The organism is Arthrobacter cryoconiti, from assembly GCF_020905375.1.
Classification (GTDB): domain Bacteria; phylum Actinomycetota; class Actinomycetes; order Actinomycetales; family Micrococcaceae; genus Specibacter; species Specibacter cryoconiti.
Map to the genome: position 1 here is coordinate 1 of NZ_JAJJBU010000022.1, position 115,343 is coordinate 115,343.

The window sequence follows — 115,343 nt, forward strand, 5'->3', positions numbered from 1 at the left end:
CCTGAGGAAAGCGCCGTGACGATGTGTGGGAGCAGCGCACGGAACGCATTGCCCCGGTGACTGATGGCATTCTTCTCGTCGCTGCTGAGCTCGGCGCAGGAGACATTCATGCCCACCGGCTGCAAAATCGGGTCATAGCCAAACCCGCCATCACCACGGGGTGCAGCCAGCAAGGTTCCCTCCAGGATCCCTTCCTCCACTACATCCAAAGCGCCGTCCGGGCTTGCTAACGCCGCGGCACAGACAAATCGAGCACCACGGTGCGCTGGCGCGATGTCGCTTAGCTGGGCGAGCAAGAGTTCAAGATTACCCTGATCGTCGCCGTGCTTCCCCGCCCACCTGGCCGAGAAAATCCCCGGAGCTCCGCCAAGAACGTCCACCGCCAGGCCGGAATCGTCGGCAATAGCAAGAACTCCGGTAAACCGCGCCACTTCGGAGGCTTTTAGCCTCGAATTCTCGGCGAAACTGATACCCGTTTCCACCACGTCCGGTGCGTGGAGCACTCCGGCGTCGACCACGTCCGCATCGACATCTAGCCCCGGCACCTGGTCCCGGAGCAACTCACGCAATTCGCGCAATTTGCCCTGATTGTGGGTGGCCAAAACGAGAAGTGGCGCTCCCACTATGCCCCGAGAGTATCGCGCTGAATCTGGGCCAGCTCAGTGGTCCCGATCAACGCTAAGTCCAGAAGTTTATTGAGCTCGTCGCGGTCAAAGGGCGCACCCTCCGCGGTTCCCTGAACCTCAACAAACTTGCCTGATCCGGTCACCACAACGTTCATGTCGGTCTGCGCCCGCACGTCCTCCACATACGGCAGATCCAGCATGGGGATGCCATCGATGATCCCGACGGAAATGGCCGAAACCGTGTCGATGAGCGGCTGCGCGTTCTTAGCGATCAAGTTGTTCTTTTTGGCATAGGCCACAGCGTCGGCGAGAGCCACATAGGCTCCGGTGATTGCTGCGGTCCGGGTTCCGCCGTCGGCCTGCAGGACGTCACAGTCAAGGACAATGGTGTTCTCGCCCAACGCCTTGGTGTCGATGATCGAGCGCAAGGAGCGGCCGATCAATCGAGAGATCTCATGTGTACGGCCGCCAATTTTTCCCTTGACGGATTCGCGGGAGTTACGAGTGTTCGTGGCGCGGGGCAGCATTGCGTATTCTGCCGTGACCCAACCTGTGCCTTCACCCTTGAGCCAACGCGGCACACCAGCACTCAAGGATGCCGTGCACAGCACACGCGTGTTGCCGAACTCGATGAGGGCCGAACCTTCGGCCTGCTTGGACCAGCCACGCGTAATGGAAATATTGCGAAGTTGGTCAGGGGTGCGGCCGTCGGCGCGCAAAATGGAAGAATCGCTCGTAGTCATGCTGACAAGCCTACCGGTCCAGGTGACCCCTGCGAGCAGGTCCTGCAACGACAAATGCGTGCTGCCCCGAGTGAAGGCGCCACATTCTACGCACTCAAGGGGCCCCGCCCTGCAACAGCTTTAGTGCACCTTGTTCGCCAATCTGAAATTCTTCCGGTCAGTGAAATACTGTGATCCGGGCTTGATAAAGCACAGCACCACGGCTGCAATTCCGGAAAGGAGCTGCAAGACGACAAAGATGGCTGCGGGCATGGTCAGACCGGCGAGCGAGAAAAGAGAGACGGCGGCCAGCACTGCGGCTGTGATCCTCGCCCATCCCGCACCTTTGTTGATGAACAAGGCAATGATGACGTAGACAATCACAGCAAGGGCCGAAATGACAATGATGGTAGCTAGGGCCACGCCGATGCTAATGCCTACTATGTCTTGGCCGGAATCCGGAATATTTTGTTGCGCCAGCTGCGAAGTAAGCTGACTCCGGAACTCAGCCGATCCGGTATGCACAATTCCCAGGACTGCCGCAATGATCTGAAATACTGCTGCCGCAATGATCAAAAGCACCGCCCAGCGCACTTGCTTGGGCCTCACGGGAGCTAAAATACTGGGCTCTGCTGACGCTCCAGGGTTGTAACTGGGCATTAACGGCTCGCTCATATCATTCATCCTTCACGGTTCATGACAGGGGCCAGCGTGCACACCCCACAGGGCACCCGGCAGCAAACCCCCAAGGTTTCGTTGCTTCTTTCCCCTCGAGACTACCCGAGTCGGAGCTCGGTCCGGCCCTCGAAAGTTGTTCAGGATTCGGGCGCGCTAAATCATGTAATGTACACCGGCGACGGCGGCGGAGACATCACCGTCGTAACTTCCGCGCGCTTCGGCCACCACTTTGTTGGTGTCGGTCCAGACCGGAATGTGCGTGAGCAACAGTCTGCGCACATTCGCAGCCGTGGCGGCTTCACCGGCACGTTTCCCGCTGAGGTGAACATCCTTGATGTGATCGTCCCGGCCCTCTTCGAAGGCGGCCTCACACAAGAAGAAATCTACGTCCTTGGCCGCATCTTCAAGGCCTTGGCAGGCATCCGTGTCACCTGAATAGGCCAGCGTCACTGTTCTATCAACGCCAGTGCCGTCGTACTCTGTGACCTCAATTCGCAGGGCGTAGGCCTCGGGAATGGGATGGTTGACGGCGTGGGGGGTCACCTTAAAGGGCCCCACCGTGACCGGTTCCAGGGCAGTCCATGGCTGGAAGTCAAACTCTTCATGCATCCCTGGATCCAAGTCAAGACCATACGCGGTGGCAAGCCTGTCCGCCGTCGCCGCGGGTCCCCACACTGGGATGCGTCCCCGGTGCCACCCGTGCGGGTTCCATCGCACGGCCACATGGAGTCCACACAAATCCATGCAATGGTCCGGGTGCAGGTGGCTGAGGAAGATGGCGTCAATATCTTCCAAATCCATATACTTTTGCACGGAACCCAACGCTCCACTGCCCAGATCAATGAGGATACGCCACGGCCTTGTGCCGTCGTGGGCCGAGAGCAGATAGCACGAGGCAGGCGAGGACGGTCCGGGGAAGGACCCGCTACAGCCCACAATGGTCAGCTTCATCCTTGCTGCCCCCTGACCATAGTCGAAGCAGCCAGTTCAATGGCAGGATCACGGAGAACAAAATTAGAGATCCGTGGCGCACGGGAACCGGACTTCGCTGCTGCGATCATCTCAGGGGTGACCCGTGCAACTGAACCTGTCGGGTAGTGAGCCAACACATGAGTTACCTGCTCCACACCATGCACCTCCGGGCCCAGGAAACGGCGGGCAAGGAGCCCAAACTGACCGGCGTCGCCCGTGGAGAGAAAGTTGTGCGTGGGCGCGTTTGGACTAACACGTTCAAGATCATGGCTCACCAGGGCCTTATAGACGTCCTTCGCCGTTTCTTCAGCACTCGAGACTAAAGACACCGACTCCCCCATGACATAGGAAATAACACCAGTCAACAAAGGATAGTGTGTGCAACCAAGGACGAGGGTGTCCACCTGGGCTTTCTTCAGCGGCGCTAAGTAGCTTTCCGCCGTTGAAAGCAGCTCCGGCCCGGCCGTGATGCCCGATTCAACGAAACGCACAAAGTCTGGACATGCAACAGAGGTGATGTGCAGTTGCGGGGCTGCGGCAAACGTGTCCTCGTAGGCACGTGAGCCCACCGTGGCCACCGTGCCTATTACCCCAATGCGACCTGTTCGGGTAGCAGAAACCGCACGGCGGACGGCCGGCTGAATCACCTCAATGACGGGGATACCGTATCTGGCCGTGTAACGCTCACGGGCGTCACGCAAAACTGCTGCGGACGCTGAATTACAGGCTATGACAAGCAGTTTCACCCCAGAGTCCACCAGTTCATCCATGACACCGAGCGCGTTAGCGCGTACTTCCGCGATGGGAAGCGGTCCATACGGTCCGTTAGCCGTGTCTCCCACGTAGAGAATGGACTCGTTGGGTAGCTGGTCGATCACGGCACGGGCCACAGTGAGCCCGCCCACACCGGAGTCAAAGATGCCAATGGGTCGCTCGCTCAACGGAGCCACCGCGGATGGGCTGGTAGCAGAAGTCTCCTCGGAAGATGTGCTCATGATCGTTTCAGGATAGATGGTTTGCGTACGCAGTGGGCACATTTGGCGCAGTCTGTTAAGTCACACTGCTCACTCAGGCCGGAAATAACTTCTCTAGCGTCCACTCTTCATTCGCGCCAGAACCGCCTGCACAAGGCTTTCTTGCAGCCACGAAACAAAGTTGTAGACAAGCGATAAGTAACTTTCGACGTCGTCCGCGTCCCCCCAGTCTTGTACGCGGTGGACCCGATCAGCATCCGTTTCGTCGCGAATATCCAGCCGTTCCGCCAGCACCAACCGGACGTCGTTAAGCGCCATAGACCACATCTTGGCGGCCTCTGGATCAAGCACAAGTTTGTCCTTGTCCAGATCCAAGGATGCCGCCCGAAGGGCACCAATCTTGGACTCCCGTAACGAGCGTTCCGTGAGCTGACGAAACTCCAAGGCGGCCCCGGCGTCGTCCTTGACAGCATCTGGCAGCAAGCGCAGGAGGGCAGGATCGCTGGGGACACTTACGTCCATGTCCAGCCCAAGCAGGGCTGCCAGCGGATCCTCGTGGGCGGGCGTGTCAGGTTCAAGCATCGTGATGACGTCGGCGAAGAGCTTGCGCAACAGATCTCGTTCAGGAACTTCCAGATACCCGGTGATGCCGCGACGGCCCGCAATGAAAGACTTAGCCACGCTTGCCGCCTTTTTGGACAGTGGCCCACAAGCCAAATCCGTGCATAGCGACCGCGTGGGCTTCCATCTTTTCTTTGTTTCCATGGGCCACCGAGGACTTGCCATCCTGGTGGACCTGCATCATCAACTGCGACGCTTTGGTCTCCGAATAGCCAAAGTAGCTTTGAAAGACGTAGCTGACGTAACTCATCAAATTTACCGGATCGTTCCACACGATCAGTTCCCAGGGGATGTCGGTCGAGGCGAGTTCACGCGTTACTTGCGCCCTATCTATTTCCGGTGCTGTGCTCAGGCTCATGTGTCCATTCTAGTGTTGGACTACTAAAGTAAATTCCGTGACTACTCCTTCTCAGTGGGGCCAGCCCCGCACTTCCCTCTTCACGGACCACTATGAGCTAACGATGCTCCAGGCCGCACTGCACTCCGGCGCCGCACACCGCGCCAGCGTGTTCGAGGCCTTCGCACGCAGACTCCCGGATGGCCGCCGTTACGGGGTTGTGGGCGGCACCGGACGCTTTTTGGAAGGGCTTGCCGAGTTCCGGTTCGGAGCGCAGGAGCTCGACTTTTTAGCCCACAACAAAGTGGTTAACGACGAAACACTATCCTGGCTAGCCGATTTCAAGTTCTCCGGCAACGTCTATGGTTACGCAGAGGGCGAACTCTATTTCCCCAATTCGCCCATCCTCACCATCGAATCTACGTTCGCGCAGGCCTGCATCTTGGAGACTTATGTGCTCTCTGTACTCAACCACGACTCCGCGATCGCGTCCGCCGCGTCCCGGATGATCATGGCCGCCGGATCCCGTCCCTGCATCGAAATGGGGTCACGACGCACCCATGAGGAGTCCGCCGTTGCAGCCTCCCGTGCTGCCGTGATCGCAGGATTCCACAGCACCTCCAACCTTGAGTGCGGGCTGCGCTATGGCGTGCTCACCCAAGGCACGGCCGCCCACTCCTTCACGCTCCTCCACGACTCCGAGGAGGAAGCCTTCCGCGCGCAGGTGCAATCAATGGGCGCCAGCACCACGCTGCTTGTTGATACGTACGACGTCGAAGCCGCCGTCCGCAAGGCCGTCGAGATTGCCGGTCCCGACTTGGGAGGCGTGCGGCTTGACTCCGGCGATCTCCTCGCTCAGGCCCATGACGTACGGGCGCTGCTCGATTCGTTGGGTAACGTCAACACCCGGATCACCGTCACCAGCGACCTTGATGAATTTGCCATCGCCGCCCTGGCGGCAGCTCCCGTGGACTCCTACGGGGTGGGCACTTCCTTGGTCACGGGCTCCGGCGCGCCCACCGCGTCCATGGTGTACAAATTGGTGTCCCGGAAAGGCACGGACGGTGAGTTTCGCCCGGTGGCCAAGGCTGCCAAGAACAAGACGAGCGTGGGTGGGAAAAAGTATGCTCTGCGCCGCCTGAATCCTCGAGGAATTGCCACTGCTGAGCTCGTGGGGATCGGCGCCCTGCCAGAAAATGACGGCAATGACCGCCCCCTGGTCCACCAATTCATGACGAACGGCGAACTGGTCCCGGGGTGGACGGGTCAGGCCGGCGTTCAGCGCGCCACCGCCCGGCATGCCGCTTCGTTGGCGGAGATGCCTGGTGCCGCCCGGCGTCTCCAGCGCGGCGATCCCGTCATCCCCACCGAATACCTTCAGAGCACCCCCGCACACGACTAGGCATAACGCACCTAAAGGAGGCCACCGTGGCCAAAGCACTCATCATTGTGGACGTACAGAACGATTTCTGTGAAGGCGGTTCCCTCGCTGTTGCGGGTGGAGCGCAGCTTGCCTCGCAGATCACCGAGTACATCTATGACGAGCACGGTTTTGACTTCATTGTTGCCACGCAGGACTGGCATGTAGATCCAGGGAGCCACTTCTCTGAGTCTCCAGATTTTTTGACAAGCTGGCCGGTGCATTGTGTGGCCGGTTCCAAGGGCGCAGCGCTGCACCGGAGCTTGGATACCGAGGACATCGACGCGTACTTCCGCAAGGGCAAGTATGACAGCGCCTACTCGGGCTTTGACGGACTGCTAGCGCCTGAGGATGAAGTCATGGTGGGCGAGCGTGAAGCTCATGAAGCGGCAAATCCGGACGGCGGCGACGATCCCGTCAGTTTGGATGACTGGCTGCGAGAGAACGACGTAGAAGACGTTGTTGTGGTGGGCATCGCGACGGACTTCTGTGTGCGCGCCACCGCGCTGGATGCCGTCAACGCCGGGTACAACACCACCGTGCTGCGCGAATACGTACTGGGGATCGACCAAGACGGCTGCGAAGACGTTTTTGCAGAACTAGCCGACGCCGGTGTGGAGATCAAATAGACAACTAGCGGCGCGCCCGCCGTTGGAGACTAAGGCGCGCCCTGGCTGTTTATGCAGGCTGTTTATGCAGACCGTTTATACGGACCGTTTATGCAGGATGATTACCCACGCTATTTACGTCCGATAAACCAGTCTTGGAGTTTCTTCAGACGCTGCTGAAGTTGGGGCTCGTTCGCTTGGGCAACAGCGGGTCCTCCACAAATACGGCGAAGTTCGCTGTGGACCTTACCGTGCGGCATACCGGAACGGGCACTCCACGCTGAAACGTTCTTAGCCAGTTCGTGGCGCAGATCCATCAACATGCGGTGGTCCACCACTTCTGGCACCGACGGTTCCGGCTCTGCGGCGCTTTTTGTACGCCGGCGGGTCTGTTGATCCGCTTGGCGCTGGCGCAGCAAGACACCCATCTGCTCGGCATCGAGCAGTCCTGGAATGCCTAGGAAGTCCATTTCGTCGTCGCTGCCGATGGCACCACCGGCGCCGAATTCTCCGCCGTCGAAAAGCACTTTGTCAAAGGACGCTTGAGACTCAAGCGCCTCAAATTTGAACTTCTCCAAGGTATCGGAGGCTTTTTCCTCCCGGTTTGCCTCGTCCATCTGCGAATCGTCGATGAAGCCATCAGATTCCTTATCCGGGCGGTCCAAGGCGTGGTCACGTTCAAGCTCGAGTTGGCTGGCCAGCTCCATCAGATTGGGCACGGAGGGCAGGAAAACCGACGCCGTCTCACCTCGCTTGCGGGCGCGAACAAAACGACCGATCGCTTGGGCGAAGAACAGCGGAGTGGCCGTGGACGTCGCATAGACGCCTACCGCCAAACGCGGCACATCTACACCTTCGGATACCATCCGCACCGCCACCATCCAGCGCTTTTCACCGGCAGAAAAGGAGTCGATCTTGTCTGACGCCTTAGCATCATCGGAGAGGATTACCGTGGGTGATTCGCCGGTTATTTTCTTAAGCTGAGCGGCATAAGCGCGGGCATCTTCATGGTCTGTGGCAATGACGAGCCCTCCGGCATCCGGGACAGAGCGACGCACCTGCAAGAGCCTTTGATCGGCTGCCGCGAGCACAGCAGGAATCCACTCCCCTGTTGGGTTCAGCGCTGTACGCCATGCTTGGGAGGTGATGTCCTTCGTCACAGGTGCCCCCAGCGTCGCAGCCATTTCCTCTCCAGCACTAGTCCGCCAGCGCATCTGGCCCGAATACGCCATGAACATAACCGGACGGACCACGTGATCTTTCAGCGCCTCACCGTAGCCATAGTTATAGTCGGCACGGGAGCGACGGATGCCATCTTGTCCTTGGACATACTCGACAAATGGGATCGGCGAGGTATCAGAACGGAAGGGCGTACCGGTCAAGGCAAGGCGCCTCGCGGCGGGGTCGAAGGCCTCGCGAATGCCGTCACCCCAGGACAGCGCGTCTCCTCCGTGGTGGATTTCATCCAAGATCACGAGGGTGCGCGCTGCCTCGGTTTTGGCCCGATGCAGGAGCGGTTTACTGGCCACCTGCGCGTAGGTCACGGCAACTCCGATAAAACCCTTGCCGTGGCGACCGTCAGTATTTTTGAAATTCGGATCGATCGAAATACCCACCCGGGCCGCAGCATCGGCCCATTGACGCTTGAGGTGATCCGTGGGCGTGACAATGGTGATGCGGTTGATGGTGCCACGGGACAAGAGTTGCGTCGCGACGTGGAGTGCGAAGGTGGTCTTTCCTGCTCCAGGAGTTGCCACGGCCAAAAAGTCCCGCGGATTCAAGCTAAAGTACTTCTCCATTGCCTCGCTCTGCCAGGCACGCAGTTTCTGGGCGGTGCCCCACGCGGCCCGTTCTGGGTAGGCCGGAGGAAGCGACGGACCGCCAAACAGTGTTTCCGTCACAAAAGTCCCGCCATCAAATCACTTCTTTCCTTGCGCACCCGGTTTCCGGGCACGCGAAATGCACGGTTCTTAACCGTACTTTCACAACTATTACATCCGTGAGGATTGTTTCACTTCTTCGGGTTCTTGGGGCCCTTGCCCTTACCACCGCTGGGATTCATGCCCTCAAAAATGGCTTTGCACTCAGGGCACACGGGAAACTTATGTGGATCTCGACCAGGAGTCCACACTTTTCCACATAACGCGACTACTGGATCGCCTGTCATGGCCGATTCCATGATCTTTTCTTTGCGGACATAGTGAGAGAATCTCTCACTATCTCCCGGTTCTACTTCCGCGAGCCGCTCTTGGCGCTCAATAACGGCAGTGGATCCTCCGCTTCGGCCGTCGTCATAACGGGGATCGCTTTCGAAGGGGTCTGGTGGCAAGCTCATGAAGTTATTCTAGCCGGTTTCGACTTTCGACTCACCGTGCCAAGCTCCCCACCGAAGGAGAAATTATGTGTTCACTTCATCCTTTGGCTGATTCTTTAGAGTCCCTGCCAATGCGGCTTGTTGTCATAGGCGTGGCGGTATGTGGCCGCACCAACTAGTTTGCTGGCAGCCGCTTCGTCAATGATGACGGTGGCATGGGGATGGAATTGCAATATGGACGCCGGGCAACTCGCCGAAACAGGTCCTTCCACGAAGTCATGGACGGCTTCGGCCTTTCCCGCACCAAACGCAACAAGAACCAAGTGGCAGGCATCCATGATGGTGCCCAAGCCCTGGGTCAGCACGTGATGGGGAACCGCCTCGATGCTATCGAAGAAGCGCGCATTGTCTTCCCTCGTCTGATCCGCCAGCGTTTTGATGCGAGTGCGAGATGCGAGCGAGGAACCAGGCTCGTTGAAACCGATGTGTCCGTTCGTTCCCACGCCAAGTATCTGCAGGTCCACTCCCCCGGCAGCCTTGATGGCTTCTTCGTATGCTTTGCAAGCTGCCTCAACATCCGTGGCGGCACCGTCGGGCCCGTGGACGTTCTCCGGGGCGACGTCCACGCGGTTGGTGAACTCACGGCGAATCACTTCCCGGTAAGACTCAAAGTGGCCCACTGGCAGACCCACGTACTCGTCCAAAGCAAAGCCGCTGGCCTGCGAAAAGCTCAATCCATGCTCCTCGTGACGCCGCGCCAACTCGTCATAGATGGGCAATGGCGAGGACCCTGTGGCAAGGCCAAGCACTGCGCGCGGCTTTTTGCGGACTAAAGACTCAATGGCGTCCGCAGCCAGAACGCCAACCTCTTTGTTGCCGGGGAGAATGATTACCTCCATGAAACACGATCCTTTCGCGGCATGTCAGTGCCTGATATCCCTGCTGGGCGAACAATGATGATCGGCGGGTTCGCCCTGCAAAAACGCCCTGCCGTTGGTGTGCTGGTGCACAGTAACGGCAGGGCGACTTTGCCATGCATCATGCTTTCTTAAACCCAACCTTATCGAGTGTCAGCGATCTGCCGAAACGGCTTGCAGCAATTCCGGCGCCCGTCGCTCATATTGCGCGGCTCCAAGCCGTATACCCAGCAGCAAATAGGCACATCCAAGTATGATTCCGGCCGCCAGGGCCAGCCAGCTAAACACCGGCTGGTTCACTACTGCACCAATGACGACCAAAGCGACTACGGGAACCGTCAAAATCCCAGCACCGGCAAAGCCCACCAGCTGGACCAACACGGAGAAAAAATTGTTACCCGGTTTGGACTTCAAAGGGCTTTCTCCCGGAAGCGGGACGTTCAGGGTGAAGCGGGAGGAGAATACACTCGCCAGCCCCAGTCCTGCACCGGCCGCCACCAAAACCAAACCGATCATGGCTGGCCAGGAGGACCAATTGTCCGCCAGTGCGGCACCAACGCTCGCGTACACCACACCCAAGGACAATGCCAGAAGACCGGCTGCGATGACCCTTCCAGTCCTATCGGCCCGCCCAGAGACTCCCGTCGCTAAATGAAGGGCAAATGCCGTGCTGTCGTAAGAGACATCCGAAGAAATACTCCACGCCACCATGAATGCCGCAAAGGACGCCGCAAAACCCACCACGTTACCCATAGTCGCCAGGCCCCCGTTCTGGCCGGCAACAAACACGAAAATCAGCGGCAGAAGCGGTGCGATGACGAGCGAGGCACTATACCGTGGGTCTCGAATCCAGTACGTCAGGCTCCTGGCGGCAACCGCCCCTGTCGGTGTTCCGGGAAAACGCGCAAAGAAGCCAAGTTTGCCGCCTGTTCGTTTGAGTGATCCAGCGAATGCTGGAGTCACCAGGGCCCGAGCCAAAGACGTCTTCCATATCCACGCCAATACGGCCATGGTGGCCAATGCGATCAGGAATTTCGCCCCGGCGGACACCAAGTGCCCGGATGCTAGGTCAGCTGGGACAGCCCAGATCGCACCCAGCGGCGTCCATGCCACAGTGGCGCCAAGAGCAGGCAGGAACTCGGAAAAGTCGCGCATGCCAGCAGAAATGGTGCCAATGATGGGGCCCATGAGAATCAAAGGAATCACCAGAAGGATCCCGCTCACATCCTTGAAGCGCCGCGAGGAGGCGAGGCTTGTGCTAGCTGCTGTGATGGCACGGGAGGCGAGGATGCAGGTTAGTGCGGCCAGAATGCCACAGGGCACCGCAACGAGTGCTATTGCTGGACTCTGCCACCATGCGACTGCCGTACCCACGGAGACAATGAGCGTGATAATGCCAGGAATACCGATGAAACTAGCTAAGGCCAGTCCAACGAGCATGGATTTTTCGGGGATGGCAAAAGTGACGAAACGGGCAGGTTCAAGCGTCATGTCCAAGCCAGAGGCCAGCACTGGAATGATCAACCAGCCAAGGATCAAAGCAGCGCCGGCCAGAGTCACGACCGTCCGGATCAACTCGGGATCCGCGGTACCTAAAACAGCCAAACCCACCAGAGAGATTCCGAGGATACCTAGGCCGTAAAGGCCTGCAAAGATCAGTCCGACCAATTGCCAGGGGCTTCTCTTCAGAGAGTTGCGTAGCAGCGTGATCTTTAAGCTCAGGAGGTGCGCAACCATTGAAGCCCCCCAGCCTGGTGCCGTCCGCCTACCAGTTCAACGAATTTTTCTTCAAGGCTCATCCCGTCCCGCACGCTCTCCACCGTTCCGGCAGCAAGCACATTTCCCCCAGCGATCACAGCGACGTGGTCGCACATCCGCTGCACTAGGTCCATGACATGGCTGGAGACTATTACCGTGCCACCCGAGGCTACATAATCGGTCAGAAGGTCTCGAATGTTAGCTGAGGAGACGGGATCGACCGACTCAAAGGGCTCATCCAAAACCAAGAGTTTGGGCGCGTGGATCAAGGCCGAGGCCAACGCGATTTTCTTCGTCATACCCGCGGAGTAATCCACGACCAAGGTGCCGGCGTCCTTCGCCAGATCGAGAGCCTCTAATAGATCTTTGACGCGTGAGGCAACAGTCTCCTTGTCCATCCCACGCAAGAGTCCGGCGTACGTCACTAGCTGTTCTCCGGAGAGCCTGTCGAAGAGGCGGACTCCATCCGGCAAGATACCCATGAGTCTTTTTGCTTCCAGTGGGTGCCTCCATACGTCCACCCCAAGCACTTGTGCGGTTCCGGCGTCCGGACGCATCAGCCCCGTCGCCATGGATAACGATGTTGTCTTCCCGGCGCCGTTGGGTCCTACCAACCCGTAGAACGATCCGGCAGGAACGTCCAAATTGATGGCGTTAACGGCCGTCTTGGCACCAAACCGCTTCGTGAGCCCGCGCAGGGACAGTGCGGGGAAGTTTGTGGCAGGCGCACTACCAAGAGGTACATGGGGCAAAGATTCAGTCATGACGCCACGCTAGCAAACCGCACTCAGGCATTACGTCATCCGAAATGATGAATTCGGCACGCGTGGAAGAACACGCGTGCCGAAGCAACTGGGTCTTCCTATGGTGTCTAAAAGAGAGCCCGGGCCAGCGCTTGCCGGGAAGTGCTCACGCGCGCATCACCGACACCGACCACCTCGTAGAGCTCAAGTAGACGTACCCTCACGGCTTCGCGTTCCGGACCAAAATGAAGTGATATGAATTTCACCAGTCGGGCAAAAGCATCCTCCACATGCCCTCCCGTGACGTCGAGGTCTGCCACCGCCAATTGAGCCTCTACATCATCAGGGGCGTCGGCGGCACGTGCCCGCAACGCCTCCGCGGTTGAAGCATCCAGACCGGCGCGCCGGCTCATCAGGTGCACCTGAGCTAGGCCGATCTTAGCGTCGGCGTCATTTGGCTTTTCCGCCAGAGCCTTCTCATACGCGGCCGCGGCCGCAGCGAGATCACCAGCCTCAATGGCGTCCACGGCAGCTTGGTGCAGTGGCGGCAGGGGTGGGGCCGAAACGGGTGTGGGGTCCGGCTCACCACCCAAATTACCTTCCACCCCATTGCTTGCCGCTACCTTGAGCAGTTCGTCAAGGAAGCCTTTGATTTGTTCTTCCGGCAAGTCCCCTTCAAACATAGGAACTGGCTGGCCGTTGATCAGCGCCACCACAGTGGGAACCGCAGTAACACCAAACGCTTGAGCGATTCCCGGACTTGTATCTGCATCTACCCGGCCCAGCGCAATCTTTCCGGCATACTCGTTCATGAGTTTTTCGAGCACCCCGGACAGCGTGGCGGATTGGTTGGACCGTCCAGAGCCCAGCAGGACTAGGGCAGGCACCGTTTGGGACAAGGCCACGAATTCTTGGAAGCTTTGTTCATTGACGTCGACGGCGTACGGCGAAGGGCCGCCGGCATTTTCCGCAGGTGCCATGGCCCGGGCTTTTAATGCCGAGAGGTCGACGGCGCCGCGAAGGTTCGGCCCCGGTGTGGAGTTGGCAGGCATAGAACTGTTCTTGGTCATTGACTCACTTTCAGTGTGCTTGATGCGTCGGATAGTCGGGACTACACGTTGTTATTGCTACTTGAGGGAGGCCCCGATCAAGGCGCTGGTGGCCGAGATGATAGTGATTTGTTTCGCGGCGCCCGCCGGAGGGATGTACATGACCACCGGCTCGGCATAGTTGATGGTGAAGCCCTTAGTGGTCTCTGCACCTCCCGCGAAGACGGCAGCGTCAGGAGAGATGGTGAGGGTGGCGTTCTCTTTGGACGTGGCATCAGTGCCGAAGGTGTATCCCACCACGACCATCGCTCCGCCGTCGGAGGTGTGCATGGCCAAGGTGGCCGCTTTGTCAGCCGTGTGGGTGAAGACGTAGCTGGCATCCTTAGCATCAGCGAGAACCTTGGCCTGGGCTTCCAGGACACTGGTGGTGTAAACGCTGTCCTTGAAGGTATCTTTCCACTTGCTATCTGCGTTGGTTAACCGGTCGCTGAAGGCGGCTACGGCTTCCGTTGGGCTCATCAATAAACCACTGGCGTCCAGTGCCACTGCGGGTGTGCCTTCTTTGTCAACAGCTGGGAAAGTCAGTCCAGGCAGGAGCGGAGTGGCCTGAACCAGCTTGTAGGGCTCACGGGCGGAGCTTTGAACAAGTGTCAACAGCTGCGGAAGCGCGTTATTTTCGCCCTGGGTGACGAACATTGCCGAGCGGGGCCAGGTGGACGAGGTGGTGACCACCCCCGCCAGCAGCTTCGTGGCATTGACCGGCTCAGGGGCGGCTTGCTCGGGTAGCTGGGAGCGAATCTTGTAGTTCGCGGTGCGCACTACCAGGGCATTTCCCGCGACCCGTGGGTCAAGTTTTGCAGCGTCCTTGGCATTGTCCCCGCTCGCCACCACGGTGGCTACGTCCGATACGATGCGCTGCACCTGGCTATCGAGCAGTGCCGGAATGCCTGCGGCAGTCGGTTCAGTAGTTGGTTCAGTAGTTGTCCCGGTGGGTGTTGCAACTACCGGGGTGGGCGGCGCTGTGCTTGAATCGGCTGCGACAGCCGGGCCAAGACTTCCTGCAAACAGAACGACGGCTACTCCGGCTCCCCAACGTAGGGAAGAAAATTCGCTCTTTCCTCCCTTTTTCCAACGGCTCTTGCGAGGCTTTGCGCCCGGGCCCTTGCCAATGACCGGGCTTTCCGCAGAAGACTGTTCCACAGCTTTCCCCGCAGAACCATCTGCGGGGCCGCTAGCGACTCCCCCCGGTCCATTGTGGCCGTCGTTGTCGCCGCGATCGTTACCGTTACCACTGCCGTCGTCGTCGCCGCGATCGTTACCGTTACCACTGCCGGCGTCGTGACTGCCGGCGTCGTGACTACCGGCGTCGTGACTGTCGGCATTGCTGCCCTCTGTCCTCGAGCCCGCATTCGTTTCGAACGTGCCGTGGTCATCTGCGTCGGCATCCTTTAGCTGCGCGGAACCGTCCTTCTTCCATTCGGTCCCATCAAGGGTGATGGCAGCGGTTTTCGTTTCCGGACTTTCGGTCACGGAAGCAGGAAACGCCGAAGTGTGATCCGGGCGCGCCTGCGCCCCCGGATGATCAGCAGCGTCTTTGCCCTCTGCGATACCGTCGCTAGGCTGTACGCCCCTGCCAGCTCGGCGAGCGTCGGCAATCGTTGCCGGTTTAGGCTGCGCTGCGGTATTCGCTACCTCGCGAGCAGCTACGATCTTAGCCACTTCCATGGCCCCCGTTGCGGGATCGGACGCTACGCGGCCAGCTGCGCGGCGACCAGCCACCTGAGGCTGCGTGCCCTTGGGCTTGCGCGGGGTCATCCATAGCAAGAGGGCTGCGAGCGCCAGTAAAGCAGCGCCGAAGACCATCAGAGGTATGGCCCATGGAGTTTGTGCGTCATTGGCCGTGGTGAGGGAAATATCAGTGGGTGCCGGCGCGGTCCCATCGGAGGAGAGCAGGAGAGCCCAATCCCCGTGGCCAGGTGCCTGCCACGTGTAGCTGAGGCTAGTGTCGGCTTTTTCTTCACTGACCCACATATCCGAACCTGATGGGTTGGGCACCTTCTCCACACCGGACTTACTTTCGGTTTCCAATGTTGTGAAGTCCGCATTGGCTCCGGTTACGGATGTATGGGCCGCGTCGGCGACCCACCCCTGGACATCACGAACTGATCCCACCGCTAGTTGGATAGGACCATTCGCTTTGATATTCAAGGTGAAGTGGCCATCCTTGGCCTTGAGTACCTCTGGACCTATCACCGTCAGCGGCGCCGGTGTCACGGAGCCGGAAACGGCTGCTGTGATCGTGGCAGGCGGGAGCCAGAGGGTTCGCTGGCCGATCCCTAATCCGAGGATCACCAGACCCACTATGCCTAGAACAATTGCAATCTTTGAACGCAAGTACTTACCTAACATCGGCTGAAAACTACTGTGATCGTTTGTTCTAGGGTAACCGAACCGTTATCTTTGGGGCAGCCCGGGAGGGCAAGCTCACGTTGGCCCTCATCACTTTCCTCTGGCCGCCGCGCCGGAAATCTGCCTCCCGGAATTAGCAGCTGCCATCAATCGCGCTGGTAATGTCATAGCACCACTTACCAGCGCGGGCAGCACTTCGCTGCGGCCCCGGACACAAAGGCTGCCTACCGTGAGCTCCTCCATGCCACCAGATTCCACCGGTTCCAACACCGATTCCGCCGCCGGTGCTTCCACTCACGACACCGAGAGCCCGGTACAGGAGCCCGAGGCAACGTCTTTCGTCGAGCAAGCTCGTGGAGTCGATCAGCACGAGATAATCCAACCGGGGCCTGTACGAGCAGGCGGTTGGCGCGCTTGGCTGGTGAAGAAGATCTCCCAACCGATTCCTGGGGCGCAACCGCGGGTTCGCTTCAGTCTGCCAAACGAGTCCTTGGGAATCGCGGACATCCCGGCTCCTGCCGTCAGCGCCGAGCAAACAGAAACTATGGGACTTTTCCGTCACCCCATCTACTACGGTTTCATGGGTACGGTGGGTGTTGGCATCGCCTTGGCCGTGAGTTACATCATGTCCAATACGTCCCAGCTGCTCTTGTGGATCGTCACGGCCTTGTTCATTGCCTTGGGTCTTGACCCGGTGGTGCGATGGCTGGAGCGGCGTTCAGTTCCCCGTCCCGTCGGAATCGTATTGGTCCTGGTCACGCTGTTGGGGATTGTCGCCATATTCTTCGCAACACTTATTCCCACTATCGTCACCCAAACCACGCAACTGATAAACAAGGCTCCGGGTTGGATAACAGACTTCTTCAACTCCGATTTCTTCCGCAACATTGACGGCCAGTACCACGTGCTGGACACCATCAACGAACAGGTCGCCAAGTTCTTCCAAGACGCTCAGGCAGTGGGAGGCATCTTTGGTGGCGTGCTGGGTGTTGGGACCACCATAGCCAACGGTTTGTTTGGGACCTTGATTGTTCTGGTGTTGAGCTTGTACTTTCTGGCATCACTTCCAGCTATCAAACGGTGGGGCTACCGGTTGGCACCGCGCTCACGCCGTGCCCGGGTGGAGGAGCTAAGCGAGGAAATCACCAGGGGCGTGGGCAATTACGTGATCGGTCAGGTGTGCGTTGCGGTGATCAATGCAACCGTCGCCTTCATCATCATGAGCATCCTGCATGTGCCCTTCAGCGTTCTGCTGGCATTCGTGGTGGCGCTGTTGGCGTTCATCCCGCTGGTAGGCGGGATGATAGCTGCCGTGGTGGTTATCGCGGTCAGCTTGACTGTTGGATGGCAGACGGCGCTCATTTACGCGATCTGCTATCTGGCCTACCTGCAGTTTGAGGCCTACTTTGTTTCTCCACGCATTATGCAAAAGGCGGTTGCTGTTCCCGGCGCCATAGCCGTCATTTCCGTCATCGCGGGCGGAAGCCTCTTGGGCGTACTCGGCGCCCTCATTGCCATCCCAACGGCCGCCGCGGTGATGCTCCTGGTGAAAGAAGTCTTCATCGCGCGTCAAGACAAGCACTAGTGGCACCACGGCGATGCTTGCTTAGTTCGTTGCCGCAGCAGCCACGGGAGCAGCTACAGGCCCCTCCCATTCGGTGTCCAATTCCACAGGCGCACCAAGCACCGTGGAGACGATCAGGTTCAACGCCCGGGCCGCATACTTTTCGCCCACCCACAGGTGCTTGGCCCCATCTACCCCGATCACTTTGGCTTGAGGCACCCGGGCAAAACGTGTGCGGGCTTCCTCGGGCCGGAGGTAATCGTCTAATTCCGGGACCAAAACGGTCAAGGGCTTCCCGAACGCCGCCCACGCATCCAAATCTATTGCTTCTGCGTGGTGCAGCGGCGGAGACAGCAGCACGGCACCCTCTATTTGCGCAGCGACCGGATCCAACGCTCCATATTTGAGGACCAGCTCGGTACCAAACGACCACCCTACGAGCCAGCGATTCGCCAAGCCCCTTCTCACAGCGAAATCCACGGCAGCGGCAACGTCTGCTTTCTCACCGATTCCGCCGTCGAATTTCCCTTCGCTGGTCCCCCGCGGGGACGTGGTGCCCCGGGTATTGAAACGCAGCACAGCAATCCCCGCCAGTGCCGGCAATCGGTAGGAGGCCTTCTTATACACGTGCGAATCCATGAATCCGCCATGGGTGGGAAGCGGATGGAACGTGATCAGCGTCGCCGCCACTACGCCGTCGGACGGCATCGCTAGCTCACCGACAAGTCGCAGTCCGTCGGAAGTCACTAGCTCAATGTTTTCCCGCACTGCGGGCAGGATGGTGGAGGCCCGGACCGGAACAGCGGCACCGGAATCGGCGAAGACGAGGGAAGCTGGGTCAAAATCCATGCTGTCAAGACTATCTGTACCTGTAGCTGCGTCCTCGCCAACAGTTCCCGTGCCAATGCCGACGCTCGCGCAGTCCAGCTTCCGCACCGAACATGGCGTCTTCGCGCCACACCACCAGATGTGCCATACCCGCTTGCACAGAGTGATTACACCCCGGGCAGGTGTAGACCTTCAGCGCATTGCCGCGGCTGATGGTTCGCACTATCCATTCCCCGTCGGGCGCTGATTCGTGCTCCGGGAGTCCCATGCGTGCCCGGCTTAGATCCACTTCTTGCCCGTCTGGTGACCGCTTGCCGCCGGCAACTGGAGTTCGACGGCGTCGCGGATGGTTTGAACGGGGCATGCCACCATTGTGCCGCACAGGTTACGGACCGGTCACATCGGGGCGACGCTGTCCCGTACTGAAAATTCGGAACCAACCGTTCGTGCTCACGACAAGCGTTCACGGACCGCGCCAACTGATCAACCCGGTAGGGTGTAATGCGTGCGTTTAGTAATTGCCAAGTGCTCCGTCGACTACGTCGGACGCCTCAAAGCCCATCTCCCCCTCGCCGTCCGGCTGCTGCTGGTCAAAGCCGACGGCTCCGTACTGGTCCATTCTGACGGCGGCTCATACAAGCCGCTGAACTGGATGAGCCCACCCGCCACACTGCGCCGGGTGGTCGCCGCCGACGCGGAACTTGAAGACGGTGTAGTGGAGCAATGGATCGTCCAATCCACCAAGGCGGACGACAAACTCATTATCAACATCCACGAACAGCTACACGAGTCCAGCCATGATTTAGGCACGGACCCTGGGCTCATCAAGGATGGAGTTGAAGCGGATCTGCAGCGCCTGCTGGCGGCACAGATCGAGCTCTTGGGAACAGGATTCACGTTGATCCGTCGTGAATATTTCACAGCGATCGGCCCGGTGGATATTTTGGCGCGGGACAGCGCGGGGGCAACCGTGGCTATTGAACTCAAGCGCCGTGGTGACATCGACGGCGTCGAACAACTCAGCCGGTACTTAGAACTCCTGAACCGGGACCCCCTGCTAGCCCCGGTGCGTGGTATCTTTGCCGCTCAGGCGATCAAGCCACAAGCTCGGGTACTGGCCACGGATCGCGGGATTGAATGCAAAACCTTGGACTATGACGCCATGCGCGGGGTCGATGACAGCTGGACCCGGCTCTTCTAGGGACTAGCGCTTTGCACCCGACTAGACTGGATCCATGACTCTCCACCATGATGGTCCCACAGCGGCACCGCTCAAAAAACTCATCCACGGCCAAATCGCTACGGACCATGGAATCATCAAAAGTGGCCTGCTAGCCATCTCCGGGGACAGAATTCTCTACGCTGGCCGGGCGGACCATTTTGATGAACCAGGCTTTGGCGACGATGACCTCCAAGCAGTCAACGTCATCTCCATTCCCGACGGACACTATGTAATCCCTGGCCTGGTCGATATCCACAACCACGGGGGCAACGGCGGAGACTTCCCGGGCGGCAATGAGGAGTCAGCACGGACTGCCGTGGACTTCTTGCATAAAGCAGGCACCACCACTCTGCTGGCGAGCATGGTCACAGCCGCACCAAAGGATCTCCTAGCCGGAATTGGTCTCTACGCCAAAATGACCGACGAAGGCTTATTGGCCGGAATTCACCTAGAGGGTCCCTTCCTCTCTCATTCCCGATGCGGAGCACAAAACCCCGCTTTCTTGCTCGAGCCAGACTTGGAACTCCTGGCCCAGCTGATCCAGGCAGGTCAGGGACATATTGCCACCATGACGTACGCGCCGGAACTCCCGGGAGCCGCTGAGTTGGTGGATGTACTGACCACCCACGGCATCACCCCGTCAGTGGGTCACACAAACGCCGACGCCGCCACGACCCTCGCGTCGCTGGATCAGGCAAGAGATGGACTTGATTCCACCGGCTTTGACGGAACATCCGGCCGTCCCACCGTCACGCACCTATTCAACGGTATGCCGCCAATGCACCACCGCTCACCGGGGCCGGTCGCAGCGTCTTTGCGCGCTGCCAGGGCCGGGCACGCCGCCGTCGAACTCGTTGCCGATAACACCCATCTAGACCCGGAAACAGTCAGAATGGTCTTTGAACTGGTCGGTGCCGAAAATATTCTATTGGTGACAGACTCCATGGCAGCCGCGGGGCTGGCAGATGGGCCGTACATGCTGGGCCCGTCCCCGGTCACCGTCACCAACGGCGTTGCCACCTTGGATGCGACCGGATCCATTGCCGGTGGCACAGCCACTTTACTGGACGTAATCCGGCGAACAGTTGCAGCGGGCGTGAAGCTCACGGATGCCCTGCATTCCGCGACAGTGACTCCAGCAGCCGTCCTCGGGCTCACCGACGAGGTCGGTGCGCTGCGCCGCGGACTGCGCGCCGACGCCGTGATTGTGGACTCGGAGCTGGAACTGGTGCACGTGCTCCGGGCTGGGGTCTGGCTGAACTAAAAGCTGTGGGCACCTGCCGAGCAGCTAGTCTTCACGAAAGCTGATTGGCGCGGCTCGTTTTGCAACAGCTAGTTCTGGCGCAGGAGCTTTGCCAACTGACGCATGGAAACGTTGGGCATATAGGCCTGTCCCACCGCCCGTCCGATGGCTGGCAAGGACAGCGGATCCTGGTACATCATGTACAGCGTCCTATGCCGCGGTTGAAAGCGGCGCTTGAAATTGGCCAAAGAGGCAAAGCCATATAACGGCTCAAGAGTTCGCGCCAGCAACGCTAGAATTCGTTTCATGGACGTGCTCTCCAAGGCGGCCAGCGGATGCTCAGACTCGGGAAGATCCGTGGCGCCTGGCACGCTGCTCTCACGTCCGTCACGGTCGGTGATGCCTTCCTCGGGCGCCTGCTCCCTTGGCTTCGGGTTCCCAGGCTGCCCAGTTTTCATCGGCTGCGCGTCAGGTTCAATGGATAAGGGCGACGCCGAAAGCGAGATCGTGGGTACCCGTCCTTGGAAATTAAGGACTGCTTGGGCTATGAGGTATTCCATAACTCCGTTGAAAGCGTTCTGGTTGCGGCGCATAAAATCAAGGGTCCAGCTGCTTTCCTCGCCGTTGACAAAGACAGGAAGCCAGCTGGTGAGCCCATGGACGCGCCCGGTGGCGTCAACAGCGAGACACAACTGAACGGCGTCGTCCTTAAGTTCCTGAACCCCACCTAACGTAAAGCCCATCTCGGGAAGAGCCTTCCCTGACACCCATTCCTCGGAAATCTCGAGAATTTGAGTCCGCAGGCCCGTAGAGAGCTCCGAGTAGCGTGCCCACACGGTGCTGATGCCCAGCTTTGCTGCCTTGTTCAGGGCGGTCCGTACGTTTTGCCATTCTTTGCCCGTGAATTCCATATGGGCAATATCCAGCAGTGTCTCCGTTGCCACCTGAGCCCGTCGGAATCCCTGGGCGTGCAAAACTTCCCAACATTCATCGGTCACCGAATAAAAGCACGGAGCCAGTGACTGCACTTCGCAATGGTCAAGGAAACCCAGAACCGCTGCATCGTAATGGGCGGGATCCCCCACCGGCCCGCCCACGGTTACGGCCACGCCAGCGTGAGCTTGGTAGGCGATCGCCACGGTTCCGGAAGGGTTGAACCAGTAATGGTTGTTGGGCCACAGCACCATCCACGATAACGAGCCACCGCCACGACGCACCAGCGCCTGAACGTGCGGCTTTTCTCCCACACCGGATCCGCGCACCCGCCGGCTCAGGAAAAGGGAAAATACTCCCAGCACACTGACCAGCCAGAAAACTCCTCCCCCTAAGGTGAACAGCACCCGGCTGAATTCCCCGTGGGGGTAGACGGCGGCAGCGTAACTGGACGGAAAGGGATACGGCAGCAGCAGTCTCGGCAGACCGGCCAGCAGACCTAAAAGACCGTAACGTCCTCCAGCATTACCCTCCAAGAGCCAGACCACGCTATACAGCATGATAAATCCGGCAAGCACGAGTGAAAGCACGCTGAAGGTACGACGGCGAAGCACGGGGTCCGGGTCAATATGAAAGTGGCGGCGAAAGACAAATAGCAAAACGCCAATCAGGAACGGCACAAGGACCACAGGCAGGACCTCCCAGAAGGAGATATCTACGCTGAGCACTCTGCGGCCACGATGCAGTGGCATGCCAAACGTGGCGAAAACCTGGAGATAAATGGCACTTGTGATACCAATGACCAGATGCATATAAACACCTGCCCACAGGGCCATCCGGTTCCCTCGGCGCAGGCCCTCTGCGCAGACCAACAACAACAGCATGGGCACTAGCGCCAGCAGGTGGGCACCGGACTCCATCATGCTCCCGCCGTTCAGTGCCATCTCCTGACACCCGGTCTCCAGCGCTGTGCAGCTGCCTCTCAGCGCGCTCACTGCGGGGACAGGATTCACCACGAGGTTGCGAAGCCGGGCAAGCGGTCCCACGGGTACGTGGGCCAGAGCTGCCATGAGTGGCCCTACGGCAAAGACTGACACCACTATGGCTAAAGTGGTGCGCACCTCGCGGCTGGTGGAGCGCGTCCCTCTCACCTGGCTGCGACTTGGCACGAAGATGATTCCCAGGAGCAGTCCAGCGATAGCACCTAGCAGGATAAATATGTTCTGGGCGTGGCCTACATAGAGGGAGAACATCAACGCTGCAGCGAAGGTAAGAGCGCGCACCCGCCGGCGCCACAAAAGATTGATGCCACGGCTGGCTGCCATCAGCGCGCCCGTAGCAGCGGCAAAGGGGCCAAACAGGGTTGCTTCTCTCATTCCCGCGAGCCATTCCATTCCTGCGGCGGAACCGACTTCGACGATGAGCGTGTACAGCAACACCGCACCGAGCTGGCTCCCGACGAACATCATGAGTGCGCGAGTTGTCCCAAGAGTGGTTTCCGCCAGGCCAAGAAGTCCCAAAAGAACGGCACACGCTGCGAGCAACGACGCTGGGTTGTTACCCGGCAAAAGGGTCGTCAGCACCGACCACCCTTGGCCGTCGAGGATATCCTTGGCCTGAAAACCCCACGTGCCGGCGTGAGACTTGGACACGCCAGCACCCCATCCGCCGGTAAAAATACCCGCGATGACGGTAGCTGCGGTCAGGGCGAGGGCTAGGGGAATTCGATGGATCCATCCCCCTGCCGCACCCCGCGGCCTGGAACGCGAATCCAGGCCAGGCATGACGCTCATTGGAGCCCCAGTCTGGGGCCCAGGAAGGCCAGGGCGTCCGGCATGCCGGAGGCGACCATGGTCCAGGAGTGCCCTCCGGGGTAAATGTGCCGACTAACTTCCATCCCGGATGCGCGGGCAGCCGCTTCCAGTACGACAGCGTTAGCTGTATAAGTGGAGTCTTCGCTGCCGGAGGCCAGCCAACCATGCACTTGAGGATACTTATTCTTTGCCATCAGTGTCAGGGGCAGCTCAGCGTCAAATTTCGTCTTATCTCCGTGGAACGCCCGATCGATCGTCACGTGGCGATCCGCCGCAAGAGCCGGCTCGCGTTCAGAAGAAAATGCCGCAAAGGTGGGGTAGATGTCAGGGTGACGTGTCACCATCTGTACGGCACAGGTACCCCCATAGGAGAACCCGGCAATGGCCCAGTGCTCATGGTTTGTGTCCACATTGAGGTTAGCCGAAATCCACGCTGGCACGTCAGTTGCCATATACGTATCAGCCTGACCTAATGCGGAATCCATACACATGGTGTTGGCATCAGCACTTCCGTTGGGATCAGGAATCACCACCACCGGTGCCAGGGAATTATGCGCTTTGGCGTAGTCACCAAGAATCTGTGCCAGATGGCCAGCGCGTAACCAGTCAGTCGGTGATCCTGGTTGACCTGCCACTAAAACCAAAACGGGAAGGATTGGGGGCACCGGAGCAAAGTAAGCGGGTGGAAGATACACCACGGCATGGCGAGCGGCCAGCCCCGACGTAGTTCCTGGAATCTGGACGCTACGCAACATACCCACAGCGGGTTTACGTTCGGAACTCTTCCATGCATCCTTCACGGGACCGGACTGAAAACGTTCTGCCACTGGCGCCACACGGACCGAAGGAACCCCCGTGGGAAGCTCTGTTGTGCTTTCAAAAACACTGCGAACTGTGGGGTATTGTCCAAAGTAGGCATTGACCTGGACCACACAGACCAGCACAATGAGGACACTGGAAACCAGAGCTAATAATGAACGCCCGCGCACGGACACTCTGTCGTGTCCACGTTCCCGTCGTGCACGGGAGGCAAAGACCGCCCGCCCGTGGCGACGTATTCCCAGTGCCGCCGTCGTCAAACCTAGGATTAGTCCCCACAACCCGGCGCCTACGCTTATTACAACAGCACGCGGGAGCTCGTCCGGCCAGACGTACCACCAATGAATGAGCGCCCAAGCCAGACCCCACACCAGCGCAGCGCTTCCGATCCCAGTCACTATCGAATAGAGCCACCAGTGCCGGGATCGCCTGATCAGTAAGAACGCGAAGGCTAGAGCGCCCAATAGCAAGGCAACGCTTGGTACCACGCCGCTGACCAATTGCAGCCCGTATAGCCAATCCAACACTGGCGTTCCTTGCCTTCGGGGGTACCCCGCACTAAGTGCAAGGCAACGAATGTCATACTAGTCGCCAACGCTGTATGCGCGCTGACCGGGGGCGGCGTTGCGCAGAGAGAGCGAAGGCGAATCTGCACCCACTAACGCCAGGTACCGATTCCGACGACTGGACCGGCTTCAAGCCAGGAAGAAAGCCCGGTGTAGGCTCCGAACTTCATGGCCAACAACACCGGCTCCCCCTTGTAATCCAAAGTGACGATGACGACGTCCGGTGGAACCTTCGTCATTTCGCTTTCTGTCGGTGCGCGCCTGCCCACAAGAACGATGGAGCTGCGCACCATCCGCCGATGTGGCAGGGGGCTTAAAGAAAGGAGCCGGAACCATTCAAGGTCCGACTCCTGATAACGGCACACGCCCATCTGCCAGCGCTTGCCGCCACGAAAAATGGAAGCATCAGCAGTGCCAAGGGCGCGCCGCAATTGCATGCGGCGCACCCCAAATAGGCACAGTGTAATAACGACCAGCAGGAAAATCCCTGCTATGACGATGAACGGAATACCAAGTGCGTTCACCAATGGCGTGCTAGTGGATCCCTGCGCTGGAAACAGCGCCGCTTTCCAGCTGCGCACTGTCAGCAACTATTACAACTCGGTTGCTGTCCACCGAGAAGAATCCGCCATCAACGTCAACCGTGAAACGGTCGCCGTCCACGGGAGCAATCTCCAACAATCCAGCGGCAAGGACGGCCAGCAAGGGAGTATGACCAGGCAGAATCCCAATCTCTCCTTCACTGGTGAAGCCCTTGACCATGGTCGCCGCACCGGACCACACAAAGTGATCCGCTGCAACGATTTCAACTTCGAGGTTAGCCATGACTACTTCGTCTGTTCCTGGATCTTGGCCCACTGGCGCTCGACGTCGTCCAAGCCGCCAATGTTGAAGAATGCCTGCTCTGCGATGTGGTCAACGTCTCCGTTGCAAATCGCGTTGAAGCCCTCAATGGTGTCCTTGATGGCAACAGTGGAGCCGTCAACGCCCGTGAACTGCTTAGCGGTGTAAGTGTTCTGTGAGAGGAACTGCTGGATACGACGCGCACGTGAGACGACAATCTTGTCTTCTTCCGAGAGCTCGTCAACACCAAGAATCGCAATGATGTCCTGGAGTTCCTTGTTCTTCTGCAAGATCTGCTTGACACGCACAGCAGTGTTGTAATGCGCGTGGCCCACATACTGCGGGTCAAGGATACGTGACGTAGAAGTCAACGGATCAATGGCCGGGTACAGTCCGCGGGACGCAATTTCACGCGACAGCTCCGTAGTAGCGTCCAAGTGGGCGAACGTAGCAGCCGGGGCAGGGTCGGTGTAGTCATCAGCAGGGACGTAAACGGCCTGCATAGAAGTGATCGAGTGACCCTTGGTCGAGGTGATGCGTTCCTGAAGCAGGCCCATCTCATCGGCCAGGTTGGGCTGGTAGCCAACGGCTGAAGGCATACGGCCAAGAAGCGTTGAAACTTCCGAGCCAGCCTGAGTGAAACGGAAGATGTTGTCAATAAAGAGCAACACATCCTGATTCTGAACATCACGGAAGTATTCAGCCATGGTCAGCGCCGAAAGGGCTACGCGCAAACGCGTTCCCGGCGGCTCGTCCATCTGGCCGAAAACTAAGGCCGTGTCCTTCAAAACGCCGGCTTCTTCCATCTCAACCCAGAGGTCGTTACCTTCTCGTGTTCGCTCACCAACACCGGCGAACACCGAGGTGCCACCGAAGTTGCGTGCCACACGGGTGATCATTTCCTGGATCAAAACTGTCTTACCAACACCAGCACCACCGAACAAACCGATCTTTCCACCCTGAATATAGGGGGTCAAAAGGTCAATCGACTTGATTCCAGTCTCCAGCATCTGCGTTGAACCCTCAAGGGTTGCAAAAGCCGGGGGCTTGCGGTGAATCGGCCAGCGCTCGGTGATGTTAAGTTCCGACTCTTTGACATCGAGGGGCTCGCCCAAGACGTTGAAGATGTGGCCCTTGACGACGTCACCGACGGGAACGGAAATGGGCGCGCCCGAATCCAACACGCTGGTGCCACGGACAAGGCCATCCGTTGCCTGCAAGGAGATGGCGCGAATGACGCCGTCGCCCAAGTGCTGGCTGGTCTCGAAGGTGATGGTGTGCGTCTTGCCGTTGAGAGTAACCTCGGTCGACAAAGCGTTATAAATTGCGGGAAGGGCGTCTGACGGGAATTCCACGTCGACGACCGGGCCGATAACACGCGCGATCCGGCCGGTGGCACCGGTTTTCACGGTGGTTCCCTGCTCGTTGAGTTGGGCAGTCATCTCTCTCACTTCACTTGTGTAGATGGCATGGATAAGTATAAATAGGGCTTCTACGAGGCGTTGAGCGCATCAGCGCCCGCAACAATCTCGGAGAGCTCCTGCGTAATCTCAGCCTGCCGGGCGTTGTTACGAAGCCGGGTGTACTTCTTGATCAAGTCACTGGCGTTGTCCCCAGCTGACTTCATAGCACGTTGTCGCGCTGCCAGCTCGGAAGCTGCAGCCTGCAAAAGTGCCGAGAAGATACGAGACTCGATGTACCTTGGCAGGAGGGCGTCAAGGACTTCCTCAGGCGCCGGCTCGTAGTCGTACAGTGGCAACAAATCTGTGGAGGACTCGATTTCTTCCTCAACAACTTCTAGCGGCAACAGACGAATGACGGTCGGTTCCTGAACCACCATCGACTTGAACTGAGTGTAGACAACGTGGATTTCGTCCACGCCGCCGTCTTCAAAGTCGGTGGCGAAATCTTCCAGCAATACCTCACGTAGTTCACGTGCAGTTTCAAATTCCGGTGCATCAGTTCCACCGGTCCACACCCGCTCGTAATCGCGTCCACGGAACTCAAAGTACGCCTGCGCCTTACGGCCAACCAGGTAGGTCGTGACGTCTTTGCCTTCGCTATGCAGCAATTCAATAAGGTGCTCTGCCTGCTTCAAGATGCTGGCGGAGTAGGAACCGGCGAGGCCGCGGTCCGAGGTCATGACCAACACCGCTGCGCGCCGGATGGAATCCGGTTCGGTGGTCAGCGGGTGGTCAACTTCGGACTGCGATGCGACGGCAGAAACGGCACGGGTGATCGCATTGGAATACGGCAACGATGCCGAGACACGCGTGCGTGCCTTACCAATGCGGGACGTAGCGATCAGTTCCATCGCCTTGAAGATCTTTTGCATCGACGTTGTCGACGCGATCTTCTGGCGGTAGACCCGAATCTGGGCTCCCATGTTTGTCCTTTCCTTATCCTTTGCTCAGTCGCCCGCTCCCGCGAGAGCGGACGACTGAGTAAAGGATGGTGTCAGCGTTTCTGCTTAACGATCTTTTCCTGGTCGATTTTCTCTGCGCCAAGCGCATCGAATTCCTCGTGTCCGGCACCGACCAGCTGGTCTGCGCCTTCTCCGAAGAAGCCCTTCTTGAAGTCAACGATACTGGACTTGAGAGCCTCGACGGTGGAGTCCGCGAGCAGATTGGTTTCTGCCAACGTGGTCAGGATCGAGGTGCGGTGACGCAAGTAATCAAGGAATTCAGTCTCGAAGCGGCGCACATCTTCTACCGGAACGTTGTCCAGGTAGCCGTTGGTGCCCATCCAGATAGAAACAACCTGGTTCTCTACCGGGAAAGGAGCATACTGGCCCTGCTTGAGCAGTTCCATGAGCCTAGCTCCACGAGTCAGCTGCTGCTTCGACGCCGCATCCAGGTCCGAGGCAAACATGGCAAATGCCGCCATGTCACGGTACTGGGCGAGTTCGAGCTTCAACGTTCCCGAAACCTTCTTCATGGCCTTCACCTGCGCTGCACCACCAACACGAGACACGGAGACACCTACGTCTACGGCCGGGCGCTGGTTAGCGTTGAACAAGTCAGACTGCAAGAAGATCTGGCCATCAGTGATGGAGATGACGTTGGTCGGGATGTAGGCCGAGACGTCATTAGCCTTCGTCTCAATGATCGGCAGTCCGGTCATCGAACCTGCACCAAGCTCATCGGAGAGCTTCGCACAACGTTCTAGCAGACGCGAGTGCAGGTAGAAGACATCACCGGGGTATGCTTCGCGTCCCGGCGGGCGGCGCAGCAACAAGGACACCGCACGGTAGGCTTCAGCCTGCTTGGAGAGATCATCAAAGACGATCAAAACGTGCTTGCCACCGTACATCCAGTGCTGGCCAATGGCCGAGCCGGCGTAGGGCGCAAGGTACTTGAACCCGGCAGGGTCAGAAGCAGGAGAAGCCACAATCGTTGTGTACTCAAGTGCTCCGTGATCCTCGAGCGTCTGGCGAACAGCCGCGATCGTGGATGCTTTTTGACCGATGGCCACGTAGATGCAGCGGACCTGCTTCTTGGTGTCGTTGGACGCCCAGTTCGCTTTTTGGTTGATGATCGCGTCAACAGCCAGAGCGGTCTTACCGGTCTGACGGTCACCAATAATCAGCTGACGCTGGCCACGGCCAATCGGGATCATGGCGTCAATGGCCTTCATACCGGTCTGCAGCGGTTCGTGAACCGACTTGCGCTCGGTGACACCGGGGGCTTGAAGCTCTAGGGCACGACGGCCTTCAGATTCAATCTCGCCCAAGTCATCCAACGGTTGACCCAAGGGGTCAATCACACGGCCAAGGAAATTGTCGCCCACCGGTACGGAGAGGATCTCCCCGGTTCGGTGAACTTGCTGACCCTCAGCGATGCCGGTGAAGTCGCCAAGGACCACAACACCAATCTCGCGAGTGTCCAAGTTCTGGGCTAGGCCCAGCGTGCCGTCTTCGAAACGAAGCAGCTCGTTTGCCATGACAGAGGGAAGACCCTCTACCTTGGCGATGCCGTCACTTGCCGTGGTGACGCGGCCAACCTCGACGCGCTCAGCATTGCCCGGTTCATAGGACGCTGCGAACTCATTCAAGGCATTGCGGACGTCGTCGGCATTGATGGTCAAGTCGGCCATCTGCAGTCCCTGCTCTCCTAAGTTGTGGTTACTGCCTTCGGTAAATAAATTTTCGGCAGTATCCGAAATTTTTGATTCGCTTTTGATGTGGACTAGCTGGTGCGGAAACTGATGTTCCCTACCCAGCCAACCGGCGTCGGAGTTCTCCTAGGCGTGTGGCTGCAGTTGCATCAACAACTTCATCCCCCACGACCACGCGAATTCCGCCCACTAAAGTCGGGTCAATGTTGACATTCATCTTCAAATCACGACCATAGAGCTTGTTCAGCCCGGCCGCCAGACGGGTCAATTGCTCTGCGCTCAGATCACGAGTGACACTGACGTAGGCAATCCAGCGCTGCTGGCGTTTTGCAACCAATTCCACGAATCGTTGCACCAAAGCTGTTGGCTTTAGCCCACGGGGCGCCAGCACAGCCTGACGTATCAACAACTCCGACACCTCACTGGCACCTGGAACAAGCTTGCGCGCCAAGGCGGCCTTTGCCTGATCCGTTGCCTGGGCATCGTCAAGTGCACGCTGCAGATCATGACTGGATCCAACAACTCGGATGAAGCCGAAGAGTTCCTCTTCAAGCGCGTCCAGGTTGGCGGAACCATCGCCTTGGCCTTCAGCGACCGCAATCGCTGACGTTGCCGCTAAGGTCTCCAAGGCATCACCAATGTCACGTGCCGAGCTCCAGCGCGCGTTGACAAGTCCTTCAAACACTGTTTCCGCTTGCGCGGAAACCTTGCCTGCAACAAGCGCAGAAACTAACGCCGTCTTGTCCTTGCCGCTGCGGGCGGGGTCAGTCAGGGCCCGACGCAGGCCAGCATTGCTGTCAAGGGTATCTAAAATTGCAAAGAGATCCTTGGGCAATGCGAGGGACGCATCAGCAAGCTTGGGCTCCAGCGCCAAAAGCGCTGCGGCCAATGACTCGCTCGTTACACCTGCCATTAGTTCGATACACCCGCGTTCTGCTGATTTTCCAAATCTGCCAAGAAACGCTCAACCACACGGTTGGAGCGCGCATCGTCTTCAAGTGCTTCTCCGACGATTTTCCCTGCAAGCTGCGTTGCCAAAGTGCCAACCTCAGCGTGCAAGGAAGCAATCGCAGCGACGCGCTCGGATTCGATCTGACCATGAGCCTGTGCGGTGATGCGAGCAGATTCCTCTGCCGCCTTCTCCTTCAGGTCCGCCAGGATCTGTGCGCCTTCGGCACGTGCGGATTCGCGGATGCCATTGGCCTCCGTGCGAGCTTCCATCAGCTGTGCCCTGTACTGCTCCAAGAGGGCGTTGGCTTCATTCTGAGCCGCTTCTGCCTTCTCGATCCCTCCCTCGATGGCTTCAACACGATCCGTGTATGACTTCTCAAAGGTTGGTGCGATGAACTTGGTCACCACAAAAAGCAGGACAGCGAAAGCCACACCGGTGACCAGAATTTCCCACACGTTGGGAATGAGCGGATTGCCACCCCCACTAGCGAGGATTACTTCTGCGGTAATCATTTCTCACTTATCCTTTTCTGTATTTCCAAAACGAGCGAACCCCGCTACCGGGACCCAACTGTTGGAAAGGATTAGACACCAACGACGAAGGCAAAGACCAATGCCAAGATAGCCAGCGCTTCTGCAAGGGCGAAGCCAAGCAGGGCGATGGGCTGGAGGATGCGCTGGGCTTCCGGCTGGCGTGCGACGCCGTTGATGTAAGCGGCGAAGATCATGCCGACGCCAATTGCCGAACCGATGGTGGCCAGGCCGTAGCCGATCATATTAAGGGAGCCGTGCAACATTTCGTTCCTTTCAAGATACCGGCCTTGTGCCGGCAGGTTGTGAGGTGATACTTGATTTGTAAAAAAACTTAGCTTGCGAAATACCTAGGCTTGAAAGTCTAGTGTGAATCCGCGTCCAAGCTGCCCTGGATGTAGATCGCGGTCAGCAGCGTAAAGACAAACGCTTGCAAGATCATAATCAGCAGTTCCAGGAAGTACATGGCCACCGAGCCGGCAATCACCGCAACGCCTGTGGCGTTGAGCAAGAGACTGTCCTGAACCACAATGAGGTATCTGGCACCGGTGCCTGCCAGTGCCACAATCATGTGGCCAGCAAGCATTGTTGCCATCAGACGCAGCGAGTGGGTGAGGGGACGGACGATGAAGTTGGAGATAATCTCCAGAGGTACCAGCAGGGGCAAAATCCATCCGGGAACACCGGTAGGTACCACTGCAAGTTTGAAGTATCGGAGGCCGTGCTTTTGAACACCAACACCGATCCACACGAGATAGATGATTAGCGCCATGGCATACGCACTGCCGGCGTGGGAGAAGGAAGGGATCTGCAACAGCGGGATAGCACCGAAGAGGTTATTGAGCAACAAGAAAACAAATGTTGCAAAGAGCAGCGGTACCCACGGGCGGAAGTTTTTCTCCCCCATGATGTCCCGGCCTACGGTGTTTCGGGCGAAGCTGTAGAAGCCTTCGGCGACAAACTGGACCCGACCTGGAACCAGCTTCGCCTTACGGATAGCGGCCATGAAGAACCAAGTAATCAATACCACCGAGAGAAGGACCAGCAACATCTGCTTGCCAAACCCAGTGCCATAGTCGGCCATCCAAGGGAAGATGTCTGGGAGGTGAAGATCACTGATCGTCGGCGGGACGAACTTCTCGGTATATGAGGCCATCGGAAGCGCAAACGCGGTCAACGCGCTGTCCTCTCTGCAGTTTCGGTCATGGGACAAAGTTGGTGGACCACCCTGAGGCGGCGTTCACCGTAAATAAGTTTGAAGGTGGCGATCATTGCTCTTGACTTTCATCTTGGCTGCGGTGCCTTCGATGATGCCTGGCTAAAAAGTATCCACCCACCGCTCCCAAAGGAGCCATAGCAAAAACCATCCAGCCTATGGAGAACAAAAAGTCCAGTCCCCACCCTATCAAACTGCCGAGCACCATTCCGCCAATGACGTAGGTGTAGTCGAGCTTTCCGGAGTTGGGATCGGGTAGGACGTCAATGCCCTCGTCCGCTGGTGGTCCGTTTTTCTCGCTCATAGTCCATCATCCTTGCGCGCATCGGGAGCTACTGGCGCTTGCGGTGCATCCCCGAAAAGCAAGTAGCGGTTGCGGCTAAAGACAATGACCTCAGTCGCTTGCCATAACAGGACAGTAGTAACGGCGGCCGCCATGAACCAAGGCGTCACCAACCACTGCGGCGTGCCCCAGGTAAAGAGCACAACCCCGAATCCAACGACCTTGACGATGTACGTCATGAAGAAGGCTCCCATGACGGCACCTGGGCGGCGCTTGGCTACAAAGTGGCCAACCACCAAGCTCAAACCAAAGAATGCCATCACGATCAATGAGCCAAGAACCACGCTAGCTACAGCGGCACCGTTCGCGAAGATCAGGGCCAGCACAACTATTACGGCGCCAGCACTCGCGCACACACCGGCACACTTGGCCAGAATGTTCGCATTGGGGTTTACTGAAGGGCCTGATGCCTGCAAAGGCTCTGGCACGGCGCCCGGAACGGCACTTTGATCCTTCATTGAGACTCCATCATGAGAGGCTTTTTTCGCAGCAAAGCCAATGAAACGCGCGACAGTCTTCCTTCGTCAAAAACAGAGGATCACCGCTGGTAATTCTACACGAGATAGAAAGCGATTGGGACGTCTCCACAGATGCTACTTCCCGTCGGAGGTTGCCCGCGAACGCAGGTAACGCTGAAAGAGAGTAGGAGTGCGCAAATACAGCAGGATGACCCCGATGCACAGCAGAGTGGAAATAATTTGAGCTACACCCCCTCCTTGGACTGCGAGAATTCCTAATCCGCTGACCAAGACCGTGGCGGCACTAACCACAGCTGTGGCCTGAATGTGGCTGAGCCCCACGACTGTCAGTCGCTGGTAGACATGCTCTCGGTGTGAGGCATACCACCGCTCCCGCGCCAGCAAGCGGCGCAGGAAAGTCACAAAGGTATCCACCAAGTAGATCAGCACCGGCGAGAAGATATATTCCACGGGAACCTTCGCCAGGAATGCTGCCATGGCTGTCACGGAGATGGCAGCACCGAGAAGATAACTCCCCACATCTCCTAAAAAGACCCTCCGCCCGCCAAGGTTCCATGGGAGGAAGCCCGCAAAGGACGCTGCGATTCCAACGCCTGCGTAGACCAACCATTCATGCCCAGTTGTGAGCCCAGCAAACGCGTAAAAACCGCCGACCAACAGACCATGCATACCAGAGATGCCATTGATGCCATCCATGAAATTGGTGACGTTGATGTAAGCAGCCACGGCGATCGCACCTGCCGGGATCCACCATAATTGCTGGGCTCCAGGGTCGATGATAGCCACAGCTGCCGTCGCCGCCAGGCCCACGGCGAGTTGCAGCCCGGCACGCACGGCGATGCGTAAACCTCGGATGTCTTCCAGCCAGCCAATGGTGGCTGCACAGACCGCAACCAGTACGATCACAGTGAGTGTCATCCGGCCCTGGAAAACGTCATCAGGGCCTTGTGGCGAGAAGATGGCCACCAGCAAAGCTGCCGCGAGCGCGATCGCAGTCGTGATGCCCATGCCACGGATGGTGGGGCTCTGGTGCGATGACCGGGCATTTGGCACGTCCATCACGCCAGCTCGTTCAAGGAGCGGTCGCACCAGCAGTGGCAACGCTAGGGCTACAAGCAGCGCAATGGCGCCAACACTGACGGCGCTCAACGCATTCATCAGGCGCCCGCCGCGACGTCGCCGTCGGACTCGTCAATGCTGGGAGCCGCCGTCCCGGCTTCATCCCTGCATCTCTGGAGCCAAAGTTCCAAGCTGAGGTCCGCCGGGTCCAAGGGCCTGGCGTGGGTGTGTGAAATTTTCGGGTGTCCGTCGGGATCTTTGACTTCGTCGTCGCCCGTGAGTTGCTCGTGCAGTTTCTCCGACGGACGCAGACCGGTGATCTCGATCTTGATGTCCTTGCCGGACATGGCGATCATGCGCTCCGCTACGTCCATGATTCGCACGGGATCCCCCATATCCAAGATCAGGACGTCGCCGCCGTGCCCGATGGCGCCGGCTTGGATGACGAGTTGGCAGGCCTCCGGGATGGTCATGAAGAACCGTGTGACGTCCTTGTGCGTGACGGTGACGGGACCACCGTTGTTTATCTGGTCGGTGAACAAGGGAAGCATGGAGCCGCGGGAGCCAATTACGTTCCCAAAACGGACCGAGACGTAACTCTTGGTGGTCGCATTTGCGACCCACGAAGTCAGTTTCTCGGCCGCCCGTTTGGAGTGGCCCAAAACGGTGGTCGGGCTGGCAGCCTTGTCTGTTGAGACGTTCACGAACGTCTCAACGTCCACGCTTTGGGCGGCATTTAGGACGTTTAGCGAGCCTAAAACGTTTGTCTGCCACCCTTCGGTGGGGTACATCTGCAATAGCGGAGCGTGTTTAAGCGCCGCTGCGTGAAAGACGACTTCTGGCCGGCGTCGGGCAAAAATGTCATTGAGCGTCGCAGCATCACGAATGTCAGCCAAAACCGTGGTGTTGTCGTTGAGCAAACCATGCCCGTGAATCGAGAACTGCGTATGCTGCAACCCTGATTCGTCCCGGTCCAACATGATCAGTTCGGCTGGGTCAAAAGCGTGCAGCTGGCGGCAGAGTTCGGAACCGATCGACCCACCGGCGCCGGTGACCAGCACACGCTTGTTCTTGATATAGCTGGCGATCTGGTCAACTTGGATGTCAACGGGGCGTCGTCCGATCAGGTCTTCAACGTCAATTTCACGGAAGTCCGTCAGTCCGCCCTTCGCGTCGCTGTTGGTGGTCCCCGTGAGCATGTCCTGCAGCGGGGGCAGGACCAATACTTTGACACCAAGCCCTGAAATGGAGTCGGAAATTGTGCGAATCCGGCGGGCGTCAAGATGGGACATGGCGAGGACTACAACCGTGGACTTGGTGCGTTTGATGATCTCCGCAAGCTCATCCCCTCGCCCCAACACAGCCACTGTGCTGAGCCGCAAGTGTTTTTTGGCGACGTCGTCGTCAACCAAGCCCACCGGAACGTAGGGCGAATCAGGGTCTGCCACCATACGCGTCACCAGGGAGTTGCCGAGGAAGCCAGCACCGTAGATCAGGGTCCGCTGTGCTTCCTCTCCAAAAGTGGGTTTGCCCTCTACGTAGAGCCGTTTGGCATAACGGACAGCAGCCATCAAAAGGGCGGCGAACGGAAAGGCAATGGCACTGACCGAGCGGGCAATGTGCAACTCGTTGATGGTCAGAAACAAGAACACACTGGTTGCGGCTGCCACGATCAGTGTCGCCGCGATCAGCACTCTGGCTTCGTGGATGCTGCCGAAGGTGTAACGGCCGCGGTATAGCGCCAGGGACCAACCGGCGATGAGCTGGGTTGCCACCGCCACGCCGATAAGGAGCACCATTCCGCCTGCATTGATCAGGCGTACATCGAGTTCGTAGCGCAGCAGGACTGCCAGAAGCAGTGCCACCGCCCAGGCTAGAGAATCCAAAAGGGCTTGGGACCACAGCCACAAGCGTGGCTTGTTTTCGCTCTCCGGAGAGATATTGCTGGGTTTCCCAGATGCCAAGTTGCTCGTCGTGTTCAACGTGATTCGTATTCCGATTTCTGCCCGTTTGATGGTGGCTCGCGCTTTGCGGTCATCGTTGCAACAGCCCGTGGATGCGGGCTGTACTAAAGTGGAAGCTATTACAAGATAGTAATCGCTTCAAAGATTACCCACTGTTTAGCCGTGCCGTCTCATCCACCGCGGCCGAGAGGATCCAACGTGCACGAAACCGTGGCCGTGGCCGCCGTCACCTTCGACCGGCCAGACGACGTAAGAACATTGCTGGAGGCGCTCGGGGAACAAACCCACTCCCCCCATTCGATCTCACTTGTTGATTCTGGCACAGCCTCCGTTGCGGAGATTGCCGCTTCGGCTTCAACCACGGTGGACTATGTCCGTTCGCTGGCAAACCTCGGCGGAGCGGGCGGCTTTTCGCTCGCTATTCTCCACGCGATTGCCTCCGGAGCTAAATGGGTGTGGATTATGGATGACGACGCCCATCCCGAAGACCCGCAGTGTCTGGCAGCTCTGCTGGAAGCTGCCAATAGCCGGGGTTTGGACGTAGTGGTTCCCTTGATTGTGGCTCCTGGAGAGCCACAAAAGCTGTCCTTCCCTTTCCGTATTGATGGACACCTAACCCACGATCGTTCAGTGGTGGAACCGCTTGAATTCATCGAGAACGTCGGGCAGTTTTTTAATGGAGCCCTAATCCGCAGCGATGTCTTCTTCAAAGTTGGACTCCCTGACCTGCGCCTGTTTATTCGCGGCGACGAGACGGACTTCATGCTGCGTCTGCGCGCTGCCAAGGTAAAATTCGGCACGGTAACAAGCGTTGCCCTCACCCACCCTGCTGGTTGGGGCGAGGTTCAGGAACTCTTAGGCGATAGATTGCATGTGCTGGTGCCGGAGAACGCGTTCAAGCGCTTCTACTACTACCGCAACCGCGGCTACTTGACACGCAAACACGTCCGTGTGCGTTCCTTCGTCGCAGATATTGTGGGGTACCCGCTATTTTTCTTGGGTAAGGGCGACTTTCGAGGCTTGGCCAAGTGGGCTGCCGCTTACGGCGCCGGCCTGCGCGGCGCTAAATTTGGGCCCCTGAAGGATCAGAAGTTTTGAGTCCTACCCGGCGCGATGATTTCTTCGTCGTCGTTACCACCTATAACCGCCAAGAATATTTGGCGCAACTCTTTGATTCCCTAGCCTTGTTGAAACCGGCACCGGACGGCATTGTGGTGGTGGACAATGCCAGCACCGACGACACGCCCGCGGTGGTTGCGGCTGCGGCATCACGGTTCGCGTCCTTGCCCGTTCCCATCCCCGTTATTCACCACCGTCTCCAAGAAAATACTGGCGGCTCTGGAGGATTTTCGGTTGGTGTGGAGCGCGCGCTGGCTGAGGGTGCCCAATGGCTGTGGCTAATGGACGACGACGTCACGGCAGTTCCCGGGGCAATCGCGGCCTTTGGTCCGTGGATGGATAAATACGATGCTCTGGTGGGGCGCCGCTATGACTCTCTCGGGGAGCCTTTTTTCTGGCAAAACAACTTCAGCACCTTCCTTGGCTTTCCACTTCCGGTCGCGGGTGACGTGTTTGCCACCTCCAACGAGTTTGCGACCAACGTTGGCTGTTTTGAAGGTATGTTGCTCCACGCCAACGCTATTCGAAGCGTAGGTTTGCCGGACCCGCGCTTCTTCCTGAACTGGGATGACACCATGTACGGCTGGCAAATCTCCTTGGAGCGCCCCGTCATGTATGTCAATGCCTTCGTCCTGCACAAAGCACGGGAACAACGTTCCATCGACTTAGGTATTCGCCATCTCAATGACTCTTCGGATCTGAGCCGCTTCTACGTCATGCGCAATAGAGGGCTCGTGGGTCAGTACCTTCGGGTCCATGGTCGGTATAACGCGTTCGGGTTTGCCTTGGGCACCATCTTGACGGCAGGCAAGGAAATCTTCCGCCTGATCGGGGTGGAAAAGACGTTGCGCGGCAGCGCACGTTTGTGGGACGGCTGGCGTGAATCCCGGCGCATTCTGGCCGATTCCTCATGGAAGCCAATGCCCTCACTAGTTGGGAAGTCCTAAAGTGTCAGTGAACACACCAGCCCCTCAATGGGTCATTTTGGGCGGAACCGGCTTTGTCGGCTCGTCCGTCATGGCCGAACTCCGGGCCAGGTCATTACCGGCCTTCTCCCTTCAAGCACCCAGACTCACGACGGCGGCCCAAACGGCCAACGCCATCGCCGCTATAGCTGTGGGTGCTGCGGACGCTACGGGCGCTATCGCAGTCGGCGCTAAGGTAGCCGACGCAGCCGACGCCGGAGCCGTGGCAGGTGCCAACGCCGCAGCCGATGTTATCGCCGCGTTTGTCCAGCTGAAGGACGCCTTCGCGGGCGCCGCCGTCGTGGTCAATGCCGCAGGTCTGGCTACGCCAGGTGAGCGTGCATCCGGTGCCATGATGGGCGCCAACGCCTTGCTGCCCGGCTTGGCCGCCTTGGCAGCGCGAGCGGCCGGAGTGCCCGTCTTCATTCACCTCAGCAGCGCTTCGGTGCAGGGCCATCGGCCCATCATTGACGAGACCGCTGATCGTGCACCCTTCTCCGCCTACTCTCGCTCGAAGGCGATAGGCGAGGAGGTCCTAGAGACAGTGAGGGCCCAAAATCCTTCCCCCGCTGGCGATGCCGGACGTATCACCACGGTGAGGGCAACGTCGGTGCAGGGGCCGTCCCGTCCCACCACGCAGCAACTTGTTAGAATTGCCCGCTCCCGCATCTCCTCAGTGGCAGCGCCGGGAACAGCGCCCACGCCGGTGAGTTCCATCAACGCATTGTCTTGGTTTGTGACTGAGGTGGCATTGTACGAAGGCCCCATTCCGGCAATCGTGCTCCAGCCATGGGAAGGACTCGGGGTGGCGCAGGTACTCACGGCAGCAGGTGGCCGCTCACCTCTCCAGCTTCCAGCCTGGCTGGCACACACGGTGTTGGCCTGCGGTTATGCCGTTTCAAAGGTGGCCCGCGAGAAACTCCATGGTCCGCTCCGCAGGGTTGAGCTCATGTGGTTCGGACAGTCGCAGCGCCCGGGCTGGGCCCAGGAGGCAGGCGTGCTGCCCCACTCTGCTGTGCGTGAAGTACTCCAAGCCGCACAGAGCGTCTCCGGCTCCTAGATTCAGCGCATGCCTCACTTGAAGGCAGTTGCCTCACTTCAGCGCAGCTGCCTGTGCATCTTAAGCCAGAGCTTACTTTTTGTCCGTTGACAGCTGATTCTCCGCTGTCTGATCCTCCGCTGTCTGATTCACCGCTGTCGCGGGGAGGCTCTCGCCGGCGTCGGGCTCGCCAGTCTCACGTCCGGCAACGTCGTCGTTCATGTCATCGGGCGCGAAGTTAGCTGACTCTTCAGCCTCTTCGGCCTCTTCGGCCTCTTCCAGGACTAAATCCTCGGGGCTTGCCTCAACAGTCTCAGAGCGCTCAGACTCCTGCGGCTCCGCGGAAGGTGACCACATTTCCGGTTCCGGACTATCGCCTAGGGCACTAGGGATCATGCGTTGGATCTCTTCTAGACTGATGCCTCCGAGACGAACAACTCGAAGCCGCAAACCCGTAGCATCCACAATGGTTGAAGGAACTCCGTCGCTGCCTTCAACGGGACGGAATCCGTCGTCGAGGTAAACCTCAACCGATTCGGCCAGTTGCTCCCTTGCCGCTGCACCGGTTTGTCCGGCAGGCTGGCCGGTTCGGTTTGCACTGGAAACAGCCAAAGGGCCGGTGAGCGTGAGCAGGTCAAGGGCTAACTGATCATCTGGCACGCGCAGTGCCACCGTCCCCACAGTTTCACCTAAGTCCCAAGTCAGCGACGGCTGGGCGTGAAGGATCAGCGTGAGCGGGCCTGGCCAGTACTTTTCAGCGAGTTTGCGCGCATCATCAGGAATTTCTGTGGCGAGCCCGTCCATGGTTCCGATCCGCGGCATGAGCACCGGTGGCGGCATATTCCGGCCACGTCCTTTAGCGGCCAGCAGCATCGCAACTGCCTGCGGCGAGAACGCGTCCGCCGCAACGCCGTAGACGGTGTCGGTAGGTATGACGACGAGTTGCTTGGCCGCGATCGCTTTTTGGGCGTGGGCCAGACCCTCGACACGTTGGTCGACATTGGTGCAGTTATAAGAAGTGGTACTCACACAATCCATTCTTTCATCTTGTATGCCCCTATGTTGAACCGCTGCGTCAAATTCCTCACCGTGCCGTCGTTCCCTTAGCGGCGGAGTCCGCTGGTGGCGCGGTCCCGGCCGGCGAGGTCACGGTGGCTTTGCACGTCTAGCCATTGCCCGCTGGAGCGCAGCATCGCCACCATCTGTTCGGATTGGACCTCCGCGTGCTCCATGACGAAGTAGCCGCCCGGGTGTAGCAGCCTGAGCGCGGCAGCGGTAGCAGCACGGGGCATTTCCATTCCATCCACCCCTCCCCCATACAAGGCCATGTGGGGGTCGTGTAAACGCACTTCCAAGTCTCTGGGGACAGCATCAGCGGGTATATAGGGAGGGTTTGATACCACCACGTCAACCGTGCCATTCAAGTCTTGAAAAGCATCCCGCATGTCGCCCTGTTCTAGGGTCACGCCAGTTCCGGCCAAGTTTTTTGCGGCCCAGGAGTGGGCCTCCTCGCTTAATTCAACGGCGTACACCCGCGTGCCGGGTACTTCCAGAGCCATCGATCCGGCAATTGCCCCAGACCCGGTTCCCAAGTCAACTGCGCTGATAACTGCGTCGTCACGGCGCACTTGGTACAAATGTGTTAATACGTCAATGGCTAGCTGGACCACCGTTTCTGTCTCCGGCCGCGGCACGAAGACTCCCTTACCAACGGCGAGTTCCAGGTGCCTAAAATACGCCACCCCGGTGATATGTTGCAGTGGTTCCCTGGCGGCACGGCGAGCTATCATGCTCCCATAACCCTCAGGGCACACAGATGTGCCAAATAATTTAGCAGCCAGCTCTCCCCGGCTCACGCCGAGAAGGTGGGCAGCTAAGAGCTGCGCATCAACACCTGGAGACGGAACACCGGCGGAGGCAAGAATCGCCGTCGCACTCTTCACCGCTTCAGCCAGACTCAGTGCCGAGAAGCCAGCGACCAGGAGCTCTGTGTTTTCGCCAGCTACCGTCCCAGCGCCAGCAACGGAGGGCTCCGGGGTATCAGTCACCCAGAGCGTCCAGTCGGTGTTGCTCATCCATCTCAATAGCAGAGCGGACCACCGGCTCAAGGTCACCATTCATGACTGCGTCAAGGTTGTAGGCCTTGTAGCCAGTACGGTGGTCAGCAATCCGGTTTTCTGGATAGTTGTATGTGCGGATACGCTCCGAGCGGTCCATGGTGCGGATCTGTGATTTGCGGACGGCAGAGTTCTCCGCATCGATAATCGCCTGCTGATGAGCCAAGATGCGGGCACGCAAAACCCTCATACCGGCTTCGCGGTTCTGCAACTGTGACTTCTCGTTTTGCATGGCCACCACGATCCCCGTCGGAAGGTGCGTGATGCGCACGGCGGAGTCGGTTGTGTTCACAGACTGTCCTCCAGGTCCAGAGGAACGGTAGACGTCGATCTTGAGATCGTTGGGACTGATCTCCACTTCCTCTGGCTCATCCACTTCAGGTAGGACCAGAACGCCGGCCGCGGACGTGTGGATACGTCCCTGGGATTCTGTGGCGGGGACTCGTTGGACGCGGTGCACCCCACCCTCAAACTTCAAGCGCGCGAAAACTCCTTCGGCGGGATCGTTGGAACGGCCTTTTACAGCGATCGAAATGTCCTTGTAGCCGCCCAGATCGGACTCCGTGGCAGAGATGATCTCCGTCTTCCAGCCGCGGTTATCTGCATAACGGGTGTACATGCGCACCAAGTCCGCAGCGAAGAGAGCCGCCTCATCCCCACCTTCCCCAGCCTTGACCTCCAAGATGACGTCCCTGGCGTCGTCGGGATCACGCGGGATAAGCAAACGGCGCAACTTCTCCTGCGCAGCAGCCAGTTGTTCTTCCAGGACAGGGACTTCCGCGGCAAACTCGGGGTCCTCTGTTGCCATTTCCCGAGCCGCTTCCAGATCCTCGCCCAGAGTTTCAACCCTGTGGTAACCCTCCACGACGCCACTGAGCTCAGCATAGCGACGCCCCAGTTTTCTGGCCAGCGACTGATCGGCATGGACTGCCGGGTCGCTCAAGCGCATCTGCAGCTCGGCGTGCTCATCTAGCAAGCCGTGGATGGATTCAAACATTTCAAAACCTCTCTCGACGTTGGTCAAGTGTAATTACTTCTTAGGTCCTGCCCATAAACAGTTCCGACATCCATGATCGTCCGGTGAGACGGCAGTACTTGCGGCGGATCCGATTGTTTTACATAGCCCGGCGCAAAGGAGGCCTCAAAGGCCTCCCGCAGCCAGCGGCGGTATAGCCGGCGGGGCGGATAGCCGGATGGGAAACTCGCGTCGCCGACGGACCCAACCACCGCACCAACGCCAAGGGGCGGGCCGCACAGTGATGTACGGTCCCGCCCCTTGTAAACAGCTACTTGTCGTGCTCGGCCTTGGATCCCAGCGTGGTCTTTTGAATCTGCATGAGGAACTCTACGTTGGAACCGGTCTCGCGGATCTTGGACGTCAGCAGTTCAAGGGACTGCTGCATTTCCAGGCCGGAGAGGACGCGGCGCAGACGCCACATGATCTTGACCTCTTCGGCAGAGAGCAAGTTCTCCTCACGTCGCGTTCCAGAGGCGTTGACGTCAACGGCCGGGAAGATGCGCTTATCGGCAAGTTGCCTGGACAGGCGCAGCTCCATGTTGCCGGTACCCTTGAACTCCTCGAAGATGACCTCGTCAGCCTTGGAACCGGTTTCCACCAATGCCGTCGCCAGAATAGTCAATGAGCCGCCATTTTCGATGTTGCGGGCAGCACCAAAGAAACGCTTCGGCGGATACAGAGCTGCTGAGTCCACACCACCGGAGAGTATGCGTCCAGAGGACGGTGCGGAGTTGTTGTATGCACGGCCCAGACGGGTCATGGAGTCCAGCAAGACCACAACGTCCATGCCCATTTCAACGAGGCGCTTGGCGCGCTCGATCGAGAGCTCGGCAACCTGAGTGTGGTCATCTGCGGGACGGTCGAAGGTGGACGCGATGACCTCACCCTTGACCGTGCGCTGCATATCGGTGACTTCCTCAGGACGCTCATCAACTAGAACCATCATGAGGTGAACCTCAGGGTTATTGATGGTGATGGCGTTCGCGATCGCCTGCAGGATCAGAGTTTTTCCGGCCTTAGGCGGAGAAACGATCAAACCGCGCTGACCCTTACCGATCGGGGCGACCAGATCAATAACACGGGGCCCAATATTCTTGGGATCTGTTTCCAAGCGCAGGCGCTCCGACGGGTACAACGGGACCAACTTGGAGAACTCGACACGATCCTTGAGATCATCCGGGTTCTTGCCGTTGACACTCGTCACGCGCACCAAGGCATTGAACTTTTGGCGCGCGCTCTGTGCCTGGCTGCGATCTTCACCTTCGCGGGGGGCCCTGATGGCGCCAACCACCGCGTCACCCTTGCGCAGATTGTATTTCTTGACCTGTGACAAGGAGACGTAGACATCGTTGGAACCGGGCAGATACCCGGACGTACGGACAAATGCATAGTTGTCCAGGATGTCCAAGATGCCGGCTACGGGCAGCAGGACGTCGTCCTCGGTGACCTCAGAATCATCAAAGTCGGGTCCTGCGCTGCGGCCGCGGCGGCGTTCATTGCGGTCGCGGAAACGGTCGTTGCGATCATTCCGGCTGTTGTTGCCACGATCATTGCGATCGTTGCGGTCGTTGGAATCGTTGCTGTTGCGATCGCGTCGGTTGCGACGGTTTCGGTTGTTCCTCGAGCCGTCTTCATCGTCGTTGCGCTCGTTCGAAGGACGATCGTTGGAGTTGCGATCGTTCGAGTTTCGGTCGTTCGAAGGACGGTCGCTGGAGTTGCGATCGTTAGAGTTGCGTTGATTGCGCTGGTTGCGGTTGTTGCGTCCGTTGCGGTCCGAACGATCCCCTTGGCCGGTCGAATCTTCAGAACCACTCTCCGCACTCGCAGCGTCATTGTGAGCTGCTGCCTCCGGAGCTTTCTCGGGCGTAGCATCGCTTGAATCGTTGTGAGCGTCGCGGCCGCCACCTTGTGCACGGCGGTTGCGGGTTCGTGAGGGTCGGCGGTTTTCGCCGTCGTTCTCAGCGGAATCAGCCTGCGCACCAGCGGGTGCTTGTGCTACTGACGGCTCCTGCGCTGCGGGGGTCTGCTCCCGGGTGCCAACAGTGGCTTGCGTCGGAGTTCCGGTGGTGATGACGCCATCGCTGCTGGCAGCGCGGCGCGAGCCCCGCCGGCTCCGGGACGGACGGTCTTCTGCGACTGCGGCAGCTTCTGATGTTGCAACAGGCGCTTCTGCTTCCGGCTGGACAGCCTTGGAACGCGAAACGCGCTTCGCCGGCACTTGTCCGTCCGTTGCGGTCTCGGAAACAGGCGCAGACTTTGCCGCGCGCACGGGTCGGTCGGCTACTGAGGAACCTCGCTGATGCGCCGAAATTGCGCTCACAAGATCCCCCTTACGCATCCGGGAACCGCCGGTTATGCCCAGCTGACCAGCCAGAACTTGCAACTGTGCCAGCTTCAAACCAGCCAAGCCTGCAGGCTTGGTCGAGTTTGTAGCTTTTGTGCTCTCATCCAACTGCGCTGCTTTGGTACCCGCGGCTGAAGTTATGATTTCTGTCACGAAGGATCCTTCCCCCTCGATGGCGGTCCTTGTTGATAAGGCCGCGATGATTAGTGTCAACCGCTCCGCCGCTGCCGCACTGGCAGGGACAGGATAATTCAGCTGAGGTTCCAGTTCACGCCAGCAAATTTCAAGCGGCGGAATTGGTAGGTTCACCCTAGAAGCACGTGAGTAACTCATTTGCATCTTGAATTGACAAGGCGGCTGCCGGCTGTCATTTCGTCCAACCACCGTTCCAGAGGGAATGGTGAGGTAAAGAGTGGCATCGACTATGGGGACGCAGGCCAAGAGTGTCTATGAACCCGGATGCATTTCTACTTTAGCACCCTCATGGTCAACCGACAGCCGCACAACGCGCCACGACACACCTGGTGTTCTCTGATCATCTCCCGCTGCGCCATATTTAGTGATGAATTCAACCACCTCGTCAGCTTCGGCACCGCCGTTGGCGAGGGTCATAACCGTCGGCCCGGCACCAGAGATAAATGCTGCATGTCCGCCCGCGCGCAACTGCGCGATCAAAGCTGAGCTTTCGGGCATTGCCTGGGCACGGTAGTCCTGGTGAAGGTAATCACGGGTTCCGGCCGTCAATAACTGCGGAGCGTCCTTGAGAGCATGGATCAACAGCGCTGTCCGGCCTGAGTTTGCTGCGGCGTCTGCATGAGGCACCGAAGCGGGAAGCAGCCCGCGCGCCAGTTCAGTCTTGACTTCAAAGTCCGGAACAGCCACTACGGGGATCACAGCCTGTGACGGAGTCACCTTGGTCGAGGAATATGTACGGCCTTCACGCCACGAAATAGCCACGGCACCAAAGATGGCAGGAGCAACGTTATCTGGGTGTCCCTCAATCTCAGAGGCAAGTTGAAACACCCATTGCGTATCCTGCCGGTCTCTGGCCTCCACCAAGGCGTTGGCCGCCATAATAGCTGCGACTATGGCTGAAGCGGACGACCCCAGTCCACGTCCGTGTGGGAGTACGTTCTCCGCCGTGATCCGCAAGCTACCGCGCCGATACCCAAGCCGGGCGAAGGCCAAATCCATGGCTTTGACTACTAGGTGGCTGTCATCTCGAGGCAGTTCGGCGATCCCTTCCCCGCGGAGATCAAATTCCAAAAGCTGTGTACCATCAGCACCGTCATGCCCCCTCAGGGTGGTAACGCTCAGGGTGTCATACAAGGACACTGCCAGGCCCAGCGAGTCAAAGCCCGGACCCAAGTTGGCGCTGGTGCCAGGCACCTGAACAGTTACCGTGTAGCCGATTCCAGGGACTTTTAGTTCGCCCGTTGTTAGCCCGTCAACTTCAGGCACACCATCTTCCGCCTGTTCCTGTGCAGATTGTGGCGTGGAATCTCTTGGTGACGCTGCGGTGGCGCGTGATCTCATCAAGTTCTCTGTCTCTGGGCTTAGCAACTAGCCATCGAGCCCAAGGGCCTTGGCTACTGTGACTACATCGAAGGGAACAGAGGTGGGCTCCACGCGGCTACCATCGGTGTTCGTCAGTGCCCAATCGGGGTCTTTGAGACCATGCCCGGTGACAGTGATGACCATTGTCTTGCCTGTAGGGACCTGCCCTGCGGCATGCTTCTTGATCAGCCCGGCAACACCGGCTGCGGAAGCGGGCTCCACAAATACGCCTTCTTTCGCCGAGAGCCACCGATGTGCGGCCAGAATTTCTGCATCCGTCACGGCCTCGATGAGCCCCCCGGATTCGTCGCGGGCCGCAATGGCAAGATCCCAAGAAGCCGGGTTGCCGATGCGAATGGCTGTAGCTATGGTGTCCGGTTCCAGGATGGGGTGCCCAGCCACGAAGGGGGCAGCCCCTGCAGCCTGAAAACCCCACATGATGGGCGTGTGCGTGGAAACCGGAGGCAAGATCCCTGATGTTGCGGACTCGTAGGGTGCTGCGTATTCCTTGTAGCCCTTCCAGTAGGCGCTGATATTACCCGCATTACCCACTGGTAGTAGGTGATAGTCAGGGGCGTCGCCCAGGGCGTCAACTACCTCGAAAGCTCCCGTTTTTTGCCCCTCAATGCGAGCAGGGTTGACCGAGTTGACCAAGAATACCGGGTACGCCTCTGCCAGTTTGCGGGCCACATCTAAGCAGTTATCAAAGTTCCCGTCCACCTGGAGCAGGGTTGCACCGTGAGCCACGGCTTGACTGAGCTTACCCATGGAAATCTTGCCTTGGGGCACCAGCACCGCACATGTCAGCCCGGCCGCTTTGGCGTAGGCAGCCGCAGATGCTGAGGTATTTCCGGTCGACGCGCACACCACCGCCTTCGCTCCAGCGGCTACCGCAGCCGTCATGGCCATGGTCATCCCTCGGTCTTTGAAACTGCCGGTGGGGTTCATCCCTTCCACCTTCAGGTACACGGAGTTCCCTGTCAGCTCGGAGAGCTTCTGGGCGTACACCAGTGGAGTGCCACCCTCCCCCAAAGTCACCACCGTTGTTTCTGCCGTTACGGGCAAACGCTCTGCATATTCGCGGACTACCCCGCGCCACTGATGAGCCATCAGACTCCCTCCACCCTCAAGACACTTGTTACCGAATTTATGATTTCCAGGCCATTGATGGCCCGAACCGTGGCTGCAAGAGAAGCCTCGCTTGCCCGATGCGTGATAATTCGAAGCTCAGCTGCGGCTGGGCCGCTGCCATCGCAGACGGCACGCTCACGGTGGACTGTTTGTCGCATGGTTTCAATAGAAACCCCATTCTCGGCAAAGAGAGCGGAAATTTTGGCCAGCACACCTGGCTGATCAGCTGCGTCTAATCCGATGTAGTACTGGGTCGTGACAGCTTCGATCCCGAGCACAGGCAACACACCCGTGGTGGTTTCAGTCCGACCAGGCCCACCCAGCACCATACGTCGGGCTGCCGAGACCACATCACCGAGGATGGCCGAAGCCGTTGGCGTCCCGCCGGCACCCTGCCCGTAGAACATGAGTTCACCAGCAGACTCAGCCTCAATGAACACAGCATTGAACGCGCCATGAACGGCGGCAAGCGGGTGTTCACGCGGCAGTAACGTGGGGTGAACCCGGACGCTCACGCCTTCCGTGCGGGAACCGTCGTCGTTGCTGGACTGAAGCTTCTCGGCAATCGCCAACAACTTGATAACAAATCCGGCATCCTTGGCTGCGGCGATGTCAGAGGCTGTGACGTCCGTGATGCCTTGGCAGTGAACATCTTCAAGGGCAAAGCGGGTGTGGAAGGACAGTGACGCCAAGATCGCTCCCTTGGCTGCCGCATCATGGCCTTCGATGTCAGCGGTGGGATCAGCCTCCGCATATCCCAGCCGGGTGGCCTCAGCTAGAGCATCGGCAAACTGGGCACCCGTGGTGTCCATCTGATCCAGGATGTAGTTTGTGGTGCCGTTGACGATCCCCATCACACGGGTGATCTTATCCCCGGCTAACGAATCACGGATGGGGCGCAGGATCGGAATGGCCCCTGCCACGGCGGCCTCATAGGAGAGCTGAACGCCGGCGGCGTCGGCCTTCTCATAGAGGCTAGGACCGTCCACCGCCAGGAGCGCCTTATTGCCGGTGACCACTGTGGCGCCGTGCTCAATGGCCTCCAAGATCAGTGTGCGCGCGGGCTCAATCCCACCGATCAGCTCAATAACGATGTCGGCCTCGCGCACCAAAGTTGAGGCATCGCTCGTGAAAAGTTCGCGCGGTAAGTCAACGTCGCGGGGCGCATCAACGTTGCGCACGGCAATGCCGGACAGCTCCAGGCGGGCACCGATGCGGGCCGCCAGCGAGTCCGCATCAGCACGCAGAATGCGGGCTACCTGGGCGCCCACATTGCCGGCTCCCAGGAGAGCCACCTTGAGGGTTTTGTGGATCGTGTCCGTGTCAGTCACGGCCGTGTTGCGCTCTGTCAAAAGGTTCTAAGCCCCTAAATCGCGTGCCAGCAAATCGTCTTCCGTTTCGCCCCGCACAATCAAGCGTGCAGTGCCGTCCTTGACGGCGACCACGGGCGGACGGGGAACGTAGTTGTAGTTGCTGGCTAATGCCCAGCAGTACGCACCTGTTCCGGGAACTGCCAGCAGATCCCCCGCCGCCACGTCATTGGGCAGATATACATCTCTAACAACTATGTCACCGCTCTCGCAATGTTTGCCCACCACTCGAGACATTGCCGGGATCGCCTGCGAAGCCCGATTGGCGACCACGGCCGAATAATCCGCGTCATAAAGCACCGGGCGGGCGTTATCGCTCATGCCACCATCCACCGACACATACCGTCGCGGCGCCGTCACACCGTCAGCGTTCGGCACTTCAACCTGCACGGTTTTTAGCGTGCCGGTCTCATAAAGAGTGAACGTTGTGCTGCCAACTATCGCCCGCCCCGGTTCAATGGAGATCCGCGGCGCGCTCATCCCCAGCTCCGCGCAGGTTTCGCGGACGACGGCGGCCATCGCCTGTGCGACCTCGTCAGCCGGCCGCGGTTTGTCAACTGTCGTGTACGCGATCCCGTAGCCGCCACCCAGATCCAGTTCGGGCAGGGTGACGCCGTAGGTCAGCTGAATCTTGTGGGTGAAGGCCAGCAGCTTGCGGGCCGCGATTTCAAAGCCCTCGGACTCGAATATTTGCGAGCCGATGTGGCAGTGAAAGCCGAGGAAGTTGATGCTCTCGGCATCTACGGCCAGCCTGGAGGCGGCCTCTGCGGCGCTCATGCCAGGCTCTTCCGGATCCTCGGCAATAAAGGACAAACCAAACTTTTGATCCTCATGAGCCGTGGCGATGGATTCATGCGTATGTGCATGGACTCCGGGGGTTAGACGCAACATCACGTTGGCAGTGGTGTTGCGAGCCGAGGCCAATGCCTCCACACGTTTGAGTTCATGCAAGCTGTCCACCACAATGCGGCCAAGTTTCATGTCCAGAGCGCGGTTGATCTCGGCGTCGGACTTGTTGTTCCCGTGGAGCCCTAGCCGTTCTCCGCTCAACCCTGCCCGTGTAGCCACGGCCAGTTCCCCGCCGGAGCACGTGTCAAGACGCAGACCCTCGGAGTCAACCCAGCGGGCCACCTCTGTACACAGAAAAGATTTGCCGGCGTAGTACACGTCAACCCCACCGCAGATATCCTCAAACGCTGCATCAAAAGCATCCTTAAACATGCGTGCACGCGAGCGGAAATCATCCTCACTCATGACAAACAGCGGCGTGCCAAAGCGCTGCTTGAGCTCGCTCACGTGAACACCGCTAATGGTGAGCTCACCGTGTTCGTTGCGTTCGACGTCGTGCGCCCAGAGCGCGGGAAGAAGCTCATTGACGTCACCAGCTGCGGGTAGCCAATTCGGGGCCAGCTCCGCGCCTGGGATGTGTTCTCCACCCATCAATTACATCCGTTCCGGCGCTGAAACGCCCAGCAGGGAAAGCCCGTTAGACAGCACCTGGCCCACCGCATCGTTGAGCCACAAACGGGTACGGTTCACGTCCGTGATCGCTTCCTCGCCCATGGGAGCGACGCGGCAAGCATCGTACCAGCGGTGGTAGGCGCCTGCGATGACCTCTAGGTGGCGGGCCACGCGGTGCGGCTCGCGGAAACTCGCGGACTGGCTAAGAACTCCCGGATACTGACCCAAAACTGCAAGAAGCTCGGACTCCGTTGCGTGGGTGAGCAACGATGCATCAAATGCTGTGCGCTCTACCCCTGCGGCCTCGGCATTGCGTCCTACCGCGGCGGTGCGGGCGTGGGCATACTGAACATAAAACACTGGATTCTCGTTGGACTTTTTGGTCAACACGTCCAGGTCGACGTCGATGTTGGAGTCGGAAGAGAAACGCGCCAGCGAGTAGCGGGCGGCATCCGTGCCGACCACGTCGACGAGATCCTCCATGGTGACCACGGTCCCGGCGCGCTTGGACATCCGCACGGGCTTGCCGTCCTGGACCAAGTTCACCATCTGCCCGATGAGCACTTCAACACGATTGGCGTCGTCGCCCATGGCAGCCGCTGCGGCCTTGAGTCGGGCCACGTAGCCGTGGTGGTCTGCGCCGAGCATATAGATGCACAGGTCAAAGCCTCGGTCACGCTTGTTCTTGAAATAGGCAATGTCCCCAGCGATGTAGGCGGCGTTGCCGTCGGACTTGATAACCACACGGTCCTTGTCATCACCGTATTCGGTGGAGTTCAGCCACCAGGCACCGTCCTTGAAGTACATGTTGCCGGAGCCTTTGAGCTGCTCAAGCAGTTTCTCGACGGCTCCGTCTTGAAAAAGCGAATTTTCGTGGAAATAGACGTCAAAGTCCACCCCAAACTCGTGCAGGGAATCCTTGATGGCGGTGAACATGAGCTCCACGCCTTGAGCCCTAAACCCTTCCTGCGGATCCGCCGAATCCAAGATGCCCGGATTCTTGGCAGTGATTTCCTGGGCGATGTCCTCAATATAGGCTCCACCGTAGCCGTCTTCCGGTGCGGGTTCACCCTGGGCGCTGGCCAGGAGAGACCTTGCAAACTTATCGATCTGGTTGCCGTGGTCGTTGAAGTAGTACTCGCGGGTCACACCGGCGCCCTGAGATTCGAAAATGCGTGCCAGGGAATCCCCGACGGCTGCCCAACGGGTACCGCCTAGGTGGATGGGACCGGTGGGATTCGCGGAAACGAATTCCAGGTTGATCTTGGTCCCGGCCATGGACGCGTTGGTGCCGTAATTTGCGCCAGCTTCCACGATGATCTTAGCCAGCTCACCAGCCGCAGCGGCGTCAACAGTGATGTTGAGAAAGCCTGGTCCGGCAATGTCCACCTTGGAAACGCCAGGGATATCCGCCAAGCGTATCTGCAGAATCTGCGCGATCTTGCGTGGCGGGACTCCCGCCGACTTCGCCAGCTGAAGGGCGATGCTGGTGGCCCAATCACCGTGGTCTCGGCTTTTCGGCCGCTCAATGCGGACTTCATTGGGCAGAGCGTCGGCGGGAACAGCAAGTTCACCGGCGTCGACGGCATCTTTGAGGCAGGCGGTAATGGCGGCAGAAAGTTCTTCAGGAGTCACACCTCCAAGTGTACGGTTCCGCCCGCATCCTCCCCCAATCCTGAACTTCCCAATCATTGTGCAGTAGATGCGGGTGCGGAGCACGTGAACCCGCATCAACCGCACAATGAACCGGGTGGGGAGCCCCGCAAAGCTCAGACGAAGTCGTCTTCGAGCATTTTAGGTCGGCAGATGATGAACGCTCCGACGCCCAAAAGAATCAGAGTGGCGAAGAGAAACACGAACGGTGCAGTCCAGGAGCCAGTCCCCTGACGCAATAGGCCAAAGAACAGCGGTCCGGCACATGCGAGCGCGTAACCCATACCCTGACCAAATCCAGAGAGCGCACCGGCACCTGCTTGGGTCCTGGTCCGGTGGTTGATCAATAGCAAGGACAAGGGGAACGTTCCCGGCCCCAGCCCAGCCAAGGACACCCAGAGCCAGGTGCCGTTAGCAGGAGACAGAAGTAATCCAAGGTAGCCAGCTACGAAACAAGCCAACATCACCAGCACTACCGGGAACGGGTTACGCATCTTAGATGCCACCAGAGGGATCATAAGGCTCAGTGGTAGGCCAAGCGCGGCAAAGAGCGCCAACATGGAACCGGCGTGGGCGCGGTCCAGACCGGCCTGGGTGAGGATCTCTGGCAACCAGGCAAAGAGGGCATAAGTGTTTAGCGATGTGCAGCCAAACATGAGGGTCAGTCCCCAAGCTGTAGGCGAGCGCCACAGGTTCATCTTCGGCGCAACCTCTTTGTGTACCGGCTTTGAGTGGATCTTCAATTCCAGTGCCCCAGCTGCTGGAGCCACCTGAGACGCTGCCGCCGTCGAACGCGGTGAAATCACAGCCAAGAGCCATGGCACCAGGGCAACGACGCTCACCCCGGCCCACGAGGCGAGCGTGAATTGCCAGCTGCCAGCGTCTGTTAGCGGCACCGCAAACTGCGCGGGCACCGCGGTTCCTACAGATAAGGCGGTGACGTACAAGGCCGTCATCAAACCAATTTTGCTAGGGAAATGCTTTTTCACCAGTGGTGGCAAAAGCACGTTTCCTGCTCCGAGGCCGCCAAAAGCTAGCACGGAGAGAATCAGGAACAGCGTCGTGTTGGGGGCAAAAACTCGGGCTACTTGACCAACGATTCCGGCAAGGATGGACAGGACGATCAGCCGTTCCAGCGAGGCCCAGCGAATCACATATGGTGTGAGAAATCCGAAGAGGCCAAATGCCGCTGTAGGGAGCATGCCCAGGATGCCGATGGTCGCTGTGCTCAGCGGGAGGTCGTGGTTGATGGTGGAGACCAGGGGCGGAACTACCGTCACAGCTCCGCGCAGCGTCAGAGCAGTCAAAATGATTCCAGCCCCGAAAAGCCATCCAGAGCGTTGAATATTTCTCACCATGCGTGCACCATTGCCCCAACGTTACCTGTACAGGGGGAGCTCGCACCCGTCATTACGTCTTCCGAATGCCGAGACACTCACCACGTCACGGTAGTGCCCGCCTCCCCCGGTTTTACATTGCATCCCCGGCACCTGCTAAGCTCTTTCACGTTCCCATTGGCAGCCACGGTTGCCTTGCCCTCGTAGCTCAGGGGATAGAGCGGTTGCCTCCGGAGCAACAGGCCGTAGGTTCGAATCCTATCGAGGGCACACTTTTTGACGGTGGCAGTTGCCGCGAAGTAATTCGCGGCAACTGCCACTTTTGTTTTCCCACTTAGTTCGCTCCAGCTGATGGCCACTAACCCTGCTACCTCCCACCTGAACCCTTGACTTCGCGCCCTGCATCCGTGAGGCTCGTCTGCAAACGAACAGCGAGGGGTGCTCATGGACCAGCCTGACTTTTTGAAGTTTCCAAAAGACTTTCTGTGGGGTGTTTCCACCGCCGCCTACCAGATTGAAGGTGCCGCGCACGACGGCGGACGCGGCCCCTCAAGTTGGGACGCTTTCGTCACGAAACCTGATCGGGTAAGCAATGGTGACACCGGCGACGTGGCTTGTGATCACTATCACCGCTATCGCGAAGACATAGCGCTGATGAAAGGGCTGGGAATTGATGCTTACCGTTTCAGCTTTTCTTGGTCGCGCGTCCAGCCTGGTGGCAGTGGCCCGATCAACCCAGCGGGTTTAGATTTTTACGACAGGTTGGTTGATGGACTGCTCGACGCCGGCATCACTGCGCGCCCCACACTGTTCCACTGGGACACTCCGTTGGAATTGGAGGATGCTGGCGGCTGGCTAAACCGGGATACTGCTGAACGATTCGGCGATTACGCGCAGATCGTCGGAAGCCATTTTTCCGACCGCATCCCTCGCTGGATCACCATCAACGAACCGGTGGCCCTGACAATGCTCGGGTACGGTGCGGGCATCCACGCACCGGGGCTCGCGCTCGGCTTTGACGCGCTGCCAGCGGCGCACAACCTGCTGCTGGCCCATGGGCTAGGGGTGCAGGCACTGCGGTCCGCGGGCGCCACTAATATTGGCATCGCTAACAATCACGCACTCACCTGGCCGGCCAGTGAGGAGGAAGCGGACGTGCAAGCCGTCGGGCTTTACGACAACATCGCCAATTGGATCTTCGCTGATCCGATCCTCACCGGCTCCTATCCGGATGCGGTGGCACCTTTCCTGCCACCGATTCCCGACGGCGATTTGGCCACGATATCCGCGCCGCTCGATTGGTATGGCATCAACTCCTACAATCCCAGTTGCGTTGGAGCACCCACGTCTGAAGGAGCCGCTCTGGTAGATGGACATTCCTTAGACTCCACGCTTCCGTTCTCCATGCGAGAAATTGTGGGATACCCGCGCACAGACTTTGACTGGCCCGTGGTTCCGGCCGCCTTTACGCAGTTGCTGCTTACGTTCAAGAAACGTTATGGCAAAAAACTCCCTCCGCTGTACATCACCGAAAACGGCGCCGCGTTCAATGACGGGCCAGATGCCGACGGCCGGATCCACGACCAACGGCGGATTGATTACACTGCCGGACACCTGCACGCTTTACAAGCAGCAATGGACGCCGGGGTGGATGTCCGCGGCTACTTTCACTGGTCGCTGATGGATAACTTTGAATGGGCTGCGGGATACTCCCAGCGGTTCGGGCTGGTCCACATCGACTACGAAACGCAGAAGCGCACCGCCAAGGACTCGTACTACTGGTACCGGGACCTTATTCGCACCAGCAAACTGGCTACGACGCTCTTGTAAAAGGGTCACCCCCGGGTGGAAGCTGGAGATGTAGGAGCCGACCCTACAAACAGGTACCCGAAAAGTAACTAAAGGAAGCTCAACAAATGCTCCAGCAGCGAATGAATCTCAACGAAGCTGATCCCTTGGCCTACAAACCCATGTACGCCATGGAGAAGTACATTCATAGCGCCGGTCTTGGCGAAGATCTGCTGGCGTTGGTGAAAATTAGAGCATCGCAGCTCAACGGTTGTGCCTACTGCCTGGACATGCATGGTCGCGAAGCCCGCGCGGCCGGCGTGGGTAACCGACGACTGGATGTCCTCTCCGGGTGGCAGGAGGCACCGGGGCTGTACTCGGAACGCGAACGGGCGGCCATTGCTCTCACGGAGGAAATGACTCTGATCGGAGAAGGCGGGGTTTCCCAGGAAACCTGGTTGGGTGTGAGCGCCGAATTTTCTGACGCCGAAACCGCCGCACTAATGATGGCCATCTGCGCCATCAACGTTTGGAATCGGATAGCCATCACCACCCATCAAGAGCTGCCCGAAATAGCGGAAAATTAGTCCAAAGCACCCTCCACACGAGTCCAAACAGGAAGCATCGAACAGGTGTAAGAATAGGCAGCATGGGCGAAACATTTGATGAGAACTTTTGGAACGAACGCTACGGTCGCGAGGGGAACGTCTGGAGCGAAAATCCCAACCCACAGCTCGTAGCAGAGGTTCGTGGACTTCGCGTCGGCACGGCTTTGGACGCAGGCTGCGGGGAAGGCACCGATGCCCTCTGGTTGGCCGGACTTGGCTGGCAAGTCACCGGCGTCGACATTTCAAGTGTGGCACTGGAACGTGCGGCAGCACGGGCGGTCTCCTTTGAAACGGCTGGCTCTGTTGTGTGGGAACACCATAATCTTCTTTCCTGGACTCCGCCAAAAGATTCCTACGACCTGGTGTCGGCCCAATTCATGCATCTGCCCAGGCAAGACCGGGAGCCGTTGTTTGCCCGTTTAGCGGGCGCTGTAGCACCCGGGGGGACGCTGCTTATAGTGGGTCATGCGCCGTCGGACGCCAGTTCCGGTGCCCGACGGCCCCACGGCACGGACCTGTTCTTCACCGCACAGCAAGTAGCAGCCACTTTGGACCCCGAATTGTGGCACGTCCAGGTCACGGAATCCCGGCCCCGGCGCACTGTGGGCCCCGATGAAACACAGATCACCATTGCCGACGACGTCATGAGAGCTCAGCGGCGTACCTAACGACGGCGGGTACTGACGCTTCCGCTAGTTGGACCGAGTTCCACCCGCCCTGTCTGAGTGGACGCTGCCGTTCATGAAAGAATTTCCCCATGACCACATTGATTGCCACACTTGCCGTGCTTGCGGGCTTGGCCTGGGCTTTGACGGCAACCGCGTCATGGATCTCGAAAAAGAATGCGCCACGTGCGTTGGGTCCCGGATCCGGAGCCAACCAAGGACCAGCTCGTATAACTCTTGCGCAAGAGCAAAGAGCGATGACGCGCGCACAGCTGCGGGTACTGATGCCGGTGATCTTCGCCGTCGTCATGTTCGCGGCACTATTGCGAATTTCGATCGGACTGGCCGGGCAGGCAGAACAATCTGTCTTATCGGCCTTGGCAGGCTTGGCAGCTCTGCCAATCGTGTTGACGTTGGTGCTCTCAGCCAGCGGCGGGCTGTTGCTATATTCAGCGCTTCCCGTCACACACAAAAATGTGCTCTCGCCACAACGTCTGCTCGGAAAACGAAGCTATTTCCTAGGTGCTACCGTACTTTTGGCCTTCATTGTCTTCTGCGTCGCCGTCTCTCTCAGCGCGCCGAGCCACCTGGGCTGGCAGATAAGTATCCCGCTCATTGTGGTGACCATGGTCTTTTCCGGTGCAACGATTCTTGCGCTGCGTCGCCTTTCCTCGACGGCATCACTGCCAGATCCGCGCATGGCTGGCCTTGACCTTCTATGGCGCAAAACCTCAGCCAAACTCTTGTGCACATTTGCGTACGGCGTGCTGCTTAGCTGCTTCGGTATCACCGCTTTCATTCTCGGGCAGTCAATACTGAGCACCAACACACCGCCCGCGGCACAGCAGGACTTTATGGTTCCAGGAATCAGCGCCTCAGTCGTGGGCGCCGCATTGGTGGTGGCCGGCGTCGGACTTTTGGTACTGACAGCTAAGGGGACGCTACATATCCGGAAAGCCGCCCTCGCTGACTCCGGCACCGCAACGGCATAAACTGGAGGGCACCATGACTTTCACTATCAACTACCCTCCCGCACTCCCTGTCTCCGAGCGCCGCGAGGACATCATGGCAGCGATCGCCGCCCATCAGGTCACCATCATCGCTGGGGAAACGGGCTCCGGAAAAACCACCCAGATCCCGAAAATGTGCGTGGAGCTGGGTCTGGCGGACAAGGGACTGATCGGCCATACACAGCCGCGCCGTCTCGCCGCACGCACAGTGGCTGAACGCATTGCCAGCGAGCTCGACGTCGAAATTGGCCAAGAAGTAGGCTTCCAGGTCCGTTTCACCGGTCATGTGGGCCCGCAAACCAAGATCAAGCTGATGACCGACGGCATCTTGCTGGCCGAGATCCAGCGCGACCGTTTGCTGCGCAAGTACTCCGTCATCATCATCGACGAGGCCCATGAGCGCTCGCTGAATATTGACTTCATCCTTGGCTACCTGCGCCAGATCCTTCCCAAGCGCCCGGATTTGAAAGTCATCATCACCTCCGCGACCATTGACCCGGAGCGTTTTGCCACCCATTTCGCCGCCGCAGACGGCCCCGCACCCATCATCGAAGTCTCAGGGCGAACCTTCCCAGTGGATATTCGCTACCGTCCGCTCTCTGGCCCGCCATCAGGGGCAAATACGGACGACGACGACCCCGGCTCCGATACGGAGGCTGACCCCTCCGCTGCCAGCCATCCGGGTGCCAGCCTTCCGGGTGCCAGTCGCAGGGCAGCCGACAAGCGGGTGATAGAGCGACGGGCAGCCGACAGGAACAGGGATGGCGGCAACGACGAAGAGGACCGAGACCCTCTCGATGCCGTGTGCGACGCCGTCGACGAACTCTCCAAGGAAGCCCCCGGGGACATTCTCATTTTCTTCTCCGGCGAGCGGGAGATCCGGGACGCCGCCGAGGCACTGCGGGGACGGACCAAGAGCAACCCGCGTCTGCGTGACGCTGAAATCCTGCCTTTGTTTGCCCGGTTGTCCCTGGCCGAACAGCACGCAGTATTCACGCCCGGTTCCCGGCGTCGGATTGTGCTGGCCACTAACGTTGCGGAAACTTCGCTGACGGTACCGGGAATCAAATACGTGGTGGACACCGGCACTGCCCGCATCTCCCGCTACTCGCACAGGACAAAGGTCCAACGGCTCCCCATCGAGCGGGTCTCCCAGGCTTCCGCCAACCAGCGCTCTGGCCGTTGTGGTCGCGTCTCCGACGGTATCTGTATCCGGCTCTACTCCGAGGAAGATTTCAACGTACGCAGTGAGTTCACCGACCCGGAAATCCTGCGCACCAACTTAGCGGCCGTCATTTTGCAAATGACAGCCATGGGTGTGGCCAAGGGTCCCAAAGACGTGGAGAAGTTCCCGTTCGTCCAGCCGCCAGACTCCCGTGCTATCACGGATGGTGTGACGCTGCTGCGCGAGCTCGGAGCCGTCAGCGCCCAAGGTGGCATCACCGGCGTCGGACGCCAGCTAGCCCAGCTCCCTGTTGACCCGCGGCTGGGCCGGATGATCGTTGAGGCCGCCAAACGCGGAGTGGCAGCTGAAGTCATGGTGCTTGCCGCCGCGCTGACAATCCAGGACCCTCGTGAGCGTCCCCAGGGGGACGGCACAAACAAGCAACAGCTGGCCACCGAAAAACACAAACGTTTTCAGGATGAAACTTCCGACTTCACCGGCTTTCTCAACCTCTGGCGTTACATCAAAGAAAAGCAGGCAGAGCTCTCCTCCAGCGCCTTTCGACGCCTGTGCAAAGCGGAGTTCATCAACTACCTGCGAGTGCGTGAGTGGCAGGATTTGTTCACCCAGCTCAAGGCGATGGGCAAGTCTTTGGACATTAGGGTCTCCGGCAAAGACATCGACCCGGTGGCTAACCACGACGCCATTCATATGTCGCTACTGACAGGGTTGCTGAGCCACATCGGTTTGTATGACCAACGCAAGCGCGAGTACGCCGGTGCACGCGGCACCAAGTTCGTGGTCTTTCCCGGCTCGGCGCTGTTCAAGAAATCCCCGGATTGGGTCATGGCGGCGGAGCTGGTAGAGACGTCTCGTCTTTGGGCCCGTGTTGCGGCCAAGTTCGATCCTTTGTGGGCCGAGCAGGTAGCCCCCGACTTGGTCAAGCACACCTACAGCGAGCCACATTGGTCCAAGAAAATGGGTTCGGTGATGGCGCATGAAAAAGTTACTTTGTACGGGGTGCCGATCGTCCCTGACCGCCGTATCCACTATGGCCGGGTCGATCCGGAGCTTAGCCGTGAGCTGTTCATCCGCCACGCATTGGTGGAGGGTGACTGGCACACCAACCACAAGTTCTTCCATCGCAACCAGGCTCTGCTTGCCGAGGTCGACGAGCTCGAGACCCGTATGCGCCGGCGCGACCTGCGCGTGGATGACGAGACACTGTTCGACTTTTACGACGAACGGGTGGGTGCGGACGTGGTTTCCGAACGCCACTTTGACTCGTGGTGGAAGGCCGCCCGGCGCGATTTCCCTGCATTGTTAGACTTTGATTCCCACGTGGTCATGGCCGAGGAACCCGCACTTGATGAGGCAGCCTTCCCGAAGATCTGGACTGAGGGTGAGTTTCTCCTGCCGCTCTCCTATGAATTCCACCCCACAGCTCCGGGCTCTGCGCCCAACCCATCCGATGGCGTCACCGTCCAAGTTCCGCTCCTATTCCTCAATCAGCTGCACGAGGCACCGTTTAGGTGGCAAATCCCAGGCCTGCGTGCCGAGCTCGTCACAGCATTGATCAAGTCGCTACCCAAAGCCGTCCGGAAGAACTTCATCCCCGCCCCGGATGTGGGACGTCAGGCTGCAGCCGCGCTCGCCCAAGACTTTGACCCCTCGACTGATGCGTTGGAACCTTCGCTGGAACTGGCCCTACGCAGGATCAAAGGCCATCTCATCGCACCCGGTTCGTGGAACTGGGATGCTGTCCCCAGCCATCTGCGTATGACGTTCACCATTGTCGATAAAGATGGCCGCGTCTTGGATGAAGGCCAGGACCTCGCCGAACTCCAGTCCAGGCTGGCCGGCGCCACACGCCGAGCCATCGCTGAACAGCTCGGTGCCACGCCCAAGACCACCCAAGCTGGGCGTTCTCCAATGGGAGGACTTCCAGCCGGTGGCGCTGGCACAGGCAAGAAAGGCGGAGCTCGCACCAACACGGAATCCACCGGCGGTCCCACGCTGACAGGTGCAGCAAAAGCGGCGGGTGAGTTTCCGGCGTCGACCGCCGATAATTCCCGTGGAATCCAGGAACGTTCGGGTCTCACCGAGTGGAGTGTGGGCTCGCTACCGCGTGAGATCAAACGCCTTGTATCCGGCCATACAGTGACCGGGTATCCTGCCCTGGTGGATGAAGGCACTACGGCGGCAATCCGTATTTTCCAGCGTCAAGATGTTCAGGAATCGGCCATGCGTGGCGGTGTAATTCGCCTACTGGCGCTGCGCATACCGTCCCCGGATCGGTATGTGCTGGATCATCTAAGCAACACTGAGAAGCTCACATTTAGTCAAAATCCGCACGGCTCGGTGACGGAGTTGATTGCAGACTGCACGCTCGCCACGATCGACAAACTCACCCCGGTGGCCCTGCCCTGGGAACAGAAGGCCTTCGACGCTTTGTATGAGGCCGTCCGGGCGGAACTGATAGACACCGTCTTCTCCGTGACCGCCGTCGTGGAGAAGATCCTAGCATCGTCCATGCGGATCAACAGGGCGCTGGGTTCCACCTCCAGCCCGGCCCTGATAAGTGCCATGAATGATGTGAAGATGCAGCAAGAATTATTGGTGTATCCCGGGTTCGTGGCGAAGACAGGCTTTGCCCAACTCAGCCAGCTACCGCGGTATCTATCTGGCATCGAACGCCGGTTGGAGAAGTTACCTTCCAATGTTGCTCGAGACGGAGAATCGATGGCGGCAGTCCAACGACTTGAAGACCAGTACGACGACGCCACGGCCGCCTTGCTGCCCGGACAGCGATCCACCGCGGCGCTAGAACACGTGCGTTGGATGATTGAGGAACTGCGCGTGAGCCTCTTCGCTGTAGACCTGGGAACCGCATACTCCGTGTCCGAAAAGCGCATCCGGGTGGCTCTGGCGAAGGCGATGGCTTAGCCCCCACCAACGCTCGGTTAGAACCGGGTCACAAATGGCCAACGCTCACGCACTATCGGAGTTATCCACGACGACGGTTGCCTGTCGCCAGGGGCTAGCGGCGGCAAAGTACATCAACTGTCCTTGGAAATAACGGCGCATACTTGGGTGCGTCGGATCCGGCGCGGTGCCGTCGCGTATTGCCATGCGTTGGGCCGTTTGGGCGAACGGGACCTTGAGGAACAGTGAATGGTCCCAGTACCCGGCCAATTCCTGACGGTGCAAGAACATCCCTTCGACAATGCAGGTTGTTCCACGAGGTGCCGCAGTGAGCTGTAAGTCCACTTTCACATCGAGTACGTGATCCGAGGACGCACGCCGGAAGAGCCCATCCCCGTGCGGCCCAAACGGGATGAGCACATCACGGACCAAGGATTCGTAGTCGTAGCTATCACGCCAGAATCCTTCAGGAGAATCGCGGCCCCTCCTATGCCTGACCTCGCGCAGGTTCAGGAAATCGTCAGCGTGGATAACCACCACACTGTGTCCTTGTCCTTCCAAGGCGCGTGCGAAATCCGCAGCAAACGTTGTCTTCCCGCTACCATCGACGCCGTCGACGGCCACAAGCGTGTAGCCATCCTGACGGTGGGGCGTGCCCTTGGCCAATAGTTCCATGAGCGCATCGCGGCATCTAGGAGTATTCTTCACGCCCCACCTCAAGTTTCAACACGATATTTCTGCAGGAGGGTTCACTCAAAGTGACCCTAAAGTAACCGAGCGTTGGAAAGGGCGGCGTCAGGACTCTGGGACGAACTCGTTGTGTCCCGCTGAGCGCAAGGCTTCCCGCAGTTTCTCGGCACTGCTGTCCAGCACGTCCGGTTGCGGATTATTATCCACTGCCCTGAAGTCGAAGTCCTCCAAGCTGTAGGCAGGGAAGACGTGAACGTGCAGATGATCCACTTCAAAGCCCGCAATAATCAAGCCGGCCCTCGGCGCATTAAACGCCGATACCTGGGCTACTCCAATGATCTGCGCAACACCCGTTAGATGAGCCATCAGCTCCGGAGTTGCGTCCGTCCACTTGTCGATTTCCTGGCGCGGCACCACCAGCACGTGCCCATCGGTCAGCGGAGCAATCGTCAAGAAAGAGACGCACATCTCGTCCTTCCAGACGAATCGACCTGGAATGTCACCGTCAATGATGTGTGTAAACAGCGTGCTCACGAAAGATGCTCCTAGAGAGTCGAGTTATCCAAGACGAAGCGGTATTTCACGTCGCCGGCCACCATGCGGTCGTAGGCTACGTCCAGTTCGGTGGCGTTCACCATCTCAATATCTGAAACGATGCCGTGCTCTGAACAAAAGTCCAGCATTTCCTGTGTCTCAGCGATGCCACCAATGAGCGATCCGCCATAAGCGAGGCGTTTGCGCACCAGCAACGCCGGGTCCACGGGAGGCATCTTTGCCGGCGGCAACCCTAGCTGAATTAGGGCCCCGTCACGGGCTAATGTCCGCAGGTAATCATTGATATCGTGGACGGCCGCCACGGTGTCGATCACCACGTTCAGAGTGCCCTTGGCATCTGCCATCTGCGCGGCATCGGAGGAAATCACCACGTGATCTGCACCCAATTCACGAGCAGCATCCGCCTTGGATGGAGACGTTGTAAAAACCGTGACCGTGGCGCCCAAGGCCTTCGCGATCTTGACCGCCATGTGACCCAATCCGCCAAGGCCCACAACTCCAACAGCATCGCCTTCAGAAACGTTCAGGTAGCGAAGCGGAGAGTAAGTGGTGATGCCCGCACAAAGGAGAGGTGCGACGGCGGCCGGATCCAGATTTTTCGGGACTTTGAGCACGTAGCCCTCATTAACCACAATGGAAGAAGAGTACCCACCCTGGGTGACATCCCCTCCGTTGCGCCAGTCCACAACACCATAAGTGCCGGTGTTCCCGTTCTCGCAGTACTGTTCGAAGCCTTCCAAGCAGGAATCACAGGTACGGCAAGAGTCCACCATGCAGCCCACGCCCACGCTATCCCCAACGGTAAAGTCCGTGACGTCTGCACCTACGCGGGTGACCTTGCCGACGATTTCATGCCCCGGGACCAACGGATATTTCGCGGGTGCCCATTCGGAGCGGATCGCGTGTACATCTGAATGGCACAATCCACAGAAGTCAATGCTAATTTCGACGTCGTTGGCGTCGGGGGTGCGCCGTTCAATGGTGCTCGGGCGTAAGCCTGAGTCGGCGGCGGTGGCTGCGTATGCTTTTACTTGCGTCATAGTTCAACTGTATCGCCGTTGCCGGTCTCCAACGGAAGTTCCGGGTGATTTGACCAGGCAGACCAGGAGCCGGGAAAGAGCGCAGCCCGGAACCCCGCAATCTCCAATGCGGCGATTTCATGGGCCGCCGTCACGCCTGAACCGCAATACACCGCCACGTCCGATCCCTCCGTAATTCCTAGCGCGGCAAACCTGGATCGCAACGCGGCCGCTGGCAAAAAGGTTGAATCTGTTGACAAGTTTTCACTCGTGGGCGCACTGAGAGCACCTGGAATATGCCCCGCCCGCGGATCGATCGGCTCGCGCTCGCCCCGGTACCGCTCCCCGGCCCGCGCGTCGAGCAAGATTCCGTGGGCTGCCCACTCCCCTGCCTGCACAATATCCAGCGCGGGCTTTGCCCCGTACCGTACGACGGCGTTTCCCGGTTCCGCGCGTTCCTCACCCGTCTCGAGGGGAAGGTTCGCTGCGCGCCACGCCGCAAGACCGCCGTCGAGCAAGAACACATCAGGCACACCGGCGTAACCCAGCAGCCACCAAGCCCGGGCGGCGGCAGCCAGCCCAGCGTCGTCGTACGCAACTACGGTGTCACCGCTGTTGATACCCCAACGCCGCACGGTTTGGCCAAAGGCTTCCTGCGTCGGGAGCGGGTGGCGCCCCTCTCCGGGTTCACCATGGCCAGCCAATTCCTCATTCATGTCCACGAAAATGGCACCGGGCAGATGGCCCTTCTGATAGTGGGCATGCCCGTGCGGATCTCCCAGAGCCCAGCGTACGTCCAACAAAACGGTATTTCCCCCGCGGCTCAACAGCCCTTGCAGCTGATCCACACTGATTATGACGGCCACTTTTGTCTCCTTTACGTTCACGCGGCTAAAGTTCTTGCCTCAAACCTAGCGCCGGAGGGGCCACTGCGCGCGCAGTCAAGGGAAACTCTGGCGCGAGAGGACGTTTTGCGCTACCGTTTGCTTCAACCATGCGCAGAACAGGGCATTGGTTGGCGTTATTCTTTGTTCATGAGAACTTCGACACTAAGCACACCCGAAGAGCTGTCTTGGACTCACCAAGCCATGCACAAAGTTCAAGCGGAGAACAACCGTTCCGCAGATACCCACTTGTACAAAATAGAACTTCCCGCGCAATGGGGCGTGGACCTCTATGTCAAAGACGAGTCATGCCATCGCACCGGTAGTCTCAAGCACCGTCTGGCCCGCTCCCTCTTCCTTTTCGCTTTGGTCAACGGTTGGATCAACGAAGGCACCACCGTCGTGGAGGCAAGTTCGGGCAGCACTGCGGTGTCCGAGGCTTACTTTGCGCAGTTACTCGGCTTGGACTTCGTCGCCGTGATGACGCGTTCCACAAGCCCGGAAAAGATTGCCTTGATCGAAAGCTTCGGGGGTCGATGCCACTTTGTGGATAAGGCCGACGAGGTCTACTCCGCCGCTACCACCATCGCCGCGGAGACGAACGGTCACTACATGGATCAGTTCACGTACGCCGAGCGGGCCACCGACTGGCGAGGCAACAACAACATCGCGGAATCAATTTTCACCCAGATTTCCCATGAACGCTTCCCGGAACCTCGCTGGGTAGTCGTGGGGGCAGGCACCGGCGGCACTTCCGCGACGATCGGGCGCTACATTCGCTACCACGGCCACGGAACACAACTGGCCGTCGTCGATCCCGAAGGGTCAGCTTTTTACCCCGCGTGGGCCAGTGGCGACATGTCAGTGGTCACCGGTCAGTCCTCCCGTATCGAAGGAATTGGCCGCCCCCGCGTGGAGCCCAGCTTTGTGCCAGGCGTCATCGATTCCATGTTCCAGATCCCGGACGCAGCGTCTGTGGCAGCCATGATGCACTTTTCAGAGTTGACGTCACTGCCTGCTGGCCCCTCCACAGGGACAAATCTATGGGGCGTGTGGCAGCTGGTGGCCAAGATGGTGGCCAACGGTGAGCGCGGCAGCATCGTCACGCTCAAGTGCGACGGCGGCGAACGGTACATGGGTAGCTACTACAACCCGCAGTGGCTAGCCGAGAAGGGCTTGGATCCAGCTCCGCACTTGGCCGTCATCAACCGGTTCTTCGAAACTGGCCGCTGGGACGCCTAACGCTGGCTCCCTGACGCTGACGGCGTGCCAAACTGGTCACGGCGTGTGGAATTTCCCACCACCCCGCCAGTTTGGCACGCCGTCGCGGCAGATACTTAGATCTCGACCGACTCGCCGGATGCCAAATGCCGGAATTCCGTGCCGTGTAACGCACCAATACGGCCAATATGCGATTCGGTGAAACCCAATCCTGTCTCAGTGAGTAGGCTGTCATGGATTTGGAACGCGTGAGGCGCCCGGACGGAGACCACAAAGTCGACTACCTCCTCCACCTTGGACCACGGCGCATGAACAGGCACAAGCAGCGTCTTCACTTGAAGACCATGCGGGACTGAAAAAGAATCACCAGGGTGGTAGACGGAGTCATTGACCACGTAGCCCACATTTGCAATCACTGGAATCGACGTATGAATCAGTGCGTGCTGGCCGCCAAAGCAGCGGATTTGAAAGCCCGCAGTACTGAACTCGTCTCCGGGTGCGGCATCTTGAATCTGTTCTGCGGCTTCCGGAGCAGCCTCACGCAAAGTGGCGGCAAGCCCCGATGGAGCGTAAAGCACCACGCGTGTATTCTCACGCAGCGAACTCAGCACGGCCTCTTGATCGATGTGGTCGGCGTGCTCATGTGTGACTAAAATGGCGTCAACGCCGTTCAACGCAACGCTACTTTCAGAGAAGACGCCCGGGTCAATGACCAGCGCCTGTCCTGCTTGTTCAAGTCGTACACAGGCGTGGGTATATTTGGTCAGCAGCATGCGCTCAGCATATACCGCACGCACATGGACGTTGAGGAGCGCACCCTCTCTCTAATCCGGGTTCGCGCCCTTTGCGTTAGGCTGGTTAATCGGACTGACACACGCAGAAAGCAGGTTCAGAGCATGTCGGAAGTGCCGGTGAAAGAACAGCGCGTCACTAAGCAACGTCTCGCCATCAGCGCAGCGTTGGATGGTCTGGACGATTTTGTCAGCACTCAGGAACTACACCGACTGCTGGCGGACAGAGGCGTTCGTGTCTCCCTGGCCACCACGTACCGAATTTTGGCCTCAATGTCAGAAGAAGGCGCAGTAGATACCCTGCGCAACGGCGAAGGAGAAGCCGTATACCGCCGCTGTTCAGCGACCAGCCACCACCACCATCTGTTGTGCCGCAACTGTGGACGGACAGTGGAGATCGAGGCTCCGGCAGTGGAAAGCTGGGCCGCCAAGATTGCCAGCGAAAATGGTTTCACACAGGTTCAGCACACCGTGGAGATCTACGGCCTATGCCCGGAATGCACTCTTCAAGCAAGCCACAGCTGAAACTACCGCTCCCGCTCTAGTTACGGTCAAGCTGCTGTGCGCACAGACCAGCCGCGTCGGCGTCGCACAGTACCAACGACACGCGCAATGACGTAAATCAAAAACGATAAGGTCGTCACGTACGGACTGATCGGGATCCGCCCTCCTAAAGCCAGCAAAATCCCTCCCACGGTAGCCACCATTGCGAATGAAACGCTCAGCAAGACCACCATGCGTGGTGCGGCGCTCACCTGCAATGCCGCAGCGGCTGGCGTGATCAACAGGGCCAACACCAGTAGAGCACCGACAACTTGGATCGACAGTGCCACCGAGATGCCCAACAAGAACATGAAGGCCAAGGACAACGCCCGGACAGGAATGCCCCGTGCAGTAGCAATGTCCGGATCCACGCTGGCAAACGTCAGTGGGCGCCAAATCAGAACCAGTCCAACAACCACGACCAAGGCTGTCAGCGCCAGAACGGAAAGCGCAGTGGAATCAACGGAGACGATCTGACCGGTCAAGAGACCAAACTTATTGGCGGCACGCCCCTGATAAAGGGAGAGAAATAGGATACCCAGGCCCAGCCCAAACGGCATGATGACCCCGATCACGGAGTTCTTCTCCCGCGCCCGCACTCCCATGACTCCCAGGAGCAATGCAGCCACAACGGAACCGACGAGTGAGCCGAAGATGACGTCGGCACCGATGAGAAGCGCAAAGGCTGCCCCGGCAAATGACAGCTCGGCAATGCCGTGGACTGCGAATGCCAGGTCCCGCATCATGACGAATGTGCCGATGAGTCCGCCCACGAGACCCAAGATGGCACCGGCCAGCAAGGAGTCCCGGAACAGTGGCAACAGCTCGCCGTAGTCCGTGAAATTGAACACTGCGGAGGTAAAGTCGGTCCAGTTCATGCCGCGTGCCCTTCTTCGCTGCCCGGCGTACCCTCCAGATGGCCGTCCATCACCGCTTCGGGCATCCCCACCACCACAATGCGACCATTGCTGTGCAGCACTTCCACACGAGTCCCGTAGAGGGCCGAGAGTACCTCGGTGGTCATAACCTGCTCTGGAGTGCCAATGGTGAAACGACCTCCGGCTAGGTACAGCACGCGGTCTACGTGCTCCAAGATCGGGTTGATCTCATGGGTGACGAAGACGACGGCGGTCCCGTGTTCTTTCGCTTGTTTGCCCACTAGGGCGCTGACAGCTTTCTGGTGATTGAGATCCAGGGACAGTAACGGCTCATCGCACAAGAGCACCTTGGGGTCCGACGCAAGAGCCTGAGCAATCCGGAGGCGCTGCTGCTCACCACCGGAGAGCATACCCACCGGAATTTTTGCATAAGAGCCAGCGCCTACCTCGCCCAACAATTCGTCAACTCGTTTTCGGTGCGCGCGCCCACGCAGACGGATTCCCCATTTGTGGCCGTCAATACCTAAGCCCACCAGATCACGTGCACGCAGGGGTGTGTCTTCCGTAAAGTGCCTCTGCTGGGGAACGTAACCGATGGCGCGGTGTCCGCGTCGGGCCAGCTCTCCACCAATCGTCACCGTCCCGGAATCCAGCGGAAGCAACCCCAGCAATACTTTGAGGAAGCTAGTTTTCCCGCTGCCATTGGCACCGAGTACGGCCAGAAACTCACCGGGAGCAATATCAAGCTCCAATCCATCCCACAGCTTGCGTTGGCCAAATCCGAGCCGTGCACCGTGCACACTCACGGCAGTCAGCTTAATGTCCGTCGTGTCTTGCGCTCCCATCGGCATCCGCCCGTCCGCTCCGGCCGCCATCCCCGACGACGTCCCAGTGGAATCCGAAGACGTCACTTTCCGCTGGCCGGCGACGTTGACAGAGCCTGATCCAGAGCATTTGCATTCTCACTCATCCACGCAAGGTAACTCTTATTTGCCGGAAGCGTCTCCCGAAAATCCACGACCGAAACATGAGCCGCCAGAGCAGCCTGTTTGACCTCTACGGTCTGAGGACCCTCCGTTTGTTCGTTGTAGGCCAAGACGGCAACGCTTCTCGATGACATGAGGTTTACTGTATCGCGCAAGACGGTGGTGGGAACGTCTGATCCGTTTTCAATAGCCTCGCTAAACGCTGGCGGAGTCTTGTTGACCAAGCCGGCCGCTTGCAGCAGGTACAGCGGGACGGGCTCTGTTACGGCCACTCCCGTACCGTCGTGGGCGGTCTTTACCGCAGCCAACGTGGCCGAAACTTTCGCAAGGCCGTCCTTGAATGCAGCCACGTTGGTAGCAAATGACTGTGCAGATGCGGGTTGCAATGCCGTGAAGCGTTTGCCAAGTTCGTCGGCTAACGCGGACATGGTCGGCAGGGAATACCAAAGGTGTTCGTTGAAGCCCGCACCCGTGTCTAAGCCGGAAATTTCGCTGACATTGACAATCTTGGATGACTCCAAAGTGCCCTTAGCCAGTTGGCCGTAGAAGTCGTCGTAACCGCCTCCGTTTTCAATGCCGATGGCGGCCTTGGAAATGGCTAGCTTGTCCTGAGCTGTGGCCTCATAGGAGTGCGGGTCAGCATCGGAGCGGGTGATGACGGAATGAACATCAACTAAATTCCCACCCACATCCTGGGCAATGTTGCCATAAACATTGGTGGAGGCCACCACGGCTATTTTGCCGTCGGGGCTCGGTGCCGAACTTTCACCGGCTCCACAGGCGCTTAACGCCAACGAAGCTAAGACGGCCAGAGCCAGGGGCAAGACGGGGCGAAGCAGGTGCATACGGGGATCCTCCAGGGATGCTAATGAGAATTGTTACCAATAAGGTTGATAACAGCATAACCTAAATGGGAATCGTTCGCATCAAGCCCTTCGACGTTCCTGGATTTGCGTCTGCGTGGCGTCCCTGATCTCCCCAACTAGCTGCTCGATCACATCTTCAAGGAACAACAATCCGAGAGTCAATCCATCCTCAGCAATGACACGTCCCACATGAGAACCCGTGCGCTGCATGATCGCCAGCGCATCCTCTATCTCCTCATCCACCGAGAGGTTCACCATGGAGCGCACGCGCCCCTCCCCGATCGGCATCTCGTAACGCTCCAGTGGAATGCGCAGCACGTCTTTCAAATGCAGATAGCCCAGAAGATTCCCGGCATCATCCGTGAGAACAAATCTGGAGAATCCGGTTTTACCCACCTTGTGCTCAAATTGCACCGGAGTGGCCGACGCCGGCAATGTCACCACGTCCTCAAGGTCCACCATGATCTCTCGTGCGGTTTGAGTGGAAAACTCCAACGCGCCGTTGATCAGTCCCGTTTGATCCAGCACTAATCCACTGCGCTTAGACTCGGCCACGATCGACTGGACTTCCTCTAGCGTGAACGAAGAAGAGACCTCATCCTGGGGCACAATCTTGAACCAACGCACGATGTGGTTGGCACTCCAGTTCAATGCCACGATGATCGGACGCACACCCTTGCCGATAAACACCAACGGTGGCGCGAGCAATAACGCTGCCTTGTCCGCTGCTGAGACACTCATATTCTTGGGCACCATTTCGCCAAACGTCACGTGCAAGAACGTCACGAGTAACAGACCCACCACAAACGAGACCGGTCCAGCGATGCTGTCCGAAATGCCCAGTGCGTGCATCGGACTCGAAAGTAAATGGTGAATAGCTGGTTCGGCGACGTTCAAGATCAACAAGGAGCATACGGTGATGCCCAATTGAGCGCACGCAAGCATAAGGGAAACGTTTTCCATTGCGCCCAAGGTGATCTTGGCCCTCTTGGAACCGGCTTCCGCAAGTGGCTCAATCTGGCTACGGCGCGCGGACATGATGGCAAACTCGGCCGCCACAAAGAAGGCGTTCCCGAGGAGGAGGACCACCAGCCAAACAATTCCAACCCACGGGTTCACTGAACATCACCGCTTTGGCCCAGTCCGGCGTCGTCCGTGATTTCTGGCGTGGCGGCGAGCTCACCCGTCACCGGGTCCGGGGCGGGGATGAAACAAATGCGATCAATGCGACGCCGCTCCAAACGGTCCACCAGCAAAGTGCCGCCTTCAACAGGAACGCTATCGCCCACACGAGCGATCCGACCCAACATGGCCATCATGAAGCCGCCGACGGTTTCGTAGCCAGCTTCATCGGGGACAAAGAGTTGACCAATACGTTCGGAGACCTCGTCCGGGCGCATGAGGCCCGGGAAGAACCAATGGCCATCGGCGCTTTGCAAGATTCCAGGCTTGGTCCGGTCGTGCTCGTCAGAAACCTCCCCCACAATCTCCTCCACCAGGTCCTCAAGGGTCGTGACACCCGCGGTGCCACCATATTCGTCCTGCACCACAGCCATCTGCAGATTACCTTCGCGCAGTTCCAGAATGAGCGCATCAAGGTGGACGGTCTCCGGGACACGAAGAACGTCGGTCATGATGGCACCAGCTTCAATGGAGGGGCGCTTCCGGAAAGGAATGGAGACAGCTTTCTTGAGGTGAACAACGCCCAGAATGTTATCCGGGGAGTCACCAATGATGGGGAAACGGGAGTACCCGGTACGCCGGGCGGCCTCGATGATGTCAGCCACTGACTGCACCGACTCAATGGTTTCCACGCGCATACGCGGAGTCATGACATCTGCGGCAGTGCGCTCACCAAAACTGAGGGTACGGGCCACGAATCGAGCGGTTCCTTCATCAAGGGTTCCCATGGCGGCCGAGCGACGAACCAATGAGGCCAGTTCCGCCGGAGACCTCGCTCCTGAAATTTCTTCCTTCGCTTCCATCCCAAAAAGGTGCAGAACCTTGTTGGCTGTCCCGTTGAGCACCACAATCGCGGGCCTGAAAATGGCAGTAAAAACCAGTTGTGGACGTGCCACCACTTTGCCAATTTCAAAGGACTTGGCAATCGCCATGTTCTTGGGAACAAGTTCGCCCAGAAGCATCGAGAGCAGTGTTGCCACGATCATGGACGTGACAAGGGCGACGCCGGTAACCGCGGGTTCTGGCACACCCATGGCGTTCAGGGGCACAGCCAGCAGTGCACCCAACGACGGTTCGATCAGGAAACCGGTCAGTAGTGTGGTCAGCGTTATGCCCAGCTGGCAGCTGGAGAGTTGCGTGGAAAGGGACTTCAGGCAGCGCAGCAGCGGTTCGGCAGCTTTGTCGCCCTGAGCCACGGCTCGCTGGACTGTAGTTTGATCAAGCGCCACCAAAGAGAATTCCACAGCCACGAAGAATCCCGTGCCACAAATAAGTAGCAGGCCCGCAACGAGAAGGAGCCATTCCATTACGGCGCCACCTTTTCCTTGCGGTGACTCGTCCGAACGCGGTGACTACTGGCCGGCGGGGGGTGATCGGCGCCAAGACCGATCGGCTCGCAGGTGGAGGTGTGGTGAGAACGGGTGCGGGGTTTGCCGGCTTGCGCTGCGGTATCCTCAGGGCATGAATTCATACCTTGCGAACCGTGCTGCCGGCCCCTAGATTTACTTTCCATAGGGTTTTTATTCTACATGAGCCCGCTGGGACAGCCGCTGCTGCGCTCTCACAATCGTGGACGTCATCCAGCTCTTGATCCTGAGGCGTCCAGTTCGTCGCTTTTCGCCCCCTTTAGCGTTTTTCAGCCCTGAGGGCTAGGCCAAACCACGGTACGCCCGGCTGTGATAGACCAGCGGTTCCCCAATTATGTCCGGGGAAATAATCTCCACAACGGATGCCGCTACCAAGAGTGATCCTCCCGCTGGCGTGCGACTAAGCACCTGACAGCGCAGAGCGAAGCCAGCGTGCATGAGCAACGGCTCTCCGGTTTCTAGTCGAGTCCACAGCATGGAGGAGGTGAACCGTTCGCTACTGGCGCTGGCAAAGGCTCTGGCCAATTCAAGGTCAGCCGCGGTCAAGAGGTGGACCACCAAGGAATCAGCGACCGCGATAGCGGCGGCAGAACCGGACTGCGAAGCCAAAGAAAAAGCCAGGATGGGCGGTTCAGCGGAAACGGAGGCCACAGATGAGGCGGTAATGCCCACTGGGCCAGTCCCGATGTCTGCGGTAATCACTGAAATTCCTGCCGGATGGCCGCCGAACGCTGCCTTAAAGTCCCCGATCACCGTTCCAGTTCCGCTGGTTGCCGGTTGTGCAGTCATGACAAAAAGTTCCTTTCACACAAGCCCGCCTAAGCAGCGCACCACTGTCAACAGTAGAACCTCAACCTTTGTTGAGGTCAAATCGGACACTTTTGCCAGGCCCTGATACTTCATTCATCTAAGTTTTTTGCGGCAACAAAATCTGACGACGTTGAGCCGACCTTGGGGGGAACGTCAAAAGCCCGCGCACCGGGACGCCTTCCCGCTATTTGATCATCCGGGTTAACAAAGCCGCATTCGGCCAGCGAGAGACAACCACAACCGATGCATCCTCCGAGTTTGCCTCGCAGATTTTCCAGAGCCAGAATTCGTGCGTCGAGTTCACTTTGCCAGTGCTCAGACAGCCGACGCCAGTCGGCCTGGGTGGAAACACCGTCGATCGGAAGTTCGGAGAACGACTCCGCCACGAGGGACAGCGGGATGCCTGCACTCTGCGCGGCGCGGATCACAGCCACGCGCCGAAGCACCGAGCGCTTGAAACGCCGCTGATTTCCTGCCGTCCGTGTACTGAAAATCAGGCCTTGTCGCTCATAAAAATGCAAAGCTGAAACGCTAACGCCACTGCGCTGGGCAATGTGTCCCACACTCAGTTCTTCCTCGGCCCGAAGATGCGAGCCGGGTTCGCTCATGGGTGAAGCATCACTCACTAACGGCTAGCCGCTTCTTTGATCCCGGCTACAGCTGCGGCCAGCAAGTCCGTGATCCCGGCGGAAATATCAATCACCACAGCGTTCTCGTCGGCCGCCAACGGCTCCAGTGCTGCCAGTTGGGATGCCAGCAATGCAGGCGGCATGAAGTGCCCCGAACGGCCCTCCAACCGGGAACTGAGCACCTCCAAGGTACCCTGCAGATGCAAGAAGATCGTGTCGGGTGCCTTGGCTCTAATAGCATCACGGTAACTACGCTTGAGGGCCGAGCACGCTATAACAATGCCGCTGGCCGTGGTCGTGGCAAGTTCGTTGCCCACAATTTCCAGCCACGGCGCCCGGTCGTCATCGTCTAAGGGCGTACCCGATGCCATTTTGCTGATGTTTGCCATCGGGTGCAAGGAATCCCCATCCAAGAACGGGAAACCCATAGCATCAGCTACCAGTGCTCCAATCGTACTTTTACCCGCACCGGAGACTCCCATAACAACGACCCTGATGGTGGGAGGGGCGGGGATGGATTGGCGGGACGTGAGCACTGGGGATTCCATACTCTCTTGTATACCAAATCCGGGGCAACCTCACCCCATCGGGCGAACGGAGTCCTCGTCACCACGATGCGCGGCGTGGTCATCGCAGCGGAGCTCACCAGTCGTGACCTGTCCCGTCAATCAGACGGCTATACGCCAGATACGCCAGATACGCCTATTGATACAGGAAGGCCCGAGGTTGTCACCTGGGTGAAGTCCTCAAATCAGAAAAGTTCGGAGGATTCCAGCACTTTTCCCAGTTTCGCCGCTTGGATGGGCGTCATTCGGCGGTGACAGTTCACGTCCGTACAGGGTCGCGGCGCCAATGCCGACGACTCCTTCTTCGTTAGTGATCACCAGCTTTGCGCCAGCGGCCGCCCTTCCTCGTAGCCAGCCGCTGACTGAACACCCACGATGGCCCGCTCCCGGAAGGATGCTAGGGACCGGGCCCCGGCATAGGTGAAGGAAGAACGCAGCCCGGCGGTGATCATATCCAGCAAGTCCTCCACGCCAGGGCGGGCCGGATCAAGGTACATCTTGGATGTAGAGATGCCCTCCTCAAACAATCCCTTGCGGGCACGCTCAAAAGCTTCGTCTCCCGACGTCCGGTTTTGCACCGCCCGTGCCGAGGCCATCCCGAAACTCTCCTTGTAACGGCGTCCGCTCGCATCCGTCTGGATATCTCCGGGGCTTTCAAAAGTTCCGGCGAACCACGAGCCGATCATGACGGCACTTGCCCCGGCTGCCAGTGCCAGCGCAACGTCGCGCGGATAACGCACCCCTCCATCAGCCCACACGTGCGCGCCTAGTTCGGCTGCCATGGCAGAACACTCCAGCACTGCCGAAAATTGGGGGCGTCCTACCGCCGTCATCATGCGTGTGGTGCACATGGCGCCAGGGCCAACCCCCACTTTCAAAATGTCAGCGCCCGCCTCGACCAGATCTCGCACGCCGTCGGCACTGACCACGTTGCCCGCAGCAACAGGGACACCCGGGTTCAGCGTTCGGACTGCACGCACTGCCTCCAACATCTTTTCCTGATGCCCGTGTGCGGTGTCCACGACCAGCGCATCCACTCCATAGTCCAGCAGCGCAGCCGCCTTGGCCAGGACGTCGCCGTTGATACCCACCGCAACGCCTATCCGCAGACGATCTTGGGCGTCCACCGCCGGCTGGTAAATGGTTGAGCGCAACGAGCCAGTGCGGGTGAGCGCACCCACCACGGCCCCGCGACGGAGCACGGGGGCGAAATCGGTGCCCGCACCGTCCAGCACAGCAAAGGCGTCCCGCAGTACTCGGTCCATGTCAGCCTTCGCCGCTTTCGGGGAGATGGTACCGGCGTCGGCGTCGGCCCGGACGGCGTCGAACGGGGCAGCGTCAAGCGTTACGACATTTGTGCGCATCACCGATGCCAGAGAGGCAAATCTGTCCACGCCTTCAGTGTCCGCCCCGCGCACCACTCCGACAAATACGCCGTCCGCGACGACCACAACTGCATTGTGTGCCCGTTTGGGCAGCAAGTGCACAGCGTCCACAACAATGTCCGACGGCGTCATAATGAGCGGGGTTTCAAACAGGGTGTCGCGCATCTTCACCCACTTCACAACGTCGCCCAGCACATCGTGGGGAACGTCCTGGGGAAGAATGGCCAAACCTCCACGGCGTGCCACCGTCTCTGCCATGCGTTTGCCTGAAACTGCCGTCATGTTCGCCACCACGAGGGGAATAGTGGTGCCAGTGCCATCGCCGCTGGAAAGATCAACATCAAGTCGAGAGGTCACATTTGATCTGGACGGGACCAAGAAGACATCCGAGTACGTCAAGTCAGTGGCTGGCTGGGAAAGAAAACGCATGGCGCTCCAAACGAGGCAAGGCGGCCGGGGAAAATACAGGGCTTGTCCGGGCGGTCCGATCGGTCCGCAATTTTAGATTCTAGTCTTCTACTCCGTCGCCTGGGTGCACAAAGACCCACCATCGTTGCTCTCATGTAAGCGACGCGCCCAGAGATGGATTGGCCCGGAGGCGGCAATGCTCACTAGACTTACACGCGGCAGGGGTTTGCAGGATCCTTGTCACTGATCAAGAAGCACAGCGGGCAATAAGAACTCATGGAAGAGGCGTAATACACGTGCCAGAGCAATCCATCCACCGTCTACCAGAGGAATTTGGCGGAAACGAGTGGCTCGTCGATGAGCTGTACGAGCGTTACCAAGCTGATAAGAACTCTGTGGACAAGAAGTGGTGGCCACTGTTTGAATCCTTCGACGCCGAAGAGGCGACGGGTAACGGACGCCACACCGCTCCCAATTCCACGCCGATCACGGCGCAAATCCCGGTAGTGGCAGCCCCCAGCGGCCCGAGCCCCACGCCAGCAAACGCCGCAACGGCGTCTGCACCCCCCGCCGTCGTGCCGGCACCCACAACATCAGCCCCCGCAGCATCAACTCCGGCTGCGGCCGCGCAGGCTACAACTGCTGTAGATGTCTCGGCCATTCCTGCAGATTCGCAAAAGTCCGCCACAACGCGGCCCCCGGCACCGGCCAAGGACGCCGCCCGAACCGGCTCCACCCCCATCCCGGCTCAGTTGCCCAAGACCGCCAAGGACACCTCAGTCCCGGACGAGGCAGTCAAAACCGTGCTCCGCGGTCCGGCTAAAGCCATCGCAGTGAACATGATCTCCAGCTTGGAGGTCCCCACGGCGACCAGCGTGCGCGCCATTCCGGCCAAGCTGCTCATCGACAACCGCGTGGTCATCAACTCCAATTTGGCGCGCGCCCGTGGCGGCAAGGTTTCCTTCACCCACTTGATCGGCTACGCCGTCATCAAGGCCCTAGGCCAGTTCCCTTCCATGAACGTCTATTACGACGTCATGGACGGCAAGCCCGTTGCCGTCCAGCCGCCTCATGTGAACTTCGGCATTGCCATTGACCTGCCCAAGCCTGACGGCTCGCGTCTGCTCATTGTCCCGAACATCAAGAAGGCAGAGACACTGAACTTTGCCGAGTTCTGGCACACTTACGAGGACCTGATCAAGCGTGCACGCACCGGCAAACTCACCGCCGATGACCACTCCGGGACCACTGTTTCACTCACTAATCCCGGTGGTATTGGTACTGTCCATTCGGTACCACGCCTCTCCAAGGGCCAGGCTGCGATCATTGGCGTCGGTTCCTTGGATTACCCGGCAGAGTTCCAAGGCGCCAGCCCGAAGATCATCGCCCGTAACGCCATCTCAAAGATTCTGACCCTGACAAGCACCTATGACCACCGCGTCATCCAGGGTGCCGGCTCCGGCGAATTCCTCAAGAAGGTCCACCAGCTCCTGCTCGGTGCAGAGAACTTCTACGACGAGATCTTCGAATCTCTGCGCATCCCCTATGAGCCTGTGCGCTGGAGCGTTGATTTGCAGGTCGACCCGACCGATCAGATCAACAAAGTTGCTCGGATCCAGCAGCTGATCCACTCCTACCGGGTGCGTGGCCACCTCATGGCGGACACCGATCCGCTCGAATATGTCCAGCGCAAGCACGCCGACCTGGACGTGCTCACATACGGTCTGACCCTGTGGGACTTGGACCGTGAATGGCCCACCGGAGGCTTCGGCGGCAAGCAGAAGTTGCTGCTCCGCGACATCCTTGGTGTCCTCCGTGACGCGTACTGCCGCACCACGGGTGTGGAGTACATGCATATCCAGGAGCCGGCACAGCGCGAATGGTTCCAGAACGAACTTGAGCACCCGTACTCCAAGCCCAGCCGCGAAGAGCAGTTGCGCATTGTCTCAAAGCTGAACTCGGCGGAGGCGTTTGAGACCTTCTTGCAGACTAAGTTTGTTGGTCAGAAACGCTTCTCGCTGGAGGGCGGGGAATCCCTGATCCCGCTGCTCGATTCAATCATCTCCGACGCTGCCGATGACGGGCTGGACGAGGTTGCCATCGGCATGGCTCACCGCGGCCGCCTGAACGTGCTCACCAACATTGCCGGCAAGACTTATGCACAGGTCTTCCGCGAGTTTGAAGGCACCCAGGATTCACGCAGCGTGCAGGGCTCCGGAGACGTGAAATATCACCTGGGTACAGAGGGTACTTTCACGTCCGACGCCGGCAATGAGACCAAGGTCTATCTGGCGGCCAACCCCTCGCACCTGGAAGCCGTCGACGGCGTCCTGGAAGGCATTGTCCGCGCCAAGCAGGACAGGATGAACCAGGGCGAAAACTTCCCTGTCCTGCCTGTGATGATTCACGGAGATGCGGCATTTGCTGGTCAGGGCGTGGTGGCTGAAACCCTTAACCTCTCCCAACTAAGTGGCTACCGTACCGGTGGAACCATCCACATCGTTGTCAACAATCAGGTCGGTTTCACCACCTCGCCGTCGTCCGCGCGCTCCTCGGTCTACTCCACCGACGTCGCCAAGATGATCCAGGCTCCGGTTTTCCATGTCAACGGCGACGATCCCGAAGCAGTAGTCCGCGTGGCCCAACTGGCATACCAGTTCCAGCAGCGCTTCCGTAAGGACGTTGTTATCGACATGGTCTGTTACCGTAGGCGCGGCCATAACGAGGGTGACGATCCCTCAATGACCCAACCGCTGATGTACAACCTCATCGAGGCCAAACGTTCAGTCCGTCGCCTATACACCGAGGCTCTGATCGGCCGAGGGGATATCACTGAAGAGGAAGCCTCGCAGCTATTGCGGGACTACCAGGAACGTCTGGAACGCGTATTTGCTGAGACGCATGCTGCTCAGACCTCCCCCATCCCGATCGTCACCCGCGATGCACAGGCCGTCTCCGATTTGGAGCGCCCCATGTCTCAGCAGACTGACAGCGGTGTCAATGATCCCAAGGTCACGGCGATAAGCGCGGATACTCTGGCACGCATCGGCGCCATCCACCAGGCAATTCCGGAGGGCTTCACAGTCCACCAGAAGCTGAAATCCTTGCTGCAAAAACGCGAGACCATGTCCCGCGAAGGCGGCATCGACTGGGGCTTCGGCGAGCTCGCAGCATTCGGTTCACTGCTACTTGAGGGTGTCCCGATCCGTATGTCCGGTCAGGACTCTCGCCGAGGCACTTTCGTTAGTCGGCATGCTGTTTTCCATGATCGTGCCAACGGCACCGTCTGGAATCCGATCGCCGGCCTCAGTGAGGACCAGGCAAAGTTCTGGATCTACGACTCCTTGCTCAGCGAATACGCCGCCATGGCTTTTGAATACGGCTACTCCGTTGAACGCCCGGACGCGCTGGTCATCTGGGAGGCCCAGTTTGGCGATTTCGCCAACGGCGCCCAGACGGTCATGGACGAGTTCATCTCCTCCGCCGAGCAGAAGTGGGGCCAGCGTTCATCGCTGGTACTCATGCTGCCGCACGGCTACGAGGGCCAGGGCCCGGACCACTCTTCAGCACGCATTGAGCGCTACTTGCAGATGTGCGCCGAGGAAAACATGGTGGTGGCCAACCCAACCACCCCGGCCTCACATTTCCATCTGCTGCGTCGCCAGGCTTACAGCCGTCCGCGCAAGCCGTTGATCATCTTCACACCCAAGCAGCTGCTGCGTCTCAAGGCTGCAGCTTCCGCGGTTGAGGACTTCACCACCGGTGGTTTCCGTCCGGTCATTAGTGACCATGTCGCACTGGATGCAAACGCTGTCCAGCGCATCTTGCTGGTGTCCGGGCGTCTGTACTACGATCTTCTCGCCGAGCGTGAGAAGTCCCAGGACACCACTACCGCGATCGTCCGGGTTGAGCAGCTATACCCGCTGCCTGTGGAGCAGGTTAAGGCGGAACTCGCCAAGTACCCGAACGCGGAAGCTATCTGGGCGCAAGATGAGCCAGCCAACCAGGGACCCTGGCCTTTCATGGCTTTGAACCTGGCCCCAGAGCTAGACCGCAAGCTCACCCGAGTTTCGCGTCCGGCGTCGGCGGCAACGTCCACGGGCTCGGCAAAGATGCACGCAGTTGAGCAGACTCTGCTGATCAAACAGGCGTTCGAGCGCAACTAAGGCATTGCAAGATGCCCGGCCTGCAGGAGCGGCCGGGCATCTTTGGTTTGTAAAACAAAGGACGAAAGGGACACCGTGGAAAAGCGGGAGCTGCGAATTGTGGCCGTTGGAGAAGAGCTGCTGGCAGGCGTGGGAGATCCGCGTGCTCTCGGTTGGCTAGGCCGCGTGTTGGCCCGTACACCGCAAGAAGCCATCACGGTGGAGCCTTATGTGCTCGCGAGCCCAGCAGAGGGTACTGAGGCCCTGGCGGGACGCTGGTTGCAAGAGGCGGGCAAACGCTTTGATGACTTCCACGAGAACCGTCTGGTCATCGGTCTTTCCGGCCGGGACATCGACTACGGGCTCTCCACTGCTCGCAGCAGGCTCAATCTGGCTAACATCCTCGATGGGGCCTCCCAACTGAACATCCCCGTGTTTGTTGTAGGCCCACCGCCGTCCTTGGATCCAGCGCTCAACCGAAAACTCGCTGAGCTGAATACGGCCTTTGCCGATGTCACCACGCGTCGCAAGCATCACTATGTGGACACGTTCTCGCCGCTGCAGAACCACGAGCAGTGGCGAAATGATGTGACGGCTAACGACGGCTCCCCCGGCCAGGCAGGATACGGGCTGATGGCGTGGCTTGTTTTGCACCGCGGCTGGTACCAGTGGCTGGACCTTCCAGAAGCGGCCTGAGCCGCGCGCAGGCCAGGCTAGCTGGACAAAACGGGCAGTGCAACAAGCCCACGAGCTTTCCAGTTAGGTCTGCAAGTACCTGCTATGGGAGAATAGAGGGCAGATCTTGTTAGGATCTTCATTCACGATTGGAGGCAGCTATGTCGAAGCGTTCACGCAAGCGTCGGGACCGTAAGAAGGGCGGCGCAAACCACGGTAAGCGCCCCAACACGTAAGTCTTGACTTATGCACCATCAAAAGTCCGTCCCGCCATTAAGCGGGCGGACTTTTGTGTTTCTTCATTGCAGTTCGACTATTTTTTCGCGTGAGAAAGCTGCTCCATGACCAACCTCGTTTCACTCACCACGCTGCCGGTTCAGGCCTTGCCCACGGCAGGCACCCTCATCGTATTATCAGTGGCACGGTAGCACCGTGGCCACCTCAAGGACGGATACCAGCCAGCGCAACCCCCGCAGGACGGCGTCGGCACTTAACGCCTATATCCCCGGGGAACATGGGGAACCCGAAGACCTTAACAACAGCCAAGGAACCGACGGTGCCAGCGCAGACATCGCTAACCGAGACGACATTCTGCTTCTGGTGAGCACCTTTTACACGCGCGCGTTTGCGGACCCTCTCATCGGACCCATCTTCACCGATGTAGTGCACATGGACTTGGTCCGGCATATGCCGATCATGGCGGACTTTTGGCAGACTGTCTTGTTCAAGGCTGGCCTCTACAGCCGCAACGCATTGAAAATCCACTTCGACATCCATGCCCAAGAACCGCTAACGCTAGAACACTTCAACCGCTGGCTCCAACTGTGGACCAACACTGTGGATGCTCTATTTAGCGGAGACAAGGCAGAGATGGCAAAAGTGCAGGCCCATTTGATTGCAGGTTCCTTGCACCGGCGCGTGACAGGACGCCCGGCCAGCCAGTACAGCACCATCTCCATGCGCCCGCCCGAGTTGTGACAGCTAACCTTCGCCAAGACGGCGCAGGCGCAGGGCAAAACGCCGTCGAGGCCTAAACCTCTGCGGGGCGTCCTTCATGAAGACGCGCCAAAATGGCGGCTTTCAAGGTAGCCGGTGCAGCTTCCTTGCAGGAGCGCTTGACCACCGAACGGATAACGCACTCCAAATCGTATTCCTGGGTACAGTCAGGGCAGTCGTCTAGGTGCGCCTTAATGTCAGCGAGATCTTGGCAGGACAGCGCTCCATCCAAGTACTCATAGATTCGTCCGATGCGTTTATCATCGCAATCGCCTAGGCTTTGGCAGTCGCCCATGGTTACTTCTCCGTTTCGGTAGGTTTCGCTGCGGCGCTCTTCGCGTATCCGCGTTCCACTGCATAGTCGGCCAGCATGTCTCGCAACAGCTTCCGTCCCCGGTGCAACCGCGACATCACGGTGCCGATGGGGGTATTCATAATTTCTGATATTTCCTTGTACGCAAAGCCCTCAACATCGGCAAAATAGACTGCCAGGCGAAATTCTTCCGGAATGGATTGCAAGGCATTTTTCACATCTGAGTCCGGCAGATGATCCAGCGCATCTGCCTCCGCTGACCGTAACCCTGCGGAGGTGTGAGATTCAGCCCGGGCCAACTGCCAATCCTCAATGGAGTCCGAGTTGGACTGCAACGGCTCGCGCTGCCTCTTGCGATACAGATTAATGTACGTGTTCGTCAGAATCCGGTAAAGCCACGCCTTAAGATTTGTCCCCGGCTTGTACTGGTGAAAAGCCGAAAATGCCTTCGTGTAAGCCTCTTGAACCAAGTCCTGCGCATCACTGGGATTACGAGCCATGCGCATAGCAGCTGAATACAGCTGATCCACGTACTGCAGAGCGTCGCGCTCAAAACGGGCACGCCTAGCATCCGCGGTCTCATTGGCAACATCTACATCGGCTACATCAGTTTTCGGCAAAAGGTCCACGCTGTCCTCTTGCTGCGTGGCACCCTGTGTTGACGCTGGCTGCTCAATGGTCGCGGAGGTTGACTCAGGCTCGGAAATGTTCATTAGTGCCGAGTCTACTGTCAGTGTCAGCATTACAACCTTTCAGTCCCGTTTTAGTGGAGCCAGCCCCCACATGATTGACCGCTTTCCTACTCATACAAACCAGCGTCCACGGCCATATATTCCGCAAACAACGTGCCAAGGTGGCAGACTTAGCTGAAGCAGGAACGTCCCCCGTCACCGGGAGAGGCGATCACAGTTCTTATGAGGAGGCTATTTTGTCCATTGTTCGTGTCATCGCCCGCCCCATGCTCGCTGCATCTTTCATTCTTTCCGGTATTGACCGTCTCCGGCATGCCGAGCAAACAGCTGAACAGCTTTCCGGGGTCCTAAGCCGCGTCTCCGACGCCTTACCGGTTGCGGCTAGTGAAAAGACTCTGGCTCGCGTGGTAGCAGGCACCCAAATCGGCGCTGGCGTACTTCTGGCGAGCGGCAAGTTTTCCCGCGGCGCCGCCATGCTCCTGACCCTCACCACGGGACTGAGCACGTTCGTGGAATACCGCAGCGCAGATTCCCTCACCAAAGAGGCTAAGTCACACCGTCGCAGCCAGCTCATCAAGAACATCAGCCTGCTCGGAGGTGCATTGCTGGCCAGTGTTGATACCGCAGGAAAGCCCGGTTTGGGCTGGCAAGCTGAACACCTTATTAAGTCCGGCAAGAAGTCCACCAAGAAACAGCTAAAGAAAGCCGACGCCGGGGTTCGCGCACTTGCCCATGACGTGAAAGGTCACTAATCCCCCATGCCCTCCGCCCCCTGGCCTGCACCGTGTGCAACAAAGCCCCTGGACGCCACAGTCACGATCCCCGCTTCCAAGTCGCTGACCAATAGGTATCTGGTATTGGCCGCAATTGCTGACGGTACGTGCCGGCTCAGGGCCCCGTTACAGTCCAGGGATTCCGAGCTCATGATGGGCGCTCTGCGCAGTCTCGGTGCCGTCATCGAGGAGGTGCCAGGCTGCGGTGATGTTCCGGATCTTCGCGTCACTCCCATTCCCGAGCGCAACGCCGTTGACACCGCCATTGATTGCGGGCTGGCCGGAACCGTCATGCGCTTCGTCCCACCTCTAGCGGCGCTCATCGCTGGGACCGTGGCGTTCGACGGCGATCCCGGGGCACGGGTGCGGCCCATGGCACCGATTCTCGCGGCTTTGGCGCAGCTCGGCATTCACGTAAACAACGCCAGCGCGGGCACCCTGCCGTTCGCTGTGCACGGCACTGGCTCCGTCACCGGTGGCCACGTTGGCGTTGACGCCGGCGGATCCTCACAATTCATCTCAGCACTCTTGCTTGTTGCTGCCCGTTTTAAGAACGGCATCCACTTAGAACACACCGGCGACTCGGTGCCAAGCGTTGACCATATTTCTATGACCGTTACACTTCTGCGATCTCTGGGAGTAAACGTCGATGACTCGATGCCTAACCACTGGATAGTCCAGCCTGGCCCGATAGCGGCCTTTGACGTGGTGTTAGAGCAGGATCTCTCCAACGCCGGGCCATTTCTGGCGGCAGCCGTGGTCACAGGAGGCACCGTACGCATTCCCAACTGGCCAAGCAAGACCACACAAGTGGGCGATAAATGGCGTGAGATCCTCCCCCAGTTCGGGGCGGAAGTGACGCTGGAAGATGGTGTTCTCAGCGTCACGGGAACAGCTGAGATCCACGGAGTGGACCTCTCCGACACCAGTGAGCTAGCTCCGGTCATTGCGGCCATCGCGTGCCTTGCCTCAACGCCGTCAACGTTGCGCGGCATCGCTCATCTGCGTGGGCACGAGACAGACCGGCTGGCGGCCCTGGTGGCAGAGATCAATGCCCTGGGCGGAGACGCGATGGAAACGCCCGATGGGCTCATTATCAATCCAGCACCCCTGCATGGGGGAGTGTTCCACAGTTACGCTGATCACCGGATGGCTACGGCAGGAGCAATCATCGCCCTAGCCGTACCCGGGGTCGAAGTCGAGGATATTTCCACGACAGCGAAAACCATGCCGGACTTCCCACGGCTGTGGACCGACATGCTCTCACAGGGCAGCGGCGCGCAGATCCGTGGCTAAGGACTACAGCAACTGGGACGAATCCGATGTCCGGGTCCGTCCCAACAAGAAGGGAAGCCGGCCCCGTACGAAGGATCGGCCAGCGTACGAGGACGCAGTCATAGGTCGGATCGTCACCGTGGACCGTGGCCGCTACACCGCCATCGTGGAGGAGGACTTGCCGGGAGAACGCGTGCTCATTGCCGCCAGAGCCCGGGAATTACGCCGCTCCCCCGTAGTAGCTGGAGACTTCGTTGCCTTGGTCGGTGATACCAGCGGTAAACCGGATACGCTGGCACGGCTGGTGCGTGTGCAAGAACGCCGTACACTCCTGCGCCGCAGCGCCGACGATACCGATCCCGTTGAACGCGTGGTGGTAGCTAACGCGGACCAACTTGTCATCGTGGTGGCCGCAGCCAACCCGGAGCCCCGCACCGGCTTCATCGACCGCGCCCTCGTGGCGGCCTACGACTCGGGTATCGAACCGATTCTGCTCATCACCAAGGCCGACATCAAGGATCCCGCCGAGCTCCTGGCCAATTACGAATATTTGCACATGACTGTCATCATCAGCCGAACCGCGACCGTGGGAGCATCCGATGCTGCGTCAGCGATTGATGCCCGCAGCGACGATGGCGACTCCGCGCTCTTAGCTGGTGGCGCCGTTGAACAACTCCGACGTCACCTTGACGGCAAAGTTAGTGTGCTCGTGGGCCACTCAGGGGTAGGCAAGTCCACCATGGTCAACGCGCTGACAGGTTCTCAGCGCGCCACGGGCGGCGTGAACGCCGTGACGGGACGTGGACGCCACACCTCCTCCTCGGCGCTTGCGCTCCGGTTGCAAGACGGTGTGCCGCGCTCGTGGATCATCGACACCCCTGGTATCCGCTCCTTCGGCCTAGCCCACGTAGACCCCGACCGAATCCTGCACGCGTTTTTGGACCTGCAGCCAGGTACCGACGATTGCGAGCGGGGCTGTAAACACGACTCCGCGGCCGTCAACTGCGGACTGGACCCCTGGGTGAGCGGCGGCCATGCGGGCGACGCCGGACCGGCACGCTTGGCATCTCTGCGTCGGCTCCTAGGGACCAGCGATCGCACGGAAGGCCGCGCGGAAGCCAAGGAACTGGGCACCACGGCATAGCTGGGCAGCCTTATGCACGTCTTTCTTATGCACGTCGCGCGCTTTCCCCACGGCAACGAGGCTACCCACGGCTTCGCCGCCGTCGAACGCTCAGCCGGACACTCAGCCGCGCTATCAGCCGCGCACAAAGATCCACGCCATCCGCACTAATTAGGTATCAACCGGTAGCGTATTGCCTATGACTGTCCAACCCCAGACTTACAACGACGACCTCCGCCTTGCCCACGTGCTGGCGGACACTGTTGACTCCCTGACGATGTCCCGGTTCAAAGCCCTAGACTTGAAAATTGAAACCAAGCCCGACCTCACACCGGTCACCGACGCCGACAAGGCCGCCGAAGTATCTATTCGCAGCCAGCTTTCCCGAGTGCGTCCGCGTGACGCCGTTCTGGGCGAGGAGTTTGGCAGCAGCGGACACGGTTCCCGGCGATGGGTGATCGACCCGATCGACGGGACTAAGAACTTTGTGCGTGGCGTTCCCGTGTGGGCCACGCTGATCGCTCTGGTGGATGAGGGCCGCCCCGTGGTGGGGGTTGTCAGCGCCCCAGCATTGGGCAAGCGGTGGTGGGCGGCCGAAGGTACAGGCGCCTACATGGGCAAGTCTCTAGCAAGCGCCACACGTATTCATGTCTCCAATGTTTCCAAGCTCTCAGACGCCTCATTGTCCTATTCATCCCTGAAAGGCTGGACTCAACGCGGTAACCGCGACGAGTTCTTGGCGTTGACCGACGACGTCTGGCGCACTCGAGCCTATGGAGATTTTTGGTCCTATTGCATGGTGGCGGAGGGCAGTGTGGACATTGCCTGCGAGCCCGAATTGAACCTGTATGACATGGCTGCCCTAGTGCCGATCGTGACCGAAGCAGGCGGCCGATTCACGTCCCTTGACGGAGCGGACGGTCCCTTCGGGGGAAACGCCCTCGCCACTAATTCCATCCTCCACAGTGAGACCTTGCAGCGCCTGAACCCTGGTTGGGACGATCTCCTGGGCTAAAAAACTGCCAGAATCGGGACGCAGCGACAGTTCGTAACAAATAAGCTGTGTCCCGATTTTTGGACTAGGGTTTTCCCCATAGGTCACGAGTGCCAGCGCTAAACCCCGGTTTGCTGGCCGGCAACCCTCCTTTCGCGGCGGGGTGCCCCGGGTGACGACCTGGCCAGGGCCAAACGGTCATGGCAAGCGCGGATTTTTTGTGTCCAACGCTAGTCGTTTGGCACAAGGAGTCTTTCCTTTGAGGGAGCCCCATGAGTTCTGCCATTCTCGAAAAACCGTTGATTTCCACGCACCCACTTCTGTCTGTGGTGGGCAGCAGGCTCAACGCCCCGCTCATCCACGGGGGCCAGGTCCGCTACGCCAACCTCGATTATGCTGCATCAACCCCTGCAGCGGAGGACGTTGCGGAGCATCTTGCGCAGATCCTGCCCTACTATGCCAGCGTCCATCGGGGCGCAGGTTTTGCCTCCCAGGTGAGCACTTCAGTGTACGAAAACGCCCGGCATATTGTCGCTAGTTTTGTGGGGGCACGCCCCGATGACACTGTCATTTTCACCCGCAACACCACTGATTCGCTGAATCTGCTGGCGAACTGTGTACGGGAGCAGCTCACCGGCAAGCACTGCGCTTCGGGCACATCTGCGGATAGCGGTGAGGTCTTGTATCTAGATATTGAACACCATGCCAATCTTTTGCCCTGGCAAAGCATGGCGCATCGTTCAGTAGTAGCTGGCGGAAGCATTGCCGCGACGTTAGCCCGGGTGGAAACCCAATTACGGGCCGGCAATGTGGTGCTTCTGGCGGTCACTGGCGCCTCCAATGTCACCGGAGAAGTTCTGCCGGTCGCCGAACTCGCCACCCTGGCTCACCATTATGGTGCGCGCATTGTCCTTGACGCAGCCCAATTGGCCCCGCACAGACGCATTGATATGGTTCACGACGGGATCGACTACTTGGCCTTCTCCGGGCACAAGCTCTATGCCCCCTTTGGTGCGGGTGTCCTAGTGGGCCGCTCAGATTGGCTCGATGCCGGCACCCCGTATCTGGCTGGTGGCGGGGCAGTCAACGATGTACGGCTCGAATCCGTGCGCTGGGCGGAGGGGCCCGCACGTCACGAGGCGGGGTCCCCCAACGTCTTGGGGGCGGCCACCCTCGCCAGGGCGACCCAAGTTCTTGCCGGCTTGGATGCTGAGAAGTGGCATACTCACGAACAGCAGTTGCGGGCCCGCCTCGTGGAGGGGCTTTCCTCAATTGAAGGCATCACGGTTCACCAGATGTTCGATGACAGCGACACGTACCCAGGCTGCGGCACCATTGGGGTCGTAAATTTTTCCATTGCTGGCTATGATTCCGGCTTAGCAGCAGCATATCTCTCCGCCGAGCACGGTGTGGGCGTGCGTGATGGTAAGTTCTGCGCTCATCCGCTGCTACGCCGACTGGGCCTAGCCGCAGGGTCGCTGCGGGCAAGCTTCGGCGTGGGGTCCTGCGTGGAAGACGCAGATCGGCTAATTGAGGGAGTCAAGGCTCTCCTGGGCGAGGGATTGGGCGCGGACTATGTCATTGACGCTGGGCGCTGGGTTCCGGCCAACGACACTCGCAGCTACCCTTCGTGGGCGCCTAACACCCCTGGTACGGCCGGCGCGGCACCGTGCACTAGTGAGTAACCGCATCTGACCCGCAGAAGACGTCGAAATTTCGGGAAATTCGCCCGATTTTGAACGTCTTCTGCGGGTCAGATGCGGGATGTGGTCCGCGGTAGAGTGGAGCGGCGGATTTTTGAGCGACGGCAGGAGCACTATGGCGGGGCGGGGCGGACCGATATTCGATGGGGCGCGACGTTTGGAGATGGCGGATGCCTTCCAAACCGGGGGTGCCGACTATGACCGCGTCCGGCCCGGCTACCCGCAGGAATCATTAGACTGGCTGCTCGACGGCGCCGAAACGGTTCACGATGTACTCGACGTCGGCGCAGGGACCGGCAAATACACTCGTTTACTGACGGATCGAGGGTGGCGCGTCAGCGCAGTGGATCCATCAGCCGACATGTTGACTCAGCTGCTGCGCAAGCTGCCCGAGACAGCTGTTGCTTCTGGTACTGCCGAGCACCTGCCGCTTCCCGACCTCTGCATGGACTTAGCTGTCGTGGCCCAAGCCTGGCACTGGTGCGATCCTCTCGCTGCCAGCACCGAGTTGGCACGAGTTCTGCGCCCGGGTGGGACGCTGGGCCTGATCTGGAATCAACTCGACGTCGGTGTTCCATGGGTCCACCGCTTGGCCCGAATCATGCATGCCGGCGATGTACACAAACCAGATTTCCATCCGAATGTCGGGATCGAATTCACCGGTTTGGCAGCGCATGAAACCCGGTGGGAGCAAAGCCAAAGCCCAGATGAGGTGATTGAACTGGCCACCTCACGCAGTTACTACCTCAAAGCTGGCAGCGAAACCCGCGCAAAAGTACTGTCGAATCTCTCCTGGTACCTCTATGAACATCTGGGGCACACACCACAAAGTAAGATTGCACTTCCCTATCTGACCCATACGTGGCGGGCTAGACGTAGTTCGGGCACCTGCGACACGCCGTTCGAACTCGACAACTAAGCAACTCTGCTCGTACTATTTCGGTATACCTAAAATTTATATTTAGGTAGATCGAAAGGGCTGATAATTGCTGGATGCGTCGAAGACCCGAACCCTGTCCTCGCCAAGGAGCGGGCTGCTGTTCCTGCTTGGGCCCGCCTTCGTTGCCGCCGTCGCCTATGTAGATCCTGGGAACGTCGCAGCCAACCTCACGTCGGGGGCAAGGTACGGATACTTGCTGGTGTGGGTCCTCGTTGCCGCGAATGTGATGGCCATGCTGGTCCAATACCAGTCAGCAAAACTGGGCGTAGTGACAGGAAAGTCGCTGCCGCAAATCCTGGGTGAGCGGCTCTCTACTGGCACCAGGCGCGCCTATTGGGTACAGGCAGAACTGGTGATAATAGCCACCGACCTCGCCGAGGTGGTAGGCGGCGCCATCGCGTTAAATCTGCTCTTCTCCGTGCCGCTGCCCGTTGGTGGGGTCATCGTGGGCATCGTCTCAATTCTGCTACTCACGGTGCAAAACCGACGGGGACAACGCAGCTTCGAATCCGTCATCATCGCCTTACTCATCATTATCACCATCGGATTTCTCACCGGCCTTGCCCTTAGCCCGCCGGACCCCTCAGGTGTCCTAGCTGGCATGGTTCCCCGCTTCGAGGGAGCAAACAGTGTCCTCTTGGCGGCTGGAATGTTGGGCGCAACTGTCATGCCGCATGCCATCTATTTGCATTCGCAACTGGCCACAGATCGGCACCCGAACGCGAGGAACAGCAGCGAGTCTCTGGCACGGGTCATTCGGGCCACGCGATGGGACGTGGTAGCAGCACTCGTGCTAGCCGGCGCGGTCAACATTGGCATGCTCCTCTTGGCAGCGTCCACATTGGGTGGGGTGGCAGGCACTGACACCATCGAAGGCGCCCATGCGGCCATCGTGAGCCACTTGGGACCCGTAGTGGGAGTTGTTTTCGCCGTCGGGCTACTGGCCTCTGGACTTGCCTCTACGTCGGTCGGTGCCTATGCCGGGGCGACAGTCATGAAGGGGCTTGTAAAAGTACGCATCTCACTCGTAACGCGTCGTCTGCTCAGCCTTATCCCCGCTGTCATCTTGCTGGCCGTGGGCATAGACCCCACCTGGGCGCTGATCGTGAGCCAAGTGGTGCTCAGCTTCGGCATACCCTTCGCATTGATTCCGCTACTGCGCCTAACCTCAAACGCTACGCTCATGGGCCACTATCGGGACGGACTGGCGCTGCGTCTAGCGGCGTTAGCCAGCGTTGCGGTCATTGTAGCGCTCAATGCCGCTCTCCTCTGGTTCACATTTACCGGCCAGGGCTGAAGACACCGGCCAAGCTGTAGGCTTAAGAGTGTGAAAGCAACCCCAACGTCTTCGAGTATTGAAGACTACGTCAAGGTCATCTATTCCTTCACGGAGTGGCAGGACAAGCCCATCACTTCCACCCAGTTGGCGGCACGTTTGGGCGTGGCGAATTCTTCAGTGTCAGAGATGGTCCGCAAGCTCAAGGACCAGGACCTGGTAGACCATGAGCCGTACAGCCCCATCCGGCTCACGGCTGACGGGCTAAAGCTTGCGCTGGCGATGGTCCGTCGTCACCGGTTGTTGGAAACGTATCTGGTGCGTGAATTGGACTTTTCCTGGGATGAGGTCCATGACGAGGCCGAGCACCTTGAGCATGCGGTCTCGGAAACTTTCATCGAGCGGATGTCAGCCAAGTTGGGCCACCCCACCCGGGACCCCCACGGAGACCCGATCCCGGATGCGCAGGGACACATTGTAATGCCCCCATCCCACCGCCTCGACGAACTTGATGCCGGCCACCGCGGGCAAATAGCTCGTATCAGCGACCACGATCCCGAGCTCTTGCGGCATCTTCAAGCGAATGGATTGGGGCTGGACACCAAGCTTGAGGTGATTGGCCGGCGACCCTTCGGCGGAACGTTGGAAGTTCGCAAGCTCCCTTCCTCATTTTCCCCGTCTTCCCCGGCTGTCCCTTCTTCCCCGGACGACGCCGACCGCTTGGATTTGGGCGAGGAGGCTGTACTTTCGCTGTGGCTGGTCACGCAGGGCACCCACTTGGACTGCACGGTCCAGGAGCCTACGGCAGGCTCACTGATGAGCCCCCGTAACGGCCGCTAGTCACGGCCACTGATGTAGATCCGCTGACTAACGCTGCAGGCGCCTGCGCAGCACTTCAGCGCTGATGTACCACGCCACGCTGACACTGAGCATGACGATCCCGTAAACAGTTGTTCCTGCAACCAGTAACGCTAGGCCAGCCAGCAAGAACATCCCGAGAGAGAGAACACTCACCACGGCCTCAGGCAGTCGCCGCTCGCTGCGTGGAGCCATGAAGATCCCCCACAGCACCACGACGACGGCAGGAATACCGATACCGAAAACCAGGTTCCAGGGGTAGTGCTGTCCAAAGCCCCAGTAGAGCAGTCCCGCCAACATGGCGATTTCTAATACAAAGCCAATTCCAGCCACCACGAGCGCCAACAGGGCCGCGCTCCCAGCGAATTCATTGTGTTTCATCGTTTTCACACTGCGCCGACCCACTGTTACTCCTGACCTTCCAGACTCATGCCGAGTTCGGCGTGTCCGCAGTGCTCCTTAATCTCCACTCCAAACGACTCTTGGCCCCATTCCATGACGTCGGGTGTCAGCGGCACTCCTACACTGGATGCCCGCCGTAGTCGCGCACTGGAACCAGGCTCCGAAGCGGCCCGCAAAGCAAGGTAGACGGTGGATTCAGCAGCAAAATTTGTGACCTTGAACTTGTGCAGAACTGACCAGAGAATCGCCGGACTAAGCTCTGCAGCGACGATGATGGAGCGCGTTCCGCAGGCCATTGGACCCAGCAACGCGAAATACAATCCGTAGGCGTCGTCGGGGTCAGCAACGTTGAAAAAAACGTCTTCGTCCCGGACATCCAAGGCAAGCTCCTGGTAACTCGCGAAGGAAGCAACGCTTTGCAGCAGAAGGGGAACCGACCGGGTACTGCTGGTGGGCTCGGACGTAAAGCGCTCAACCAAGACACCATCCCCACCAATCGCTACCGAACCGCCCGCGGCGAGCGAACCGTCGTCGGCGTTCAGAAAAGAAAAAGCTCCCCGCCCCTGAACCATCTCGGCGAAAGAGGAGTCATAGCCAAAAGCCTCGCCATGAGCCACTATCACAGGGGTTGAGGCGTCATTGGGCACATGACCGGGCGGCACAAGCTTGCTGCGCTGTTCCGCGTCGCAAATCACCAACTTTGCAGTGCTGGCGCGCAGCCTAGACGATATGGCATCCGGGGCAAATGCAGTAAACAACGGCACATCAACAGCCCCAAGGCGCCAGATGCCCAAAAGGGCAACTACCAGTTCAACCGATGTTCCCATGAGGGTTGCCACGCGATCACCGCGTTGGATGCCCAGAGACGCCAGGGCTGCGGCAAACTGCAGCGACTTCACGCTCAGCTCCCCGTACGTGACGTCGTTGAAGCCAAGGTCGGCGTCCACCACTGTGAACGCAACGTCGCTTTCAAGATGCCTCTCACACAGCAACTGCACCGTGTCAGCCCCAGGAGCAGCAAAGGTGCGGCGCAGTTCCTGGACACGTTCCTGTGTATTCATCCTGATCAGCTCCTGCGATCCCTTGCCCTGTTGCTGGGTTCTCTTGCCTAATTGGCGTCGCGGTGCTTAGCCTTCACAGTCCGTGCAGTACAGCAGCCCCTTCTTCTCGCGAGCCACCTGGCTGCGATGACGGACCAAGAAACAGGAAGCACACGTGAATTCGTCGTCTTGGGCGGGAATCACCTGCACAACGAGTTCTTCGTTGGAAAGGTCGGCGCCAGGTAAGTCCATGCCTTCGGCCGTGTCTGAATCTTCGACGTCAATGTGCGCCGTTTGTGCACCGCCACGCTGAACCTGGAGCGCCTGAAGCGACTCTGTCTCGTGGTCTTCGTCCTTGTTGCGGGGTGCGTCGTAATCCGTTGCCATGCGGTTTTCAAACTCCTGAAGTGCTCGTATTTTCGGCGGGGTAATTCAGCGCCCCATCATAGCCCTTGAAAGTCGGATTTGTACTCATAAATTCCCAATGTTTTCCCACAGCATAGGGTACCCGCCTACAACTCCCCAGTAAATCGCGCCAAAGTGGGCTTTTATTCGCCGCTACAGCGGTCACAATGTGGCGTTTATCACGTCACAATTCGTATGGATTTTTGTCCAACTCACACCGTGCCAACGTCGCTGAAGATCTCTAGGACACCCGTCAGATATCCGACTCGTCGCAAGCTGGGGATACGATCTATCCTTGGTAGGACATGGCAAACAATCAATCTTCGACTAATCCTTCACTCAACCGTCGGCAAGTAGCGCAAGCACTCGATATTCCTCCTGAAATGGCTGCACGGAATGGGATTCCGTCACGGCTAAAAGCGGCCGATGTTGCGGCGATGAACGCAAATCCACCGGCATGGCTTGCACAGTCGCGAGCTAATTCCACCCGAAAGCGCCCCGTGTGGGTTGAGCTGCGGTGCTATGTGTGTGACTTCCACGAATTGGCTCGTCCCAAAAAGTGGTGGCCGGAGTTCAGCTTCGTCTTGTGCGACTTCCACCGCAACGACGAACTTCCGTTGCCTCCAAGGGGGTGGCGACGCAGCGAGTTCGACGGCGTCGGCAGCCGCTTTCGAGGCATTGTTGATACATTGGACGGCTAAACCGCAGTTCATGAACTCTCTTTGTGAAGCTCCGAAACTAAAGGAGGTCAGCCGTTGACTGTAGCAGCCAAAACCTTTCAACAATGGCTGAGCTCGGTGGCGGGCTCAAGCAGTAGTGCCTCCGTGTGCCGCGCTGCGGGCATAAAACGCTCAACACTGGCCCAGCAACTGGTGCGCGGGCGTGTCACAGTGGCCACCGTGGTTGCTGTAAGTCGTTCACTTGAACTTCCAGTTGTAGACGCACTGGCCTTGTTCCCCGAATACGCTGACCTGTCAGCCGGGGTGGCCAGGCCTACCAACGCAGAACTTCTGAGCCAAATTTCCGATCTGGATATTTTAGCCGAAATCCTTAAAAGAAGTCCCCGTGCAGAGCCTCCCGACGCTCTTCTGGCGGTCCAGCTCTCCCCCATTCCCCACAGGGATTCCGTGCGCACATGGTTGGACGCGATCGGTCCTACAGATCTGCGCCAACGCTTGGCCCGCACCACCGGGATTGCACCTCAAAACCTTTCCACCCAAATCACTGCCAACAGGCTCACCCCGGAACTAGCAGTCGCCTCCGCCAGGATTGCCGGCGTCGGGCTCACTAATGGCCTAGTCGTCACTGGCGTTTTGTCTCCCAGCGAAGCCGGATGGCCCTCTGGCGAGCGGGCGCTAATGTTACGGCAGACGCCCACCAGCGCTCTCGCTTCACTCGCGTCCACCCGATTGGAGTACTTGAGCAGAACGCTGAAACGGGCCGAGCAAGATGACGCCGCCGTGCAAGCAGTATGGGAGAACCTCGGATGACGCTTTGGCTCCAATGGACCGCTCTGGTGGTCTGCACTGGATGTGCCATATGGAGGCTTCCTACCATGGTGCGCGGACGCAACCGCAGCCTATTCTGGGCGTTCGCAATGACCGCTCTGGGAGTTGCCTTGAGCATCCCGGCGATTTATCTTCCCGTGGACGGCTTCCTCGGGGGAATTAACCTTGCCAATATAGTTCTGCGATTATGTTTTTTCGGCGTGTTTTTCCTCCTTGCCGCTAAGGTGGCCGCAGCCTACAACTCGCCAAGCGCACTGGCGCTGATCCGGGGACCAGTGGGCGTGACTGCGCTTATGCTTTCTATTGCCGGTTTAGCGCTCACTTATGTTCTTTCGGATACAAACGGTTCGAGTACGGGCATGAGCGAGTTCATGTCCCAGCCTCCCATGCAGGCGTACCGCTGGTTTGGAAAGCTCTACCTCGTATATGTGGCGGCAGTGTTGGTGGTTCCCACCTGGCGTGGTGCCTTTTGTCGGGGCCGGGTCATGGAACGGAGCGCGGCATTCTCCATGTGCCTGGGCTTCCTCTTGGTCTGCAGCACAGCAGTGCTGCAGACGCTCAGTGACAGCCTGGGACTGCTCGTAGAGGTGCTCTCCTACTCCTCGATCTTGTTCGTCGCCCTAGGCTTGGCACTGATCTGGTGGTCTTTTTTACGCAATCCAGTGGAGAAATAAGCAAAAGTGTTCACATTTCCATTAGTTTCTGACATACTAATGATTGTGTGAACAAACGGTGCCGCGTTTGTTGCACGCACACTTTGGGGGTAAGTGGTGGTCCGGATCGTTCCGGACCACCACTTAGTCGTTAAGCACCTAGTGTGAGAGTCCAGAAAACCCAATCTTCAGACGTGTTTTTCAGACGTGTTTTGAGGTCTGTGCCCTGAAGTTTCAGCACACAAAAAAGACCCGGTCCCCGCCGTAATGGCGAGAACCGGGTCCCACTAGGGATGTGGAGATGGGGAGAATTGAACTCCCGTCCGATGTTGCTTTGTCAGGGCTTCTCCGGGTGCAGTTTGCGGCGGTTTTTCTCGGCCCCAGCTGTCTTGCAAACGAGCAGCTGCCGGGCCCAGTTGTATAAGAGTCCCCCAAGCGCCTACAACAAGCGCTTAGAGCAGTGGCCCTCTAAATGACGTCAGTATCCGGGACGAGAGCATTCCCGGGCTAACGGACTGTCTTACTGCTTAGGCAGCAAGAGCGAAGTCAGTGCGATTTGAGTCAGCACTTATTGTTTTACAGAGATCGTTTACGAGATAACCCTGTATCCTCGACCCGCTTCACCTGTCTCGACAAACACCGTCGAAACCGATCATCCCCTATTTTGTTACCAAACCACGGCCCGAACACAAGGACTGACCGTGGACTATCTATCCTAGCGCATCTGCCCGCAAATATATTCCATCAGATTCAGCTAAGGGTTCAGCTAAGGTCACAGCTAGGGGTTCGGCTAAGGGCTCAGCAGCCCAGCCGCCGCCTTGGATTGCAGGACGAGCAGTGCTGCGGCGTCGATCTTGGCAGCAAAATCCGCGCTGCCCTGTGCCGCGGCCACCATGCCCTGATACATCTGCGGGAGCAGCGCCTGATTGGTACACAGCGCCATGGTGCCACCGGCCGCTATGAAGTTGGCACCTCGCGCGGCCACCGGCACAGCCGCGACCTGGACGGCGTCGCACAAGTCATCGCTGACGACTATCCCGGTGAAGCCTAGGTCACCGCGCACCATGTCCGTCACGATCACAGGTGAAAACGGGGCCAGATTCGCGGGATCCAAGTTGGGGTAGAACGCGTTGGAAATCATCAGCCATGGCACCCCTGACGCAACGGCGTCACGAAACGGGCCAAGGTAGGGATCATTGCGAACTGTCGTGGAATCCGTGACGCCAGCGGAGACGTCCGTATTGCCCAGAACCCGCCCAAGCCCGGGGAAGTGCTTGACCGTCGTATCAACACCGGCAGCCGCCATGCCCTGAGCAAACGCCAGACCATGGCTAGAGACATCTTCTGGGGTAAAGCCGTACTCGCGGCCAAACACCCCAATCGGGGCGTTCTGCGCAGCGAAGCCGGCGCCAGGCACCGTATCCAACACGGGAGCCAGATTGACGTTCACCCCGGCGGCAGCCAGCTGCTGCCCCCATTGCGTAGCCTCGGAGCGGAGTACCTTCGGATCAAGTTGACCCTGTTCAATAGCCTGCGGGATCCTATCAAAGCCGGGTCCTTGCATGATTTGCACAAACCCCCCTTCCTGATCCGTCGCCACGAACGCACCGACTCCCGCCGCGCCAGAAACCTGCGCCGTCAGAGCCGCGACCACAGCAGCGGCACCTTGCACTCCGGCAGTGGTGCGCCCTTTCATAAAGACGTTACCTACGGGCAAAGTGTTCACGGCGTACACGGAATTCGCATCCGCACCGGTGACGGGGGAAGAAACCATCAGCACCTGACCAACTTTTTGTTCCAAGGTCATGCTGGCCAGTTTTTGCGCAGCCAGACTGGGTGCGGCCGTTGCTGGTGCGGACGACGCCGGTACAGGAGCCTCGTTGCTGGGCGCAGGAGCCGCCGTCGTAGGCGCTGCCGGGCTGGCAGGGGCCGAAGCGCCCGCAGTGACTGAAGGGCTGGCAGAGGGCGACGGGCTGCCAGAGGACGAGGCGGCGTTAGAGCCCGACGTTGGTCGAAGGATGGTCAGGTAGAGCACGACAAGGGCCACTACGCAAGCAATCGCCACGGCACCCACCGCTATCGCAACGCGGCGACGTACGGATCTGGCCATGGAACTTACCTTCCTAAATGAAGATGGGCTGCGTTGAGTTCATCCATCTGTTCATCTGAGAGTTCATCCAGAACCTTTCGCTCGCCTTTGTCGGACTTCGAGAATCGGATGAAGAGCAAGATGAGCACCGGAAGGTCCATCATCTCGGCAATGAACCACAAGAAGTCGCCACCTAGTTGCTGGTCGCCTATTGCGCTTGGGAACCACGATGGAGTGAACCCGCTCAGCGCGCCAGCCCCGTCCAAGACACTAGGACTGAGCCGCATAATCAGCCCGGGGACAGCGTCCGCTAAAAGCTCAATAAACGCAAAAACGAACTGCAACATGATCATGGCGGTGCCCACACTTGTTTGCTCCTCCACAAGTGGAAGCAGCATAAGGGAGCCCAGTAGTGGCACGGCTATCCCCAATAGACCAGACAGGGTGGGATCTACTCGGGAAATACCAGCCAATGGCGTGAGCATCATTGAGAGTGCGACGATGCCCACCAAAGGTGCCACAGCACTGTTAGAGAAGAGTTTCATGGGGCGGCGGGATAGCGCCGCTAGGGCTGTGCGCGCCCGACTTTGGCGCATCGTCGCTCGGGCAAGGGCTACGGGTAATCCCATGGCCAAGCCAGCGGGCACCACAAACAGGAGCATGGCGATGCGGACGGAGAACGCCCAACGAAGTTCTTGTGAGTAGCTACCTAAGAAGCCAAAGCTGACCACGGAGTAAGTCCCCAAGCCCAGAATCAAGAAGGCTGCGGCACGCCACACCGGCCACCGGTTTCCCGCTCTAGCTGCCCGGATCAACCCCAAAATATAGAGACCACTTGCGCCAAGCACGAAGGCCAGGGCCCATGGGTCCAAGGTCCAGGTGCTTAAGAAAACGCCAATGGGAGGCATAGCCTAGCCCCGGTTCTTTTCCCGCATGGCTCTCAGAGCCTCTCGGTTATCTTGCTTTTCCCGCAATGACTGACGCTTGTCATAGTCTTTCTTACCCCGAGCGATTGCTATTTCAACCTTGGCACGACTGTCCAAAAAGTACAGTTGCAAGGGCACAATGGTGAAGCCTGATTCACGGGTTTTGTGCGATATTTTCTCTAGTTCGTCCCGGTGAAGCAATAACTTCCGACGCCGGCGAGCTGTGTGATTGGTCCAGCTCCCGTTAAGGTATTCCGGGATGTAGACGGCTTCGAGCCACAGTTCGTCGTTATAGAACGTGGCGAAGCCGTCAACCAACGAAGCACGCCCCTCACGCAGCGACTTAACTTCAGTCCCCATTAAGACCAGTCCGGCCTCGTACGTGTCCATGATGTGGTAGTCGTGCTGGGCCTTACGATTGGTGGCCACAACCTTTCGGCCACTTTCCTTAGGCACTGCGGACTCCTTCATGATGGTATGGCCGCGCCCAACTGGCGCAGAGTCCAGTCTAGCAACGACAGCAGACCGGGGTGTTACAGCAGCCCCATGGGATCTACTGGAACGCCATTGAGCCAAGTCTCGAAGTGTGCGTGGCAACCTGTGGAGTTACCGGTACTCCCGGAGTAGGCGATCAGCTGGCCTTGTGAGACTCTCTGCCCCGGTGATACCACCACCGAACTGTTGTGGTAGTAGATGGTGGTAAGGGCATTGCCCGCAATAACACCGTGCGTTATTTGAACTGTATTTCCGCCACCGTAGACGGTCCAGCCACCGATCACTACTGTGCCTGCCGCAGCCGCGTAGACCGGTGTTCCGCAGGTGGCACCAAAGTCGACGCCCGTGTGCATGTAGCCGCCGGTGCCATTGAAGTCGATGGTTCCGGCCGGAGTGGCCCGCCAGCCGAAGCCGGAAGTGATCGGGATGTTACCGGAGAAGGGGTGTTGCAGACCAAAGGCGGATGGGTTTCCCGGAGCTGGTTGCACGTAGGGCGGTGGTACGTAGCCCGCATTACCCTGATTGGCAGCTTGCTCACGGGCGATCCGTTCAGCCTCTGCCTGCGCTGCCTTACGAGCAGCTTCAATTTCCTGACGCTGGCGTTCGGCAATCTGAGCGGCTACGTCGTTTTGCTGTTGCTGTACGACAGCCATTTTGGCTTGAATCTGCGGTTTTTTAGCTTCCAGGTCAGCGTTGATAGCGGCAGAGTCGCTGATCAGCTTATCTACCGTAACTTTTTTGGCTGCCGCCGAATCGCGTGCGGTCTGCTCAGCGACCAAAGCGGCGTCGGCCTGAGATTTGAGGTCTTTAATCTCCGCTTCCACGGCTGTTAGGCGAGCCGCAGCGTTTTGATTAGTGGCTTTTTGGGTACTCAACTTCTCCAGGACGGCGGTCTGGCTCCGCGTCGCTTGTTCAGCCAAGTCGATTGAGTTCGCCAAATCTCCCGTGGAGCCAACACCTAGGAGCAGCGTCAGGTTCGCGGGAAGCCCGCCTGCCTTGTAAGACTGGGCAGCAATTTGCCCTATTAGACTCTTCGTTTCAAGGGACTTTTTGGCATCCATTTCAATCTGGGCCGTAATTTTATCTTTGTTTTGCTGCGCTAAATCTATGCGCGCCGAGAGCTTGTTGACTTGTTCGGTGGCTGCACCTACACGGGTCTGTGCGTCGGCAAGGGCTGCCTGGGCACCGGGCAGCTGGCCTTGGTAGAGCACCAGATCTGAGGCTGACTTCGCGATGCCCGAGTCGACAAACTCGAGGGCTGAGGACGCGTTGTCGGCCTGCTGTTGAAGAGCCGCCGCCTGATCATCTAGCTGGTCAGCATGAGCCGCCGGGACCAAACCCAGCAGGCCCACCATGAGCAACGCCGTCGTGGCTGTTCCCACTCGGGCCTGCCACCGTGGTTTTTGGCGCAGGGGGTTCATCGTGCCCGCTGAGCCGGTCGATGTTGATTTCATGTCTGAACATGCTCCTCGTAGTGTGCCTGGTCGCAGGTGCCTGCAGGCGTGGCGCGTTTCCCCAACACGCCAACGCCTATACTTTCAGGTTCTTGCGGAGTGACACAACTGATGCCACCCCGGCAAGGACAATGCCTAACAGAATAAGAACCGGATAAATGGCAAACATTTGTCCGGTAGAAATGATCGGCATCCCGGTGTTGCCCTTAGCGAGAAAACCGCCCATGAAGAACTTGACGATCGCCCAGACGGCACCAGAGGCCAATAAGGCGCCGATGGTGGCGGCAATGACTCCCTCCAGAACAAAGGGCAGTTGAATCACGGTTTTGGATGCTCCCACCAGACGCATAATGTCAATCTCTTTGGCCCGCGACTGCGCGGAGAGCTTGATGGTGGTCGAGATCAGCAGCGCCGCGCAGATGATCATGAGTGCGGCAAGTCCCACCGCGACGATCGTCGCACCGTTCATGACAACGAAGAGTGGTTCAAGGACTTTACGCTGATCCACCACAGAATCCACCCCTGGTGTAGCCGAGAAGGACTCGTTGATGATCTGGTACTTTTCCGGATCAGTCAGTTTGATCCGGAAGGATGATGGAAGGTTACCGGCTTCTACGGAATCCGCCATGGGCGAGTTGGCGAACTGTTCCTTGAAGTGCGCCAGGGCCTCGTCTTGGGACTCAAAGGTCCATTTCTCAACGTAGGGCTTCACCGCCGGGGAATCGAGCATCCCTTGAATGTTTTGCTTTTGGTCTGGGGTAACAGCACCGGCGACGCAGTTGGTGTTGGTGGGCACGTCGTTACAGAGATAAACGGTGACCTGAACTTTGTCATACCAAAAGCCCTTTAACTGGCCAACTTGTAATTGCAACAATCCGGCCGCACCCACGAAGGTCAGGGAGACGAAAGTGACCAGGATAACTGAGATGACCATGGTCATGTTGCGGCGCAGGCCACTGCCTAGCTCGCCGAGAATGAAGGCAAGTCTCATGAGTGTTCCTCCTGCGTCCCGTAGAGTCCGTTGGATCGATGCTGGAGCCGGTCGCGGTTACGCTCAAGACGCGGTGGCATGGAGTCCTTTTCAGCCTCATCCTGGCCGAAGGCACCGGAACTTTCTGCGCGCTGGCGACGCGTTTGAGGCGCGCCCTCCTCTACAGAGTTTTCGGTCACCGCTGGTGCGTTCGCGGAGTTGGCAAGGATCGCCGCTGCCTGAACGATCGGGATGGCAGAGGTGTACTGAGCACGGGCCTCATCACGGACCACCTTGCCCTTACGGAGTTCGATGACACGTTTGCGCATTGAATCGACGATGTCGTCGTCGTGGGTAGCCATGACCACTGTGGTGCCGTTTTGATTAATTTTGTCCAGAATGTCCATGATGCCTGCGCTCGTGACAGGGTCAAGGTTTCCTGTGGGCTCATCCGCCAACAAGATGTCCGGCTGGTTCACAATGGCGCGCGCGATTGCCACACGTTGCTGCTCACCGCCGGAGAGTTCGCTGGGCAGGCGACGTTCTTTGCCTTCAAGGCCGACGAGTTCCAGTACGCGAGGAACCTCCGTGCGGATAGCGGCACGGCTTTTGCCAATGACCGCCATGGCGTAGGCCACGTTCGCGAATGCGGTCTTGGAGGTGATGAGGCGGAAGTCTTGAAAAACCACACCAATGCCGCGTCGAAATTTGGGCACACGCCAACTGGGCACGTTGGCCACGTTCTGACCTGCCACGTAGATCCGGCCGTGCTTGGTCTTCGCCTCGCGCAAGACCAAGCTCAGGAACGTCGACTTGCCCGAGCCCGACGCGCCGACGAGGAAGACGAACTCCCCGCGGTCAACCTCCACGGAGACGTCGTCGAGTGCCGGCGGACTTTTAGGGTCGTGGGAAATGCTTACATTTTCAAAGCGAATCATGACTTTTCGTTGCCCTTCCAGCGAACGGTGCTGGCATGCCGATGCCAGGGCGTTGGTTTGGGGGAAGAAACCACCAGCGTTACGACTATAGGCACCGTTGACGCGCATTCCGGGTTCCTCGCCGGTGTGTCGGTTTCCTTTTAGGCTGTGAGTTTGCCGGGAAGCCAGAAAGCACAAGGTAATTCACGCTTTCTGACCAGAACCACGGTGCTAAAGCGAGGCAACCTCCTCACTTCTTATCGTCGATGTGATCAACTCCCGCGCGTAGAGGACCTTGGCGTTATTTTCCACGATGAGCTCGCGGCCGACCTCGTTGCCTGTTCGTTTGTCACGAATACTGCGAAAAACCTTGTTATGTCTATACACACTGGATCCAATTTCTTGAAAATAGGCATCGCTTTCCTTGATATGATATTTCGTTTCAAGACCCCGTTCCGCACGCAGTTCACCGCGTAGATATTCCTCAGTCAAACTGATTCGAAATTGAAACGTATTTTGCGTGGGGTTGTGGACGCGATAGTCAAGGTAGTTGTACACAATGGATGTTCCGGTTCCAAAAGGTATCTGACGATTGAAATCTGGGAACAGATCAATCTCACCATGATGATGATGTTCTACTATCTCCAGGGGACTATGCAAAACCATCCAATGTAGGAGGTTGGTAAATTGACACAAGCCTCCCCCGATTCCCTGTGCAGGACCATTGCCGTTGATCGTCAGCCCAACACGGTAGCCTCGTCTGGCGGAACAGCGCCCGACTAGGTTCCAGAACGAAAATGTCTCTCCGGGACGAATCAGAATTCCGTCTATATGCGGCGCAGCGAGCCCGAGGCTTACAGCTTTATTTTCTTGTAACTCCAGCTCTACGTTTCCCAGCTTCCGTCTAATCAGTGAATTATGACGGTAAATACTGATCGGTAGATCGTCCTTTTGGTACGTCTTGGAGAGTTTTTTCCTCTTACCAAGATCCACAATCTTACGAAGCCAAATCTGGCGCTGTACAGCAATGGAATAGGTGAATGGCGAGATCTCCCCAAAAAGTTTACGGCGCAACATTCTTTTAGTCCCCCTTGTAGGCTCAGTTGCGAGGATCACTCGCGCTTACAGGATAACGCAGACCGAGGCCACTACGGAACGTATTTCTGAAGCGACACAGAGTACAATCGCACTCCTGTACAGGTGCGGAAGCTACTGCTTTTCGGCGTTGCGATTCTCTGCACGCCAGCGGATACCGGCATCAATGAAGTCGTCGATTTCACCGTCGAGCACGGCCGCCGTATTTCCGACCTCATACTCAGTGCGCAAGTCCTTGACCATTTGGTAGGGGTTCAGGACGTAGGAGCGCATCTGGTCGCCCCACGATGCCTTGACGTCCCCTGCCATTGCCTTCTTCGTGGCATCTTCCTCAGCCTTTTTGAGCAGCAGGAGCCGTGATTGGAGCACGCGCATTGCAGCGGCCCTGTTTTGGATCTGTGATTTTTCGTTCTGCATCGAGACTACAGTCCCGGTGGGAAGGTGTGTCAGCCGGACAGCGGAGTCGGTGGTGTTCACGGACTGACCACCAGGGCCTGAGGAGCGAAAGACATCGACGCGGATCTCATTATCCGGAACCTCGATTGAATCGGTCTGTTCAATCAGCGGAATGACTTCGACGGCGGCGAACGAGGTTTGGCGACGTCCCTGGTTATCGAAGGGGCTAATACGTACCAGCCTGTGGGTGCCAGCCTCCACGCTCAACGTACCAAAGGCATACGGTGCTTTCACTTCGAAAGTGGCGGATTTCAGTCCAGCTTCTTCAGCATATGAAGTGTCCAGCACCGCTGTTGAGTAGCCGTGGCGTTCGGCCCAGCGCAAATACATGCGCAGCAACATTTCAGCAAAATCTGCCGCGTCAACGCCGCCTGCACCGGAACGAATGGTGACTACTGCTTCGCGTTCGTCGTATTCGCCGGCGAGCAGAGTGACAATTTCCAGGTCCTTCAACGACTTTTGCAGGCGTGGTAGTTCTTTTGCCGCTTCCGCCAAAGTATCAGCGTCATTCTCATCTTGGGCCAACTCCACCAAGACTTCAAGATCGTCGATCCGGGCTTCGAGACCCCGCAATTTTTCCAGTTTAGATTGGGCGTGACTAAGCCGCGACGTCACCTTTTGGGCAGCCGCAGGGTCGTCCCACAAGTTGGGGGCACCAGCTTGATCGGACAGATCTTCAATGTCTTCGATGAGCTTGTCCACCTCAGAGACTTGCTCAATCGACTTGTAGGTGGCGCGTAGCGCCCGGATCTCTGCGGGAAAGTCGATCTCTGCCATGATATTCAAGCCTACGGCATGTCAGAGGTGCTCCGCCGCGCACTCCTTAGCTTCTAAAAGACCAGGTGTGCCCGGGCGGTCCCGGTCACGGTCAGGACGATCCCGTCCGGGATGAAAAGGTTGATAAACAGCGGATGCACGACGCCGGTCAGGGTCACCTGCGCGCTTCTCCCATCCGTGGTCCCCGTTCCGCCCGCCAATTGCATACCTGTCACAGACTGCGTAGGTGGCTCATGGTCCAGGTAGGCCTGCGCAGCGGCGCCAACGCCCGAAACGGTCAACAAAGTGCCGGGGCCCTCCGCTGCCGTGCCGCCCTGCAAAGTGAACGTGTCCGCGGCGGCGAGCGCTGCCCCGTCGGCGACGGAAAGTAGTTTCTTCTGTGCCAGATAGAGGCTTGAGCTGGCCGCAACCACCGTCATTAGCAGCAAGGCCAAGAGTACATAACCAACCAGCAGCACCATGATCTGGCCGTCAGGTCCTTGGACTTCGGAGACTATATTCGCTTTTTGCGCTTCTATTGGGCGGTGCTTTGCTCTCATTTGAACCTGCCGACCTTTTGTGTGGCACCGGATTCCACGGTCGCCGCAGTGAGGTTGACTCCCGGGATTGCTCCCACGAACGGCAGCTCAATTCTCAGGCCCACATGGGCGGTGACGGTCGTGCCGGGAGTGAGACATCCGGCGTCGCACGTAATGGACAGGGTGGCCTGGGCCGGGTCAAAGCCCATGTCGCTAACGGCTTGGGCCACGGCCTTCTCTGCGACGTCCCGGGCACCCACTTCTTCCGATTGCGTTACGTACACCTTGGCAGCCTGATCGGAGGCACCCACCACGGCGTAGGCTCCACCCTGCAACTGACCAACGGTGAGAATCAGATACGCCACCGGGACCATGAGCAGCACCCCGAGGAAGACAAATTCCACGATCGCACTTCCTTCCTGGTCCGTGACGGCAGACATGGGTTCGCCGCTGTGCTGGCTCTGGCTATTTCGGAATGAGCGCATGTCCACTCATTTCCAGAGACTTTCCCGGTCCGAACAACCCGATCAATGGCAGCGGGGCGAGGATGGAGACGCTCATGATGGAAACGCCCTGGGAACTGGTGACTTCCGCGCTTACCGCTTGAGCGTAGCCGTCACCCAAGGCAGTTTTAAGCAGAAGCTCGGCACGGTCTTGTGCATCCTGAGTGCTCCGGTCCGCTAGAGCCCCATAGCGGGCGGCCGATGACGCCGCGTCAGCGACCGTGTTGCGCACGTGCAAGACCACTGCCAGCTGTATCAAGGCCAGGAACATGACGCTGACCAGCGCAGCAACCAGTACGAAATCGACCACGGCTGCTCCAGACTCATCGCCCTTGGTCATGGCTGAACTTGGGCCATGGCTTCGTTGAACATCTTCTCTAAGGCTGGCCCGGCGATGGCCAGCAGTCCGGCTACCAGCACTGCACTCATCAGTGTGATCAGCACCCAGCCGGGAACATCGCCTCGATCATTTTCTGCGCCAGCACGTAGGCCAGCGGGTAACCGCTTCCCTGCAGCTGCCAGCCAGAGGGCCAGGATGTGTTGTGTGGCGATAAATATTAGCAGTGCCGTCCGCGCCGCTTTGCTGGTATGTCCCATGGCGAGCCCTTCTTTGTTGTGACATGCTTTGTTGTTAAATGGATTCTTAGATCAGGTGTACGGGTCCCGATTCATCAAAGGCCGATCTGCAGAAGTGCCAGACCCGGGAAGACGGCAAAAATAACTGTCAGGGGCAATACGCCAAACACCAACGGCACCATCATGGCAATCTCTTTGCGCCCCGCGGACTCCATCAATTCCCGTTTGGCGACGTCGCGCACATCCTGAGCTTGAGCCCTCAAAACATCTGCCAATGGTGTTCCCCTATTGACCGCGACACTGATCCCGTCAACAAACCGCGTCACCGCTGAGATGTTCAGGCGTGTGGAGAATTCCTCCAACGCTTCGATCAAGGGAACACCTGCGCGAGTCTGAGCAAGAACTTCACCGAACTCATTAGCCAGTTCACCCCGGGACTGACGGGCCACTCTAGCGAGAGCACTTGCCGCACTTTCGCCTGCCCCCACGGCCAGTGCCAGCAGCTCGGCGATGGCGGGAAACTCGGAAAGGACCCTGTCACGGCGGCGTTTGATCGCCACTCCCAGCAGATGATCAAACGCTAGGTAGCCGCCCAATGCCATGGCAAGTGTGAGGGTGAATCCGCCCATTGCGTTGGCCCGTCCAGACCAGATGAGCCCCAGCGAGAGCACCAGCCCCGCCAGCATCCCGATTCCTGACCACAAGAGCTGGATAGCCCTAAATTCCAGGGCCGATTCCCGGCGTCCGGCTTGTTGCAACCGGACTTCTATGCCGTTGACGCTGATGTTGAAACGACCTAAGCGGCCGACCGCGTCGGAGAGAAAAAGCCGAAACAGGCGTTCCAACGGGCCAAACAGAACCGAATCCTCTGACTCCTTGAGCAGTTTGGAACGATTATCCACCCCGCGCAACTGCGGTTCCACCCGTTGGGTGAGGGTTGTCCGGCGCATGAGGGGAACCCTGACCAGTATTAGCCACAAGCCGATGCCTAGGCCGAATCCGGTGACAACTACTGCTGCTAGGTGTCCATTCACCGCAATACCCTTGCTTCCTGCGGTAAAGCCCCAATACGCAGCATCAAGCGGTAGCACACCAAGGAGACCAACAACCCACCACCGAGGACAGCCCATCCCATCGGAGAACTATAAGCGGCGATCGCTTCGGGTCGAGTTGCCATGAGCATCAAGACGATCCAGGGTGCCGCGACGGCCAGCCGTGCGGCATTGACTGTCCAGGATTGCCGTGCTTGGAGTTCACTGCGTGTGCGTGCGTTGTCACGCAAAAATTCCGATAACGTTCCCAGAAGCCGCCCAAGGTCGCTGCCCCCGACGTCGCGGGTTAAGCGCAGGGCCTCAACGATGCGGTCGGCCACCGGGTCGGCCAGCTTCTCTTTGAGCCGTTGCAGCGCCCCATCGAAGTACCCGCTGGCCCGGTAGTCCGCGCCAAAATCCGAGAATTCTTCGCGCAGTTCAGCCGGTCCTTTCACGCCGAGCTGGATGAGCGCTTCTGGTAAAGAAAGGCCTGCACGAATGGCTGAGCGCAAATGGTCCACAACGTCAGGCCAGAGTTCGCGCAAAACCTCTGATCGGCGTCGGGCACGCCACGTTAACAAGGCGAACGGTACATAGCCACTGAACAGCCCAAAACACACGGCGATGGGCGCAGCACCTGTCAGGGCGAAGACGAGCAGTGCCGCCAACAGTGCCAGACCGGCAGTGCTGGCCACCAGAGAGATTGGTGTCACTGCAGATACGCCAGCCTGTTGGAGCAGCACAGCGATCTTGCCCGGTCGATCTGAGCGCCACAGGACAGGACCCGTTGGGCTCCAGCACGCATTCCAGATCAGGAACAATCCCAATCCTCCCAATAGCCCCACGAGCGCCGACATCAGGATTCTCCGAGCAGGGCCGCGACGTTGTAGCCCGCGGCCGCAAATCTCTCCGGCGAGGGCATGGATGAAGGTTGCGCCGTGAGCCTGCCATCAACGGTGTCGAAAACTAGACCCGATTCAATGACGCCGTTTTCCACTCTGCGCCCCAAGGACAGGATCTGGCTGACAGAACGCCGCCCGTTGGGATGCCGGACGCAGTGGACAACTAAATCAATGCACGCTGCAACTGTAGGCACGACAAACGCTGCGGTGATATTTTCGCCGGCCAGTAGTGGCAACGTGCAGATCTTGACGACGGCGTCGTGAGCGGAGTTTGCGTGCACACTCGCCATCCCGGGAAGACCACTGTTTAGGGCAATGAGCATGTCGAGGCTTTCGGCCTCGCGGACCTCACCGACGATGAGCCGGTCAGGGCGCATCCGCAGGGCCTCCTTGACAAGACGCCGCAATGGGATCTCCCCGGCACCTTCCAGGTTGGGCTGGCGGCATTGCAGCCCCACCACGTCACGCAGAGGCAATGCAAGTTCAAAAATCTCCTCAACCGTCACAACACGTTCCCGGGAACCGATTCCGGCGGCCAGGCAGTTGAGCATGGTGGTTTTGCCCGCCTGGGTAGCTCCGGAGACGAGGATATTCAGCCCGCTGCTCACTGCTGCTCCGAGAAATCGGGCCGCCTGTGGCGTCAACGAGCCCAGTTCCACCAAGTGATCCAGGCGACTAGCGCGTGCAGTAAATTTCCGGATATTGATTGCCCAATGAGATCGTGTAATGTCCGGGATGACTACGTGTAGACGGGACCCGTCCGGTAGTGCCGCATCCACAAAAGGACTACTCAAATCCAGACGACGCCCGGAACTTTTCAGCATCCGCTCCACTAAATCTTGAACCTGTTGTTGGCTCAATACCAGGGGCGTCAACTCGGATTCGCCGTTGCGGGCCACATAAATTTTGCTCGGGGAGTTGAGCCAAATTTCTTCAACGCTGGGATCGTCCAAGAACGGTTGCAGAGCACCAAAACCTGCCACGGCATCAAACACGTACTGCTTTGCCTCAACAGCGTGGGCCAGAGGCGGAACTGCCCCCACCAGAGCCCGTTCGCCGTACTCATTGACAGCAGCATCCACCAAATGCCGTACTTCAGAGCCTTGTTGCGAGGGGTCAAGTCCCCTGCGACGGATGAGTTCACGAACCTCATCCTCAACTAATGCCAGTGCATCCACTGTGCTCCCCCACCCGCGTCATTGCGGCCGCGTCCGTCCCTGTATGTGTCCTCGGAGCATAAACCGGTACAGGAAGACACGCCAGTGTCAATGTGAACTCTGTGGAGAACTTAGTGCTATAAGTCCAGTCTTCAGGTCATCGCATTCCTATACAAGCCTTCATACAGGCCAACAAAGGCATCCCTGCCACAATGCTCGACGCAGTGGGCTCGAATGGCCTGCGGATCGTAGCGTTCGAACGACTCACGGATGCGTGCCATTGCCGCGCCCAGATCTACGCGGCTATCGATGTCAGTCAACAAACCGGTCTGTGCACTCACGGCATTCCTGCCAGCCCAAGTCTTAGTGGACACCAGCGGCAACCCACACGCCATGGCCTCCCATAAAACTGTGCCAAAAGCTTCAGCCACGCTGGGCAGCACAAAGACATGCGATTCACTGAACTCGTCAACAATTTCCGCACGCGGGACTGCTCCTACAAAATCCACTTGGCTGGCAATACCCCGCTGAACCGCCAACTCCATGAGTTCCGCCTTATGCGGGCCGCCTCCGGCAATACGCAACCTCACCCCGGGATCATCTGCAAAACGGTCGGCGAAGGCCTGAATAAGCATGTCGACCCGTTTTCCAGGATCCAGATGGGAAACATGTCCAAAGGTAAACGGGCCTGCTGGAGTCACCCGGGTAGGAATTTCTTGAAACTGTGGACTCAGCAGGCCTGGAACGTACTGCCATTTCTCTATGCCGTAAGCATCATTGAGCTCCGTGGCGAAGTCTCGAGCCACTGCCACCAGCGACGACGCAGCCAACGCCGCGCTGCGGGCGTGGCGTCCGTTCCAGCTCTCAGCCAGGCGCTGCATCGATGAAGGCCGGTGCTCGGTGACAATGAAAGGGATCCTAAACTCACTCGAGAGAACATGGCCAACGATTCCAGCGGGAAACATAGCGTGCGCATGAAGCACATCAGGGCGGCCATGCTCCTGGATATAACGGGTGAGCAGAGTACGCCACGCGCGCAAAAGAATCCGCTGATTGGCTCCAGGCACCTTCGGGAAGGGCAAGACCCGATCCAAACGGTAGGTAGCGATACCCGCTTCGATGCTGTAGCGGATTCCACTAATCCGTCCGCGCAGCTGGTCTCTCGCATAAACAGGAATGCCCTTGACGCTGACGACGCCAACTTGATGCCCTGTTTGGACCAACGCGGCTGCCTGTTCAATAAAGAAACTACCGGAGAAATCGTTCGCGTCGCCCGGGTACCAAGCCGGTACAAAAAGAACATGCAAGTTCACGAACCCCCTAGTTATGAGCACCAATGTCAGATATTCTACGCAGTGCCAGCTGAACGTTGCCCGAAGATACCATGCACAAGCAATGAGAGAATGGAGTCATGGATGTCCCCGCACTAGTTTTGACGCGCCCCCAATGGCGCTCACACGCCGTCGGCCTCCAAGGGGAGACTCTGTGGGTGTTAGGCGACAAACACTGTGACGAACAATTGCTCGGTTCACTAGACCAAGGCGTTCTCACTCCATACGCTCTACAGCAAGTCACAGGTCACTTCGCGGCCATTCTCCAGACGTCAGGCACCGTTGCTCTCATCGCTGACGCCATCCGCAGCTTTCCGCTCTTTTATACAGTCGGAGGCTCCAGCACTAGTGTTTCCGATGACGCGCTGTCCATCGTCGGCGCGGCTAGAAACTATGAAGCAGACTACGATTCACGTCTGGAATTTCGCCACAGCGGATATGTCTCTGGAGAGAATACTTTGTATGCCGGACTCAAACAGGTTCAGGCCGGTGAAACCCTCACCATCAAGGCAGGGGGCGAAATATCCCGTCAGTTCTTCCGCTCAATCCAGTACTCAGGACGCAACATCGAAGAAAACACGGCACTGGACAAGCATTTCAGCCACGCATTGGATGTTTCCATGCAGCGATTCCTCGAGAAAGCCGATGGCCGCCAAGTGGTGGTCCCTCTCAGTGGTGGCTTGGATTCCCGCCTCTTAAGCGTTCACCTCAAAGAGGCCGGGTACACCAATATGGTGAACTACACCTATGGGAGCGCGCGAACGCGTGAAGTACTCATCAGCGAGGAAGTCGCCGCGGCTTTGGACCAACCGTGGCTCTTTTGCCAGTACGGCGAAGAGGATATCCGCTCGGCTTGGGACGCCCCGGAAACCGCGGAGTTCATCAAGTTTGCCCACGCCGGCGCTTCCCTGCCCCACATCCAGGATTGGTACGCTGTCCGCTGGCTGAAGAGAAACCGGCTGGTGGACCAGGATGCAATATTTCTACCCGGCCACACCATCGTCGGCAACATGCACGATGAACACGTCTTGAACGACCCGAACGTTCCTCGCCAAAACATTAAGAAATTACTGCTGGACCACCACTACTCATTGCAACCAGACAATGTCCCCATCAGGGTCAACAAGCGTCTCAACACTGCCCTGGACGCTTTCCTCGATGGCATCAGCTACGACGGGTCGGTGGAGTCCAGATTGACAGCACTTGAATCCTGGAACTTCCGCGAACGCCAAACCAAATACATTAACAACTCGATCCGTAATTATGAGCACTTCGGTTTTGACTGGGCATTGCCCATGCTTGATCGAGAGGTTTATCTGGCATGGGGTGACTTCCATCCCGACGTCACCCGAAACCGGAACTGGTATGAGGGCTACGTCAACCGACGATACGCCAACGCAACGGGCACGGATCTGCGCATCTTTGCCCCCACAGACATCTCCGCAGGGAAACGCAATGCGGTTAAGTCCGTCCTCCGCCGAACCGGACTGCTCCGTCTTGCCGAGCGCACGCTGGCCGCCCGGGCAGTTCAGAACCATCCCATGGGCTTCCACTGGTTTACCACGGCCAAGAATCCCAAGGAGTTGTACAGGTTCACGCGAAGCGGTGGGAACCTTCTGGGTGCTTACGCCGATGAATTCCTCACGGATACGTGGAATAGCCACTGCAAGCTTTTTACCGAAGACTCCATTGTTCAATAAGCTAGAACAATGCGAATTCTCAGCGTAGTTGGCGCCCGTCCCCAGTTTGTGAAACTAGCCCCGATCGCGACAGCCATTGCAGGCCGTGCGGAACACGTGATCGCTCATACGGGGCAGCATTACGACGAACTCATGAGTGATGTCTTTTTTCGCGACCTCGGGATCCCTGCCCCTGATTTCAACCTCGGTGTGGGCTCGGGCAAACACGGCGCGCAAACCGCGGCCATGCTGACGGGACTGGAGGAGATCATCGAAAAATCCGCACCCGATTGCGTGCTGGTCTACGGTGATACCAACTCGACGCTGGCGGCAGCGCTCGCCGCCGTCAAGTTGCACGTTCCCGTGGCACACCTGGAAGCGGGTTTGCGGTCTTTCAACCGGCGCATGCCCGAAGAACACAATCGGGTCCTCACGGACCACAGCGCTGACTTGCTGCTGGCTCCTACCGCCGAAGCGATGAGTCACCTGGCCCATGAGGGATTGGCCAAACGCTCTGTTCTGGTGGGGGACGTAATGACGGATGTCCTCTTCAAGGTGCGTGATTCCCTGGTGGGTGCGGCCGCAATACCGCCTGACGGCCTGAACGCAGGAGACTACTATGTCAGCACCATCCACCGTCCGGATAACACCGATTCCGCTGACAGACTCACGGCGCTTGTCGCGGAACTAGCAAGCTTGGATAAGCCCGTCCTGTTACTGGCCCATCCCCGCCTACTCAGCATGGCTCAACAGCATGGCATTGATTTGCACAAGGGAAATATCAGGCCCAGCGCTCCTCTTGCCTACCTGCAGCTGATCAATCTTGCACGCCACAGTGCCGGCATTATTACCGACTCCGGGGGTTTGCAAAAGGAAGCCTTCTTGCTCCGCGTCCCTTGCACCACCGTACGGCCAGAAACGGAGTGGGTCGAGACGGTAAATTTGGGTTGGAACGTGCTGGTGAGCGAAGACCTCAGCCGCTTGGCTGCAACAGTCCGCCGACCTACGCCAGAACCTACTGCGGCCACTCCTTATGGTGACGGCCACGCTGCCGAACGGACGGTCACTACATTGTTGGAACACTTTGCTCCCTGACCAATTCAGGCTCCGCCGTCCGCGTGCACTGCCCTACACCGTCCATGGGATACTTGAACAGTGAGTCGAACCTGGGTTGTTGTCCCAATGTACAACGAAGGATCCGTTGTCGGCGACGTTGTCAAAGGACTCCTTTCCGAATTCAGCCACGTCGTGTGTATCGACGACGGCAGCACCGACGGTTCCTCCCAGATAGCTCGAGCAGCCGGGGCCACAGTGGTGGACCACCCGGTTAATCTGGGTCAGGGTGCTGCCTTGCAAACAGGTCTCTCCTTCGCCCTTCGGGACCCGGCCACCACTGAGATTCTCACCTTCGACGCCGACGGGCAGCATCGGGTGGCAGATGCCAGTGCCATGGCGGCCCGTATCCAATCCGGTGAAGCCGATGTGGTTCTGGGCTCACGATTCCTGGATCACCGTACAAAGGTCTCCTCCCTGAAGCGTCTTGTGCTGCGGGTGGCCGCCATCCAGTCACGCTGGGCCACGGGAATGGCACTCACCGACGCCCACAACGGCCTGCGCGCCTTCAATGCAGAAACCGCCGCACAAATTTTCCTCACCCAAAACCGGATGGCGCATGCTTCCGAGCTGATCCACCAGCTGTCCGAGCTCGAGCCACGCTGGGTGGAGCACCCCGTGGAGATCATCTATACCGACTACTCCAAGGCGAAGGGACAGTCACTGCTCAACTCAGTCAACATCCTCGCGGACCTCCTTTTTAGGTAAGACCATGCAGATCATTGTCCAGATAGCACTCGTCCTCGCCGTGATAGTTGTGTCGGTGGCGCTCATGCGCGGCGGCTCCAACGCCCGGCACCTGGCCATTCGCCGCCTGCTGTTAGCCTTGTTTGCCTGCGTTGCCGCATTCTCGGTCTTCTTCCCTTTTGCGCTGACCCGCCTGGCCAGGTTC

Annotated in this window: 110 protein-coding genes, 1 tRNA gene, 1 other RNA gene and 1 riboswitch (1 of these 113 running past the window's edge); of the genes, 35 read left to right on the forward strand and 77 right to left on the reverse strand. The window is 58.7% G+C overall.

The genetic code is table 11. The features are described 5' to 3' along the window. From rdgB to clpS, 7 genes are all read right to left on the reverse strand, one after another. The coding region (gene rdgB / locus LOH53_RS11195) for an RdgB/HAM1 family non-canonical purine NTP pyrophosphatase (protein ID WP_230067959.1) at positions 1-626 on the reverse strand (626 nt) is incomplete at its 3' end. Continuing rightward, positions 623-1,369, reverse strand: coding sequence for a ribonuclease PH (rph, locus tag LOH53_RS11200; protein WP_326832772.1), 747 nt, complete (start codon positions 1,367-1,369; stop codon positions 623-625). The genes rph and rdgB, both read right to left, overlap by 4 nt. 120 nt (positions 1,370-1,489) lie before the next feature. Next, the gene (locus LOH53_RS11205; protein WP_230067831.1) at positions 1,490-2,023 is read right to left on the reverse strand and encodes a hypothetical protein; all 534 of its coding nucleotides are present in this window, start codon (positions 2,021-2,023) and stop codon (positions 1,490-1,492) included. Between the two features lie 156 nt (positions 2,024-2,179). After that, on the reverse strand, positions 2,180-2,977 hold the full coding sequence (locus tag LOH53_RS11210; RefSeq protein ID WP_230067832.1) for an MBL fold metallo-hydrolase: 798 nt from the start codon (positions 2,975-2,977) through the stop codon (positions 2,180-2,182). Beyond that, on the reverse strand, positions 2,974-3,993 hold the full coding sequence (gene murI / locus LOH53_RS11215; protein ID WP_230067833.1) for a glutamate racemase: 1,020 nt from the start codon (positions 3,991-3,993) through the stop codon (positions 2,974-2,976). The genes LOH53_RS11210 and murI overlap by 4 nt, the downstream gene beginning before the upstream one ends. 93 nt (positions 3,994-4,086) lie before the next feature. Next, a complete protein-coding gene (locus LOH53_RS11220) occupies positions 4,087-4,653 on the reverse strand; it encodes a DUF2017 domain-containing protein (RefSeq protein WP_230067834.1) in 567 nt (188 codons plus the stop codon). Further along, entirely contained in the window at positions 4,646-4,951 is a 306-nt protein-coding gene (gene clpS / locus LOH53_RS11225) for an ATP-dependent Clp protease adapter ClpS (RefSeq protein WP_230067835.1), read from the reverse strand. Before clpS ends, LOH53_RS11220 begins: the two co-directional genes overlap by 8 nt. Before the next feature lie 37 nt (positions 4,952-4,988). Between clpS and LOH53_RS11230 the strand changes: the two genes are divergently transcribed. Further along, a complete protein-coding gene (locus LOH53_RS11230) occupies positions 4,989-6,332 on the forward strand; it encodes a nicotinate phosphoribosyltransferase (RefSeq protein WP_230067836.1) in 1,344 nt (447 codons plus the stop codon). Positions 6,333-6,358: 26 nt separating this feature from the next. Continuing rightward, positions 6,359-6,979: an isochorismatase family protein gene (locus LOH53_RS11235; protein WP_230067837.1), complete on the forward strand. Its 621-nt coding sequence runs from the start codon at positions 6,359-6,361 to the stop codon at positions 6,977-6,979. Between the two features lie 110 nt (positions 6,980-7,089). On the opposite strand, the gene LOH53_RS11240 is transcribed toward LOH53_RS11235, so the two are convergent. From LOH53_RS11240 to LOH53_RS11270, 7 genes are all read right to left on the reverse strand, one after another. After that, entirely contained in the window at positions 7,090-8,859 is a 1,770-nt protein-coding gene (locus LOH53_RS11240) for a DEAD/DEAH box helicase (protein WP_230067838.1), read from the reverse strand. 110 nt (positions 8,860-8,969) lie between these two features. Next, the gene (locus LOH53_RS11245; protein ID WP_230067839.1) at positions 8,970-9,293 is read right to left on the reverse strand and encodes a DUF3039 domain-containing protein; all 324 of its coding nucleotides are present in this window, start codon (positions 9,291-9,293) and stop codon (positions 8,970-8,972) included. Between the two features lie 95 nt (positions 9,294-9,388). Further along, positions 9,389-10,171 (reverse strand): glucosamine-6-phosphate deaminase, encoded by a 783-nt coding sequence (gene nagB, locus LOH53_RS11250; protein WP_230067840.1) that lies wholly within the window; start codon positions 10,169-10,171, stop codon positions 9,389-9,391. Between the two features lie 171 nt (positions 10,172-10,342). Then, on the reverse strand, positions 10,343-11,926 hold the full coding sequence (locus tag LOH53_RS11255) for a transporter (protein ID WP_230067841.1): 1,584 nt from the start codon (positions 11,924-11,926) through the stop codon (positions 10,343-10,345). After that, positions 11,908-12,711, reverse strand: coding sequence for an ABC transporter ATP-binding protein (locus LOH53_RS11260; protein ID WP_230067842.1), 804 nt, complete (start codon positions 12,709-12,711; stop codon positions 11,908-11,910). Before LOH53_RS11260 ends, LOH53_RS11255 begins: the two co-directional genes overlap by 19 nt. Positions 12,712-12,818: 107 nt before the next feature. Further along, a complete protein-coding gene (locus tag LOH53_RS11265; RefSeq protein WP_230067843.1) occupies positions 12,819-13,760 on the reverse strand; it encodes a tetratricopeptide repeat protein in 942 nt (313 codons plus the stop codon). A 57-nt stretch (positions 13,761-13,817) separates the two neighbouring features. Then, a complete protein-coding gene (locus tag LOH53_RS11270; protein WP_230067844.1) occupies positions 13,818-16,133 on the reverse strand; it encodes a hypothetical protein in 2,316 nt (771 codons plus the stop codon). A 244-nt stretch (positions 16,134-16,377) separates the two neighbouring features. On the opposite strand from LOH53_RS11270, the gene LOH53_RS11275 reads away from it, so the two are divergent. After that, positions 16,378-17,733: an AI-2E family transporter gene (locus tag LOH53_RS11275; protein WP_230067845.1), complete on the forward strand. Its 1,356-nt coding sequence runs from the start codon at positions 16,378-16,380 to the stop codon at positions 17,731-17,733. Positions 17,734-17,754: 21 nt separating this feature from the next. Here the strand turns inward: LOH53_RS11275 and LOH53_RS11280 are convergent, their stop codons facing one another. Beyond that, positions 17,755-18,561, reverse strand: coding sequence for an alpha/beta hydrolase (locus LOH53_RS11280; protein WP_230067846.1), 807 nt, complete (start codon positions 18,559-18,561; stop codon positions 17,755-17,757). Between the two features lie 10 nt (positions 18,562-18,571). Further along, positions 18,572-18,904, reverse strand: a complete 333-nt coding sequence (locus tag LOH53_RS11285) for a hypothetical protein (RefSeq protein WP_230067847.1) — start codon at positions 18,902-18,904, stop codon at positions 18,572-18,574. A gap of 141 nt (positions 18,905-19,045) precedes the next feature. Between LOH53_RS11285 and nucS the strand changes: the two genes are divergently transcribed. Both nucS and LOH53_RS11295 read left to right on the forward strand, forming a co-directional pair. Beyond that, the gene (gene nucS, locus LOH53_RS11290) at positions 19,046-19,741 is read left to right on the forward strand and encodes an endonuclease NucS (RefSeq protein ID WP_230067848.1); all 696 of its coding nucleotides are present in this window, start codon (positions 19,046-19,048) and stop codon (positions 19,739-19,741) included. Positions 19,742-19,775: 34 nt separating this feature from the next. After that, on the forward strand, positions 19,776-21,026 hold the full coding sequence (locus LOH53_RS11295; RefSeq protein ID WP_230067849.1) for an N-acetylglucosamine-6-phosphate deacetylase: 1,251 nt from the start codon (positions 19,776-19,778) through the stop codon (positions 21,024-21,026). A gap of 68 nt (positions 21,027-21,094) precedes the next feature. Here LOH53_RS11295 and LOH53_RS11300 read toward each other — a convergent pair whose 3' ends face one another. From LOH53_RS11300 to LOH53_RS11370, 15 genes are all read right to left on the reverse strand, one after another. Beyond that, entirely contained in the window at positions 21,095-23,731 is a 2,637-nt protein-coding gene (locus LOH53_RS11300; RefSeq protein WP_230067850.1) for a bifunctional lysylphosphatidylglycerol flippase/synthetase MprF, read from the reverse strand. Next, a complete protein-coding gene (locus LOH53_RS11305; RefSeq protein ID WP_230067851.1) occupies positions 23,728-25,098 on the reverse strand; it encodes an alpha/beta hydrolase in 1,371 nt (456 codons plus the stop codon). The genes LOH53_RS11300 and LOH53_RS11305 overlap by 4 nt, the downstream gene beginning before the upstream one ends. A 131-nt stretch (positions 25,099-25,229) precedes the next feature. Continuing rightward, complete coding sequence (locus LOH53_RS11310) at positions 25,230-25,661, reverse strand: DUF2550 domain-containing protein (protein ID WP_230067852.1); 432 nt, start codon at positions 25,659-25,661, stop codon at positions 25,230-25,232. A 10-nt stretch (positions 25,662-25,671) separates the two neighbouring features. Further along, complete coding sequence (locus tag LOH53_RS11315; protein ID WP_230067853.1) at positions 25,672-25,962, reverse strand: F0F1 ATP synthase subunit epsilon; 291 nt, start codon at positions 25,960-25,962, stop codon at positions 25,672-25,674. 2 nt (positions 25,963-25,964) lie between these two features. Continuing rightward, positions 25,965-27,422, reverse strand: a complete 1,458-nt coding sequence (gene atpD / locus LOH53_RS11320) for a F0F1 ATP synthase subunit beta (RefSeq protein ID WP_230067961.1) — start codon at positions 27,420-27,422, stop codon at positions 25,965-25,967. Between the two features lie 50 nt (positions 27,423-27,472). Then, a complete protein-coding gene (locus LOH53_RS11325) occupies positions 27,473-28,366 on the reverse strand; it encodes a F0F1 ATP synthase subunit gamma (RefSeq protein ID WP_230067854.1) in 894 nt (297 codons plus the stop codon). 71 nt (positions 28,367-28,437) lie between these two features. Continuing rightward, on the reverse strand, positions 28,438-30,075 hold the full coding sequence (gene atpA / locus LOH53_RS11330) for a F0F1 ATP synthase subunit alpha (protein ID WP_230067855.1): 1,638 nt from the start codon (positions 30,073-30,075) through the stop codon (positions 28,438-28,440). Between the two features lie 118 nt (positions 30,076-30,193). Continuing rightward, on the reverse strand, positions 30,194-31,009 hold the full coding sequence (locus tag LOH53_RS11335) for a F0F1 ATP synthase subunit delta (RefSeq protein WP_230067856.1): 816 nt from the start codon (positions 31,007-31,009) through the stop codon (positions 30,194-30,196). Continuing rightward, positions 31,009-31,560, reverse strand: coding sequence for a F0F1 ATP synthase subunit B (locus LOH53_RS11340; RefSeq protein WP_230067857.1), 552 nt, complete (start codon positions 31,558-31,560; stop codon positions 31,009-31,011). The genes LOH53_RS11335 and LOH53_RS11340 overlap by 1 nt, the downstream gene beginning before the upstream one ends. Positions 31,561-31,631: 71 nt before the next feature. Next, positions 31,632-31,844 carry a F0F1 ATP synthase subunit C gene (locus LOH53_RS11345; RefSeq protein ID WP_230067858.1) on the reverse strand — a complete coding sequence of 71 codons (213 nt, stop codon included), beginning with the start codon at positions 31,842-31,844 and terminating at the stop codon, positions 31,632-31,634. Positions 31,845-31,942: 98 nt separating this feature from the next. After that, entirely contained in the window at positions 31,943-32,755 is an 813-nt protein-coding gene (gene atpB, locus LOH53_RS11350) for a F0F1 ATP synthase subunit A (protein WP_230067859.1), read from the reverse strand. A 91-nt stretch (positions 32,756-32,846) separates the two neighbouring features. Further along, positions 32,847-33,098 carry a hypothetical protein gene (locus LOH53_RS11355; RefSeq protein WP_230067860.1) on the reverse strand — a complete coding sequence of 84 codons (252 nt, stop codon included), beginning with the start codon at positions 33,096-33,098 and terminating at the stop codon, positions 32,847-32,849. Beyond that, positions 33,095-33,595: a hypothetical protein gene (locus LOH53_RS11360; protein WP_230067861.1), complete on the reverse strand. Its 501-nt coding sequence runs from the start codon at positions 33,593-33,595 to the stop codon at positions 33,095-33,097. Before LOH53_RS11360 ends, LOH53_RS11355 begins: the two co-directional genes overlap by 4 nt. Before the next feature lie 135 nt (positions 33,596-33,730). Continuing rightward, positions 33,731-34,774, reverse strand: a complete 1,044-nt coding sequence (locus LOH53_RS11365) for an MraY family glycosyltransferase (protein ID WP_230067862.1) — start codon at positions 34,772-34,774, stop codon at positions 33,731-33,733. After that, complete coding sequence (locus tag LOH53_RS11370) at positions 34,774-36,657, reverse strand: polysaccharide biosynthesis protein (RefSeq protein WP_230067863.1); 1,884 nt, start codon at positions 36,655-36,657, stop codon at positions 34,774-34,776. Before LOH53_RS11370 ends, LOH53_RS11365 begins: the two co-directional genes overlap by 1 nt. A gap of 180 nt (positions 36,658-36,837) precedes the next feature. On the opposite strand from LOH53_RS11370, the gene LOH53_RS11375 reads away from it, so the two are divergent. From LOH53_RS11375 to LOH53_RS11385, 3 genes are read left to right on the forward strand one after another with little or no spacing between them, the layout of a single operon-like run. Beyond that, positions 36,838-37,737 carry a glycosyltransferase gene (locus LOH53_RS11375; RefSeq protein WP_230067864.1) on the forward strand — a complete coding sequence of 300 codons (900 nt, stop codon included), beginning with the start codon at positions 36,838-36,840 and terminating at the stop codon, positions 37,735-37,737. Then, positions 37,734-38,705 (forward strand): glycosyltransferase, encoded by a 972-nt coding sequence (locus tag LOH53_RS11380; protein WP_230067865.1) that lies wholly within the window; start codon positions 37,734-37,736, stop codon positions 38,703-38,705. The genes LOH53_RS11375 and LOH53_RS11380 overlap by 4 nt, the downstream gene beginning before the upstream one ends. Positions 38,706-38,712: 7 nt before the next feature. Next, positions 38,713-39,783, forward strand: a complete 1,071-nt coding sequence (locus LOH53_RS11385; protein WP_230067866.1) for an NAD-dependent epimerase/dehydratase family protein — start codon at positions 38,713-38,715, stop codon at positions 39,781-39,783. 72 nt (positions 39,784-39,855) lie between these two features. Here LOH53_RS11385 and LOH53_RS11390 read toward each other — a convergent pair whose 3' ends face one another. From LOH53_RS11390 to LOH53_RS11435, 10 genes are all read right to left on the reverse strand, one after another. Then, the gene (locus tag LOH53_RS11390) at positions 39,856-40,791 is read right to left on the reverse strand and encodes an L-threonylcarbamoyladenylate synthase (RefSeq protein WP_376991324.1); all 936 of its coding nucleotides are present in this window, start codon (positions 40,789-40,791) and stop codon (positions 39,856-39,858) included. A gap of 74 nt (positions 40,792-40,865) precedes the next feature. Further along, positions 40,866-41,837 (reverse strand): peptide chain release factor N(5)-glutamine methyltransferase, encoded by a 972-nt coding sequence (gene prmC / locus LOH53_RS11395; RefSeq protein ID WP_230067868.1) that lies wholly within the window; start codon positions 41,835-41,837, stop codon positions 40,866-40,868. Further along, positions 41,803-42,876 (reverse strand): peptide chain release factor 1, encoded by a 1,074-nt coding sequence (prfA, locus tag LOH53_RS11400; RefSeq protein ID WP_230067869.1) that lies wholly within the window; start codon positions 42,874-42,876, stop codon positions 41,803-41,805. The genes prmC and prfA overlap by 35 nt, the downstream gene beginning before the upstream one ends. Positions 42,877-43,165: 289 nt before the next feature. Next, a complete protein-coding gene (gene rho, locus LOH53_RS11405) occupies positions 43,166-45,394 on the reverse strand; it encodes a transcription termination factor Rho (RefSeq protein WP_230067870.1) in 2,229 nt (742 codons plus the stop codon). A gap of 294 nt (positions 45,395-45,688) precedes the next feature. Further along, positions 45,689-46,702 carry a homoserine kinase gene (gene thrB / locus LOH53_RS11410; protein WP_230067871.1) on the reverse strand — a complete coding sequence of 338 codons (1,014 nt, stop codon included), beginning with the start codon at positions 46,700-46,702 and terminating at the stop codon, positions 45,689-45,691. Positions 46,703-46,804: 102 nt separating this feature from the next. Then, the gene (gene thrC / locus LOH53_RS11415; RefSeq protein WP_230067872.1) at positions 46,805-47,908 is read right to left on the reverse strand and encodes a threonine synthase; all 1,104 of its coding nucleotides are present in this window, start codon (positions 47,906-47,908) and stop codon (positions 46,805-46,807) included. Continuing rightward, on the reverse strand, positions 47,908-49,281 hold the full coding sequence (locus LOH53_RS11420; protein ID WP_230067873.1) for a homoserine dehydrogenase: 1,374 nt from the start codon (positions 49,279-49,281) through the stop codon (positions 47,908-47,910). The genes thrC and LOH53_RS11420 overlap by 1 nt, the downstream gene beginning before the upstream one ends. A gap of 6 nt (positions 49,282-49,287) precedes the next feature. Then, entirely contained in the window at positions 49,288-50,739 is a 1,452-nt protein-coding gene (gene lysA / locus LOH53_RS11425; protein WP_230067874.1) for a diaminopimelate decarboxylase, read from the reverse strand. A gap of 3 nt (positions 50,740-50,742) precedes the next feature. After that, on the reverse strand, positions 50,743-52,395 hold the full coding sequence (argS, locus tag LOH53_RS11430) for an arginine--tRNA ligase (RefSeq protein ID WP_230067875.1): 1,653 nt from the start codon (positions 52,393-52,395) through the stop codon (positions 50,743-50,745). 134 nt (positions 52,396-52,529) lie between these two features. After that, the gene (locus LOH53_RS11435) at positions 52,530-53,771 is read right to left on the reverse strand and encodes an MFS transporter (RefSeq protein ID WP_230067876.1); all 1,242 of its coding nucleotides are present in this window, start codon (positions 53,769-53,771) and stop codon (positions 52,530-52,532) included. 176 nt (positions 53,772-53,947) lie between these two features. Between LOH53_RS11435 and LOH53_RS11440 the strand changes: the two genes are divergently transcribed. From LOH53_RS11440 to hrpA, 6 genes are all read left to right on the forward strand, one after another. After that, positions 53,948-54,020: transfer RNA gene (locus LOH53_RS11440), tRNA-Arg, on the forward strand. A 174-nt stretch (positions 54,021-54,194) separates the two neighbouring features. Continuing rightward, a complete protein-coding gene (locus LOH53_RS11445) occupies positions 54,195-55,580 on the forward strand; it encodes a GH1 family beta-glucosidase (RefSeq protein WP_230067877.1) in 1,386 nt (461 codons plus the stop codon). An 86-nt stretch (positions 55,581-55,666) separates the two neighbouring features. Continuing rightward, positions 55,667-56,125, forward strand: coding sequence for a carboxymuconolactone decarboxylase family protein (locus tag LOH53_RS11450; protein ID WP_230067878.1), 459 nt, complete (start codon positions 55,667-55,669; stop codon positions 56,123-56,125). Between the two features lie 62 nt (positions 56,126-56,187). Continuing rightward, on the forward strand, positions 56,188-56,814 hold the full coding sequence (locus LOH53_RS11455) for a class I SAM-dependent methyltransferase (RefSeq protein WP_230067879.1): 627 nt from the start codon (positions 56,188-56,190) through the stop codon (positions 56,812-56,814). A gap of 89 nt (positions 56,815-56,903) precedes the next feature. After that, the gene (locus LOH53_RS11460) at positions 56,904-57,803 is read left to right on the forward strand and encodes a hypothetical protein (protein ID WP_230067880.1); all 900 of its coding nucleotides are present in this window, start codon (positions 56,904-56,906) and stop codon (positions 57,801-57,803) included. A 13-nt stretch (positions 57,804-57,816) separates the two neighbouring features. Then, positions 57,817-61,932: an ATP-dependent RNA helicase HrpA gene (hrpA, locus tag LOH53_RS11465; protein ID WP_230067881.1), complete on the forward strand. Its 4,116-nt coding sequence runs from the start codon at positions 57,817-57,819 to the stop codon at positions 61,930-61,932. Between the two features lie 45 nt (positions 61,933-61,977). On the opposite strand, the gene LOH53_RS11470 is transcribed toward hrpA, so the two are convergent. The 4 genes from LOH53_RS11470 to LOH53_RS11485 form a co-directional block, all read right to left on the reverse strand. Then, positions 61,978-62,619 (reverse strand): nucleoside/nucleotide kinase family protein, encoded by a 642-nt coding sequence (locus LOH53_RS11470; protein WP_230067882.1) that lies wholly within the window; start codon positions 62,617-62,619, stop codon positions 61,978-61,980. 87 nt (positions 62,620-62,706) lie between these two features. Continuing rightward, positions 62,707-63,135: an HIT family protein gene (locus LOH53_RS11475; protein ID WP_230067883.1), complete on the reverse strand. Its 429-nt coding sequence runs from the start codon at positions 63,133-63,135 to the stop codon at positions 62,707-62,709. Between the two features lie 11 nt (positions 63,136-63,146). Beyond that, positions 63,147-64,196, reverse strand: a complete 1,050-nt coding sequence (locus LOH53_RS11480; RefSeq protein ID WP_230067884.1) for an NAD(P)-dependent alcohol dehydrogenase — start codon at positions 64,194-64,196, stop codon at positions 63,147-63,149. Further along, a complete protein-coding gene (locus LOH53_RS11485) occupies positions 64,193-65,041 on the reverse strand; it encodes a sulfurtransferase (protein WP_230067885.1) in 849 nt (282 codons plus the stop codon). The genes LOH53_RS11480 and LOH53_RS11485 overlap by 4 nt, the downstream gene beginning before the upstream one ends. A gap of 222 nt (positions 65,042-65,263) precedes the next feature. On the opposite strand from LOH53_RS11485, the gene LOH53_RS11490 reads away from it, so the two are divergent. Continuing rightward, a complete protein-coding gene (locus tag LOH53_RS11490) occupies positions 65,264-66,301 on the forward strand; it encodes a PLP-dependent cysteine synthase family protein (RefSeq protein ID WP_376991386.1) in 1,038 nt (345 codons plus the stop codon). Between the two features lie 95 nt (positions 66,302-66,396). Here the strand turns inward: LOH53_RS11490 and LOH53_RS11495 are convergent, their stop codons facing one another. Further along, positions 66,397-67,053, reverse strand: a complete 657-nt coding sequence (locus LOH53_RS11495; protein ID WP_230067887.1) for an MBL fold metallo-hydrolase — start codon at positions 67,051-67,053, stop codon at positions 66,397-66,399. 123 nt (positions 67,054-67,176) lie between these two features. On the opposite strand from LOH53_RS11495, the gene LOH53_RS11500 reads away from it, so the two are divergent. Next, positions 67,177-67,596 (forward strand): Fur family transcriptional regulator, encoded by a 420-nt coding sequence (locus LOH53_RS11500; RefSeq protein ID WP_230067888.1) that lies wholly within the window; start codon positions 67,177-67,179, stop codon positions 67,594-67,596. Between the two features lie 26 nt (positions 67,597-67,622). Here LOH53_RS11500 and LOH53_RS11505 read toward each other — a convergent pair whose 3' ends face one another. From LOH53_RS11505 to guaB1, 9 genes are all read right to left on the reverse strand, one after another. Beyond that, positions 67,623-68,492: a metal ABC transporter permease gene (locus LOH53_RS11505; protein WP_230067889.1), complete on the reverse strand. Its 870-nt coding sequence runs from the start codon at positions 68,490-68,492 to the stop codon at positions 67,623-67,625. Continuing rightward, the gene (locus tag LOH53_RS11510; RefSeq protein ID WP_230067962.1) at positions 68,489-69,337 is read right to left on the reverse strand and encodes a metal ABC transporter ATP-binding protein; all 849 of its coding nucleotides are present in this window, start codon (positions 69,335-69,337) and stop codon (positions 68,489-68,491) included. The genes LOH53_RS11505 and LOH53_RS11510 overlap by 4 nt, the downstream gene beginning before the upstream one ends. A gap of 62 nt (positions 69,338-69,399) precedes the next feature. Beyond that, positions 69,400-70,323 (reverse strand): metal ABC transporter solute-binding protein, Zn/Mn family, encoded by a 924-nt coding sequence (locus LOH53_RS11515; RefSeq protein ID WP_230067890.1) that lies wholly within the window; start codon positions 70,321-70,323, stop codon positions 69,400-69,402. A gap of 81 nt (positions 70,324-70,404) precedes the next feature. Further along, positions 70,405-71,463 carry a hemolysin family protein gene (locus LOH53_RS11520; protein ID WP_230067891.1) on the reverse strand — a complete coding sequence of 353 codons (1,059 nt, stop codon included), beginning with the start codon at positions 71,461-71,463 and terminating at the stop codon, positions 70,405-70,407. Next, on the reverse strand, positions 71,460-72,833 hold the full coding sequence (locus tag LOH53_RS11525) for a hemolysin family protein (RefSeq protein WP_230067892.1): 1,374 nt from the start codon (positions 72,831-72,833) through the stop codon (positions 71,460-71,462). The genes LOH53_RS11520 and LOH53_RS11525 overlap by 4 nt, the downstream gene beginning before the upstream one ends. Before the next feature lie 342 nt (positions 72,834-73,175). Next, a complete protein-coding gene (locus LOH53_RS11530) occupies positions 73,176-73,682 on the reverse strand; it encodes a flavin reductase family protein (protein WP_230067893.1) in 507 nt (168 codons plus the stop codon). Positions 73,683-73,792: 110 nt separating this feature from the next. Beyond that, positions 73,793-74,311 (reverse strand): redox-sensitive transcriptional activator SoxR, encoded by a 519-nt coding sequence (soxR, locus tag LOH53_RS11535; RefSeq protein WP_230067894.1) that lies wholly within the window; start codon positions 74,309-74,311, stop codon positions 73,793-73,795. A 17-nt stretch (positions 74,312-74,328) separates the two neighbouring features. Continuing rightward, a complete protein-coding gene (locus tag LOH53_RS11540) occupies positions 74,329-74,880 on the reverse strand; it encodes a gluconokinase (RefSeq protein ID WP_230067895.1) in 552 nt (183 codons plus the stop codon). A gap of 332 nt (positions 74,881-75,212) precedes the next feature. Then, positions 75,213-76,712 carry a GMP reductase gene (guaB1, locus tag LOH53_RS11545; protein ID WP_230067896.1) on the reverse strand — a complete coding sequence of 500 codons (1,500 nt, stop codon included), beginning with the start codon at positions 76,710-76,712 and terminating at the stop codon, positions 75,213-75,215. Between the two features lie 275 nt (positions 76,713-76,987). Between guaB1 and LOH53_RS11550 the strand changes: the two genes are divergently transcribed. The 4 genes from LOH53_RS11550 (at position 76,988) to LOH53_RS11560 (ending at position 82,489) form a co-directional block, all read left to right on the forward strand. Next, positions 76,988-80,857 carry a multifunctional oxoglutarate decarboxylase/oxoglutarate dehydrogenase thiamine pyrophosphate-binding subunit/dihydrolipoyllysine-residue succinyltransferase subunit gene (locus LOH53_RS11550; protein ID WP_230067897.1) on the forward strand — a complete coding sequence of 1,290 codons (3,870 nt, stop codon included), beginning with the start codon at positions 76,988-76,990 and terminating at the stop codon, positions 80,855-80,857. A 75-nt stretch (positions 80,858-80,932) separates the two neighbouring features. After that, on the forward strand, positions 80,933-81,532 hold the full coding sequence (locus LOH53_RS11555; protein ID WP_230067898.1) for a GDSL-type esterase/lipase family protein: 600 nt from the start codon (positions 80,933-80,935) through the stop codon (positions 81,530-81,532). Positions 81,533-81,672: 140 nt separating this feature from the next. Further along, positions 81,673-81,747 carry a 50S ribosomal protein bL37 gene (locus LOH53_RS17020; RefSeq protein ID WP_370739471.1) on the forward strand — a complete coding sequence of 25 codons (75 nt, stop codon included), beginning with the start codon at positions 81,673-81,675 and terminating at the stop codon, positions 81,745-81,747. Between the two features lie 196 nt (positions 81,748-81,943). Then, complete coding sequence (locus LOH53_RS11560) at positions 81,944-82,489, forward strand: group III truncated hemoglobin (RefSeq protein WP_230067899.1); 546 nt, start codon at positions 81,944-81,946, stop codon at positions 82,487-82,489. Between the two features lie 52 nt (positions 82,490-82,541). On the opposite strand, the gene rsrA is transcribed toward LOH53_RS11560, so the two are convergent. Together rsrA and LOH53_RS11570 are read right to left on the reverse strand one after the other, a co-directional pair. Then, positions 82,542-82,802 carry a mycothiol system anti-sigma-R factor gene (rsrA, locus tag LOH53_RS11565; protein WP_230067900.1) on the reverse strand — a complete coding sequence of 87 codons (261 nt, stop codon included), beginning with the start codon at positions 82,800-82,802 and terminating at the stop codon, positions 82,542-82,544. Between the two features lie 2 nt (positions 82,803-82,804). Beyond that, positions 82,805-83,533, reverse strand: a complete 729-nt coding sequence (locus LOH53_RS11570; protein ID WP_376991316.1) for a sigma-70 family RNA polymerase sigma factor — start codon at positions 83,531-83,533, stop codon at positions 82,805-82,807. A 215-nt stretch (positions 83,534-83,748) separates the two neighbouring features. On the opposite strand from LOH53_RS11570, the gene LOH53_RS11575 reads away from it, so the two are divergent. From LOH53_RS11575 to LOH53_RS11610, 8 genes are all read left to right on the forward strand, one after another. Continuing rightward, complete coding sequence (locus LOH53_RS11575; protein WP_230067902.1) at positions 83,749-84,264, forward strand: DoxX family protein; 516 nt, start codon at positions 83,749-83,751, stop codon at positions 84,262-84,264. Positions 84,265-84,270: 6 nt separating this feature from the next. After that, entirely contained in the window at positions 84,271-85,581 is a 1,311-nt protein-coding gene (gene aroA, locus LOH53_RS11580) for a 3-phosphoshikimate 1-carboxyvinyltransferase (RefSeq protein ID WP_230067903.1), read from the forward strand. After that, entirely contained in the window at positions 85,574-86,704 is a 1,131-nt protein-coding gene (gene rsgA, locus LOH53_RS11585) for a ribosome small subunit-dependent GTPase A (protein ID WP_230067904.1), read from the forward strand. Before aroA ends, rsgA begins: the two co-directional genes overlap by 8 nt. Before the next feature lie 178 nt (positions 86,705-86,882). Then, a complete protein-coding gene (gene hisN, locus LOH53_RS11590; protein WP_230067905.1) occupies positions 86,883-87,698 on the forward strand; it encodes a histidinol-phosphatase in 816 nt (271 codons plus the stop codon). 81 nt (positions 87,699-87,779) lie between these two features. After that, a riboswitch (SAM riboswitch) is annotated at positions 87,780-87,893 on the forward strand. A 56-nt stretch (positions 87,894-87,949) separates the two neighbouring features. Next, positions 87,950-89,362 carry an aminotransferase class V-fold PLP-dependent enzyme gene (locus LOH53_RS11595; RefSeq protein WP_230067906.1) on the forward strand — a complete coding sequence of 471 codons (1,413 nt, stop codon included), beginning with the start codon at positions 87,950-87,952 and terminating at the stop codon, positions 89,360-89,362. A 133-nt stretch (positions 89,363-89,495) separates the two neighbouring features. After that, positions 89,496-90,299, forward strand: coding sequence for a class I SAM-dependent methyltransferase (locus LOH53_RS11600; RefSeq protein WP_230067963.1), 804 nt, complete (start codon positions 89,496-89,498; stop codon positions 90,297-90,299). A 70-nt stretch (positions 90,300-90,369) separates the two neighbouring features. Beyond that, complete coding sequence (locus LOH53_RS11605; protein ID WP_230067964.1) at positions 90,370-91,617, forward strand: Nramp family divalent metal transporter; 1,248 nt, start codon at positions 90,370-90,372, stop codon at positions 91,615-91,617. A 30-nt stretch (positions 91,618-91,647) separates the two neighbouring features. After that, positions 91,648-92,436, forward strand: a complete 789-nt coding sequence (locus tag LOH53_RS11610) for a metal-dependent transcriptional regulator (protein ID WP_230067907.1) — start codon at positions 91,648-91,650, stop codon at positions 92,434-92,436. A 27-nt stretch (positions 92,437-92,463) separates the two neighbouring features. Here the strand turns inward: LOH53_RS11610 and LOH53_RS11615 are convergent, their stop codons facing one another. From LOH53_RS11615 to LOH53_RS11625, 3 genes are all read right to left on the reverse strand, one after another. Continuing rightward, positions 92,464-92,835 (reverse strand): YrdB family protein, encoded by a 372-nt coding sequence (locus LOH53_RS11615; RefSeq protein WP_230067908.1) that lies wholly within the window; start codon positions 92,833-92,835, stop codon positions 92,464-92,466. Between the two features lie 26 nt (positions 92,836-92,861). Next, a complete protein-coding gene (locus LOH53_RS11620) occupies positions 92,862-93,917 on the reverse strand; it encodes an AMP-binding protein (RefSeq protein WP_230067909.1) in 1,056 nt (351 codons plus the stop codon). Positions 93,918-93,983: 66 nt separating this feature from the next. Next, positions 93,984-94,283, reverse strand: coding sequence for a DUF4193 domain-containing protein (locus tag LOH53_RS11625; RefSeq protein WP_230067910.1), 300 nt, complete (start codon positions 94,281-94,283; stop codon positions 93,984-93,986). Positions 94,284-94,606: 323 nt separating this feature from the next. Between LOH53_RS11625 and LOH53_RS11630 the strand changes: the two genes are divergently transcribed. The 3 genes from LOH53_RS11630 to LOH53_RS11640 all read left to right on the forward strand — a co-directional run bounded on the left by LOH53_RS11630 (position 94,607) and on the right by LOH53_RS11640 (position 96,483). After that, positions 94,607-95,002, forward strand: coding sequence for a hypothetical protein (locus LOH53_RS11630; protein ID WP_230067911.1), 396 nt, complete (start codon positions 94,607-94,609; stop codon positions 95,000-95,002). Positions 95,003-95,056: 54 nt separating this feature from the next. After that, positions 95,057-95,791, forward strand: a complete 735-nt coding sequence (locus LOH53_RS11635; RefSeq protein ID WP_230067912.1) for a hypothetical protein — start codon at positions 95,057-95,059, stop codon at positions 95,789-95,791. A gap of 65 nt (positions 95,792-95,856) precedes the next feature. Further along, entirely contained in the window at positions 95,857-96,483 is a 627-nt protein-coding gene (locus tag LOH53_RS11640; RefSeq protein WP_230067913.1) for a hypothetical protein, read from the forward strand. Positions 96,484-96,755: 272 nt separating this feature from the next. Here LOH53_RS11640 and ssrA read toward each other — a convergent pair. The 17 genes from ssrA to LOH53_RS11725 form a co-directional block, all read right to left on the reverse strand. Beyond that, positions 96,756-97,122, reverse strand: a transfer-messenger RNA (tmRNA) gene (gene ssrA, locus LOH53_RS11645). A gap of 130 nt (positions 97,123-97,252) precedes the next feature. Next, entirely contained in the window at positions 97,253-98,572 is a 1,320-nt protein-coding gene (locus LOH53_RS11650) for a glycoside hydrolase family 3 N-terminal domain-containing protein (RefSeq protein ID WP_230067914.1), read from the reverse strand. Between the two features lie 5 nt (positions 98,573-98,577). Continuing rightward, positions 98,578-99,459, reverse strand: coding sequence for a cytochrome c oxidase assembly protein (locus LOH53_RS11655; RefSeq protein WP_230067915.1), 882 nt, complete (start codon positions 99,457-99,459; stop codon positions 98,578-98,580). 3 nt (positions 99,460-99,462) lie between these two features. Beyond that, entirely contained in the window at positions 99,463-99,933 is a 471-nt protein-coding gene (gene smpB, locus LOH53_RS11660; RefSeq protein WP_230067916.1) for an SsrA-binding protein SmpB, read from the reverse strand. Between the two features lie 77 nt (positions 99,934-100,010). Beyond that, positions 100,011-101,426, reverse strand: a complete 1,416-nt coding sequence (locus tag LOH53_RS11665) for a peptidoglycan DD-metalloendopeptidase family protein (RefSeq protein WP_230067917.1) — start codon at positions 101,424-101,426, stop codon at positions 100,011-100,013. Between the two features lie 76 nt (positions 101,427-101,502). Then, a complete protein-coding gene (gene ftsX / locus LOH53_RS11670; RefSeq protein WP_230067918.1) occupies positions 101,503-102,417 on the reverse strand; it encodes a permease-like cell division protein FtsX in 915 nt (304 codons plus the stop codon). Further along, a complete protein-coding gene (ftsE, locus tag LOH53_RS11675; protein ID WP_230067965.1) occupies positions 102,414-103,334 on the reverse strand; it encodes a cell division ATP-binding protein FtsE in 921 nt (306 codons plus the stop codon). Before ftsE ends, ftsX begins: the two co-directional genes overlap by 4 nt. A gap of 210 nt (positions 103,335-103,544) precedes the next feature. Beyond that, positions 103,545-104,390: a VanW family protein gene (locus LOH53_RS11680; protein WP_230067919.1), complete on the reverse strand. Its 846-nt coding sequence runs from the start codon at positions 104,388-104,390 to the stop codon at positions 103,545-103,547. A 132-nt stretch (positions 104,391-104,522) separates the two neighbouring features. Then, a complete protein-coding gene (prfB, locus tag LOH53_RS11685; protein WP_230067920.1) occupies positions 104,523-105,641 on the reverse strand; it encodes a peptide chain release factor 2 in 1,119 nt (372 codons plus the stop codon). A gap of 53 nt (positions 105,642-105,694) precedes the next feature. Next, a complete protein-coding gene (locus LOH53_RS11690; protein WP_230067921.1) occupies positions 105,695-106,180 on the reverse strand; it encodes a pilus assembly protein TadG-related protein in 486 nt (161 codons plus the stop codon). Next, the gene (locus tag LOH53_RS11695; protein ID WP_230067922.1) at positions 106,177-106,599 is read right to left on the reverse strand and encodes a hypothetical protein; all 423 of its coding nucleotides are present in this window, start codon (positions 106,597-106,599) and stop codon (positions 106,177-106,179) included. Before LOH53_RS11695 ends, LOH53_RS11690 begins: the two co-directional genes overlap by 4 nt. Before the next feature lie 25 nt (positions 106,600-106,624). Continuing rightward, entirely contained in the window at positions 106,625-107,002 is a 378-nt protein-coding gene (locus LOH53_RS11700; protein ID WP_230067923.1) for a TadE/TadG family type IV pilus assembly protein, read from the reverse strand. Further along, complete coding sequence (locus tag LOH53_RS11705; RefSeq protein ID WP_230067924.1) at positions 106,999-107,259, reverse strand: hypothetical protein; 261 nt, start codon at positions 107,257-107,259, stop codon at positions 106,999-107,001. Before LOH53_RS11705 ends, LOH53_RS11700 begins: the two co-directional genes overlap by 4 nt. A 74-nt stretch (positions 107,260-107,333) precedes the next feature. Continuing rightward, positions 107,334-108,272 carry a type II secretion system F family protein gene (locus LOH53_RS11710; RefSeq protein WP_230067925.1) on the reverse strand — a complete coding sequence of 313 codons (939 nt, stop codon included), beginning with the start codon at positions 108,270-108,272 and terminating at the stop codon, positions 107,334-107,336. Continuing rightward, positions 108,269-109,126: a type II secretion system F family protein gene (locus tag LOH53_RS11715; protein ID WP_230067926.1), complete on the reverse strand. Its 858-nt coding sequence runs from the start codon at positions 109,124-109,126 to the stop codon at positions 108,269-108,271. The genes LOH53_RS11710 and LOH53_RS11715 overlap by 4 nt, the downstream gene beginning before the upstream one ends. Next, complete coding sequence (locus tag LOH53_RS11720) at positions 109,126-110,349, reverse strand: CpaF family protein (protein ID WP_230067927.1); 1,224 nt, start codon at positions 110,347-110,349, stop codon at positions 109,126-109,128. Before LOH53_RS11720 ends, LOH53_RS11715 begins: the two co-directional genes overlap by 1 nt. A gap of 131 nt (positions 110,350-110,480) precedes the next feature. Continuing rightward, positions 110,481-111,641 (reverse strand): glycosyltransferase, encoded by a 1,161-nt coding sequence (locus LOH53_RS11725; RefSeq protein ID WP_230067928.1) that lies wholly within the window; start codon positions 111,639-111,641, stop codon positions 110,481-110,483. A 98-nt stretch (positions 111,642-111,739) separates the two neighbouring features. Here LOH53_RS11725 and LOH53_RS11730 point away from each other — a divergent pair, with 98 nt between their 5' ends. The 4 genes in view from LOH53_RS11730 to LOH53_RS11745 are tightly spaced (at most 60 nt apart) and all read left to right on the forward strand, a layout consistent with a single transcriptional unit that may run on beyond the window. Beyond that, positions 111,740-113,359, forward strand: coding sequence for a hypothetical protein (locus tag LOH53_RS11730; RefSeq protein ID WP_230067929.1), 1,620 nt, complete (start codon positions 111,740-111,742; stop codon positions 113,357-113,359). Positions 113,360-113,368: 9 nt separating this feature from the next. Then, positions 113,369-114,433, forward strand: a complete 1,065-nt coding sequence (gene wecB, locus LOH53_RS11735) for a non-hydrolyzing UDP-N-acetylglucosamine 2-epimerase (RefSeq protein ID WP_230067930.1) — start codon at positions 113,369-113,371, stop codon at positions 114,431-114,433. 60 nt (positions 114,434-114,493) lie between these two features. Further along, positions 114,494-115,159 carry a glycosyltransferase family 2 protein gene (locus LOH53_RS11740; RefSeq protein WP_230067931.1) on the forward strand — a complete coding sequence of 222 codons (666 nt, stop codon included), beginning with the start codon at positions 114,494-114,496 and terminating at the stop codon, positions 115,157-115,159. Positions 115,160-115,163: 4 nt separating this feature from the next. Then, on the forward strand, positions 115,164-115,343 hold the 5' end (the start) of the coding sequence (locus LOH53_RS11745) for a DUF2304 domain-containing protein (RefSeq protein WP_230067932.1). 267 nt of this gene lie beyond the right edge of the window; the window shows 180 of its 447 coding nt (coding positions 1-180); its start codon is at positions 115,164-115,166; the stop codon falls past the right edge of the window.

Coding starts and splice junctions, on each gene's coding strand:
- LOH53_RS11510 (WP_230067962.1), bottom strand. CDS start 69,337: ATGGGAGCGCAAGACACGACGGACATTAAGCTGACTGCCGTGAGTGTG.
- ftsE (WP_230067965.1), bottom strand. CDS start 103,334: ATGATTCGCTTTGAAAATGTAAGCATTTCCCACGACCCTAAAAGTCCG.
- LOH53_RS11260 (WP_230067842.1), bottom strand. CDS start 12,711: ATGACTGAATCTTTGCCCCATGTACCTCTTGGTAGTGCGCCTGCCACA.
- LOH53_RS11490 (WP_376991386.1), top strand. CDS start 65,264: ATGCACAAAGTTCAAGCGGAGAACAACCGTTCCGCAGATACCCACTTG.
- wecB (WP_230067930.1), top strand. CDS start 113,369: ATGCGAATTCTCAGCGTAGTTGGCGCCCGTCCCCAGTTTGTGAAACTA.
- murI (WP_230067833.1), bottom strand. CDS start 3,993: ATGAGCACATCTTCCGAGGAGACTTCTGCTACCAGCCCATCCGCGGTG.
- LOH53_RS11700 (WP_230067923.1), bottom strand. CDS start 107,002: ATGACCAAGGGCGATGAGTCTGGAGCAGCCGTGGTCGATTTCGTACTG.
- LOH53_RS11500 (WP_230067888.1), top strand. CDS start 67,177: ATGTCGGAAGTGCCGGTGAAAGAACAGCGCGTCACTAAGCAACGTCTC.
- LOH53_RS11460 (WP_230067880.1), top strand. CDS start 56,904: ATGACCACATTGATTGCCACACTTGCCGTGCTTGCGGGCTTGGCCTGG.
- LOH53_RS11680 (WP_230067919.1), bottom strand. CDS start 104,390: ATGTTGCGCCGTAAACTTTTTGGGGAGATCTCGCCATTCACCTATTCC.
- LOH53_RS11515 (WP_230067890.1), bottom strand. CDS start 70,323: ATGCACCTGCTTCGCCCCGTCTTGCCCCTGGCTCTGGCCGTCTTAGCT.
- LOH53_RS11280 (WP_230067846.1), bottom strand. CDS start 18,561: ATGGATTTTGACCCAGCTTCCCTCGTCTTCGCCGATTCCGGTGCCGCT.
- LOH53_RS11300 (WP_230067850.1), bottom strand. CDS start 23,731: ATGAGCGTCATGCCTGGCCTGGATTCGCGTTCCAGGCCGCGGGGTGCG.
- hisN (WP_230067905.1), top strand. CDS start 86,883: ATGACTGTCCAACCCCAGACTTACAACGACGACCTCCGCCTTGCCCAC.
- LOH53_RS11625 (WP_230067910.1), bottom strand. CDS start 94,283: ATGGCAACGGATTACGACGCACCCCGCAACAAGGACGAAGACCACGAG.
- LOH53_RS11265 (WP_230067843.1), bottom strand. CDS start 13,760: ATGACCAAGAACAGTTCTATGCCTGCCAACTCCACACCGGGGCCGAAC.
- atpA (WP_230067855.1), bottom strand. CDS start 30,075: ATGGCCGACTTGACCATCAATGCCGACGACGTCCGCAATGCCTTGAAT.
- guaB1 (WP_230067896.1), bottom strand. CDS start 76,712: ATGCGTTTTCTTTCCCAGCCAGCCACTGACTTGACGTACTCGGATGTC.
- LOH53_RS11445 (WP_230067877.1), top strand. CDS start 54,195: ATGGACCAGCCTGACTTTTTGAAGTTTCCAAAAGACTTTCTGTGGGGT.
- LOH53_RS11245 (WP_230067839.1), bottom strand. CDS start 9,293: ATGAGCTTGCCACCAGACCCCTTCGAAAGCGATCCCCGTTATGACGAC.
- rph (WP_326832772.1), bottom strand. CDS start 1,369: ATGACTACGAGCGATTCTTCCATTTTGCGCGCCGACGGCCGCACCCCT.
- prfA (WP_230067869.1), bottom strand. CDS start 42,876: ATGTTTGAATCCATCCACGGCTTGCTAGATGAGCACGCCGAGCTGCAG.
- soxR (WP_230067894.1), bottom strand. CDS start 74,311: ATGAGCGAACCCGGCTCGCATCTTCGGGCCGAGGAAGAACTGAGTGTG.
- LOH53_RS11615 (WP_230067908.1), bottom strand. CDS start 92,835: ATGAAACACAATGAATTCGCTGGGAGCGCGGCCCTGTTGGCGCTCGTG.
- LOH53_RS11650 (WP_230067914.1), bottom strand. CDS start 98,572: ATGGCCAGATCCGTACGTCGCCGCGTTGCGATAGCGGTGGGTGCCGTG.
- LOH53_RS11355 (WP_230067860.1), bottom strand. CDS start 33,098: ATGAGCGAGAAAAACGGACCACCAGCGGACGAGGGCATTGACGTCCTA.
- LOH53_RS11620 (WP_230067909.1), bottom strand. CDS start 93,917: ATGAATACACAGGAACGTGTCCAGGAACTGCGCCGCACCTTTGCTGCT.
- LOH53_RS11495 (WP_230067887.1), bottom strand. CDS start 67,053: ATGCTGCTGACCAAATATACCCACGCCTGTGTACGACTTGAACAAGCA.
- atpD (WP_230067961.1), bottom strand. CDS start 27,422: ATGACTGCCCAACTCAACGAGCAGGGAACCACCGTGAAAACCGGTGCC.
- nagB (WP_230067840.1), bottom strand. CDS start 10,171: ATGGAGGTAATCATTCTCCCCGGCAACAAAGAGGTTGGCGTTCTGGCT.
- thrC (WP_230067872.1), bottom strand. CDS start 47,908: ATGGCTCATCAGTGGCGCGGGGTAGTCCGCGAATATGCAGAGCGTTTG.
- LOH53_RS11335 (WP_230067856.1), bottom strand. CDS start 31,009: ATGGCAGGTGTAACGAGCGAGTCATTGGCCGCAGCGCTTTTGGCGCTG.
- hrpA (WP_230067881.1), top strand. CDS start 57,817: ATGACTTTCACTATCAACTACCCTCCCGCACTCCCTGTCTCCGAGCGC.
- LOH53_RS11505 (WP_230067889.1), bottom strand. CDS start 68,492: ATGAACTGGACCGACTTTACCTCCGCAGTGTTCAATTTCACGGACTAC.
- LOH53_RS11210 (WP_230067832.1), bottom strand. CDS start 2,977: ATGAAGCTGACCATTGTGGGCTGTAGCGGGTCCTTCCCCGGACCGTCC.
- prmC (WP_230067868.1), bottom strand. CDS start 41,837: ATGAGCAACACCGACTGGACGCTCTGGGTGACTGATACCCCGGAGCCC.
- ftsX (WP_230067918.1), bottom strand. CDS start 102,417: ATGAGACTTGCCTTCATTCTCGGCGAGCTAGGCAGTGGCCTGCGCCGC.
- LOH53_RS11480 (WP_230067884.1), bottom strand. CDS start 64,196: ATGACGCAAGTAAAAGCATACGCAGCCACCGCCGCCGACTCAGGCTTA.
- LOH53_RS11690 (WP_230067921.1), bottom strand. CDS start 106,180: ATGAGAGCAAAGCACCGCCCAATAGAAGCGCAAAAAGCGAATATAGTC.
- LOH53_RS11570 (WP_376991316.1), bottom strand. CDS start 83,533: ATGAACATTTCCGAGCCTGAGTCAACCTCCGCGACCATTGAGCAGCCA.
- prfB (WP_230067920.1), bottom strand. CDS start 105,641: ATGGCAGAGATCGACTTTCCCGCAGAGATCCGGGCGCTACGCGCCACC.
- LOH53_RS11450 (WP_230067878.1), top strand. CDS start 55,667: ATGCTCCAGCAGCGAATGAATCTCAACGAAGCTGATCCCTTGGCCTAC.
- LOH53_RS11285 (WP_230067847.1), bottom strand. CDS start 18,904: ATGCCCCGTTCAAACCATCCGCGACGCCGTCGAACTCCAGTTGCCGGC.
- LOH53_RS11325 (WP_230067854.1), bottom strand. CDS start 28,366: ATGGGAGCCCAGATTCGGGTCTACCGCCAGAAGATCGCGTCGACAACG.
- LOH53_RS11715 (WP_230067926.1), bottom strand. CDS start 109,126: ATGTCGGCGCTCGTGGGGCTATTGGGAGGATTGGGATTGTTCCTGATC.
- LOH53_RS11530 (WP_230067893.1), bottom strand. CDS start 73,682: ATGACTGCACAACCGGCAACCAGCGGAACTGGAACGGTGATCGGGGAC.
- lysA (WP_230067874.1), bottom strand. CDS start 50,739: ATGGGTGGAGAACACATCCCAGGCGCGGAGCTGGCCCCGAATTGGCTA.
- LOH53_RS11315 (WP_230067853.1), bottom strand. CDS start 25,962: ATGGCTAACCTCGAAGTTGAAATCGTTGCAGCGGATCACTTTGTGTGG.
- LOH53_RS11640 (WP_230067913.1), top strand. CDS start 95,857: ATGGTGCGCGGACGCAACCGCAGCCTATTCTGGGCGTTCGCAATGACC.
- LOH53_RS11540 (WP_230067895.1), bottom strand. CDS start 74,880: ATGGAATCCCCAGTGCTCACGTCCCGCCAATCCATCCCCGCCCCTCCC.
- aroA (WP_230067903.1), top strand. CDS start 84,271: ATGCCCTCCGCCCCCTGGCCTGCACCGTGTGCAACAAAGCCCCTGGAC.
- LOH53_RS11630 (WP_230067911.1), top strand. CDS start 94,607: ATGGCAAACAATCAATCTTCGACTAATCCTTCACTCAACCGTCGGCAA.
- LOH53_RS11360 (WP_230067861.1), bottom strand. CDS start 33,595: ATGAAGGATCAAAGTGCCGTTCCGGGCGCCGTGCCAGAGCCTTTGCAG.
- LOH53_RS11655 (WP_230067915.1), bottom strand. CDS start 99,459: ATGCCTCCCATTGGCGTTTTCTTAAGCACCTGGACCTTGGACCCATGG.
- LOH53_RS11365 (WP_230067862.1), bottom strand. CDS start 34,774: ATGAATGCGTTGAGCGCCGTCAGTGTTGGCGCCATTGCGCTGCTTGTA.
- LOH53_RS11595 (WP_230067906.1), top strand. CDS start 87,950: ATGAGTTCTGCCATTCTCGAAAAACCGTTGATTTCCACGCACCCACTT.
- LOH53_RS11695 (WP_230067922.1), bottom strand. CDS start 106,599: ATGTCTGCCGTCACGGACCAGGAAGGAAGTGCGATCGTGGAATTTGTC.
- LOH53_RS11255 (WP_230067841.1), bottom strand. CDS start 11,926: ATGGTTGCGCACCTCCTGAGCTTAAAGATCACGCTGCTACGCAACTCT.
- LOH53_RS11340 (WP_230067857.1), bottom strand. CDS start 31,560: ATGATTACCGCAGAAGTAATCCTCGCTAGTGGGGGTGGCAATCCGCTC.
- LOH53_RS11600 (WP_230067963.1), top strand. CDS start 89,496: ATGGCGGGGCGGGGCGGACCGATATTCGATGGGGCGCGACGTTTGGAG.
- LOH53_RS11525 (WP_230067892.1), bottom strand. CDS start 72,833: ATGGAATGGCTCCTTCTCGTTGCGGGCCTGCTACTTATTTGTGGCACG.
- LOH53_RS11435 (WP_230067876.1), bottom strand. CDS start 53,771: ATGGTGAGAAATATTCAACGCTCTGGATGGCTTTTCGGGGCTGGAATC.
- LOH53_RS11455 (WP_230067879.1), top strand. CDS start 56,188: ATGGGCGAAACATTTGATGAGAACTTTTGGAACGAACGCTACGGTCGC.
- LOH53_RS11705 (WP_230067924.1), bottom strand. CDS start 107,259: ATGGGACATACCAGCAAAGCGGCGCGGACGGCACTGCTAATATTTATC.
- LOH53_RS11665 (WP_230067917.1), bottom strand. CDS start 101,426: ATGAAATCAACATCGACCGGCTCAGCGGGCACGATGAACCCCCTGCGC.
- LOH53_RS11730 (WP_230067929.1), top strand. CDS start 111,740: ATGGATGTCCCCGCACTAGTTTTGACGCGCCCCCAATGGCGCTCACAC.
- LOH53_RS11295 (WP_230067849.1), top strand. CDS start 19,776: ATGACTCTCCACCATGATGGTCCCACAGCGGCACCGCTCAAAAAACTC.
- rsrA (WP_230067900.1), bottom strand. CDS start 82,802: ATGGGCGACTGCCAAAGCCTAGGCGATTGCGATGATAAACGCATCGGA.
- clpS (WP_230067835.1), bottom strand. CDS start 4,951: ATGAGCCTGAGCACAGCACCGGAAATAGATAGGGCGCAAGTAACGCGT.
- LOH53_RS11205 (WP_230067831.1), bottom strand. CDS start 2,023: ATGAGCGAGCCGTTAATGCCCAGTTACAACCCTGGAGCGTCAGCAGAG.
- LOH53_RS11345 (WP_230067858.1), bottom strand. CDS start 31,844: ATGTTGCACGGCTCCCTTAATATGATCGGCTACGGCCTGGCCACCATC.